This is a genomic window from Citreicoccus inhibens (assembly GCF_019039035.1).
Lineage (GTDB): Bacteria > Myxococcota > Myxococcia > Myxococcales > Myxococcaceae > Citreicoccus > Citreicoccus inhibens.
This window is the reverse complement of sequence record NZ_JAHNZT010000032.1, coordinates 1-98,376: the sequence shown is the minus strand read 5'-3', so window position 1 is coordinate 98,376 and position 98,376 is coordinate 1. Positions and strand designations below refer to the sequence as shown.

At 69.2% G+C, this 98,376-nt stretch carries 84 protein-coding genes, 6 tRNA genes, 1 other RNA gene and 1 pseudogene; 40 read left to right on the top strand and 52 right to left on the bottom strand.

Annotated elements, in window-relative coordinates:
- Positions 1-140: 140 nt before the first annotated feature.
- Together KRR26_RS28575 and KRR26_RS28570 are read right to left on the bottom strand one after the other, a co-directional pair.
- The gene (locus KRR26_RS28575) at positions 141-1,202 is read right to left on the bottom strand and encodes a hypothetical protein (RefSeq protein WP_217081331.1); all 1,062 of its coding nucleotides are present in this window, start codon (positions 1,200-1,202) and stop codon (positions 141-143) included.
- 2 nt (positions 1,203-1,204) lie between these two features.
- Positions 1,205-1,531 carry a hypothetical protein gene (locus tag KRR26_RS28570; protein WP_217081330.1) on the bottom strand — a complete coding sequence of 109 codons (327 nt, stop codon included), beginning with the start codon at positions 1,529-1,531 and terminating at the stop codon, positions 1,205-1,207.
- A 304-nt stretch (positions 1,532-1,835) separates the two neighbouring features.
- Here KRR26_RS28570 and KRR26_RS28565 point away from each other — a divergent pair, with 304 nt between their 5' ends.
- Positions 1,836-2,768 (top strand): hypothetical protein, encoded by a 933-nt coding sequence (locus KRR26_RS28565; protein ID WP_217081329.1) that lies wholly within the window; start codon positions 1,836-1,838, stop codon positions 2,766-2,768.
- A gap of 74 nt (positions 2,769-2,842) precedes the next feature.
- Here KRR26_RS28565 and KRR26_RS28560 read toward each other — a convergent pair.
- The 3 genes and pseudogenes from KRR26_RS28560 to KRR26_RS28550 all read right to left on the bottom strand — a co-directional run bounded on the left by KRR26_RS28560 (position 2,843) and on the right by KRR26_RS28550 (position 6,274).
- A pseudogene (locus KRR26_RS28560) lies at positions 2,843-3,637 on the bottom strand (IS5 family transposase).
- A gap of 116 nt (positions 3,638-3,753) precedes the next feature.
- Entirely contained in the window at positions 3,754-4,941 is a 1,188-nt protein-coding gene (locus KRR26_RS28555) for a hypothetical protein (RefSeq protein ID WP_217081328.1), read from the bottom strand.
- A gap of 52 nt (positions 4,942-4,993) precedes the next feature.
- Positions 4,994-6,274, bottom strand: coding sequence for a hypothetical protein (locus KRR26_RS28550; protein WP_217081327.1), 1,281 nt, complete (start codon positions 6,272-6,274; stop codon positions 4,994-4,996).
- Positions 6,275-6,888: 614 nt separating this feature from the next.
- On the opposite strand from KRR26_RS28550, the gene KRR26_RS28545 reads away from it, so the two are divergent.
- A complete protein-coding gene (locus KRR26_RS28545) occupies positions 6,889-7,236 on the top strand; it encodes a hypothetical protein (RefSeq protein ID WP_217081326.1) in 348 nt (115 codons plus the stop codon).
- Positions 7,237-7,240: 4 nt separating this feature from the next.
- Complete coding sequence (locus KRR26_RS28540; RefSeq protein WP_217081325.1) at positions 7,241-8,992, top strand: M48 family metalloprotease; 1,752 nt, start codon at positions 7,241-7,243, stop codon at positions 8,990-8,992.
- Positions 8,993-10,062: 1,070 nt separating this feature from the next.
- Here KRR26_RS28540 and KRR26_RS28535 read toward each other — a convergent pair.
- Positions 10,063-10,135, bottom strand: a tRNA-Asn gene (locus KRR26_RS28535).
- 203 nt (positions 10,136-10,338) lie between these two features.
- Complete coding sequence (locus KRR26_RS37035) at positions 10,339-10,485, bottom strand: hypothetical protein (protein WP_236069289.1); 147 nt, start codon at positions 10,483-10,485, stop codon at positions 10,339-10,341.
- On the opposite strand from KRR26_RS37035, the gene KRR26_RS28530 reads away from it, so the two are divergent.
- The 6 genes from KRR26_RS28530 (at position 10,465) to KRR26_RS28505 (ending at position 16,770) form a co-directional block, all read left to right on the top strand.
- On the top strand, positions 10,465-11,472 hold the full coding sequence (locus KRR26_RS28530; protein WP_236069287.1) for an RsmB/NOP family class I SAM-dependent RNA methyltransferase: 1,008 nt from the start codon (positions 10,465-10,467) through the stop codon (positions 11,470-11,472). The genes KRR26_RS37035 and KRR26_RS28530 overlap by 21 nt on opposite strands.
- A 372-nt stretch (positions 11,473-11,844) precedes the next feature.
- The gene (locus tag KRR26_RS28525) at positions 11,845-12,747 is read left to right on the top strand and encodes a S66 peptidase family protein (protein ID WP_217081324.1); all 903 of its coding nucleotides are present in this window, start codon (positions 11,845-11,847) and stop codon (positions 12,745-12,747) included.
- Entirely contained in the window at positions 12,744-13,919 is a 1,176-nt protein-coding gene (locus KRR26_RS28520; protein ID WP_217081323.1) for a serine hydrolase domain-containing protein, read from the top strand. The genes KRR26_RS28525 and KRR26_RS28520 overlap by 4 nt, the downstream gene beginning before the upstream one ends.
- The gene (gene mpl, locus KRR26_RS28515) at positions 13,912-15,381 is read left to right on the top strand and encodes a UDP-N-acetylmuramate:L-alanyl-gamma-D-glutamyl-meso-diaminopimelate ligase (protein ID WP_217081322.1); all 1,470 of its coding nucleotides are present in this window, start codon (positions 13,912-13,914) and stop codon (positions 15,379-15,381) included. The genes KRR26_RS28520 and mpl overlap by 8 nt, the downstream gene beginning before the upstream one ends.
- 1 nt (position 15,382) lies before the next feature.
- Entirely contained in the window at positions 15,383-15,940 is a 558-nt protein-coding gene (locus KRR26_RS28510; RefSeq protein ID WP_120209396.1) for a TlpA disulfide reductase family protein, read from the top strand.
- 14 nt (positions 15,941-15,954) lie between these two features.
- Complete coding sequence (locus KRR26_RS28505; RefSeq protein ID WP_217081321.1) at positions 15,955-16,770, top strand: inositol monophosphatase family protein; 816 nt, start codon at positions 15,955-15,957, stop codon at positions 16,768-16,770.
- Here the strand turns inward: KRR26_RS28505 and KRR26_RS28500 are convergent.
- The 12 genes from KRR26_RS28500 to mglB form a co-directional block, all read right to left on the bottom strand.
- Positions 16,767-17,378 (bottom strand): polysaccharide biosynthesis/export family protein, encoded by a 612-nt coding sequence (locus KRR26_RS28500; RefSeq protein WP_120209395.1) that lies wholly within the window; start codon positions 17,376-17,378, stop codon positions 16,767-16,769. The genes KRR26_RS28505 and KRR26_RS28500 overlap by 4 nt on opposite strands.
- A gap of 16 nt (positions 17,379-17,394) precedes the next feature.
- Positions 17,395-18,666: a hypothetical protein gene (locus KRR26_RS28495; protein ID WP_120209424.1), complete on the bottom strand. Its 1,272-nt coding sequence runs from the start codon at positions 18,664-18,666 to the stop codon at positions 17,395-17,397.
- A 163-nt stretch (positions 18,667-18,829) separates the two neighbouring features.
- Positions 18,830-19,408: a hypothetical protein gene (locus tag KRR26_RS28490; RefSeq protein ID WP_120209394.1), complete on the bottom strand. Its 579-nt coding sequence runs from the start codon at positions 19,406-19,408 to the stop codon at positions 18,830-18,832.
- Positions 19,409-19,508: 100 nt separating this feature from the next.
- The gene (locus KRR26_RS28485; protein ID WP_120209393.1) at positions 19,509-19,958 is read right to left on the bottom strand and encodes a cyclic nucleotide-binding domain-containing protein; all 450 of its coding nucleotides are present in this window, start codon (positions 19,956-19,958) and stop codon (positions 19,509-19,511) included.
- Positions 19,959-20,012: 54 nt separating this feature from the next.
- Positions 20,013-21,359 carry an AgmX/PglI C-terminal domain-containing protein gene (locus KRR26_RS28480; RefSeq protein ID WP_120209392.1) on the bottom strand — a complete coding sequence of 449 codons (1,347 nt, stop codon included), beginning with the start codon at positions 21,357-21,359 and terminating at the stop codon, positions 20,013-20,015.
- A gap of 3 nt (positions 21,360-21,362) precedes the next feature.
- Positions 21,363-21,638: a hypothetical protein gene (locus KRR26_RS28475; RefSeq protein WP_120209391.1), complete on the bottom strand. Its 276-nt coding sequence runs from the start codon at positions 21,636-21,638 to the stop codon at positions 21,363-21,365.
- 7 nt (positions 21,639-21,645) lie between these two features.
- Entirely contained in the window at positions 21,646-23,124 is a 1,479-nt protein-coding gene (locus KRR26_RS28470) for a tetratricopeptide repeat protein (protein WP_328707229.1), read from the bottom strand.
- A gap of 5 nt (positions 23,125-23,129) precedes the next feature.
- Positions 23,130-26,474 (bottom strand): tetratricopeptide repeat protein, encoded by a 3,345-nt coding sequence (locus tag KRR26_RS28465; protein WP_217081320.1) that lies wholly within the window; start codon positions 26,472-26,474, stop codon positions 23,130-23,132.
- Position 26,475: 1 nt separating this feature from the next.
- Complete coding sequence (locus KRR26_RS28460) at positions 26,476-28,887, bottom strand: tetratricopeptide repeat protein (protein ID WP_217081319.1); 2,412 nt, start codon at positions 28,885-28,887, stop codon at positions 26,476-26,478.
- A 12-nt stretch (positions 28,888-28,899) separates the two neighbouring features.
- Positions 28,900-29,682, bottom strand: coding sequence for a dihydrolipoamide acetyltransferase (locus KRR26_RS28455; protein ID WP_120209423.1), 783 nt, complete (start codon positions 29,680-29,682; stop codon positions 28,900-28,902).
- Between the two features lie 100 nt (positions 29,683-29,782).
- On the bottom strand, positions 29,783-30,370 hold the full coding sequence (gene mglA, locus KRR26_RS28450; RefSeq protein ID WP_120209387.1) for a gliding-motility regulator Ras-like GTPase MglA: 588 nt from the start codon (positions 30,368-30,370) through the stop codon (positions 29,783-29,785).
- An 11-nt stretch (positions 30,371-30,381) separates the two neighbouring features.
- Positions 30,382-30,861 carry a gliding-motility regulator GTPase-activating protein MglB gene (mglB, locus tag KRR26_RS28445; protein WP_002637270.1) on the bottom strand — a complete coding sequence of 160 codons (480 nt, stop codon included), beginning with the start codon at positions 30,859-30,861 and terminating at the stop codon, positions 30,382-30,384.
- Positions 30,862-31,156: 295 nt separating this feature from the next.
- Here mglB and KRR26_RS28440 point away from each other — a divergent pair, with 295 nt between their 5' ends.
- Genes KRR26_RS28440 through KRR26_RS28430 form a run of 3 tightly spaced genes read left to right on the top strand, consistent with a single transcriptional unit; the run spans position 31,157 to position 36,661 of the window.
- Complete coding sequence (locus KRR26_RS28440; RefSeq protein WP_328707228.1) at positions 31,157-32,713, top strand: MSCRAMM family protein; 1,557 nt, start codon at positions 31,157-31,159, stop codon at positions 32,711-32,713.
- Positions 32,714-32,730: 17 nt separating this feature from the next.
- On the top strand, positions 32,731-34,710 hold the full coding sequence (locus KRR26_RS28435) for a FecR family protein (protein WP_217081334.1): 1,980 nt from the start codon (positions 32,731-32,733) through the stop codon (positions 34,708-34,710).
- Between the two features lie 4 nt (positions 34,711-34,714).
- Positions 34,715-36,661, top strand: a complete 1,947-nt coding sequence (locus KRR26_RS28430; protein ID WP_217081317.1) for a protein kinase domain-containing protein — start codon at positions 34,715-34,717, stop codon at positions 36,659-36,661.
- A gap of 36 nt (positions 36,662-36,697) precedes the next feature.
- Here the strand turns inward: KRR26_RS28430 and recR are convergent, their stop codons facing one another.
- The 5 genes from recR to KRR26_RS28405 all read right to left on the bottom strand — a co-directional run bounded on the left by recR (position 36,698) and on the right by KRR26_RS28405 (position 42,131).
- Positions 36,698-37,291: a recombination mediator RecR gene (recR, locus tag KRR26_RS28425; protein ID WP_120209384.1), complete on the bottom strand. Its 594-nt coding sequence runs from the start codon at positions 37,289-37,291 to the stop codon at positions 36,698-36,700.
- Between the two features lie 6 nt (positions 37,292-37,297).
- Positions 37,298-37,615 (bottom strand): YbaB/EbfC family nucleoid-associated protein, encoded by a 318-nt coding sequence (locus tag KRR26_RS28420; RefSeq protein WP_120209383.1) that lies wholly within the window; start codon positions 37,613-37,615, stop codon positions 37,298-37,300.
- Positions 37,616-37,712: 97 nt separating this feature from the next.
- Complete coding sequence (locus tag KRR26_RS28415) at positions 37,713-38,396, bottom strand: DNA polymerase III subunit gamma/tau (RefSeq protein ID WP_328707227.1); 684 nt, start codon at positions 38,394-38,396, stop codon at positions 37,713-37,715.
- 943 nt (positions 38,397-39,339) lie between these two features.
- Complete coding sequence (dnaX, locus tag KRR26_RS28410; protein ID WP_120209382.1) at positions 39,340-40,527, bottom strand: DNA polymerase III subunit gamma/tau; 1,188 nt, start codon at positions 40,525-40,527, stop codon at positions 39,340-39,342.
- 65 nt (positions 40,528-40,592) lie between these two features.
- The gene (locus KRR26_RS28405) at positions 40,593-42,131 is read right to left on the bottom strand and encodes a phytoene desaturase family protein (protein WP_217081316.1); all 1,539 of its coding nucleotides are present in this window, start codon (positions 42,129-42,131) and stop codon (positions 40,593-40,595) included.
- A gap of 107 nt (positions 42,132-42,238) precedes the next feature.
- On the opposite strand from KRR26_RS28405, the gene KRR26_RS28400 reads away from it, so the two are divergent.
- Positions 42,239-43,693 carry a glycosyltransferase family protein gene (locus KRR26_RS28400; RefSeq protein WP_233577375.1) on the top strand — a complete coding sequence of 485 codons (1,455 nt, stop codon included), beginning with the start codon at positions 42,239-42,241 and terminating at the stop codon, positions 43,691-43,693.
- Between the two features lie 76 nt (positions 43,694-43,769).
- Here KRR26_RS28400 and ffs read toward each other — a convergent pair.
- The 9 genes from ffs to KRR26_RS28355 all read right to left on the bottom strand — a co-directional run bounded on the left by ffs (position 43,770) and on the right by KRR26_RS28355 (position 50,918).
- Positions 43,770-43,862: signal recognition particle sRNA small type (ffs, locus tag KRR26_RS28395), an RNA gene on the bottom strand.
- Between the two features lie 24 nt (positions 43,863-43,886).
- Positions 43,887-43,973, bottom strand: a tRNA-Ser gene (locus tag KRR26_RS28390).
- 13 nt (positions 43,974-43,986) lie between these two features.
- A tRNA-Ser gene (locus tag KRR26_RS28385) sits at positions 43,987-44,073 on the bottom strand.
- Positions 44,074-44,078: 5 nt separating this feature from the next.
- Positions 44,079-44,546, bottom strand: coding sequence for a tRNA adenosine(34) deaminase TadA (gene tadA / locus KRR26_RS28380; RefSeq protein WP_217081314.1), 468 nt, complete (start codon positions 44,544-44,546; stop codon positions 44,079-44,081).
- A 23-nt stretch (positions 44,547-44,569) separates the two neighbouring features.
- Positions 44,570-44,643: transfer RNA gene (locus KRR26_RS28375), tRNA-Arg, on the bottom strand.
- Between the two features lie 26 nt (positions 44,644-44,669).
- Positions 44,670-44,759, bottom strand: a tRNA-Ser gene (locus KRR26_RS28370).
- 43 nt (positions 44,760-44,802) lie between these two features.
- A tRNA-Ser gene (locus KRR26_RS28365) sits at positions 44,803-44,889 on the bottom strand.
- Between the two features lie 105 nt (positions 44,890-44,994).
- Entirely contained in the window at positions 44,995-46,275 is a 1,281-nt protein-coding gene (gene serS / locus KRR26_RS28360; protein ID WP_120209378.1) for a serine--tRNA ligase, read from the bottom strand.
- A 137-nt stretch (positions 46,276-46,412) separates the two neighbouring features.
- Positions 46,413-50,918 carry a tetratricopeptide repeat protein gene (locus KRR26_RS28355; protein ID WP_217081313.1) on the bottom strand — a complete coding sequence of 1,502 codons (4,506 nt, stop codon included), beginning with the start codon at positions 50,916-50,918 and terminating at the stop codon, positions 46,413-46,415.
- A 222-nt stretch (positions 50,919-51,140) separates the two neighbouring features.
- On the opposite strand from KRR26_RS28355, the gene KRR26_RS28350 reads away from it, so the two are divergent.
- The 5 genes from KRR26_RS28350 (at position 51,141) to KRR26_RS28330 (ending at position 56,098) form a co-directional block, all read left to right on the top strand.
- The gene (locus KRR26_RS28350; RefSeq protein ID WP_120209376.1) at positions 51,141-52,454 is read left to right on the top strand and encodes a protoporphyrinogen/coproporphyrinogen oxidase; all 1,314 of its coding nucleotides are present in this window, start codon (positions 51,141-51,143) and stop codon (positions 52,452-52,454) included.
- An 86-nt stretch (positions 52,455-52,540) separates the two neighbouring features.
- Entirely contained in the window at positions 52,541-53,251 is a 711-nt protein-coding gene (locus KRR26_RS28345; protein WP_120209375.1) for a glycosyltransferase family 2 protein, read from the top strand.
- Between the two features lie 14 nt (positions 53,252-53,265).
- Positions 53,266-54,210, top strand: a complete 945-nt coding sequence (locus tag KRR26_RS28340) for a polysaccharide deacetylase family protein (RefSeq protein ID WP_217081312.1) — start codon at positions 53,266-53,268, stop codon at positions 54,208-54,210.
- A 72-nt stretch (positions 54,211-54,282) separates the two neighbouring features.
- A complete protein-coding gene (locus tag KRR26_RS28335) occupies positions 54,283-55,137 on the top strand; it encodes a lysophospholipid acyltransferase family protein (RefSeq protein WP_120209373.1) in 855 nt (284 codons plus the stop codon).
- 37 nt (positions 55,138-55,174) lie between these two features.
- Positions 55,175-56,098, top strand: a complete 924-nt coding sequence (locus KRR26_RS28330) for an SDR family oxidoreductase (protein ID WP_120209372.1) — start codon at positions 55,175-55,177, stop codon at positions 56,096-56,098.
- A gap of 334 nt (positions 56,099-56,432) precedes the next feature.
- Here the strand turns inward: KRR26_RS28330 and KRR26_RS28325 are convergent, their stop codons facing one another.
- Positions 56,433-56,852, bottom strand: a complete 420-nt coding sequence (locus KRR26_RS28325; protein WP_199723897.1) for a hypothetical protein — start codon at positions 56,850-56,852, stop codon at positions 56,433-56,435.
- Positions 56,853-56,943: 91 nt separating this feature from the next.
- Here KRR26_RS28325 and KRR26_RS28320 point away from each other — a divergent pair, with 91 nt between their 5' ends.
- Positions 56,944-60,864 carry a tetratricopeptide repeat protein gene (locus KRR26_RS28320; RefSeq protein ID WP_217081311.1) on the top strand — a complete coding sequence of 1,307 codons (3,921 nt, stop codon included), beginning with the start codon at positions 56,944-56,946 and terminating at the stop codon, positions 60,862-60,864.
- A 52-nt stretch (positions 60,865-60,916) separates the two neighbouring features.
- Positions 60,917-61,237, top strand: a complete 321-nt coding sequence (locus KRR26_RS28315) for a hypothetical protein (RefSeq protein WP_120209420.1) — start codon at positions 60,917-60,919, stop codon at positions 61,235-61,237.
- A 3-nt stretch (positions 61,238-61,240) separates the two neighbouring features.
- Here the strand turns inward: KRR26_RS28315 and KRR26_RS28310 are convergent, their stop codons facing one another.
- The 4 genes from KRR26_RS28310 to KRR26_RS28295 all read right to left on the bottom strand — a co-directional run bounded on the left by KRR26_RS28310 (position 61,241) and on the right by KRR26_RS28295 (position 65,034).
- The gene (locus KRR26_RS28310; RefSeq protein WP_217081310.1) at positions 61,241-63,316 is read right to left on the bottom strand and encodes a RecQ family ATP-dependent DNA helicase; all 2,076 of its coding nucleotides are present in this window, start codon (positions 63,314-63,316) and stop codon (positions 61,241-61,243) included.
- 48 nt (positions 63,317-63,364) lie between these two features.
- Positions 63,365-63,643, bottom strand: a complete 279-nt coding sequence (locus KRR26_RS28305; RefSeq protein WP_233577374.1) for a DUF3006 domain-containing protein — start codon at positions 63,641-63,643, stop codon at positions 63,365-63,367.
- Positions 63,616-64,347: a RadC family protein gene (gene radC, locus KRR26_RS28300; RefSeq protein WP_233577373.1), complete on the bottom strand. Its 732-nt coding sequence runs from the start codon at positions 64,345-64,347 to the stop codon at positions 63,616-63,618. Before radC ends, KRR26_RS28305 begins: the two co-directional genes overlap by 28 nt.
- A gap of 228 nt (positions 64,348-64,575) precedes the next feature.
- Positions 64,576-65,034 carry a cyclic nucleotide-binding domain-containing protein gene (locus tag KRR26_RS28295; RefSeq protein ID WP_120209369.1) on the bottom strand — a complete coding sequence of 153 codons (459 nt, stop codon included), beginning with the start codon at positions 65,032-65,034 and terminating at the stop codon, positions 64,576-64,578.
- 72 nt (positions 65,035-65,106) lie between these two features.
- Here KRR26_RS28295 and trxB point away from each other — a divergent pair, with 72 nt between their 5' ends.
- The 4 genes from trxB (at position 65,107) to KRR26_RS28275 (ending at position 68,266) form a co-directional block, all read left to right on the top strand.
- Complete coding sequence (trxB, locus tag KRR26_RS28290) at positions 65,107-66,072, top strand: thioredoxin-disulfide reductase (protein ID WP_217081309.1); 966 nt, start codon at positions 65,107-65,109, stop codon at positions 66,070-66,072.
- Positions 66,073-66,112: 40 nt separating this feature from the next.
- A complete protein-coding gene (locus tag KRR26_RS28285) occupies positions 66,113-67,300 on the top strand; it encodes a trans-sulfuration enzyme family protein (protein ID WP_217081308.1) in 1,188 nt (395 codons plus the stop codon).
- Positions 67,297-67,776, top strand: a complete 480-nt coding sequence (gene moaC / locus KRR26_RS28280) for a cyclic pyranopterin monophosphate synthase MoaC (RefSeq protein ID WP_217081307.1) — start codon at positions 67,297-67,299, stop codon at positions 67,774-67,776. Before KRR26_RS28285 ends, moaC begins: the two co-directional genes overlap by 4 nt.
- A 235-nt stretch (positions 67,777-68,011) precedes the next feature.
- On the top strand, positions 68,012-68,266 hold the full coding sequence (locus KRR26_RS28275) for a hypothetical protein (RefSeq protein WP_120209365.1): 255 nt from the start codon (positions 68,012-68,014) through the stop codon (positions 68,264-68,266).
- A 1-nt stretch (position 68,267) separates the two neighbouring features.
- On the opposite strand, the gene KRR26_RS28270 is transcribed toward KRR26_RS28275, so the two are convergent.
- Genes KRR26_RS28270 through KRR26_RS28255 form a run of 4 tightly spaced genes read right to left on the bottom strand, consistent with a single transcriptional unit; the run spans position 68,268 to position 71,645 of the window.
- Entirely contained in the window at positions 68,268-68,819 is a 552-nt protein-coding gene (locus KRR26_RS28270) for an NUDIX hydrolase (protein ID WP_217081306.1), read from the bottom strand.
- 29 nt (positions 68,820-68,848) lie between these two features.
- Positions 68,849-69,703 (bottom strand): SirB1 family protein, encoded by an 855-nt coding sequence (locus KRR26_RS28265; RefSeq protein ID WP_217081305.1) that lies wholly within the window; start codon positions 69,701-69,703, stop codon positions 68,849-68,851.
- 54 nt (positions 69,704-69,757) lie between these two features.
- Positions 69,758-70,033, bottom strand: a complete 276-nt coding sequence (locus KRR26_RS28260) for a hypothetical protein (RefSeq protein ID WP_120209363.1) — start codon at positions 70,031-70,033, stop codon at positions 69,758-69,760.
- A 25-nt stretch (positions 70,034-70,058) separates the two neighbouring features.
- Positions 70,059-71,645 carry a YiiX/YebB-like N1pC/P60 family cysteine hydrolase gene (locus KRR26_RS28255; protein WP_217081304.1) on the bottom strand — a complete coding sequence of 529 codons (1,587 nt, stop codon included), beginning with the start codon at positions 71,643-71,645 and terminating at the stop codon, positions 70,059-70,061.
- 192 nt (positions 71,646-71,837) lie between these two features.
- Here KRR26_RS28255 and KRR26_RS28250 point away from each other — a divergent pair, with 192 nt between their 5' ends.
- From KRR26_RS28250 to KRR26_RS28240, 3 genes are all read left to right on the top strand, one after another.
- Entirely contained in the window at positions 71,838-72,155 is a 318-nt protein-coding gene (locus tag KRR26_RS28250; protein ID WP_199723894.1) for a DUF2795 domain-containing protein, read from the top strand.
- Between the two features lie 77 nt (positions 72,156-72,232).
- Positions 72,233-73,132 carry a hypothetical protein gene (locus tag KRR26_RS28245; RefSeq protein ID WP_217081303.1) on the top strand — a complete coding sequence of 300 codons (900 nt, stop codon included), beginning with the start codon at positions 72,233-72,235 and terminating at the stop codon, positions 73,130-73,132.
- Positions 73,129-73,572: a CoA-binding protein gene (locus KRR26_RS28240; protein WP_217081302.1), complete on the top strand. Its 444-nt coding sequence runs from the start codon at positions 73,129-73,131 to the stop codon at positions 73,570-73,572. The genes KRR26_RS28245 and KRR26_RS28240 overlap by 4 nt, the downstream gene beginning before the upstream one ends.
- A gap of 13 nt (positions 73,573-73,585) precedes the next feature.
- Here KRR26_RS28240 and KRR26_RS28235 read toward each other — a convergent pair whose 3' ends face one another.
- Positions 73,586-74,461 (bottom strand): patatin-like phospholipase family protein, encoded by an 876-nt coding sequence (locus KRR26_RS28235; protein WP_199723893.1) that lies wholly within the window; start codon positions 74,459-74,461, stop codon positions 73,586-73,588.
- Positions 74,462-74,559: 98 nt separating this feature from the next.
- Between KRR26_RS28235 and KRR26_RS28230 the strand changes: the two genes are divergently transcribed.
- From KRR26_RS28230 to KRR26_RS28220, 3 genes are read left to right on the top strand one after another with little or no spacing between them, the layout of a single operon-like run.
- Positions 74,560-75,453 carry an ArsR/SmtB family transcription factor gene (locus KRR26_RS28230; protein WP_217081301.1) on the top strand — a complete coding sequence of 298 codons (894 nt, stop codon included), beginning with the start codon at positions 74,560-74,562 and terminating at the stop codon, positions 75,451-75,453.
- The gene (gene metH, locus KRR26_RS28225) at positions 75,450-78,965 is read left to right on the top strand and encodes a methionine synthase (protein ID WP_217081300.1); all 3,516 of its coding nucleotides are present in this window, start codon (positions 75,450-75,452) and stop codon (positions 78,963-78,965) included. Before KRR26_RS28230 ends, metH begins: the two co-directional genes overlap by 4 nt.
- Before the next feature lie 14 nt (positions 78,966-78,979).
- Positions 78,980-80,074: a uroporphyrinogen decarboxylase/cobalamine-independent methonine synthase family protein gene (locus tag KRR26_RS28220; RefSeq protein ID WP_120209356.1), complete on the top strand. Its 1,095-nt coding sequence runs from the start codon at positions 78,980-78,982 to the stop codon at positions 80,072-80,074.
- Between the two features lie 10 nt (positions 80,075-80,084).
- Here KRR26_RS28220 and KRR26_RS28215 read toward each other — a convergent pair whose 3' ends face one another.
- The 3 genes from KRR26_RS28215 to KRR26_RS28205 form a co-directional block, all read right to left on the bottom strand.
- Positions 80,085-80,303 (bottom strand): DUF2934 domain-containing protein, encoded by a 219-nt coding sequence (locus KRR26_RS28215; protein WP_120209355.1) that lies wholly within the window; start codon positions 80,301-80,303, stop codon positions 80,085-80,087.
- Between the two features lie 138 nt (positions 80,304-80,441).
- Entirely contained in the window at positions 80,442-81,623 is a 1,182-nt protein-coding gene (gene mutY / locus KRR26_RS28210) for an A/G-specific adenine glycosylase (protein ID WP_217081299.1), read from the bottom strand.
- Positions 81,620-82,429, bottom strand: coding sequence for an SDR family oxidoreductase (locus KRR26_RS28205; RefSeq protein ID WP_120209353.1), 810 nt, complete (start codon positions 82,427-82,429; stop codon positions 81,620-81,622). Before KRR26_RS28205 ends, mutY begins: the two co-directional genes overlap by 4 nt.
- A gap of 122 nt (positions 82,430-82,551) precedes the next feature.
- On the opposite strand from KRR26_RS28205, the gene KRR26_RS28200 reads away from it, so the two are divergent.
- Positions 82,552-83,517 carry a PD-(D/E)XK nuclease family protein gene (locus KRR26_RS28200; protein ID WP_120209352.1) on the top strand — a complete coding sequence of 322 codons (966 nt, stop codon included), beginning with the start codon at positions 82,552-82,554 and terminating at the stop codon, positions 83,515-83,517.
- Positions 83,518-83,529: 12 nt separating this feature from the next.
- On the opposite strand, the gene KRR26_RS28195 is transcribed toward KRR26_RS28200, so the two are convergent.
- Positions 83,530-84,414 carry a tRNA threonylcarbamoyladenosine dehydratase gene (locus KRR26_RS28195; RefSeq protein WP_217081298.1) on the bottom strand — a complete coding sequence of 295 codons (885 nt, stop codon included), beginning with the start codon at positions 84,412-84,414 and terminating at the stop codon, positions 83,530-83,532.
- Between the two features lie 28 nt (positions 84,415-84,442).
- Entirely contained in the window at positions 84,443-85,240 is a 798-nt protein-coding gene (locus KRR26_RS28190; protein ID WP_217081297.1) for a TatD family hydrolase, read from the bottom strand.
- Positions 85,241-85,360: 120 nt separating this feature from the next.
- Here KRR26_RS28190 and KRR26_RS28185 point away from each other — a divergent pair, with 120 nt between their 5' ends.
- Complete coding sequence (locus tag KRR26_RS28185; RefSeq protein ID WP_217081296.1) at positions 85,361-86,842, top strand: TolB-like translocation protein; 1,482 nt, start codon at positions 85,361-85,363, stop codon at positions 86,840-86,842.
- Between the two features lie 112 nt (positions 86,843-86,954).
- Here KRR26_RS28185 and KRR26_RS28180 read toward each other — a convergent pair whose 3' ends face one another.
- The gene (locus KRR26_RS28180) at positions 86,955-87,197 is read right to left on the bottom strand and encodes a hypothetical protein (RefSeq protein WP_199723891.1); all 243 of its coding nucleotides are present in this window, start codon (positions 87,195-87,197) and stop codon (positions 86,955-86,957) included.
- A 335-nt stretch (positions 87,198-87,532) separates the two neighbouring features.
- On the opposite strand from KRR26_RS28180, the gene KRR26_RS28175 reads away from it, so the two are divergent.
- Positions 87,533-88,597, top strand: coding sequence for a zinc ribbon domain-containing protein (locus tag KRR26_RS28175; RefSeq protein ID WP_217081295.1), 1,065 nt, complete (start codon positions 87,533-87,535; stop codon positions 88,595-88,597).
- Positions 88,598-88,612: 15 nt separating this feature from the next.
- Complete coding sequence (locus tag KRR26_RS28170; RefSeq protein WP_217081294.1) at positions 88,613-89,575, top strand: hypothetical protein; 963 nt, start codon at positions 88,613-88,615, stop codon at positions 89,573-89,575.
- A gap of 5 nt (positions 89,576-89,580) precedes the next feature.
- Here KRR26_RS28170 and KRR26_RS28165 read toward each other — a convergent pair whose 3' ends face one another.
- Positions 89,581-90,162, bottom strand: a complete 582-nt coding sequence (locus KRR26_RS28165; protein ID WP_217081293.1) for a Maf family protein — start codon at positions 90,160-90,162, stop codon at positions 89,581-89,583.
- Positions 90,163-90,269: 107 nt separating this feature from the next.
- On the opposite strand from KRR26_RS28165, the gene KRR26_RS28160 reads away from it, so the two are divergent.
- Complete coding sequence (locus KRR26_RS28160) at positions 90,270-91,505, top strand: metallopeptidase family protein (RefSeq protein WP_217081332.1); 1,236 nt, start codon at positions 90,270-90,272, stop codon at positions 91,503-91,505.
- Positions 91,506-91,513: 8 nt separating this feature from the next.
- A complete protein-coding gene (locus tag KRR26_RS28155) occupies positions 91,514-92,692 on the top strand; it encodes a class I SAM-dependent rRNA methyltransferase (RefSeq protein ID WP_120209414.1) in 1,179 nt (392 codons plus the stop codon).
- Between the two features lie 19 nt (positions 92,693-92,711).
- Here KRR26_RS28155 and KRR26_RS28150 read toward each other — a convergent pair whose 3' ends face one another.
- Both KRR26_RS28150 and KRR26_RS28145 read right to left on the bottom strand, forming a co-directional pair.
- Positions 92,712-93,185 carry a caib/baif family protein gene (locus KRR26_RS28150; protein WP_233577372.1) on the bottom strand — a complete coding sequence of 158 codons (474 nt, stop codon included), beginning with the start codon at positions 93,183-93,185 and terminating at the stop codon, positions 92,712-92,714.
- Between the two features lie 47 nt (positions 93,186-93,232).
- Positions 93,233-93,700 carry a hypothetical protein gene (locus KRR26_RS28145; RefSeq protein ID WP_199723899.1) on the bottom strand — a complete coding sequence of 156 codons (468 nt, stop codon included), beginning with the start codon at positions 93,698-93,700 and terminating at the stop codon, positions 93,233-93,235.
- A 127-nt stretch (positions 93,701-93,827) separates the two neighbouring features.
- On the opposite strand from KRR26_RS28145, the gene KRR26_RS28140 reads away from it, so the two are divergent.
- From KRR26_RS28140 to KRR26_RS28125, 4 genes are all read left to right on the top strand, one after another.
- The gene (locus KRR26_RS28140) at positions 93,828-95,897 is read left to right on the top strand and encodes an ATP-dependent helicase (RefSeq protein ID WP_120209346.1); all 2,070 of its coding nucleotides are present in this window, start codon (positions 93,828-93,830) and stop codon (positions 95,895-95,897) included.
- A 206-nt stretch (positions 95,898-96,103) separates the two neighbouring features.
- Positions 96,104-96,550, top strand: a complete 447-nt coding sequence (rplM, locus tag KRR26_RS28135) for a 50S ribosomal protein L13 (protein WP_120209345.1) — start codon at positions 96,104-96,106, stop codon at positions 96,548-96,550.
- Positions 96,551-96,564: 14 nt separating this feature from the next.
- Positions 96,565-96,966 carry a 30S ribosomal protein S9 gene (gene rpsI, locus KRR26_RS28130; protein WP_120209344.1) on the top strand — a complete coding sequence of 134 codons (402 nt, stop codon included), beginning with the start codon at positions 96,565-96,567 and terminating at the stop codon, positions 96,964-96,966.
- 133 nt (positions 96,967-97,099) lie between these two features.
- The coding region (locus KRR26_RS28125) for a type IV pilus twitching motility protein PilT (RefSeq protein WP_236069276.1) at positions 97,100-98,376 on the top strand (1,277 nt) is incomplete at its 3' end.

The following is a 98,376-nucleotide window of genomic DNA, read 5'->3' as shown; positions in this document are numbered from 1 at the left end:
TGACCGTCGCTACCTCGACATGGCCTTGCTGACTTCAAACCCAGGCACCGCTGAATGATGCCGCCAAGGAGCTTTCCTCCCCCGTACCCCCTCCGAACCGACTACACACGATTCGGGACTTGACCCTGCAGTAGGGCGGGTCAGTGGACCAAGTTGACATCCGTCGACAAGACGAGGCTCCCCTGGATGCTGGTCTTGTCATCAACCCCTACGAGCTCTGACACCCTGAACCCGAGGAGGACGATGCCTGTGCGCTGAGCGCCTCCGGGGATGGCAATGGAGAAGACCTGGTCAAATCTCATAGTCGATGGGTTCGCGCGGTACGCCACTTCGTCCCGCACGAAGTCTCTGGGGTAATAATCATAGATGCCCCCAGTCAGCGTGAGTCCCAGAACAATGGTCCTCGGACTGTCCGAGAGGTCGTAAAAGGCACCTGCAGAGAGCGTCAATGCATTCTGGCCGACCAGCGACGGCTCTGTGTTGTGCAAGAAATGCACGCCGACCGCGTAGTCGAAGGTGTAGTGCCCCGCAGACCACACGGCGAACATATCATACGCGCCAATCCCGCCGCCCCCAATAAGTGGAACCCGGATGGCGGCGCCGACGTCGAGGGCTGGCTTCCGGAGGGCGGGCCGGACGATGCTCAGCCAGAACTCTCGTTCGCAATCTGCCTTCGTGGCGGTGTTTTGAAAGACTTTTACGTAGCAGTCCTTGATTCTAGGGAACTCACTATTCCAGTCCTTGTCGCTCGACTTGGGGCGTCGATCGTTCAGGAATCGCGCGGAGATACGGACGAATGGCGCATTGATAGAGCGTCCAACGTTGGCGAAGGAGCGCTCCTCTTCAGTGAGTGCTTCTTGCGGATAGATGTCGGCGAGGGGAGGGGTAAACCATTGGGCAGAGCCAATGGACACGTTGACCCTGTCGCCATTGTCCCGGATCCCCAGCTGCTCCAAGACTCCCAAGTTGAAGTTTAGGCTTGCGGAGAAGGCGTCATAGCCGAACTCATTACGCTCGTTGGTGGTGCCCAGAGAGCCCTGCACAGAGGCCCCGAAGCCGTGTGCGTTGCTTGAATCCCCCAGGCCTGGGGGAAGTGTAGTTCCAGCCGCAGTTCCCCAGTTGTCGTCTGCAGTTTGTCCCGACGCGGAGCTGCCGGCGAGCAATGCCGCCAAGAGAATTGAATGGCAGTAGCGAGGCAACATGGCTACTCCTTGAAAACGAAACTGACGGGGACGGCGTCTGGAGTCACCAGGACGGTGGTCGGCAGTCCTTGCCTGTCGCTGGTGGTGGAGAACTCCTGGCCCGCGGCATTGTTGACGCTTCCCTGGATGGTGATGGACCAGGGGCGCTCGAAGAACAAAATGGAGGCATCGACCGTCGTTGGGATTGAGCCCACGTCGACAAATGCGTCGTTGGTCATTGCGGCGGCGTTCGGTCCCTTGCCCTTGATGATGACGACACCTCCGGCTGGCTCGGCCTTGACGCGAACGGCGCAGTTGGCGCCTTGTGTGCCTGTGCTGGTGTAGATCATTGCTTCCCCTCATAGTGTCGTGTGTCGTTGCTGCCAGGAAAGGCGTATGTTACCCGCAGCGAACCAGACAAGCCAGATGGCAGGGCGGCTTGCACGGTCGTGTCCCTATAGCAGGCTCTAACAAATGTCAGGATAGATGCGGCGCAGGGACATGATACTGCAACCGAGGACGAGGAAGCCGAGGTGTGGACATCGTCCATACTGTCGCGGACTCGAGGTTGGCGGAACTGTCCCTTCCAGGCCAGGGTTCGCTCGACCACCCCGCGGTGGCGGCCGAGTCGGATCGTATGGCAAGGGTGAGCGCGTGCATGAACCCATCCAGCCCCAGGTTACTGTCCAGTTCCTCAATGGCTCCACGCTGGAGAAGGAGATCACGGTCACCGTAGCGCGGGGTGGTCTGGGACCCATCCGCAGTCAGATCGATCCCTCCTCCCTGGTGGCAGACACGGGTGACTCCATCACCATTCCCTTCCTGGCTGCTGACGCTGTACCAGACCGGATCCGCTACATGTACCGGCGCCCTCGCCTTGACAACGTGCGGAGCAGGGATGCCTTTACGTTCGGCAGTCAGACGATCCCACGAGGGGCGGTTGTGCCCCGCCAGGTGAAGCGCTCGGTTCTCCTGCTACTGGAATCCCCCCACACCGCCGAGACGACCAGAGCGTTGAAGCCGGTCTATCCCGCTGCCGGCGATACCGGCGGCGCCATCCACAGGCAGAAGGATAAGTTAGCCTTCTTGCTGGATCAGATTCCGGCGGAGCGTTTCGCCGGGAAGGCGCCATTCATCCTCGCCAACCCCGTTCCCCACCCCACGTCTTGCCGGTCCGCGCCGCTTAACGACCATCTGCGGAACCGCCTGATGGAGTTCGCCCTGACCGAGGTGCACTGGATCACGGAGGGGTTTCACCGTCGGCTGCGGGACTACCGCCCTGTGGTGATCATCAACGCTTGTACCGGAAAGGGCTCACGTAACGGTCTCCCCTCGCTCTCGAGGAGGAAGCTGGACCCCAAGGAACTAGTCCGCAGGGCGCTCTGGACCTTCTTTGACGGCAAGCCCGTCTACCGAATCTGCTGCAACCGGAAGAAGGTTCAGGTGGACGGACAGGTCCGCAACGTCTTGAAGATGCAGCATTTCCCGCTCGAAGGGAATGAGAAGCCAGCTTACTACGTCGTCGACTTCCCCCACCCAGGCAGTTGGCATGGGATCTGGAGCGAGGGCTGGTTTCAGGAGCCCTGACTGAACGGTGAAAATGGGAAACCCAAGCGGCCATACACGGCGAGAGTTGGTCGCTCCTCAAATCCACTTAGAACCTATTTCGGTAGGAGCGAGTGGAACCAAGTGATGATGCCAGCGCGAAGTGGAGCATCGCGACGTAGGTGTCCTCTCGCTTCTCCCAGCGCACCAGCAGACGTCGGAAGCGGTTGAGCCAGGAGTGGGTTCGCTCGATGACCCATCGCGGCGAAGGACGTCGACGCTGTGCGCACCGGGGCCTCACATGAGAGCGTCGCCTGAGGCCCGGAGCGTGAAACCATACTCCTGGGGCAGTTCACGCACGGACCTGAAGGCATACCCACAGGTCGCCGCACAGCGTCTGACGACGGCACCGACTTGGCAGGGGCCTTCGGATGGGAATCTATTCAAGCGCGGAGCGCTCTAGCTTGAAGTCGTTCGTGTTGGCTCCAGCGACCATGAGGCCGAGGGGGACGCCGCGCGAGTCTGTCAGCAGACTGCGCTTGGTGCCCCGCTTCGCCCTGTCGGTGGGATTGGGGCCGGTTTTCCCCCACCCAGCGCGCTTTGCCCTGGGGACCGTCCAGCGCCAGCCAGCGCCAATCAATCCGCGCCAGACCGTCGTAGACCATCAGCCCTTGGCGCCAGAACTCGCGGAAGACGCCTGCGGCCAACCATTCCCGGATGCGTCGATAGGCGGAGGACGGATGGCACAGGCCCGTGGCCTTCAACGCGCTCCACTGCATCCCCGTGCGCAGCACCAGGAGAATCCCATCCAGGGCCTGTCGGTCGGGCACTTATGGGTTGTGGCAGCCCAGCGGGTGTTCCGGCCGAGCACGCAATAGCGGTTCGATGCGTCGCCACAACTCGTCTGGCACCCGCCAGCCGTCGACCTTCTTCACTACCCCATGGCCGCGTCCTCCTGCCTCTTCAACCCGGCAGGAGGACGACCTTCTTCCCTACCGAAATAGGCTCTTAGTCAGTCTCTCGCTGCTCATGATTTATTTGCGCTTCGACTGATTGTTGGAAGGGTCATTTGGGGGTCGTCGCTTTTCATGGGATGTGTGGCGAGTGGCTCGTCGCCAATGGCAGTGGAGCCTCTTGAGGGGCTTTGTTCGGCTCCTGGGGAGAGTCTCTTGCTGCTGCTCTCTACAATGTCGCCAATGCGAGTCATAAATACTGACTTCAGTCTCTCGCTTGTTTCGGCCGGATAGCCTGCTGCTCTTGCAACATATGTGGCGATTCTCATTGCGACGTGTAGGAGGGTGCTGTCCGGTATTGTGTTCAGGAGTTCTCTCTGTTCAGAAAGAACTGCCAATGAGGCCACTCTCAGGACTTGAGGACATTGAAATGCACGCGTCGGTACTTCGAGAACCGAGCGAAGCAGTTCGAGGAAGCGGTCCCATTCGGGAAGACTGAGTGGTTCCTGTGATTTTGAGCCCTTTGCCTGGACGAGTTCGGAGCGCATTCTATTATAGAAATCGTACTGCTCACGACCACCCCAGATTATGATTCTGGCCGCCTCGTCGAGATCCTCTCGATCGGCCGGTTTGACGTGTCTTCTGAATATTGTTCCAACAAGAGTGGCGAAAGGGACAGCGAAAACGGCCGCGTTCTCCAGAATGATTGCCAAATGATCGTCACGCCTTGGGTCGATCTCACCGCGAACTTCTCTCGCGCGGCCCAATGCATTGCGCAGTAGTCCCGAATGGTCGGTGTTTGACCAGGCTCCAGACAGCAGCCAACGAAGATGCTCTCGGAGCCTCGGGAACGCCTCGGCCACGCTGTCTCTGAGGTACTCGATCAGATCGATCGTTTCTGGGAATTCTGAAGAGCCGCCCGGATAAACTATGGCCTTGTCGTATTCTGTGAATTCCTCTTCGGCAAGAAGGAGAATTCGTCGCTCATCTGCAAATAGCTTGTGATCTCGCTCTATTGGTGTGGTGTTTTCACGCCGAAGAATCACGATCCCGCTTGACGCACCAAATGCATCCATTAATCCCGAGGCCCACAGCACCCTGTTGACCGGGGATTCCTTTTTTTTCGTTTTGCAGTCGCCAATGACATAGCGCCAGCGCAGCTCTGGTGACGGGCGAATCCCTAGGACGTCGATGTCCGTGACTGGGAGGGCTTTGCGTGCTACGCCCCCTTCAGTTACAACAGGAACTTCAAGCTGGGCCATCCATCCTTGTGCCCTGAAATGGCGATACAGAGCCGCCTTCTGCATGCGATCCTTAAGCACAGCCCCTCCTTAGCAAGAAGTCATCAACGGCGTGCTTGGCTTCCTCGTCGGCGTTCACAATCTTGCATTCCGATAGGGACTTTCGAGCCAGCAGTGGCTCGACGTACTCTTCGCCTTTGCGCATCGCCAGAACCAGTTCTTCATCTGGAGTGGGCTTGTCCGTTGGCCCGGCCAGCAGGTCGACAGCCAGTTTTGCAGCGCGAATGTTGTCCGGCGTCTGAATGAGTTCGAGACGAGCCCTGTCCCCTGTTGTTGGTACGAGCCGCCCAATGCCATGTTGTGCCACAATTCGATACTGCTCTATTGCTTCACTGTTCGAGCCAAGATGCCCGTCGCGGAGCAGGGCTCGGACAAGCGCGGCGGGGTAGTTTATTTTGTATTCACGAGCCAGAAACTGCCCTTGTCGAACTGCGGCTGCAAGCGCCAGGGCGTTGTTGAAGATTTGGCCTTCATGTGGTGCCAGCCGTGTGTTTCCTGGACGTGGCCCAAACATGAAATGATTCTCGCCGGAGTGAGATGTTCGCACTGAGGGCGGGGGCACGAAGCCCTCTCCTGCTAGTGCCTTGATGAGTAAGATGTCCTTGTCATCAAGGTTCGTGCCTCCCAGGTCTCTCCGTTCCTCAATTATGCTGAGGGGGTATCCTTGGTTTTTCTTGATTAGAGATAGGATGCGGCCTAGTCGAGAGGAACCTGCGAGTGCTGCAAGGTCTGCGAGTGCCTGGGGGTCTTCCGCGAAATATGCCGGGGAAATATAGATGTCGTGCCCACGTGCTCTTTTGGGGAGAACAAAGCCGGCATCCGACCCGATCTGAAGTATTCGATTGAGTGCGCGATCCTCGGCCCCGAGCTTTGTTAGCTCATTGCGTGATGTCGGTCCTTGCCCAAGTCTGTGCATCACAGCAAGAGTAAGTTGCTCGTGTTCATTTAGTCCCTGCGTAGATGCGCCCGCCTCGCCTACTTTTCTATAGAGGTCCTCGAAGTATGGGATGTTGGGGAGGATCGTCTTTGTCGTCGAGTTGTCACCGGCAAGATCCACCATCTCTGCCTCAGCAAGAAGCTCAAGGGCAGGTCGAACCTCTCCTGGCTGAAGTCCTAGTCTGTGTACGGCTACCTCGCGTAGGAGGCCGTACTCGACTGGAGGCATTCCTCTTAGATTCAATGCTAGCCGTACTGCGGCGCCGATTGTCGTCAGTGTCTCGAACTCCGACGCGCGGGCAGTTCCCGATGACACCAGAATATCGTGTGAGCGAACTGCGACCTCGTCCTGCTCCATTCTCCCCCCTTGGTGGGCCATTGAAATGTAGCCTGGCGTGACCGAACTTGACTACTTAGGGATAGCTGCCCTCCAGAACAACAAGCATGATGCCGGAGAGAGTTTGGTGGGTGCATATAGCCCCCCCACCCTTGGTGGGGTGTGTCTGACCCTTTGACCTCCCTGGGGTGTCGAGGCGTTTGGGACTCACCTTTGAGCGGTATGGACGAAGAGGCTGCGCTCTATCTTCGGACGTGTCGCGCATGAAGGCGTGGACGAGCGGCTTCTGGTGAGTCTCTGTCGGCGAGCAGAGACAGCGACGCGCGGGCACGGAGCGATTCTTCGGGGCGGTCTTCGGCTCTCCGAGAGAGACCCACCAAGGCCAGGACTACCCGTTTGACGAGGGGAGTAGGCAAGGCGGCTTCATCCCGGCATGAGTCAGGCCTCTCCTCCTCAACCCTTGCCGTCCGCTCCTGCGCCCCGCAGTCGCCGCCGTCATTGGCGCAATTGCTTCCTTCATTGTTGTCTTCGGCGCTATCGGAAACCCCAGCCGCTTGCTACGCGGGAGGCCGCGCGAGAGAATGTGGGGAAACCACCAGCTGCCAGCTTGGCTATAGTTGCTTCGGAGCGAACCGATGAGCCAGTCCACGACCGCAAAGGATGTGGTGCGAAGGGTTATCAAGGATGTCGCCCCACACGAGGCGCGGGCACTCGATGCGATGTGGAAGGATTTCGAAATAGCACCGGGCGTTCCGTTGGCTGGCGCCGAGCGGACGGACCATAGCCACGGGATGGATGCTGCGCTGACCAACCTGCTCGTCTCCTCCATCGTCATCCCGGTGGTGGTGGACCTCTTGAAGGAGGCTGGGAAGCTATTGGTTAAGGATGTGGTCAACCGCATCCGCAAGAAGCGTGGCTCGGAAGACGCTAAAGATGAGGAGCTAGCGAAGAAGATCGTCGCCGCAATCCAAGACGATGAGTAGCATCGTGCGGCTCGCGCGAGCCTTCGCCATCGAGAGTAGGAGCGCCGCGACGCGATGCTTCGTCGCCACAATGTGGATTTTGGGTTGGCTCCTAGCGGCCGGCCCCGAATGCCGCGCGGGCCTGCACCGGTTTGAGACCGTTCTTGACTACGTCGCGGTACCCGCGAGCCTAGCAGTTTTCATCGCCATCGTCTTAGTCATCAGGCACTTGGTGCTGCATCGAGCAAGTCTCGTTGCCGTGGTAATCGGGGGGCAGCGCCGCGTCATCCGCCCCGTTCCTGCGGACGCGAGCACGACGGCCTGGGTCCTTAGTCGCGCAGCCCAGCTCGGGACGGTCGGCGAGATCGATGTGCGGCGCTTGCCAAATACCTGGAATGTCGTGGACGGCTTTGTTTGCCCCGAAGGGTCCAAGCACATCATCGTGCTAACAGGTGGCGCCGAGTCGCTGCTGCTCTGCGCTGATAGCGCGAAACTCGGCCAGTTCCGCGTGCTCATCGACCACGAACTCGCGCACGTCAAGCACGACGACACGCTTTTGCTCTACACTGCTCGGGCTATCGGGATTGCGGCTGCAATCGCATGCGCCCTGAAAGCCGCAATTGCCTCGTTTGCCGACACCGCGAATGTGGTCGAGCTGTACCAGGACATGTTCCCATACCGATATACTCGCGAGTGGGGCCAGCTCACGACCACTCATCAAGCCCCCGCCACAGTGTTGGCATTCCTTGTAGGCTACTCTGCGATCATGTTAGTCCTGCTGGGCATGTGCTATCGCGAGATTGTTCGCCGCAGGGAGTTCTGGGCCGACACGTTTGCGATCGCTCACTCAGACGATCGTGTGGCAGCCCATCGAGCCCTACAAGCACTGCTTGGCGAGGCCCCTTCGAGAGGAATGCCTGCGCATGCCATGCGCAGCGGAGGAGCTTGGCATCCGCAGCCGCATGCTCGTGTGAAAAGCTCCGCCGAAGGATCGGCTGTCCCGACGCGCGGGCGCTATGACGGCATTCTCGCGATGCTTGTTACCGTGACCCTGGTTTCCATTCGCTTTGTACTTGGAAAGAACGGACTCCTCGCGGACGTGCGGGCCCCTGACCGGTACTTGGGGCTCTTGTCCATAGGCTACGGCTTCACGTTCGTCTACATGGTCCAGTGCGCCATGGTTGCACACGACGACTCTGACGCCGGCTTATTTCAACTACTACGCGCAGCGATGAACTTGGTGCTCACCGCAACCATTGTTGCCGCACTCGTCGCGTGTATTGCGTGGGCAGACTGGAAGCAGTTTGTAGAGGTTGGGAATAACTCGCTTAGAGTGGAGGCGTTGGTCCATCTTCAACTTGTAGACCGGTTGCTGTATGCGGGGGCAATCGCCGTCGCGACGCTCTTTGTTGCTTTCGGATGTCTAATTGGCGGGCTCGCCTCGCAAACCATCGGTTGGCGAGAGGTGGCTTGGCGAACGGTTATTGTGCTTGCCTTCTTGTGGACTGCCTCCCGTTGGATGCAGAGCGCCGTAGATCACTACCGATACTCATTCATTGAAAAGGCGGAGAGTGCATCGCGTATCGATGTGCTGTTCGAGCCACGGTCCTCCCTCAGTAACGCACTCGACCGATTCCCAGAGTTCTTGTCGATGAGGCACGACTTGCACGAACGTCGGCTGACTGCTGCTGGGGTCTCGCCACTGATGCCGCCAGTTTGTCTGTTCATGCTGTGGAGGGAGCCCTTCCGGGCGGGACCGCTTGTGCATGAGCTGTGAGCGGGATTGGGCCAAGATGGTCGCCGCCGACATTGGGGTGCCCCAACCCACCGAGGTTATCGAGGACCAGAGGAACCGCCCAACGACTTCAGATCGTAGGAGGGGTTTTATATGCAGGTACGCCCCCTTTCGGCTCGGCATCTCGGCTGGTCTGCGGCTCAGGTTTTATGCTGGTTCCCAGGAAGTGACGGCGTGCGGATGGACGAGGACCTCGTTGCCGGGCCATCCGAGTAGTAGGCCAAACGGACCCACGGCGAGCAGCGGCAGGTGAAACACCATTCCATCAAGTAGCGCGAGGACGAGCGGCTTTCCGATGGAGGGAAGGAAAGAGCGTGGAGCCTCGGCGGGCCTGCGCGCAGGTGCGGCCTTCGTTCGCTGTCCTCCCATGGCGAGTTCAGGGAGATGGACATGCGCCATCCCCATGGTGCGCCTCACTTCCGTGGATCAGCGGGCCGCCATGTGGCGGTTGCGGCGGGTTTCTGCGAGGGCCCCTGGGCGGCTCAGCTGTGGGGGAAGGCGAACGCGAGCGCATACCCCAGCCCGTCCTGGCCCAGCGGGGCCGCTACGGCGCGTGGGCAAGAGCAGAGAGGTGCGGCGGGGCGACTGTGCCGAGGACTCGGTCAAGAGGTTCTGAGAATCGTCTCGGAGAGTCTGCGCCGCGCGGCGAAGTCGAGAATACCGAGTAGCGGAAAGCCCTTTTTCGCGCTCTCGGTTAACAAGTCGCTCGTTTAGGCATTCTGAAAGAGGGAAGAGGCGTAACCCTGGAAGGTACGACATCGAAAGCCAGGGATTGTCAGAATCGGGTGCCCGCGGTGGTTAACAGAACTGTTAAACGCTCTCGGCCTCTCTCTCCCCAGATTGGGCGAAAGGGGCCTCCAGCGAGGCCGCGTGGCGGCGGAGAATCGGGGGCGTCTTGCTCTCTGTTGGAGCGGGCTCAGAGCGCCGTTCTCAGCACTGCTGGGCAAAATCCCTTGGAATTCAGGGGCTTAAACACGAAGGCCCCGCGATATCATCGCGAGGCCCGTGTTAAACAAAAAAGGCCCTACCGATTGGTAGGGCCTTTCAAGTAGCTCCCCGACGTGGACTCGAACCACGGACATGGTGATTAACAGTCACCCGCTCTACCAGCTGAGCTATCGGGGAATATGTTCGCCCCGGCAGTGCGCCGCCGTGACGAAGCGGGTATTTAGAGAACGGAGCCCGCCCTGTCAACAGTCCCGTTTCGCCCGCTCGATCGTCTTCGCCTCCAACCCTGGGCCGCCCTCTCTGGCATCGCCCCCGTCGTCTCTGACGCCGTGGCCCTCGTCCTCGCGGGCTCTCCCGCCGAGCGCGTCGTGGACCGCTGCCTACGTGCCCACCGCGACCTCTCTCGGGACCAGCGCCAGGCTCTCAAGGAAGCTGTCTTCAATGTCGGCCTGTGGCGCCGTCGCCTTGGCTTCCTCCTCGGTCGAGAGGACGCTCCTCCTTCGCTCCTGGTCTTCGCGCTGCTCCATGGCCTCGCGGGTGTTTCTGACGCAGAGGCTGCCTCCTGGTCGGGATTGGGGGCTGCTCCTCCCCCCGTCCTTCAACTCGCGGAGCCTCCCTCGCTTGCGCTGCGGGCGTCGCTCCCGGACTGGCTGGCGGACCACTTTGCTCGGGAGCTTGGCCCTGAGGCCGAGGACTTCTGTGCCCACCTCAATGTCCCGGGACCCATTACCCTCCGGGTGAATTCGCTCCGGCTCTCTCGCGACGCCTTGGCCGAGCGCCTTCGCTCCGAGGGCGTTGCCACGCGCCCCGGCTCATGGAGCCCGCTTGCGCTCCACATCGACGGACCCCGCCCCAATCTCTACGGCCTCCAGTCCCTTCGCGATGGGCTGTTCGAGGTCCAGGATGAGGGGAGTCAGCTCCTGGGGCTCCTCGTAGGGGCCCTCCCGGGCGAGACCGTCGTCGACCTGTGCGCGGGGGCTGGTGGGAAGACCCTGATGCTCGGGGCCGCCATGGGGGACCATGGTCGTCTGCTGGCCTATGACCCCGATTTCGCTCGGCTGGAGCGGCTTCGGGAGCGGGCCTCCCGCGCGGGACTGGAGCATGTTCAGCTCCTTCGCTCGCCGCCGGAGGAGGGGCTTGGCGCCGACCGCGTGCTCGTGGACGTGCCCTGTTCGGAGCTGGGCGCCCTGCGCCGAGGGCCGGACCTGCGCTTCCTCCTGTCTCCCGAGGTGCTGACCCGCTGGGTCCCCATCCAGCGCGACCTCCTGGCTCGCGCCGCCGCTCTGGTTCGCCCCGGCGGCCGGCTCGTCTACGCCACGTGCACGCTCAATCACGCGGAGAACAGGGACCAGGTCCGAGACTTCCTCGCGTCCCAGTCGGACTTCTCCCTCGTCCGTCCGGGGGCGGGTTGGCTCGCGGAAGACTGCTTGCGCGATGGTTGCTTGTTCGTCGTGCCTCATCGCCACGGCACCGACGGCTTCTTCGCGGCGGTACTGGAGCGCTCAGCCTCGTAAAGCCGGAGGGGCCCCGGCGGTCGTCATGCCCCCTCCCGACAGAGAGCACTGCCTGAGCAACGTTCGGACGAGGGCCTTCCCTCGCCCGGCCTCGGGGCCATCGTCATTCGGGCACGGTGGTGATGCCCTGTGGGGGGCGACCATGTGCTCCACGCTGGGGGGCGGACTCGCGGCACTGGGCTCCTCGACGTCGGGCCGAGATGGCTTGCCCATGGGGTTCTGGGACTCCTTCACACGGGGGAGCCGGGGGGCAGTGGGGGAGGGGACGGGCGGTTGCTGTGTTCGGGGCTGGACCACCGGGGGACTCAACGCTTCGCGCCAGCCCTCCCGGATTCAGGGCTGGGTCCGTGCCCCCGGTGCTATGAAGCGCCCGTGCGCTGGCTCAAGCCCCTTCCGCTCCACCCCCGCGACACCGTTCACGTCGTCGCCCCGGCTGGCCCGTTCGACCGCCCTGCCTTCGAGGCGGGCCTCGCGGTCCTCTCCGAGCGCTACCACGCCGTCCATCGCTCCGACCTCGGCGCTTCCTACCGGTATCTGGCGGGCGAAGATTCTCGTCGCTCGGAAGAGTTGGCTCAGGCGTTGCGCGATCGCGATGCTCGCGCTGTCTTCTGCGCTCGGGGGGGCTACGGCAGTGCCCGCCTTCTGCCTGCGCTGCCGCTCGCGGATGCGGCCCCCTCTGCCTTCGTTGGCTTCTCCGACCTGACTTCTGTCCACTGCGCTCTGCAGGCGCAGGGACGTGTGTCCATCCACGGGCCCGTGCTGACCCAATTGGGGAAGCAGCCCTCCGAGGTTCGCTCGGCGCTCGTCCGGCTCCTCGAGTCTCCCGAGGCTCCGCCCCCGCTCTCCGGCGCCGACACGTATGTCTCGGGCTGCGCCGAGGGCACTCTCGTGGGGGGCAACCTCTCCGTGTTCTCGCGGTTGCTTGGCACTCCGTACCTGCCGCCACTCGATGGTTCCGTGCTGCTCCTGGAGGATGTCACCGAGCGCCCGTATCGCATCGACCGCATGTGGACCCACCTGCGGCTCGCGGGCGTCTTCTCTCGGGTTCGCGGCATCGTCCTGGGGAACTTCACGTCCTGCGAGGAGAAGGATGCCCCGTACTCCTGCGCGGATGTGCTGCGGGACCTGGCTCGCGAGGCGGGTCTGCCTTGTGCCGCGGGCTTCCCTATCGGGCACGGGGCCATCAACCATCCCGTGGCGCTCGGGACCCGTGTGCGGCTCGACGCGGACTCCGCTCGCCTCACGTTCCTCGAAGGCGCGGTGAGCCCCTCATGAGCACGCATCCCCTCGCGAACCTCCAGACGGTGCTCGATGAGGCCGTCGGGCTTGGCCTCTTCCCCTCGGCCCAGTGCGTGGTGCTCCTCCGGGGCGCCCAGGTCTTCGGAGGGGTCTCCGGGAAGACCACGGGCGAGACGCGCTTCGACCTCGCTTCGCTCACCAAGGTCATCTGCACGACCTCGCTCTTCTTGCGCCTGTGGACCGAGGGCAAGGTGGGGCCCGAGACGCTCGTGTCCCGGTACTTCCCTGGCTCACCCGCGGGCGACGCGGGCCTCACCGTCGCGGATCTGCTGTACCACCGCTCGGGACTGCCGGCCTTCGTGCCGTTCTTCGCGCGCGCCATCACCGCGCATCCGGAGTTGCTCGATGCGGCCTGTTCCGCGTCCGTCCGGGCGCGCGTCCGCGAGGAGGTCATCGCCGCCGCTGCCGCCACGCCGCTCGTCGCCGCGCCTCGCGCACAGACGGCTTACAGTGACGTGGGGTTCATCCTCCTGGGAGAGATCCTCGCGCGGGCCGGGGGCGCGCCGCTCGACACGCTCTTCTCTCGATATGTCGCGGAGCCGCTCGGCCTCTCCGCCCGCTTCCACCGCCTCACGGACCTCCCCGTGGACGGAGCCACCGCACCGACGGGGGCCACGCGGCCCCGCGAGCCGGCTCCGGGCCAGGAGGCGATGTGGAAGGACGTGCCGTCCGTGCTCACTCGCCCCGGCGAGGTCGATGATGACAACGCCTGGGTGATGGATGGCGTCGCAGGGCACGCGGGGCTGTTCGGCACCGCGGTGGACGTGGCTCGGTTCGGGCAGGCCATCCTCGAGGGATGCTCGGGCAACGCCGTGCTCGCTCCGGGGCCCTTGTGGCACCGACTGCTCGCGACGGATCCGCTGCTCCCGGGCAGCACTCGGTCCATGGGCTTTGATTCGCCCTCGGCGGGTATCTCCAGCGCGGGCACGTTCCTGGGGGACACGCCGCCGGGCGCGGTGGGCCACCTGGGCTTCACGGGCACCAGCCTCTGGGTGGACTTGCGCCGCTCGTTGGTGGTGGTGCTCCTCACCAACCGCGTGGCGAATGGTCGCCAGGACCAGCGCATCCGCGACTTCCGCCCCATCTTCCACGACCTCGTCGTGGACGCGCTCGGACTCTCCGACCTCCAGCAGGGAAAGCATGGCTGACGACAACGGCAACGTCCTCGATACCCTCGACCCCTCCAGCGTGCGCCGCGTCCACCTGGTGGGCGTGGCGGGCACCGGAATGGGCTCCTTCGGCGGCATGCTCAAGGCCGCCGGCTACGATGTCACGGGCAGCGACGAGAACGTCTACCCGCCCATGAGCGACATGCTCCAGGCGTGGGGCATCCCCGTCCTCACGCCGTACCGTCCTGAGAACCTCGACGCGGCGCGGCCGGACCTCGTCATCATCGGGAACGTCATCCGCCGGATGAACCCCGAGGCCACCGCCGTGCGCGAGCGCGGCCTGCGCCAGATGAGCTTCCCCGCCGCGCTGGGCTCGCTGTTCCTCGAGCGGCGACACTCCGTGGTCGTGGCCGGCACCCACGGCAAGACGACGACGTCCTCGCTCATGGCCCATGTGCTGGTGGAGGCAGGCAAGGACCCGTCCTTCCTCGTGGGCGGCGTCACGCAGAACTATGCGGGCAACTACCGCGTCGGCAACGGGCCGCACTTCGTCGTCGAGGGCGACGAGTACGACACGGCCTACTGGGACAAGGGCTCCAAGTTCCTCCACTACCGCCCGCGCACGGCCATCGTCACGAGCGTGGAGTTCGACCACGCGGACATCTTCCGCGACCTGCCCCATTACGAGGCCACCTTCGAGAAGTTCGTGCGGCTCGTCCCGCGCGACGGTCAGCTCGTGGTCTGCGCCGCGTACCCGAACGCGGTGCGCATCGCCCGGGGGGCCACCGCGCCGGTGGTGACGTACGTCGCGAAGGAGGGCGCCGACGCGGACTACACGCCGCGCGGTGTCTCGTTCGGTCCGGAGGGCGCGCGCTTCGAGGTGATGGAGCGCGGCCAGTCGCTCGGCGTGGCCACGCTGCCCATGGGCGGCCTGCACAACGTGGAGAACGCGCTCAGCGTCATCGCCGCCGCGCGTGGCCTGGGCCTGTCGTTCGACGAGATTCGCAAGGGGCTCGCCACCTTCGCGGGCGTCAAGCGCCGGCAGGAAGTGCGCGCCGAGGTGGAGGGCGTGCTCGTGGTGGATGACTTCGCCCACCATCCCACCGCCGTGCGAGAGACCCTCTTCGCCGTCCGCCACCGTTACCCAGAGCGGCGCCTGTGGGCCATCTTCGAGCCCCGCTCGAACACCAGCCGCCGCAACATCCACCAGGAGGACTACGCGCACGCCTTCACCGGCGCCGCGCGCGCCAGCCTCAAGGTGCCCGAGCGCCACGACAAGGTGCCCGTGGGCGAGGAACTGGATGTGCCTCGGCTCGTGCGCGCGTTGTCGGAGCAAGGCATCGCCGCGGACGGCGCCACGGACGTGCCCACGCTGGTGGAACGGGTGGCTCGCGAGGCGCGTCCAGGGGATGTCCTCCTCGTGATGAGCAATGGAGCCTTCGGTGGCTTCATCGACAAGCTGCTGGCCGCGCTGCGCGCTCGCGCCGGAAAGGAGTCCTGAGATGCGGCACGTCGTGTCCCTGATGGTGGGAGCCCTGCTGCTCGGAGGCTGCGCCAGGGCTCCGGCCATGCCTCCGCTGACGGACCGCACGCAGGAGGCGGGGCAAGGCAGCCAGTCCGGTGCAGGCGCGCCCCTGTCGTTCCGCGTGACGCGCTACCCCGGTGGCGAGCCCTATGACTTCGCCAGCGAGCGGGGGAACGTGGTGCTGCTCGACGTCTGGGCCACCTGGTGCGAGCCGTGTCGCGACGCGCTCCCTACCTACGAGGCGCTCGCCCGCGAGTACGGCCCCAAGGGGCTCAAGGTGTACGCGCTCAACGTGGACGAGGACCCGCGCGCCATCGCTCCGTTCCTCCAGGAGACGAAGGTGACGTTGCCCATCCTCCAGGACGCCAACGCGCAGGTGGCCGAGCGCACGTTGAAGGTCCGGGTCATGCCCACCAGCTTCCTGATTGATCGTCGGGGCGTGGTGCGCCACGTCCGGGAGGGCTTCGCGGAGGACTTCCTCCAGCTCTACCAGACGGAAATCGAAGAGCTGCTCGCCGAGCCCGCGAAGCGGTGAGCATCGGAGGCGTGATGGCTTCGGAGACACCCTCGGCCCTGCGGCGGACGGCCGAGGAGGGCGCCCGGCTCGCCGGCCGCGTCCTCGCGGAGCGCTTCCACGGGGAGCGCACCATCGAGTTCAAGGGCGGCATCGACCTGGTGACGGACGCGGACCGCGCCTCTGAGGAGGTGCTGCTGGCCTTCCTGCGCGAGCGTCATCCGCACCACGCCATCCTCGCGGAGGAGAGCGGGGCCACGCAGGGGACCACCGGGCTGCGCTGGTTGGTGGATCCGCTGGATGGCACCACGAACTACTCGCACCACGTGCCGCACTTCTGCGTGAGCGTGGCGGTGGAGGGCCCCGGGGGCGTCGTGGCGGGCGCCGTCTACGACCCCATGCGCGACGAGCTGTTCTCCGCGGCGCGGGGCGAGGGCGCCACGCTCAACGCACGTCCGCTCCGAGCCAGCGCCACCGCGACGCTGGAGCACGCGCTGCTGTGCACGGGCTTCCCGTATGATGTGCGCGAGCGCCCGGACGGGCCGGTGGGGCTGTTCGCGCGCTTCGTGATTCGCGCGCAGGGAATGCGGCGCACCGGCAGCGCGGCGCTGGACCTGGCGTACGTGGCGGCGGGGCGCTTCGACGGCTTCTTCGAGTTCGGCCTCAAGCCGTGGGACATCGCGGCGGGCTCGTTGTTGGTGCAGGAGGCGGGCGGCGTCATCACCCACTTGAGCGGCGCGCCCTTCGACGTGCTCCGGGGGGACGTGATGGCCGGAGCGCCCCTCTTGGCGCCCACGCTTCAGGCGGAGGCGCGGCGCTTCCTCGATGAGGTCGGCTGGACGCCGCCCTAGAAGAAGCTCTCCGGCACCATGACGATGTCGTCCGGCTGGAGGAGGAAGTTCTTCTCCCGCCCGGCGCCAATGTCCTCCACCGGCACGCGGATCTTCCGCTCCTGCCCGTCCACCACCCGCGTCACCTGCGTGTTGTTCTTCGCCGCCATCTTCGTGAAGCCGCCGGCCAGGGTGATGGCCTGGATGATGGACATGCGCCCGTCCACGGGGAACGTGCCGGGCTTCTGCACCTCGCCGAAGACGAAGACCTTGCGCGAGTTGTACTCGCGGATGAGTACCGACACCTGCGGATGCCGCAGGTAGTGCGACAGGCACTCCTGGAGCGCGTCCGCGGCGCCGCTGGACGTGCGGCCCTCCAAGGGGACCTTGTTGCACAGCGGGTAGTCGATGGTGCCCTCGGGGGACACGCGCCACGTGCCGGAGTGGTCCGGCTCCTGGAAGACGCGCACCTCCACCACGTCACCCGGGCCGAGCGTTCCGCCGGCCTCGGCGGTGTGCGTGGCCTCGGACGGCGGCGGCGTGGGCGGGGCGGGCGGGCGCGCGGCGGTGTGGCACGCGGACGTGGTGCCCAGGACGGCGAGGGCCAGCAGGGAGCGAAGGGTTCTCATCGGGGACGGCACGGCCTCAATACAGCACGGACAGCCGAGCATATCCCTCGTGGCGCGTGTAGTTGATGCCGCCGCCCGTCTCCGAGGACGACCGGGCGCTGAGCATGTAGCCAGCCGCGCCGGTCAGCCACGGACGGAAGAGGTACTCGGGGCCCGCGTCCAGGGACACCAGCGTGTCGCTGCGCGTGCCCGCGAAGTGGAGGAAGTCCACCGAGGCGCCCGCGTGCAGTGTCAGGCGTCCGCCCATGAAGGCGCGCGCCTCCGCGTAGCCGCGATCATCCCGGAACAGGCCGTACGCGGCCACGGGCTCCAGGGTGCGCAGGTAGCCGCCCTTGAAGGTGAGCGTGGGGCTGAACAGGTAGTTGCCCTCGAGCTGCGTGACGAGCGCGCCGCCACCGCCGGCTGACAGGTTCTGCTTCCAGCCCACCTTGGCCGTCACGGTGATTTTGGGGGACACGAGGCCCGCCACGCCCACCAGCCCGTGCAGCAGCAGCGCCGAGGGGCTCTGGTCGTCGTGGAAGTAGCCGCGCGAGTCCAGGCCGGTGTCCACCACCACCGCTGTCTTGGGCAGGAAGCGCCAGCGCCCCTCCAGCCCGAAGCGCAGGTTGCTGTAGTCGAAGCGGTCCGCGGTGGCCGGGTCGCAGACGGTGTCCGTGCAGTCGGTGGGCGCCAGGGCCCCCAGCGGCTTGAAGAACTCCACCGCGTACGCCAGCGAGGGGGAGATCTCCAGCGCCCCTCCACCGGGCCGCCACGTCGCCTTGGCGCGCGCCTCGTTGAAGAGGCTCAGCACGCCGGCGCCCACCGCCACCGTGCGGGTGCGGTCCGAGCGCGCGAGCTGATCGCCCAGCTCGAAGGACAGGGGGCTCTCGGGGTTGAAGCGCGCCAGCAGGTCCGCCGCGCCTTCCAGGTGCGACGCGGCGCTGGAGCCGGCCGTCATCAGGCCGGTGTACAGCACGTAGTCCAGGTTGCCCGCGAGGTTGATGGGCATCGAGGGCGACGGCATCTCCAGCCGGAAGCCGGGCCGCAGGTGCAGGGCCACTTCGCTGGAGGGCTTGGGTGACAGCACATTGCCGTCCAGCACGTCCGCGCCAGCGGGGCGGAAGTACCCCATGCCGCTGTCCAGGCGGGACTCGAGGTCGAAGTACGGGTGCAGCCGGCCATCGCCGACCTTGAAGCCGTTGCCTCCGGTGGGAGGGGCTGACTGCTGCGCCAGGGCGGACGCGGGCAACAGCGCCGTCCAAAGCGCCAGCGCACCCATGCCTCCCCAGATTTTGCCAGGCAGCTTCATGGCTCCGGACAACTTCTCCGGCGGGAAGACGGCCAGCTCCCGCCCAGTGTGCTTCCGACCCATGGCGTCATAGCACGCACCCCCTCACGGGCCGAAAGAAGTGTTGGGGACACCCGGGGGACTCGCCCGGAGGGCCAGGGGCCACCCGAAGTGATTGAAAATCCTAGCGAACGGGGCTCGCGGGAGGAGGTCTGACGACGATGTCCTGGGGAGGCAGGGGGCGAGTGGGGTCGCCGCCGGGCAGGTTGTTGGGCTCCTCGACTTCCACGAAGAGGTTCTCGTCCGTGCGGAAGGCGAGCTGGCCGATGCACTCCTCCGCCTCGGCGCGCAGCTGGCCCACCTTCTGTTGGGCGATCATGACCTTGGTGTACTCGTGCTCGCTGGACGAGGCCTCTTGCCGGGAGATGGACTCCTGGAGGGACACGTCCGCCTGCTCGGAGATGCGCAGCAGGCCCTTGATTTGCGTGAGCTTCTCGTTCGCGCAGTTGAGCTTCACCACGTCCTTGCTGCGACGGGCCTCTTCCACCTTCTCGAGCACCTGCCGGAGCACCTCGCGCATGCCGCCCAGGGCCTGGTTGCTGCGCTGGAGCTTCTCCGGGTCCGGTACTTCGCTGGCCTTGTCGAGCACGGCGGCGGCCGTGGTGGGGCGCGGGACGGGGGCTGGCCCTGGGGGCGCGGGCGGGGCCTGCGCGATGGCCATGCTGCTGACCACGACGGCGGCGAACATTCCGAGGGTGTTCATGCGCCTCACGAGGGCAAAGGCCCGAAAATCCTTGCACTTCGAGCGTAGAAGCAAGGGTGGGGGGTGTCAACGGACGCCACGGCCGCGGGGGAGGGCGACGTCATTCCCGAGACACCAGGCGGGCGTTCGCCTCGCGCAGCCGGGCGGACAGCCTCCGGGCGATGTTCACGACGACATAGGTGAAGCCGTCTCCGTGCGCCCGGCGGAAGGCGCGCAGGTCCTGCGCGGTGAGCTGGAGCAGCTCCGCCGCGCTTCGCGCCCGCACGGTGGCGGAGCGGTGCTCCTGGTCGATGAGGCCCATCTCTCCGAAGAAGTCCGTGGGCCCCAGGACGCAGAGCGAGTGCACCGCCGCGTCCCGAGGTCCGCGCCGCACCACCTCCACTTCGCCGTGGATGATGACGAAGAGGCTGTCGCCCAGGGCGCCCTCCTCGAAGACGGTGTCGCCGGGGGCGTAGCGGTGCACCCGGGCCAGCTCGGCCAGGTGGGCCAGCTCGGTGGGCGCGAGCATCTCGAAGAGGGGTGAAGTGGCGATGACGGACAGCTTCTCCATGCGCCCCCCGCGGGGCCACGCGCCGGCAGGTGCCGGCCGCGCAGCGCATGGAGCCTAACCCGCCGGGCTGAAGACGAACGGATAGGCGACAGTCACGTCGTCAGCCGGTTTGAAAGGAAACACCCAGGTGCGGATGACGGCGCGGATGCAGCTGCCCACCGCGTCGTTGCTCAATGTGTTCTCCTCGACATCGATGTCGCCCGCGCGCCCGGAGGGCTTGATGCTGAAGCGCACCACCACCTTGCCCTTGAGGCTCGGGTTGCGCTTGAGCTCCTTCTCGTAGCAGTTCTGGATGGCCTTCAGGCGCTGCTTCACGTAGCGGGCCAGCGCGTCGCGGTCCACGCTGGAGCTGTCCACCTCGGGCGCCGAGTCCTTCACGCGGCCCTCGACCTTGGCCTCCTGCTTGGCGCCCAGGTCCACCTTGCCGCCGCCCTGCGTGCCCACCTCGCCGATGCTCGTCACCTTGCCGGAGCCGCCGCCGCGCTGCCCGACGCTGCCCACGCTGGCCTCGGTGGCCACGCCCACGCCGCCCGCTCCCGCCAGGGCCTGCGCCACGTCACCACCGCCCGCGCTGCCGCCCAGCACGTCCGCGAACGCGCCCGCGCCGCCGCTGCTCGCGGAGCCGAGAATCTTGAGCAGGCCCTTTCCGGCCACCTTCTGCTCCACCTGCTTGCGGTGCTCGGCGGCGTCCCCGGGCGAGCGCGTCTCCGCGGGCTTCTCCGCGGCGGCGTCCTTCTTGGGCTCGTCCTTGTGCGCGTCCTCCTTGGCCTCGGCCGGCCCGGTCTCCGCGGGCTTCTCCTGCTGCGGCGGCGCCGGGGGGATGATGGCGCGCACGAAGCGGTCCTCGAGCTGGTCCAACGCCAGCTCGCGCTCCTCGGGAGGCGGCGTCGCCAGGATGACCGCGGCGCCGGTGAAATGGATGAGGAGCGAGGCCGCCAGGATGCCGAAGAACAGGCGGTCCATCGTCTTCCAGGCGCTGCCCTTCACGTCCGGAGGGAGGGTGGGACGGGCCTCCTCGGGCGGCGGCGAGACGAACTGGAAGAAGACGGTGGCGTCGCCCAGCTCCACCTTGCCGCGCGCGCTCTCCTGGAGCGGCAGCACGTAGAGGTTGCCGCGGCGGGTGGCCAGGCCCTGGTTGCGCAGGGCGTGGAAGTCCACGTCCGAGGAACCCAGGTTGACGCGGCCGTCCATCGTCTCGTCGAAGACGAGCTGGTACTGCTGGTTCTGGTTCTCCAGCAGGGGGAAGCGCGAGGGACGGTCCTCCGCGGCGGGCAGGACGATGGTGTTGCGCGCATCGTTGCCGATGGTGACCGTGTCGCGCCGGACGTGGTGCTCCTCGACGATGCGGCCGTCCTGGATGACGCCGACGCGGAGCAGCTTGTTCTGCGGAGAGGAGGCCATGGACTAGAAGGGGTCCTGTTCCACGCTCTTGACGACCTTGGGCACGAAGCTCTCCGTGCGGTTCAGGTCGTCAAAGCTCAGGTTGGAACGCTGGAGGATGTAGAAGGCCTGCGGCTTCTGGATGCGGCCCTCGACGGCGATGGCCTCCAGGCGGATGACCTTGCGGGCCTTCTTGGCCGGGGCCGTGCTCGCGGGTGCGCCGGACGATGGCGCGGCCTTGTCCTGCGCCAGCACGGGCGCGGAGGCGAGCAGCATGAGCAGGGGCAGGGCGGTGCGCATGGGCGTCCTATTTTCCGTCAGTCGCCAGCTTACCCGAGGCCGGTGCCGCGGGGGCAGGGGACCGGGGGGCGGCGCTCGCCGCGGGTGAACGTTTCGAGCGGGGCGGCTTCGAGGGCTTCGCTTCGGGGGCGGGCGCGACCGGGGCCGCCTTGTCCGTCTGGCCCTGCTTGTCCGCCGCTGCCTGCTTGTCCGCCGCCGCCTGCTTGTCCGCCGCCGCCTTCTGGCGGTCCGCCTTCTCCTGGTCCGCGGCCTTGCGCAGCTGGTCCTTGCGCTCCCGCTCGCGGCGGCGCTCTTCCTTCTCGATGCCCTTGCGCGCGTCCTTCAGGTACTGCTCGACGCGGTCATCGCCGCCGCCCCGGGACTTGTACTGCTCGAAGTACGCGATGGACTTCTGGTATCGCTCCAGCGTGTCCAGTCCCTGCGGCTCCAGGTCCAGGTACAGGATGGCGAGGTTGAAGTACGGGTCCACCAGGCTCGGCTGGAGCTTGAGGACCTGCTCGTACTCGGCCTGTGCCCGAGCGAAGTCGCCCTGGCCCCGGTACGCGTTGCCCAGGTTGAGGCGCGCGGAGGCGAAGTCCGGCGCGGCGCGCACGGCGGCCTCCAGTTCGGTGACGGCGGCTGGGTAGTCCTGGGCCTCGTTGAGCATCGCCCCGTAGTTGTTGCGCGCCTCGGCGAAGTCGGGGCGCAGCTGGGCGGCCAGCTTGAAGCTCTCCAGGGCCTGGGGCCGTGCCTTGAGCACCAGGTGCACCAGCCCGAGCGCGTTGTGGGTCGCCGCGTCGTCCGCGTCGATGGCGCGCGCGTTCTCCAGCACCATGCGCGCCAGCTCGAACTTGCCCTCGCGGTAGTACACCTGGGCCAGCACCTGCATGGCGCGCACGTGGCGCTCGTCACCCTTGAGCGCGCGCTTGGCCTCGTTGGCGGCGGTCTCGTGCTTCTTCTCCTGGAGCAGCACGAAGGCGAGCGCGGTGTGCAGCGCCACCGAGTCCTCGCGGGCCTTCAGCGCGTCGCGCAGCTCGGCCTCCAGCTTCACCGCACGGTTCGTGCGGACATAGAGGCGCGCGAGGCAATCCCACGCCGCCTCCTGCTCGGGCATCAGGGCCAGGGCCTTGCGATAGGAGCGCTCGGCCTCATCCGCGCGGCCCTGCCGCTCCTGCACGATGCCCAGGTTGGTCCACGCGTAGTCGAGCTTCGGCTCGTGGTCGAGCAGGGCCTTGAGCGCGGTCTCCGCCGCGGTCAGCTCACCTCGGCGGGCGATCTCCACCGCGCGCAGGAAGTCCTTCTGGGCGCCGCTGGTGGGGGCTGGGGCCGGAGGGGGCGCGGCGGGCTTCTCCGAGACGCCCGCGTCCACCGAGACGCCGCCGTCGGCGCTCGCCGCCGCCGTCACGGGGGCTTCAGGGCGCGGCTTGGGACCGGAGGCGCACGCGCCCAACACAAGGCCCAGCGCCGCCGCGAGGACCACGCTCGCGCCCAGGGAGGTCGTCCGCACGGGGCTCACTTGTCGCCTCCGCCGCTCAGCTTCGGGCTCTCCGGCGCGGGGGCGCGCACGGCGGGCCCCGTCACGCTGCCCACCAGCCCGTCCGGATAGACGGCCTCGGCGGCGAGGGCCTGCTTGGGCTCCTTGAGCACCGGGTACTCCTTGGGGCGGAACCGGTTGAGCGCCTCCAGCGTGCGCCGCGTCCACTCGTTGGTGATGCGGCTCTTGCGTGCCTCCTGGAGCGTGGCGGCGTAGCTCTCCACGGCCGCGTCCTCCAGCGTCGCGGTCTGCTGCGCCAGCAGGTCCTGGTAGGCCACCACGGCCTCGTCGCCGAGCCGCTTCACGTCGGGGGGCACGGGCGTCTCGACGATGGTGTTGGCGAAGCGCTCCAGCGCGTTGCCGCGGCGATAGAGCGCGGCCAGCGTCCACTCCAGGCGCTTGTAGGGATAGACGCGCGCGTAGGCGTCATTCACGGACTTCACCGCGGCGCGCTTGCTGGTGAAGCTGCGCTCCAGCGCCTTGCCCTTGCCGCCGATGCGCAGCTTGTCGAACTTCTGGAACTCCACCTCGGCCTGTTGGAAGCGGCCGTAGGCCGCGGCGTCCGCGGCGAGCGGGTGCTCGTCCGGCTTGAGCTTGCGCCGGTCGAACTCGTCTGCCGCCGCGCCGTACTCCCGCTGCGCCTCGCGCTCGTTGCCGAGCTTCTTCCAGGCGTCGCCCATGCGTCGGCGCGCGTCCACCACCAGCTCCACCTGACCGGGCTTGCTGGCGAACTTGCGGACGAACTCCTCCAGCGCGCGCACCTCGCCGCGTGCGTCGCCCTGCTTCTCCAGGATGAGCGCCGCGCGGTACTGGTTCTTGGGCGCATCCTCGGTGGTGGGGAACAGGTCCGCGTAGCGCATGAAGGCCGCGGCGGCCTCGGGGTAGCGCTGCTGGCCTTCGAGCAGGCGCGCGGAGTTGAACAGCGCCGCCTCGCGGTCCTTGGAGGCCGGGTAGTCCTTCACCAGCTTCGTGTAGCTGGCCACGGCCTTGTCGAAGTCGTACGAGTTCTCCGCGTTGACGGCCACGCGGAAGAGGGCCGCATCGGCCAGCGTGGACTTCGGGTACTCGCGGTAGATGCGCTCGTACAGCTTCAGGGCCGAGTCGAAGCGGCGCGTGTTCTCGTAGGCGACCGCCGCGTTGTTGAGCGCCTTGTCGGCGAACTCGTGACGGGGCTCCTCGTTCACCAGCGCGATGTATTTCTGCGCGGCCTCGTCGTTCTTGCCCTCGGCCAGGAGTTGATCCGCCAGCTTGAAGCGGCCGGCGAGCTTGAACTTCACGAGGTCCTTGTAGAGTTCACTGGACGGGTCGATGACCTGCGTGTTGCTGGCCAGCCGCGCGCTGACCTCCTCCACGCTGCGCCAATCCTTGTCGATGAGGAACGTCTCGACGATGAGGTTGGTGGAGTACTTGGCCACCTCGTGCTTCGGGTACTGCTTCACGATGTCCTCGAAGCGCCGGCGGGCCTCGGGGAACTCGTTGTGCGAGTAGTACAGCTCGGCCGTCTTGTAGGCGATGCCCGGGGCCTTGTCCTCGCGGGGCAACAGGGCCACGTACTTGTCCGAGGCCTCCACCAGCTTGTGCTCGGTGGCGGAGAACGCCAGCGGCTTGACGGTCTCACCCGCGGGGCGCTCGGTGGAGCGCAGCGGCTTGAGGTCTGGCGTGGTGCCCGCCTTCACCTCTTGCGCGAGCTGCTGCTGCCACGCCAGCACCGTGCTGAGCGCCGCGTCCTTGCGGTACTTCTCGTCCATCCCCGAGTCGCGCACCTGCGCGTAGTTCTCCGCGGCCGGGGCGAACTGGAACGAGTAGTAGAGGCAGTCCGCGTAATAGAAGCGCATCTCGTACGCGCTCTTGCTGTGCCCGAAGCGCTCCAGGTAGGCGCCGTACGCGCGGGCCGCGACCTCGAAGCCCGCCTTGGCCTCGTCGAAGCGGCCCTCCTTCTTGAACACCAGTGCCTGCTGGTGGTGGTAGATGGCGGACGAGTAGAGGCTCTTCTCCGCCAGCGCGTTCGCGTTGGAGAGCGCCTCCGGGTCGCCCTTGTTCTTCGCGTACCACTCGCTGCCGGGCTGGTAGCGCGTGGCGAGCTGCTCCGAGGCCGCGAAGGACTCGTCGAGCTTCCGGTCCCGCTCATACGCCTGGACGATGCGCTGCTGGAGCTGCGGCGCATCCTTCGCCATCGGGTCCTTGCTCAGCACGAGCTGGTACGCCTCGATGGCCGCCGCGTGGTGCGTCTGGTCGAAGTAGACGTTGCCGAGGCGGCGGTAGATGTCCGCCTCGTAGGGCCGAGGGCCGCGCTGCGCGAACAGGGCCTGGGCCTTGGCGAGGCCCCCCCAGTTCTCGTCCGCCAGCGAGACGGCCACGTACTGGAGCGCCTCCTCGCGCAGGTCGCCGCCGCCCGCTTCGTCACCCTGGGCCTGCTTCTGGGCCTCGTAGAAGTCCGCGAGCGTGAGGAACGCATCCACCGCCTCGTCGAAGCGGTCCATGCGGTAGTACGTCCAGCCGAGCTTGTAGAGCGCCTTGTCGTAGAGCGGGTGGTCCTTGTCGCTCACCGCGGCCTTGTAGGCCTCCGCCGCCTTGGGAAGCGCGTCCGGGTCCACGTAGTTGTCGAACCAGTACTCGCCGATGCGCACGTGCGCCTCGGTCGCGAACCGGCTCTTCGGATAACGCGCGATGAGCTCCTGGTACGCGGAGCGGCTCTCCTCGAACTGGTTCTCCTTCTCCAGGCAGTAGCCCAGGAGGTACGAGGCGCCGTCGTTGAGCCGGTAGTCCGGGAAGCGCTTGAGCAGGTCACGGTAGAGCGCGATGGAGGGGCCGTAGTCCACGTCGGGCTCGGGCGGGGTCTCCACCTGCGAGTCCTCCGGCATGGCCTTCAGCCGCTCCTCGTAGTCCCGCATGGCGAGCAGCTGCGTGTCCGACGAGCGCTCGTAGTACAGCTCCGCGAGCCGGAACATCACGTCCGGCGTGTAGCGCGGCTCGTTCGGGTAGCGACGGAGGAACTCCTCGAAGCGCGCGATGGCGTCCAGCCGCTCGCGGCGCTCCTGTGACTCCAGGTCAGCCAGCGTCTTCTCGTACGTGGCCACCAGCGCGCCGCGCTTCTGCTCGTACTTGCGCTCCACCAGGAGCTGCACTTCGTGGTGGAACTGGCGCGACTCCTCCTCGTACGCGCGCATCGCACGGCTGACTTCCTGGAGCACCGCCTCTTGCTCGGCGGTGTGCCCGAGGCCCTCCAGGTACTGCTGGCCCTGCGGTGCCTCGGGGGCCTGGGCCTGGGCCAGACTGGCCCAAGGTGCCAGGCAGAGCAGGGCGGTGAGGACGGGGCGCCGCATGTCACTGGCCCCCTTCGGACAGCACGCCCTTGAACTCGGAGTCGAGCGCGCGCAGCGCCTCGTCCTTCTGCTGCGACACGTCCTGGATGCGCGTGGTGTTGTCCTGCTTGCGGTTGAAGGCCACGTCCACCACGCCCACGTCCGCCTTCAGCACCAGGTCATAGAACTGCTGACGCACGCGGCGGAAGCTGTCGTACGCGATGCGCCCCACCAGGTTGCGCGCGTCGCCGGACACGGTGGTGACCTCGGCCTCGTACTGTTGCAGCAGGGCCTGCTCGGCCAGCACCTTGTCGCGAATCTCGCGCCCGCGTCGCTGGAGCTGCGCGTGCAGCACTTCTTTGGCGGCCGCCACGCGCACGCGCAGGGCATTGGCGCGGTTGCGCACCTCGTGGGCGCGGAGGATGGCGCGGGCGCTGTCCTCGGGCAGCCGCCCCTCTCCGACGATGAGCAGGTCGTGCTCGCGCACGAGCGCTGCGGCGTAGCGGGTGCGGATGGTGGCCTCGCCAGCCAGGGACGTGTCCACCGAGTTGCGCTCATCCGCCAACTGGCGGCGAGTCTTGTCCAGGTCCGACTTCAGCTCGGACAGGGTCTCCGCCTCACCTTGGAGCTGGACGAGGAACTCGCGCTCCTCATCGGGGGACGTCTTGCGGTCGCGGCGCGTGTCGTCCACCCACTTGCGCACCGCCATGGCGATGGCGTTGAGGCTCTGCAGCTCGTAGCCGAGCCGGAAGGCCTCGCGGTCCACCTCGTCCACGCGGGACTGCATGCGCCGGCGCCGCTCCTCCAGCTCCTTCTGCGTGGTGGGCAGCGAGGCGAAGCGCACGCGCAGGGCCTCGCGCTCGGAGCGGGCGGCGGCGAGGCGCTGCTGCTCTTCGTGGGTCAACCGGCCCTCCACCAGCGAGGACTCCAACTGCACCAGCGACTGCTCGGCGTGCGTGAGCGCGGTCTCCACCGCGTCCGCGCGCGTGTAGCCTTCCTGAAGTTCGGGGAACGTCTCCAGGCCGCGGGAGTCGAGCGCCGAGAGGATGCGGTCCGCGATGGCCTGGGCCTCGCCCGCGCCCTTCCGGCCGCTGTCGATGTCGCTCACCATCCGGAGCGCGCCCGCCACTTCCTTCTGCGTGGAGGCGTACTTGAGCGCCAGCGGGGGCAAGAGCGCGTTCACATCCATCAAGCGGTCGCCGCGCGCGAGCAGGTTGTCGAAGTAGGAGACCGGGTCGTGGTTCACGCGCAGCAGCGCGTCCATCTGGTCGCGCACGGGGGCATAGGTGCTGACCACACCGTCATAGGTCTCCAGCGCCTGGCTGTACTTGTGCAGCTTCTGGAGCAGCGTGCCCTGGAGAATCTGCGCCTCGGGCGCGAGCTGCGAGTCGGGCGCCACCAGGAGCAGGATGTCCGTGGCGTCCTTCGCCTTCTGGAAGTCGCCCTTGCGCACGTGCGTCCAGGCGATCTCGTAGAGGGACTCCGGGAACGACTCGCTGTCGCGTGGCACCTGCCCGTAGCGATCCAACGCGTCGTCGTAGCGGCCGGACTCATAGAGCAGCCGCCCCAGCGACAAGAGGGCCAGGTCATGGATGCGCCGGGCGTCCGCGTCCGCCATGTTGGAGGATACCAGCGGCGCGGCGGGGGGCTCGGCGGGCTGTTTCCCCGGCGCGGCGGGCGGCGCGGGCAACAGCTGCTGGAACCACCCGATGGCGGCTGGGAAGTCTCCGGCCTGCACGGCCACCACGCCCAGGTGGTACACGGCCTGCGCGCGGAACGGTCCGGGTGTCTGGGCCAGGGGCGTGAACGCCTCGCGGGCGCGGGCGAAGCGCTCCGCGTCCGGCAGGTCCGAGCGCTTGAAGGTCCAGCGCGCGTAGATGTACGCGATGTCGGGCGTGAGCTGGCCACCGGACAGCTTGCGCGCCTGCTCCACGTAGCCGTCGATGCCGTCGTACTGATTCAGGCGCCCGGCCACCGCGAGGAAGCGCGAGAGGGCGTCCTTGAAGCGCGCGACGGAGAGCGAGGGCCGCGACAGCAGCTCGCGCAGGTACACGCGCGCGCCGATGTAGTTCTTCTGCTGGAACAGCGAGTCCGACAGGTAGAAGAGCGCGTCCTCGTAGTGGGGGCTCGCCTTGAAGCGCGGCTCGCTGATGAGGTCGTAGAAGAGGACGGACGCGGCGGCCCAGTCTCCGAGGAGGTACTGAATCTCTCCGTCGGAGAAGCGGCGCGTGCGCGAGTCTTCGTCGCTGGGTTCGGGGCGCAGCGTGAACTGCGTCTCCACGAAGCGAAGGTTCTCCTCGGCGCCTCGCAGCTGTCCTTCCACCTGCTCCAACTGCGTGGCCGAGGGGCCGGAGTAGGGCCGGTCCACGGCGGAAGCGGCAGCGGGACCCATGAGGGCGGCCGAGAGGGCGAGGGCGCGGAGCGACGCGGTCACGACGAGCGCCCCCTACTTCGGCTCGGAGGTGGTGGTCGCCGGCACCGGAGGGCTGGACGTATCCGGAGGCGGCGCCTTCTTCGCGGTATCGCGCGCGACCTGCAGGTCGTAGCGCACCGCCGGGCGATCCTTCATGTCCGTGGTGAGGCCGCCCTTCTCCAGCCCCACCACGCTCACGGTGGTCACCTTTCCCGCCTCCGCGTTGAAGGTGTAACTGGATTGCACCTTGAACTTGTAGCCTTCCAGGTAGTTGAACACGCCGTAGCCGTTGCCGCGGTACACCAGCCGCACGGCGATCTGATGCTGGCCCGGCACGATGCGGCCGTTGAAGACCTCCAGCTCCTTGCGCTTGTCGAGGTCTCCCTTGCTGTCCACCTGGGTGAAGATGGGCGCGCCGTCCAGCGCGTACGCGACGGACTCCAGGAAGAAGGAGTTGCCCATCTCGTTCTTGTGGATGACGACCGCGCGGGCGCCCATGGAGAGGTCGCCTCCCAGCACGGTCTCCTGGAGCAAGAGCAGGCGCGCCTTGGAGCGGTAGATCTTCTCCTTCAGGTCGACGACCTGCTCCTCCAGCGTCTTCACGCGGGTGTTGAAGGCCTCGTCCGCCGTCTGCGGCGCGGCCACCGCCGACGCGGGAGCCGCTGCTGCTGGCGCCGGAGCGGAGGTCGCGGGCGCTGCCGCCGGGGCCGCCGCGCCAGGGGGAGGCGAGGCGGCCGGCTCCTGCGCCAGCGCTGGCACGCACAGGGTGGCGCTCAGGAGCGCGAGGAGACGGAGGGAGGCGGAAGCGACACGCACGGTGCGACCTCTGAAAGCGGCCCAGCCTGGCGGCATGTGGTCATACCATCCTTTCCGGCGGGTCGCCCGGAGGGGAGGGCATGTCTCGTCCTCCCAGGAATCAGCCGCCCTTACGAAGTTCGGTAAGCACCAGCTTGGCCACCGCCTTGAGCGTGTCGAACACGCCGACCCCCGTGGGCGCCACCGCCTGGTATTCCGGAATCATGCGCGGGTTGAGCGCCTTGCGCATCTCCTCCACCGTCACCGCGTTGGGGAGGTCCCGCTTGTTGTACTGCATGACGTACGGAATCTTGTTCAGGTCGTAGCCCTGCTCGGCCAGGTTCACGCGGAGGTTCTCCAACGACTCCATGTTGGCCTCCATGCGCTCGATCTGGCTGTCGGCGACGAACACCACGCCGTCCACGCCCTTGAGGATGAGCTTGCGGCTGGCGTCGTAGAAGACCTGACCGGGCACCGTGTACAGGTGGAAGCGCGTCTTGAAGCCGCGAATCTCACCGAGCGACAGCGGCAGGAAGTCGAAGAAGAGCGTGCGATCCGTCTCCGTGGAGAGCGAGATGAGCTTGCCCTTCGTGTCCGCCGCGGTCTTGTTGTAGATGTACTGAAGGTTGGTCGTCTTCCCGCAGAGTCCCGGCCCGTAATAGACAATCTTGCAGTTGATTTCGCGGGATGAGTAATTGATGAAGGACATGGCTTCCCGGGTTACTCGCTGAAGAGGTTGTCGATATCGTCGTCGGAGATCTCGGCGAACGGCGAACCGGCTCCGGGGCTGTCCGTCTTCTTCACCAGGCTCTCGAAGATCTTGGTCAGCTCATCGCTGGCCTTCTTGATGCGCAGGCGAACCAGACCCAGGCTCGTCCGGTTGTCGAAGATGACAACCAACACGACCCTGCTGCCGACAATGGTCATGTAGAGCGAGTCCTTCGCTCCCTCATGGAACTGGTTGGGGAACTCGTTCTCCCCGATCAGCTTGGCGAGCCCCCCCATGGCCGCGACATTGCCTGCAGTCAGCGACGCCAGTGAGGTCGTGTCGATGTTCTGCGTCTGGCCCGCCGAGGAGATGAGCTGGCCGTTCTTGTCGACGAGGAAGACGACCTTCGCGTTCGCGTCCTTGGTAAGTCGGTCGCAAACCGCGTTGATCTTGGTGAACTCCTCTTCGTACATCACCAGTTGCGTGCCCATGGGCGTATGCGCTCCTCAGCGTTCGCTCGCCCCGCTCACGGCGGCGCTCCGATGTTTCTGGAGTGAATCCCGGAGGTTAGACGAGGCGCTACCGACCGTTGGCATGCTTAGCAAAGCAGTTCCACTCCAGCAAGAAGCCAGCCGTGATCCGTGCGGGTTCCTGGATCCGGGACCGGAGCGCCCGGACGGAGTCCAGGCCCCACACCCGGCCCGGTGGGTCCTGGCCAGGAACACGGGGTTACCTCGTGCCTCGGGTTTGGGTGCGTTCACGGCCTTCTCTATACTCCGCCGGGCCTTGCCTCGCCCGAGCCGCCCGTCCGCCATCGTCCCGCTCCTGCTCGCGCTCGTCGCGATCACCCCCGCTGCGTTCGCGCAGTCCTCGGGGGATGGGGAGCATGCCTCGCTCCGCCTCCGTTACGGGCTCTCGCTGCGCCAGGGCCAGCAGTCCGATGTAGGGCCGGGGCTCACCTATGACGGCATGACGCCGAATGATGTGTCGGCGCAGGCGACCGGGTGGGTCGGCTCCTGGTTGGGGGCGTGGGCGAGCGTGCAGCGGGAGGCGTTCGACTTGAAGGCGGAGGGGGCGCGCGTCACGGGGGGCAGCCTGTGGCGGGCGTCGGTGGGGCCTCGGGTGCGCGCGCTGCTCGGGCCGGTCCGGTTGGAGGTGGCGGCGGGCTATGGATACTCGCAGCTGCCGCTCTTCGCTGGGGCGGAGTCCCCCGAGTTGGCGCGAGGCATCCGGCACGCCGCGCTGGTGGGGGGGCGCGTGCTGGTGCCTCTGCCTGCGGGCCTGCGGCTGGAGGGGCGCGGCGAGGTGCCGCTGACGCTTTCCGCGAGCGATGCCTCGGGCGCGAAGGCCCAGGCCTCGGGCTATGCGGTGGGGGGCGCGCTGTTGGTGCCGCTGACGCGCGCGCGCGGCTGGGCGGGCACCCTGGTGCTGGACTTCCAGCAGGTTCACGACACCGTGACGCTCGGGGATGTGACGCGCTCCGAGCAGCGGCTGCGCCGGGTGGGCGCGGCGCTGGAGTTCACCTGGGAGGCGGAGGCCCCTGCGCGGGCCGCGCCCGAGGCGGTGCTCGATGCGCGCGGGGCGCTGGCGCTGCGGGTGGTGGACGCGGCGACGGGCGCGCCGCTCGCCGGCGCTCGGGTGACGCTCGTCGTGGACGGCGAGGCCCGGGCGCCGGTGGTGGCGGATGCCGACGGGCGGGTGGACGCGACCGAGCTTCCGGTGGGAGAGGTGCTGGCGCGCGTTCAGGTGGAGGGCCATGAGGAGGCCGAGGCGCGCGCGCAGGTGGTGGCGGGCGGCCGGGCGGAGTTGGAGGTCCGAGCGCAGAAGCCCGCTCCGGTGATGGGCAGTCTGCGGGTGACGGTGGTGGATGCGGCGACGGGGGCACCTCTGCCGGATGCGCGCGTGGCGGTGGGCTCCGTGAAGGCCCGCGCGGATGTGTCCGGCAAGGCGCGCATCGAGGGGCTCTCGCCGGGGCCGGTGTCGGTGGCCGTGGTGGTGCCCGGCTTCCGTCCCATGGAGGACGCGGCGGTCATCGTGGCGGGACAGCAGTCCGAGCTGGCCGTGGCGCTCTCGGTGGAGCGCAAGGCGGGCGAGCTGGCCACCCTCACGGGCCAGGTGCGCAGCACGCGGGGCGGCCGTCCGCTGGTCGCGACGCTCTCGATTCCTCAGGCGCGCGTGCGCACGCGGGCCGACAAGACGGGCGCCTTCGCTGTCCGAGTGCGCGGCGGGACCTACCGCATCGTCATCTCCGCGCCCGGGCATCGGCCCCAGAGCAAGAGCGTCACGCTGCGTGACGGCGAGCGGGCCATCTTCAACGTCGATCTCCTCCCGAGGGCCCGGTGAACTCCGCGCGCGTCCTGATGCTGTCCCTGGTGGTCGCCTCCGGCTGTGGCGATCCGCAGACGCCGCCTCCGCCCGCTCACGCGCCTGTGGCCGCCGCCGGACCCGTGGATGCGGGCTCGGCCGTGGTGCTGGCGCAGTTGGAGGGTGTGGCCGGGGATGTCCGGCTGTCTCGCGCGGGGAGCACGGGCCCGGTGGTCGCGGGGACCTTGTACGCGGGCGACGCGGTGGAGACCGGGGCGGATGGCAAGGCCACGGTGCGCTTCGCGGACGGGCACACGGTGGACGTGGGCTCGGAGGCGCGCTTCGCGCTGGGCTCGGACTCGCAGGGCATCGTGCTGACGGTGGCGCGCGGCGTGGTGCTGTCGCGCGTCCCGGCGTCGGCTGGCACGAGCGTGGGCTCCGGCTCGGGAAGCGCCGCTCCGACGCGGGTGGCGTTGAGCATCCTCACGCCCTTTGGCCTCACGCGGGTGGGCTCGGAGCCGAGCGAGGTGAGCGTGCGCGTGGCCGAGGACGCCGCGCACGTCGAGGTGAAGCTGGGCGCCATCGAGTTCGTCTCCAAGGACGGCCAGACGCTCCGCGCCGACGCGGGTGAGTCCGTGGAGGTCGCCTCGGGGCGCGCGCAGGTGGTGGGGCGGGCCGCGCGCGTCGTTGAGTTGGCGCCCATCTCCGTGACGCTGCGGACGGCGTCTGGACGCGCGGAGGTGAAGTCGAAGGGGTCGGCGCGGTGGCGTTGGGTGCGCAAGGACGGCGAGGAGCTGGCCGCGGGCGACGGTGTTCGCGTGCGCAGCGGCACGGCGGTGCTGACCCTGCGAGACAGCGCGTCGCTGCTGTCGCTCACCTCGGGCTCGGAGGCGGTGCTCGAGGGCGCGGGGCAGGGCGGTACTTCGGACGAGACTCGGTTGGACTTGCGCAAGGGCTCGCTCGGGTTGCAGTTGGCCGCGGGGCGCTCGAGCCGCGTGGTGCTGCCGACCCTGTCGCTGGAGGGCGCGGGGGCGGCGCGTCTCGCGGTGCAGCGGACGGCGTCGGGGCTGCTCGTGGAGGCGCAGGCGGGGGATGTCACCCTGGTGCGCGGCGAGGCTCGGCAGCCGCTGCGGGCGGGGGAGCGAGCCACGGTGGAGTCCTCGGGCACGGCGGCGCCTCGGGTCGAGCTGTTGGAGCGGGCCGCGATGGAGCTGGCTCCCGGCGACAACGGGGAGGTGTTCCACAAGGGCCTGGGCCAGGTGGCGCTCACCTGGGAGGGCGCGGGGGATGCGGTGGTGGACGTGGCGCAGGACTCGGCCTTCACGCGGCCAATCTTGACGGGCCTGGTGCATCAGCCCTTCGTCAACGTGGCGGCACCGGCGCGCGGCGCGCTGTATTGGCGCGTGCGCAAGCCGGACGGCACGCAGGTCTCGGCGGGCAGTGTGCGCTTTGCTCCCGAAGAGGCGCCCAAGGAGCTGGCGCGGCTGCGCAACGTGGTGCCCGAGGGCCCGGAGAAGACGACCATCTTCTACCAGGACAAGCCTCCCGCGGTGACCTTCACCTACGGCGCGGAGGCACGCGCGACGAGCTACCGCGTCGCGGTCTACCTCGTGGGCGAGCTGTCCTCTCCGGTCGCCGAGCGCACCGTCTCGGACACGCACGCCGCGCTGGACGCGGGCGCGCTGCGTGAGGGCAGCTACCTGTGGTCGGTGACGCCGCTGTCCTCGGCGGGGGCGGCGCTCCAGGGCGGACGGATGAACAAGCTGGAGCTCATCTATGACAACTCCGTGCAGGAGCTGGTCATCGAGTCCCCCCGCAACGGCCAGCCGGCGGCGGCGAAGATTCGCGCGACGGGGGTGGCTCCGGTGGACTCGCACCTGTCCATCAACGGACGTCCGGTGACGCTGGACGGCAAGCACCGGTTCGATATCTGGTCGGTCCCCGTGGGAACGCCGCCGATGCTGGTGTTTAAGATGAGTCGTCCCGGTGCCCCGGCGGTTCAGACGGTGCGCACCCTGAAACAGCGAGGGCCCTGAGGCGATGTCACCCCCCCAGCCCACCGTCCCCATTCCGGAGAACTCCGGCGCGTCCGACACGCCCCTGCTGCGGCCCTATGGCCAGTATGTGCTCGTGCGGAAGCTGGCCGAGGGCGGGATGGCGGAAATCTTCCTGGCCAAGCTGCTCGGCACCGACGGCTTCGAGCGCAACGTCGTCATCAAGCGCATGCTGCCGCACCTGTCCAACATCCCCGACTTCGTGGAGATGTTCCGAGACGAGGCGCGGCTCGCGGCCAAGCTCTCCCATCCGAACATCATCCAGATCCACGAGCTGGGGTTCACGGACGGCTGCTACTACATCTGCATGGAGTACCTCGCGGGCGAGGACTTCTCCACGACGCTGCGGCTGGCGGGGCGCCGCCGTCAGTACGTGCCGCTGCCCGTGGTGCTGCGGGTCCTCATCGATGCGGCGCACGGCCTGCACCACGCTCATGAGTTCACCAACGAGCAGGGCCAGCCGCTGCACGTGGTGCATCGGGACATCTCGCCCTCGAACCTGTACCTGACCTACCAGGGCCAGGTGAAGGTGCTGGACTTCGGCATCGCCAAGGCCGAGTCGCGCCTGGTGCACACGCGCACCGGCGTGGTGAAGGGCAAGTACATGTACATGGCCCCGGAGCAGGCCCAGGGGCTGGAGGTGGACCGCCGCGCGGACATCTTCGCGCTCGGCGTCAGTCTGTACGAGGCCGTCACCCATGTGCGGCCCTTCGCGAGGGACAATGATCTCGCCGTCCTCAACGCGCTGACGCGTGGCGAGTTCGAGGCGCCGAGGACGCTGCGCGCGGACCTTCCCGAGGTCTTGGAGGCCATCATCCTCAAGGCCATGGCGGGTCAGCGCGATGACCGCTACGCCACCGCCGAGGAGTTCGCGCAGGACCTGGAGATCTTCCTCGCGGAGCATCTGCGCGCCACGGGCGCATCGACGACCCTCGCGGCCTTCCTGCGCTCGCACTTTGGCGAGGAGCGCTTCACCGAGCGCACCCGGATCCCCACGCTGGCGACGTTGAATGTCTCGGCCGCGGTGGAGGGCGTGGCGCAGCCCGCGGCGCCCGTCGTCGCGCCGCCGCCCGTTTCAGCCGCTCCCGCGCCTGTGCGGACGGGGGCGGGAGATGGCGCCACCGTGCAGGGCCGGCCGTGGGTGCCACCGGTCTCGTCTGAGTCGGACAAGGCTCCGGGAACGCCCACGCGGTCCGGGCCCGTGGAGATGGCTCCCGCGCCTCGCCGGTGGCGCTCGTTGGCCGTGGGGCTGGTGGGAGGACTGGTGCTCGCGGGCGGTGCGTTCGTGGTGGCGCGAGCCTGGGCGCCGGGGGACGCGCAGCCTGCCGCCCCCGCGGTCGTGACGGCTGTTCCTGTCCCGCCTGCGGCCCCCACGGTGGAGCCCGCGCCGGCTCAGCCTCCGGAGGCAGCTCCCTCGCCAGGGGGCGACGCGACGCCATCGGACGTGACCGCGCATCCGGCCGCGGGTGCGGCTCCGGGCTCGGTGGCGACTCCGGAGGGGGCGACTCCGACCGAGCCGGACAAGGTGGCCGTTCCCGCCGTGGGCACGGGGACGCCGGGGCAGGACGCGGTCGCGTTCGCGGCGGACACGCGGCAGCCCGCGGCGAACCCCAATCCGAAGGGCGCGGCTCGGCCCGCGAAGCTGGTGACGCTGGGCATCGACGACATCCAGCGCGTGGTGTCGGGTGGGCGCTCGCGCATCACCTCGTGCTTCGAGCGCTTCAAGGCCGACCTGCCCGCCAGCCAGGGCGAGGTGCAGGTTCAGCTTCGCATCGTCTCGTCGGGGAAGGTGACCGCGGACACGAAGGGCCCGCTGGCTTCGACCGAGGTGGGGCGGTGCCTGGAGTCGCAGGCGCAGCGGCTGCGTTTCCCGGCTCACCGCGACCAGGAGGTCACGGTGATGATGCCGTTCTCCTGGCGGGTGACACAGTAGGCGGCGCCCGCTCTCGAGTCAGAGCGGGCACGAACCTCAGAGGTCGCGCCTCGCGGAGAGCGCCTTGGCCAAGGTGGCCTGGTCCGCGAACTCCAGGTCGCCGCCCATGGGCAGGCCCTGGGCGATGCGGGTGAGGCGCAGACCCATCGGCTTGAGCAGGCGCGTCAGGTAGAGCGCGGTGGCTTCCCCTTCCACGTCCGGGTTGGTGGCGAGGATGATCTCCTCCACCCGGCTGTCGTTGAGGCGCTCGAGCAGCTCCTTGATGCGAAGCTGCTCGGGGCCCACGCCTTCCAGCGGGGACAGCACGCCGTGCAGGACGTGGTAGCGCCCCTTGAACTCACGGGTGCGCTCCAGCGCCATCAGGTCCGCGAAGGTCTCCACCACGCACAGCGCGCGCTCCTCGCGGCGCGAGTCACGGCAGAAGCCGCACAGCTCCGAGTCGGTGAGGGAGAAGCAGCGGGTGCACAGGTGCACCTTCTCCTTCACCTCGCGGATGGCCTGCGACAGGTCGACGGCGAACTCGCCAGGCGCGCGCAGGATGTGGAACGCGAGGCGCTGGGCCGTCTTCTCGCCGATGCCCGGAAGCTTCGCGAGCTGCGCGACGAGTCGATTGAGCGGATCGGGCGTCATCCGGCCTTAGTTAATGCCGGGGATCTTGATGCCGCCGGAGATTTTGGCCAGCTCGCTCTGCATGTGCTGGCGGCTGCTTGCCAGGGCGGCGTTCACGGCGGCGGTGATGAGGTCCTCGAGCATCGACGGGTCGTTCGGGTCGATGGCGGACTTGTCGATCTTGATGCTGCGAATCTCCTGCACGCAGTTGGCGACCACCGTCACGCGGCCCTCACCGGCCTTGGCTTCGACGGTCTCGTCCGCCAGCTGCTTCTTCCGCTCTTCGATCTTCTCCGTCAGCTTGTTCGCCTGCCGGATGAAGTAGTTCAAATCGATGCCAGGCATGTGCTTCCTCGGTCCGCGGACGTGGGAGCGGGCGCCGGCATGGCCCCGCTCGGACATGGGACTGTGACGCGCACCCTACCGTTGCGCGCGGGGGTTGTCAGGGGCTCTCCTCGGGAGTGTCGCTCAACGGGGTGGCCGCCGGGCGCGCGGCTTCCAGCACCTGGATGTGTTCGATTTCGCCCCCCAGCATCCGGAGCACGGCGCGCACCGAGGGGTGATTCCGCACCTTTCCCTCCGTGCTCTTCTCGTGCGCCGCGCGGCTCTGGGCGTCCTGCTCGGCGATGCTCAGCGAGCCCCCGTTGGGCTCGGCGGCGATGTCCTGGATGGTGAGCTTGACGGGCCGGCCGAAGTGGTCGGCCAGGGCCGCGTCAACGGTGCTCTTGCCCGAGGCCGACGTGACGGCGTTCTTGTGGAACCCGGCCTGGGGCGCGAAGCCCAGGATGATCTCCCCGGCGCGCATGGAGAGCATGCGGCCATTGGCGAGCGCCGCGCCGTGACGCGGCGACGATGACTTCACGGTCTCCACCGCGGCACGCCAGCGCTCGGGCAGCGAGAGGTTGGGGTTGTCGCGGCCGTTCCCGACGCGAGGCGCGGGGGCAACGGGGTCGGGCTCCGGCTCGGGGGCTTCCGGCTCCGGGGCAGGGATGCACTCGCCTGAAGCACAGCCCTCAGCCGAGCCTTCCTCCGCGAACAGTCGCGCGTCCTCTTCCGCCGGGAACGGGGGCTCGGGTGGCCCCGAGGGCTCCGGGCGCCGCACGTTGGTCACGCGCACCGTGGGCACGGGCTCCGCCGGGCGGGAGACCGGAGTCGGCCCGATGGGGGGGCTGGTCGCAGGCTCAGTCGCGCGGGGAAGTGGCGCGGCCCCCAGGGGCGCAACGGGCGCAGGCCGAGCGTCCGTCGTGCCCGCGGCGCCATTGCGCAGGAAGGACAGCGGGCGCGAGCCAGGAGGTGGCGGGTCCGCCGGGTCCTGCGTCGATGCGGGTGGGAGGGGCTCGGGTGCGCCAGGAGTGGGAGCCCCGTTGCGAAGGAACGACAGCGGGCGCGCGGCCGACGGCGGCAGGTCGTCCATCGCGGGCCCCGGCGCGCGGGGAGGCGATGCTTCACCAGGGATGAGCGAAGGCGCCGGGGGTGGGGTGCCCGCTCCGCCATTCTTCAGGAAGGACAGGGGACGCGCAGCCGACGGGGGCAGGCCCTCCATGACCGAAGTCGGGAGCGGTGCGCCACGCGGATCCGAGAACGAGGAGGAATGGGGTTCGACACTGCCCGGCGCGGACTGAGGGGGCAGGGAGTTACCACCCGCGAACGAAGGGGCAGGGTGGCCAGCGTGCTGGGCTGCGCGAGTGTCGCTGCCCGCGAGTGAAGGTGCAGTGGGGTTCGAGTGTGAGGCTCCCCGTGTGTCGCTGCCCGCGGTGGATGCACGAGTTTCGCTCTGGGCTGATGGGGCCTGCGGCGAGGCATGCACATCTCCATTCGCGAACGGCGGCGCATGGGGACGTGGGTCGCTGTCACCCACCAGCCGCGAGCCTCGCGGCGCATCTGCCGTAATGGAGGCGCCTGGGGACTGTGTCGTGCCGCCACTTGTCGGGGACGGCATGGCTGCGCGCGTGTTTCCACTCCCCGCGCTGTGCTGCGGGGACGTGTGCGCAGCTCCGCCGTGGGCCAGAGGCCCAGCCGGTGCGCTGCTCTCGTGAAGAGGCGAAGTGGAGCGGGGCTCTGCGGGGCGCTCAGACGCGAAAGTTCGCGGGGCCGGAGCGACCTCCGGACGCTCCGGAATCGGCCTTGGCGGTCAGTCGGTCCACGCGGGCGAGCAGCTCCGGAATGGAGCCTGCTGGCGCAAGCTGGATGGCCTTGAGCAGCGCCATCTCCAGCGCGAGTCTCGGCTGGGCCGCGCGCGACACGTCCCAGATGCAGCCGTGCACCACGTCGAACAGCCGCGACAGCTGCGCGGTGTCTGCTTCCTTGGCGAGCCCTTGCAGCGACTTCTGCTCGGACTCGGACAGCTCCGCGGGGGCTTCGCCAATCGCCTTGGTGACGAAGAGGTGGCGCAATTGAAGCGCCAGTTCCTCCGCGAGCCGCTTGAGGTCCAGCCCGCGATTGAAGACCTCCTCCACGCGCTCCAGCACGCGCTTGGCGTCCTTGCGAACCATCGCCTCGGCGAAGTCCTGCACCACCGTGCGGTCGATGGCGCCCAGGGCCTCGGCCACGGCTTCGTCCGTGGGGTTGGGGCCGCACGAGGCGAGGATTTGATCCAGCAAGCTGAGGGCGTCACGCATGCCGCCCTCGGACTGGCGCACCACCATGGACAGCGATGCGTCCGAGATGCCCGCGCCCTCGGCCTGGCCAATCTCCTTGAGCCGCTGGAGCATCCGCGCCGCAGAGATGCGGCGGAAGTTGTGGCGCTGGCAGCGCGAGAGGATGGTGTCTGGGAGCTTGTGCGCCTCGGTGGTCGCGAAGATGAACTTCACGTGCCCGGGCGGCTCCTCCAGCGTCTTCAGGAGCGCGTTGAACGCCGCCCCCGAGAGCATGTGGACCTCGTCGATGATGTAGATCTTGTGCCGGTCTCGCTGCGGCAGGTACTTGGCGTTCTCGCGAATCTCGCGGACGTTCTCGACGCCGTTGTTCGAGGCGCCGTCGATCTCCGCCACGTCCACGCTGGTGCCCGCGGCGATCTCCGTGCACGCGCGGCAGGTGCCACACGGCGTGGCCGTGGGGCCCTGCTCGCAGTTGAGCGCCTTGGCGAGCAGTCGCGCCGCTGTCGTCTTCCCCACGCCACGAGGCCCGCAGAACAGGTACGCATGCGCGACCCGGTCCATCTTGATGGCGTTCCCGATGGTCCGGACCACGTGCTCCTGGCCGGTCATGTCATCGAACTTCTGCGGGCGCCATTTGCGCGCGAGGACGAGGTAGCTCATGGGGGCGGGCATCTAAACATGCTGGCGGAAATGATCCATGTGCATGCCGGGCCCGCCCCGTTCACTCACCGTCCGAGCGCCTGGAGGACGACGTTGGCGGCGTTGTGCCCCGCCGCCCCGATGACGCTGCCGGCCGGATGGCAGCCCGCACTGCAGAAGTACAGGCCCTGCACCGGCGTCTCGTAGGGCAGGCGGTCATTGAAGCCCCGCTTGTTGTCCACGTGGTGGATGTGGCCGTGGGTGATGCCGAAGTGCCGCTCGATTTTCGGCGGCGTGAGCGCGAAGTACTCCTGCACCAGGTCGCTCGTCCCCGGGGCGAACTGGTCGCAGATGGACAAGAGGTGCTGGACGTAGCGCGCCTCCTCCTTCTCCCACGTGGTGCCCGTCAGCGTGTGCGGCACCCACTCCACGAACAGCGCGGAGTTGTGGTGCCCCTCTTCGTCGCGCAGGGACGGGTCCACCGTGGTGTGCACGTACCACTCGATGGAGGGGAACTCGGAGAGCCGGCCCGCCTTCGTCTCGGCGTAGCCGCGAGCCAGCGCGCCCAGGACGTCGTCCTCCTGAGGGAGCAGGTGGATGGTGGGACCGAACTGGCCCCGGTCCTCGGGCAGGCACGTGAAGCGTGGCAGGCCCTTGAGGCACAGGTTCACCTTCATCGTGGTGCCGGGCGCGGCCATTGACTCGACCTGGGCGCGGTAGTCGGACGGCACCGCGCTGGTGGAGAGCAGCCGCAGGGTGCGGAACGGGTCGCCGTTGGACACGACGACCTTCGCGGACAGCTCCTCCCCGTTCTCCAGCACCACGCCCTTGGCCACGCCGTTGTCCACGCGCACCGAGGCCACCTTCGCGCCCGTGCGCAGCTCGGCGCCGTACTTGCGAGCCACCCGGGCAATCTGCTGGGTGACGGTGCCCATGCCCCCGCCGACAATCATCCACGTGCCACCGCTGCCCGGCAGCCGGCACATGTTGTGGACCAGCAGGTTCATGCCCGTGCCCGGCGTGTCGTATCCGCCGTCCAGGCCGGAGAACGCGTCCGTCACCGCGTACATCGCCTTGACGAAGTCCGACTTGAAGCCGAAGCGGTCCAGGTACTCGCGCGCCGAGCCGCGACACAGCCGCACGAACGCGTGCCGCAGGGCAGGGCGGATGTACTTCTCGGCCGTCTCCTCGATGGAGAGCGGCGGCAGGAGCCAGGCGGGGGCCACGTCCTCGCGCAGGGCGGACAACTCCGCGTTCATCGCCTGGTTGGCGAGCCAGTCCGCCTCGGAGAAGAACTCCCGGAACTGCCGCTCCAGCTCCCGCTCGTCCGAGCCGAAGAGCAGGTAGCGCCGGTCCATGGTGGGCAGGAAGTAATGCGGGTCGCGGCGCTTGAGCGGCAGGTCCAGCTCCAGCTCGCGCAGCAGCTCCGGCGGCATGAGTCCGAGCAGGTAGGCCCCGGTGGAAACCCCCAGCTTGGGCGCGCTGCGGAACGGGTACTCCGTCTTGCACGCCCCACCCAGGGTGTCTTTCTCCTCCAGGACAGTGACCGACAGGCCCCGTTTCGCCAGCATCGCCGCGGTGACAAGTCCGTTGTGTCCTGCGCCCACCACGATGACGTCTGGCATGTGCTTTCTCCGGGTTTTCCTCCAGTTCCTACATGACTGGAGGGCGGACGGACAAACACGGCGCGGCTTGCACCCGGACGGAGGGGCGGAGAGAGTCACCGCCGCCCGTGAACGCCACCGCACCCGAGTCCGCCTCCGCCGAGCCGCGAGCCCTTCCTCCCGCTTCCCCTGAAGCGCGTGAGGCGCCCTCGGCTCTTTCCGAGCTTCAGGGGTGGGTGCTCGCCGGAGTGGCCCTGCTTCCCGCGCTGCTGGCGGTGGCCCAGTTGGGGCGCATCCACCCGGATGAGGTGTACCAGGTGCTCGAGCCCGGCTGGTGGCGCGTGCACGGGTACGGCGTCATGGCGTGGGAGTGGCAACGGGGCTTGCGCAACTGGGCCGCGCCCCTCGTCGTGGCCGGCTGTCTGCGGCTCGCGGACATGCTGGGGCTCACCCATCCGGTGGCATACCGCGGGCTCATCGCGGTGCCGCAGTGGGCCCTTCATGCCTGGAGCCTATCTGCCGTGTATCGCTTCTCGGAGCGGCGCGCGGGAGCGGCGGGGGGCTGGCTCGCAACTCTGATGATTGGCCTTTATGGCCCGTTGCTCGTCTTCGCGGGCCGCACCATGGCGGAGTCCCTGTCCGCGTCCTTCCTGCTCGTCGCGATGGAGGCGCTCGACCGCCAAGACGCGCGTCCCGCCCGAGCGGGGCTCGTGGGGGGACTGGCGCTGGGGTTGGCCGTGGTGGCGCGCTACCCCTCGGGTGTCTTCGTGGTGGTGGCGCTGTTGTGGCTGGTGTTCGCGCGGCGGTGGCGGGTGTTGGCCTTCGCCTGCCTGGGCGGCGCGGGGGTTGCCGTCGCGCTGGGCGCCCTCGACGCGGTGACGTGGGGTTCGCCGTTCCACTCGTTCTTCGCGTACGCGCGCTTCAATGTCCTGTCGGATGGAGCGGCGGCGACCTTCGGGGCGGCCCCGCCCGACTTCTACCTGCAGCCCATCCTCAACTCCGTGCCGGTGTGGGGCTGGGCCGCGGTGCCGCTGGGGTTGCTCGGTCTGCGGCGCTCGCGAGCCCTCTCGCTCCCGTTGGTCTGCGCGCTCGCGTACGTGGCGATCCTCTTGTCCACGCCGCACAAGGAGGCGCGCTTCCTCTATCCGGGATTGGTGCTGGGCCTGATGGCCGCTGCGCCGCGGGTGGCGGAGTTCATCCTGGCGCGTCAGCGGCAGGTCCTGCGGTGGGGGCTCGGTGGGCTGGCCGTGGTCCTGGGCACGGTCCACGCGGAGGGCTTTCCTCCGGATGACCTGCGTGCGGACCAGTTCCGAGCCATCGTCTCGGCGACGCGAGACGGTGCGCGGGGGTTGCTCATCGTCAACGAGGGGCTGTGGGGCGCGGGCGGGTTCTTCTACATCGGGAAGAACATCCCTTGGCGCACCTGCGACTGGCCCCAGGACGCGGCGTTCCAGGCGTCCATTCGGGACCCGGACTTCAACCGCGCGGTGACGTTCGAGAAGCGCGCGCTGGCGGAGCTTCAGGCGGCGGGCTTCCACGTGGTGCGCGAAGTGGGGCGGGAGACGGTGCTGGCGCGCGACTGAGCGCGGCGCGGCACCGTGCCGTCGGAGCCCGCAAAAGCGAAAGGGCCGACTCCCAAGAGGGAATCAGCCCTTTCAGACAAGAACGGCCGGGACACACGCGGAAGTACGCTACCGTTGCTTCCTTCCGGACCTGGCGGGGTTCGCGCCCCCACGTTGTCCCGACCACAAAGCTTTCATTCAACAACAACAGAAACGGAGAGGGTGGGATTCGAACCCACGATACCCTTTCAGATATACACGCGTTCCAGGCGTGCGCCTTCAACCGCTCGGCCACCTCTCCAACACAACTGCAGCGGAGAGCGTAGGATTCGAACCTACGGTACCGTTGCCGGTACGCCTGATTTCGAGTCAGGTGCCTTCGACCACTCGGCCAGCTCTCCAATATTCAATTGTCACGTCGCTTCGCGCGCAAGCGCTCGAAGAACGCCTTGAGAAGCAGGCGGCTCTCGTCCGCCAGGATCCCGCTTGTCACGAGGAGCCGGTGATTGTGTCGGGGCTCCTCGGCCAGATTGTACAGCGAACCTACAGCGCCGGCTTTGGGGTCCTGCGTTCCAAAAACAAGCCGGGTGACTCGGGATTGAACCAACGCGCCGGCGCACATGGCACACGGCTCCAGAGTCACATACAACGTAATGCCCGTTAGCCGCCAGGCATTCACAGCCTTGGCGGCAGCCTCGAGAGCCAACATTTCCGCGTGTGCAAAAGGATTGCGGTCCATTTCGCGGCGATTGAAGCCAGTGCCCACGATGTTTCCATCGAGCACCGCAACCGCACCAACCGGGACCTCTCCGAGGGACGAGGCTTCTTGCGCGAGCAAAAGAGCCTGCTGCATGAACTTCACATCGTCACTCATGAGACACGCGCCGAGGAAAACAGCGCTCCCTGGAGGATTCGAACCTCCGGCCTTCGGATTCGTAGTCCGACGCTCTATCCAGCTGAGCTAAGGGAGCAATCTTTCTGGCGCTACAACGACAAGTGGCGGAGAGAGAGGGATTCGAACCCTCGATACCCTTTCGAGTATGCAGGTTTAGCAAACCTGTGCCTTCAGCCTCTCGGCCATCTCTCCATCTTTCTCTGTCAAAGAACCACCAAACTCAAGAACAAAATCTCGGAGGCGGTAGGATTCGAACCTACGGAGAGCTTGCACCCTCTGCGGTTTTCAAGACCGCTGCCTTCAGCCGCTCGGCCACGCCTCCACACCCACTGCGCCGGCGGTGCCCCGCGAACCGACGGCGTTCGTGGGGCCGCCCTTCTACCTCATTTCTTGCCCGTTGCAAGCAAGATGGATGATCGGCGTTTCGTTAAATGGGCCGCAGCTCGGTGAGTCCGCCCATGTACGGCACGAGGACCTCAGGGATGGCGACGCTGCCGTCCTCGCGCTGGTAGTTCTCCAGGATGGCGATGCTGGTGCGGCCCACGGCGAGTCCGCTGCCGTTGAGGGTGTGGACCAACTGGGGCTTGTCGCCCTTCTGGGCGCGGAAGCGGATTTTCGCGCGGCGCGCCTGGAAGTCGCCGCAGTCCGAGCAGGAGGAGATCTCGCGGTAGGCCCCCTGGCCGGGCAGCCAGACCTCGATGTCGTAGGTCTTCCGCGCGGAGAAGCCCATGTCTCCGGTGCACAGGAGCATCACGCGGTGGTGGAGGCCCAGGCGACGGAGGATGTCGCAGGCGTCGTCCGTCATCGCGTCCAACTCATCGAGGCTCTTCTCCGGCGGGGAGAACTTCACGAGCTCCACCTTGTGGAACTGGTGCTGGCGGATGAGGCCGCGCGTGTCCTTGCCCGCCGCGCCCGCCTCCGCGCGGAAGCAGGGGCTGAAGGCGCAGTAGCGGATGGGCAGCTGCTCGCCGTCGAGGATCTCGTCCGCGTGGTAGTTCGTGACGGGCACTTCGGCGGTGGGGATGAGGAAGCGCTCCGGGTCGCCCGCCGTCTTGAAGGCGTCGTCCTCGAACTTGGGGAGCTGGCCGGTGCCCATCATCGTCTCGCGCAGCACGAGATAGGGCGGCAAAAGCTCCGTGTAGCCCTTCTGCGTGTGCACATCGATCATGAAGGTCACGAGCGCCCGCTCGAGCCGGGCCAGCGCGCCCTTGTAGAAGGTGAAGCGGCTGCCGGACACCTTGGCGGCGCGCTCGAAGTCGAGCATGCCGAGCTTCTCGCCCAGCTCGAAGTGCTGGCGAGGCGTGAAGAGGAGGTTGGGCTTCTCGCCCCAGGCTCGCACCTGGACGTTGTCCTCGGCGCCGGCGCCCACGGGCACCGACTCATGGGGCACGTTGGGGATGAGGAGCAGGATGCGATGGAGCTCCTCCTCCACTTCCTTGAGGCGCGCCTCCTTCTCCTTGATTTCCTGCGACACGGCCCTCAGGTCACCGCGCAGCGCGTCCAGCGCGCCGGGGTCTTCCTTGGCCTTGCGCTTCATCTCCTCGTTGGCCGTGTTGCGGCGCGCCGACAACGCCTCCATGGAGACGTAGAGGTCGCGCCGCTCGGTGAAGAGGCGCTGGAAGGGGCCGAGGTCCAGGTTGCCGCTCCGCGTCTTCAGCCGGGCGACGACCGCATCGAAGTTCTGCGCAACGTACCGAAGGTCCAGCATAGGGGGTCGCCTTGTAGTCACCCCGGGTGGGGGCCGGCAAGGCTCCCCGTGTCCGGGCTGCTCAAGGCCGGACTCCCCGGGGGAGAGATTTCCGACGCCGTCCGTGCGCCAGGCGACGGACGGCGGCTCCGCGAGCGTCAGTGCTCGAGGTCGTAGATTTCGTCCTCGATGTCCTTGCGGTCCGTCGCTTCCGGCTTGCGCGACAGGTATTCCTTGAATGCCGCGATGGCGTCCCGGCGCTTGTTCTTCTCCTTATAGGCGAAGCCCAAGTAGTAGTACGGCATCGGGTTCTGGGGCTCGGCGGCGGTGGCCTTGCGGTACCAGTCGATGGCCTTGGCGTGCTGGGCCTGCTCGGTGAAGGCGCGGGCAATCTTGTAATAGACGTACGTGAGCTGCGGGTCCGCCTTGAGCGCGGCCTGGTAGCGCTTGATGGCCTCGTCCCAGCGCGCGGCGCTGAAGAGGGCATCGCCGATGGCGCCCATGACTCGGATGCGCTGCGCGTCCGCCTTGAGGCTCAACTCGAACGACTCGATGGCCGAGTCGAACTCGCCGCGCTCCAGGTAGGCGTGGCCGAGCGCCTCGTGGGCGTCCGCGTTCTTCGCATCGAGGTCCACGGCGATCTTCCACTGCTCGATGGCGTCCGGGAGGTTCTTCGCGTCGCGCAGGATGACGCCGTAGGCATAGCGGTAGTCCGGGCGCTTGGGCGCGCGCTCCACGGCGCTCTTCATGTTGTCGAGCGCCTGGGTGAACTCGCTGCGCTTGGCCTTCACGAGGCCCTGGTAATAGAGCGCCTCGTGGTTGGAGGGCTCGTTGCGCAAAGCGAGGCCCAGGTTGCTCTCCGCGCTGGCCAGGTCGCCCTTCTCCAAGAGCACCGCGCCCAGGGTGATGGGGATGTTGGTGGAGCGCGGATCCTCGGCCTTGGCCTTCTCCAACTCGGCGATGGCCTCGTCCAGCTTGTGCAGCCGCCAGAGGACCAGGCCGCGCTGCAGCCGTCCGTCCTTGAGCAGGTGCGGATCCAGCTCCAAGGCGCGGTTGGCCTCGGACTCGGCGCGGGGTAGGTCGCCGTTCAGCATGGCCACGCGCGACAGGCCCAGGTGCGCATCCGCGAGGTTGGGGTCCAGTTGGACGGCCCGGTCGAACTCCTGGCGGGCCAGCAGCGCGTTGTTCTCCGCGAGGGCCAGCTCGCCGAGACCCGCGTGCACGCCCGCGTGGTCCGCGGCCTGCGCGGCGGAGGCCTCCAGCAGGGTGCGCGCGTCCGCGTTGCGGTGCTGCCGCAGGTAGAGGCGGCCCAGGTAGAGGCTCGCGTCCACGAGCTTCGCGTCCGCGGCGGTGGCGCGCTTGAAGTGGCCCTCCGCCTCGGCGGGCTGGTCGAGCGCGTCCTCGATGCGGCCGTAGAGGTACGCGATGCGCGCCTCGTTCGGGAAGTTCTTGCTGGCCGCCTCCACCGCCGTGAGCGCGTCCTGCATCTTGCCCGTCATCACGAGCGAGGTGATGTGCCCGTCCACGTACTCCAGGTTGCCGGACTCATCTCCGGCGAGGTCCTGGTAGAGCGGGAGCGCGCCGTCGTAGTCGCGCTGGGCGCGCAGCACGCGCGCGAGCTGGGCCTTGATGAAGTCCGACGTCGGGTTCTCCTGGAGGGCGGCCTTCAGCTCGGTCTCGGCCTCCTTGGGCTTGAACTGCTGGAAGAGGGCCACGCCCTTGAGGCCACGGGCGCGCGCGCGCTCGGCGGGGCCCAGCTCGGCCTGGAGCGCCAGCGCGCTGTCCACGGCCTTGGCGCCCTTCTCCACGTCCGACTTGCGCACCAGCAGCTCCACCGCGGCCAACTCCACCGCGGACGCCGCGTGCTTGGAGTCCGCCGCGAGCGCCGCGTCGTAGGCCTTGGCCGCCTCGTCCGCGTCTCCTGATGCCTGGTACAGGTTGCCCAGGGCGTGCAGGGCCTTGGCGGACTTCGGGTCCTTCTCCAGCACCTTCTTCAGCGTCTCGATGGCGCTCTTGGCGTCCTTCTTGGTGGCGTGGGCCTCGGCCAGCAGGAAGGACAGCTCGAGGTCCGCCTGGTTGCCCTCGCGGCTGTAGGCGTCCCGCAGGCTCGGCAGCACCGCGTCCGGCTGGCGCGCGGTGAGCGCCATGCCCGCGGTCATCTTGATGAACTCGAGGTTCTTCTCCCCGAGCAGCTCCACGTGCTCCACCGCCTGCTGGCAGCGCTGCATCTCCGCGGGGTCTCCGGCGGCGTAGTGGCGCTGCAGGTAGTTGACGGCCTGGCACCACAAGGCCCGGACCTCCGGGTACTCCTTCGAGGCCAGCACCTTGGCGCTCTGGTCGTGCGCGAGCTTGTAGCTGGCGAAGGTGTCCTGGAGCAGCTCGGCGCGGGCCTCGTCCACGAGCTTCGCCTCGGCCGAGCCCTTCGAGACGCGCGCGGGCAGCAGCTTGTTGCGGCCGAAGGCGCCGTACCGGGTGAACTCGAAGCTCAGGCCCGTGCCGAGGACCAGCACGGCCACGCCGGCGCCCACCATCATGGGGATGCGCTTCTTCCACTGCTCCGTGGCGGCGCTGCGGTCCACCACGGACACCGCGGCCATGCGGCCCTCGTAGAGCTGCCGCAGGCGGTCCATGCTGGCCTGGGAGCCGCCGGGCTCGCCCGCCGGGGCGTCCGACGTCCCCGAGGCTGGACCCACGGCGGGCACCACGGCCTTGGATGGGCCGGCCATCAGCCGCTCGATGGCGCTGCCGAAGGTGGGGTTGGTGCCGATGGCGGACCAGGTCTCGGAGTCGAGCGAGACGTCCTCGTTGCCCAGGAGCTGCCCGTCCTCGAGCATCTTGACGATGACGCCCTCGTCGAACGGGCCGAACACCTTGCCCGAGCGGCGGCGGACGTGGAAGCGCGTCACCTTGGCGGCCGAGGCGCCCGCGTTCCGAGGGGCCGCGTCGTCGATGAAGCTGAGCATCTCCAGGCCGTCCGTGGGGCCCGCGGCGGGCGGCGGCGGCAGTGGCGCGGAGAGGTCCGCTTCAAGGTCATCCAGCGGCGCCGAGGCGGTGGGGTCGAACTCCAGCGAGTCCGATGCACCGGCGACAGGGGGGGGCTCGCCGAAGTCCACGTCGCCAAAGTCCGTGGTCGGGTTGACCGACGCGGGAGGCGGCGCCGAGAAGTCCATCGCGAAGGGATCCGCGGCGGGGGCGGGCGCGGCGGCGGGCGGCTCGGAGAAGTCGAGCTGGAAGTCAGGCGCCGGCGCGCTGGTGGGGGAATCGGCGAAGTCGAAGGAGACGGACGGAGGCGCCTCGACGGGCGACGGCAGGTCCGAGAAGTCCAGCGTGGACACGGCCGGAGCGGGCGCGACCGGCGAGGGCAGGTCCGAGAAGTCCATGCCCTGCGCGGCTGGTGGGGCATAGCCGCCGGGCTCCGCGGGCGCCGGGAGGTCCGCGAAGTCGAAGTCCGGCGTCGCGGCGGGAGGAGGGGGCAGGGCGAATGGATCCTCCTCCATGGCCGCGGGTGCATAGCCTTGCGGGGGCGGCGGGAGGGCGAACGGATCCTCCTCCAGGGCCGGGGGCGCATAGCCCTGCGGGGGCGGCGGGAGGGCGAACGGATCCTCCTCCAGGGCTGGCGCGGCGGAGTCCTGGGGCGGAGGCGGCAGGGCGAACGGATCGTCTACGGGCAGGGCCTCGGCGCTCGCATCCGGGGCGTTCTCCAGGTCGAGGGCGAAGGGATCCGGCCGGTCTGGCGCGGGAGGCGGGGGCAGCTGGGCGTCGGAGAAGTCGAACTCCTGCGGGGCCTCCGGCTCGGCGACGTCGACGTCGGACATCGCGCTGTCGGAGAAGTCGAAGTCGCGCGCCGTTCCCTGCGAGCCGTCCACGCCAAAGGGGGCCGAGGGGTCGCGGTAGGCGTCCGTGGGCATCGGGATGGCCACGACGCGGGTGGAGTCGCGGTCCTGGTACCCGTCCAACGGACCCTCGTCGTACGCGGCGTAGGGGTCCGCCGGGGCGGCACTGCCAGGAAGCGGGATGGCGTCCGCGCTCCCCGTCGAGGGGTCGAACGCGAAGGGATCATCCTGGGGCGGCGCGGCGGGAAGCGGGATGGCCGCCCGCGGCGCGGCGGTCCCCGGAAGCGGAATGGCCGCGGCCGCCGCGCCGGGCAGGGGGATGGCGGCCCCCGGGCCCGTGCCGAGCGAGATGGCCTGCGGGGCGGCGGAACCCGGGAGCGGGATGGCGGCCCCCGGACCCGCGCCCAGCGAGATGGCCTGGGGGGCGGCGCCGGGAAGGGGAATGGCCGCGCTCGGGCCCGCGCCCAGCGAGATGGCCTGCTGCGGAGCGGCGGCGCCCGGGAGCGGGATGGCGGCGCTGGCCTGCGGCGCGGCGGAACCCGGAAGCGGGATGGCGGCGCCCGGGCCCGCGCCGAGCGAGATGGCCTGCTGCGGAGCGGCGGCACCCGGGAGTGGGATGGCGGCGCTGGCCTGCGGGGCGGCGAAACCCGGAAGCGGGATGGCGGGCTCGTGGGACGGGGCCTGCGGCATCGACTCGGCCGCGCTCACCGCCTCGAGCTTGATGGGAAACGTGGTCTGGCACCGGGCGCATTTGAGCTTCGCGCCACCCGGCGGGATCCGCCTGTCATCGATGTTGTAGTTCGTCTGGCACGACGGGCAGGAGACTTTCATGGGGTTCCTTCGACGGGACCGGCTGGCGCGCGCACGTGAGGCGGGCTCGGTACGTTCCCGCGGGGCGGTGCGCAGGCTACCAGAGGCGTTTCGAGCCCGGAAAGAACGCGCTCGGTCCCGATTCGAGCCCCCCGAGCGGCCAGGGGAGCAGGTTCACCCGCAGTCAGCTGTCGCGCGTTCGTCTCCCCCGCGCGAGGGGGGAGATGGTAGACCCGCCCGAGCATGGACCCCATCGTCATCCTCGGCGCGGGCCTGGCGGGCCTGTCCACCGCCCACTTCCTTCAGCGCCCGTGGCGCCTCATCGAGCGGTCCGACCGCGTGGGTGGCCTCATCAAGACCGAGGTCATTGATGGGTGTTACTTCGACCCCACCGGCCACTGGCTCCACCTGCGCGACCCCGAGGTGCAGGAGCTGGTGAACACGCTGTGGCTGCCCGGCGAACTGGTCCGCATCCAGCGCAAGGCGGCGGTGTTCTCGCGCGGCGTCTTCACGCGCTTCCCCTACCAGGTGAACACGCACGGGTTGCCGGCCGAGGTCGTCGCCGAGAACCTCGTGGGCTACGTGGAGGCCATCTACGGCGAGAAGGGCCGGGAGCTGCGCGAGCGGGATCCGCGCAACTTCGAGGAGTTCATCCTCCGCTACATGGGTGAGGGCTTCGCCCGGAACTTCATGGTGCCGTACAACCAGAAGCTCTGGACCGTGCACCCGCGTGAGCTGTCCGCCGCGTGGGTGGGCCGCTTCGTCCCCAGGCCCACGCTCAAGGAAGTCGTGGACGGGGCGCTCGGCAGCGGCAGCGATGCGCTCGGCTACAACGCGTCGTTCCTGTATCCGCGCGAGGGCGGAATCGAGAGCCTGGCCCGCGCCATGCTCCGCCACCTGGAGGGTGGCGAGCTGAGTGTCCACACCGAGCCTGTCTCCATCGACTGGAAGGCGAAGACGGTGGCGCTGTCGGACGGGCGCTCGCTGCGCTACGCGAGTCTGGTGTCCTCCATCTCCCTGCCCGGGCTGGTGCAGCTGCTCGCGAAGGGCGGCGCCGGAGTGCCGGAGTCGGTGCAGGCCGCGGCGAAGCAGCTGCGCGCCACCACCGTGACCTATGTCTGCGTCGCCGCGCGCGGCGCCAACCGGCAGCCGTGGCATTGGATCTACCTGCCCGAGTCGGAGTTCCACAGCTACCGCATCGGTTCTCCCTCCGCCGTGTTCGCGCCGCTGGCGCCTCCGGACACCGCGACGTTCTCCGTCGAGTACAGCCACCACGGGAGCCTGTCGCTGGCGGACGCCGAGGCGAAGGCCGTGGAGGACCTGCTGCGCTCCCAGATGATCCACTCCGCGGACGACATCCTGTTTACGCGCGCCCGTGAGATTCCCAACGCCTACGTGCTCTACGACGACGCGTATGGCCCCGCGAAGAGTGAGGTGGTGCGCTTCCTCGACCAGGCGGGCATCCACACGGCGGGCCGCTACGGGCAGTGGGAGTATTCGTCCATGGAGGACGCCATCCTGGCCGGGCGCGCTGTCGCTCGGACGCTCAACCGCTGACGCTGGCGAACGCTCCTGGCGCGAGTCCTGTCGACGGGTGTCGCGGGCCGTGCTAGGTCCCGCCCCTTTCCGCCCGCCCCTGACACATGGCCCCGCACCTTTCCGTCGTCATCCCCGTCTACAACGAAGAGTCCATCATCACCCAGGCGGCGGAGGAGCTGCGCCAGGGGTTGGATGCGCGCGGGCTCGACTACGAAATCATCTTCGCGGAGAACGGCTCCCGCGACGCGACGCCGGCCATCCTGGAAGAGCTGTGCGCGAAGAACCCGCGGATGCGGTGGTTCCATTCGGAGCGGCCCAACTACGGCGTCGCGCTGAAGGCGGGCATCCTGATGGCCCGCGGCACCTATGTCGTCTGCGATGAGATCGACCTGTGCGACCTCTCGTTCTACGACGCGGCGCTGCCTCGCCTGGAGCGCGGTGAGGCGGACATGGTGGTGGGCTCGAAGGCGGCCAAGGGCGCCAGCGACCAGCGGCCCCTCATCCGTCGCGCGGCCACGCGGGTGCACAACAAGCTCTTGAAGGTGACGCTGGGCTTCCAGGGCACGGACACGCACGGCCTCAAGGCGTTCCGTCGCGAGGCGCTGCTGCCCGTCATCCAGAAGTGCGTCGTGGACATGGATGTGTTCGCCAGCGAGTTCGTGGTCCGCGCGTGGCGCGAGGGCCTGAACGTGGTGGAGATCCCCATCCAGCTCCACGAGAAGCGCCAGCCCTCCATCCACCTGTTCCGGCGCGTGCCCAACGTGCTCAAGAACGTGGGCAAGCTGGTCTACGTCATCCGCATCCGCGGGACCTGAGCAGGGGACGGCACATGGCGGCGCGGCTGGCGTCCATCTCCGTCGACCTGGACTCGCTGCCGCACTACTGCCGCATCCACGGGCTGCCCGAGTCGCTCCTGGATGCGCGCGCCCGGTCGCTCGTGCACGCGGTGGCGGTGCCGCGCTTCCGCGAGCTGCTGGCCACCGTGGGCGCCCCCGGGACGTTCTTCGTCATTGGCGAGGACCTGGAGTCGGACCCCACCGCCGCGGAAGGCATGCGGCAGGCGCACGCGGGCGGCATCGAGGTGGCCAGCCACAGCCACTCGCATGACTACGCGCTGAGCCGCCGGGGCGTGGAGGCCATCCACGAGGACCTTGCCCGCGCGGACGCGCTCATTGCACGCGCCACGGGCGAGCGGCCCTCGGGGTTTCGCGCACCGGGCTACACGCTCAGCCCGGACCTGTACGCGGCCACCGTCGCGCAGGGGTATCTGTATGGCTCGTCCGCCTTTCCGGCGGCGCCGTACTACGCGGCCAAGGCGACGGTGATGGGGGCGCTGGCCATCCTGGGGCGGCCGTCCCGGTCCGTGCTGGACACGCCTCGGGTGCTCCTGGCGCCGCGCGTGCCGTACCGTCCGGACCCGGCGCGGCCCTACCAGCGAGGCTCGGGCGCGGTGTTGGAGCTGCCCATGGCGGTGACCCCGGGCGTGCGCTTCCCGTTCATCGGCACGTTCGCCGCCACGCTCCCGCGCCCCGTCCTGCGCTCGACCTACCGGGCCCTCCAGCGCGAGGCGTTCTTCAACTTCGAGATGCACGGCGTGGACGTGCTGGACGCGGCGGACGGCATCCCGCCCGAGCTGACCCGGCAGCAGCGAGACCTGCGCGTGCCCGCGGCCCAGAAGCAGGAGCGGCTGCTCGAGGTCTTCCGCTGGCTCAAGGCGGACTTCGACGTCGTCACGTTGAAGGTCGTGGCGGAGCGGCTCGCGCCCACGCTCTAGCGCGCCCAGGAAACGTGGCGTGCCGGACAGGGCCTCTCCCGGTGCGCGGGCGGGTGGTGTTAAACAGCCGCCATGCTGGAGCGCTTCAGCGACAAGGTGAAGAAGGGGCTGCGCGGCTGGACCGAGCGCATGGCCGGGGCGGAGCAGCAGCAGCAGCTCCAGGCCCTGGCGCGCACGGAGAACGAGTACGGGGTGGACCCGTTCGGGTTCAACCTGGACTACAGCCTGGCCGCCATCGCTCCGTTCCTGTGGCTCTACCGCCACTACTTCCGCGTGGAGGCCTACGGGGCGGACCGGATTCCCAGCGGCCGCGTGCTGCTCGTGTCCAACCACTCGGGGCAGCTGCCGCTGGACGGCGCGATGATTGGCATCTCGCTCATGGTGGAGGCCCAGCCTCCCCGCGCCATCCGCAGCATGGTGGAGAAGTGGGTGCCCTCGCTCCCGTACGTCTCCACCTTCATGGCGCGTGTGGGGCAGATTGTCGGGACGCCGGAGAACTGCCGGCGGCTGTTGGAGGCCGGCGAGGCCATCCTCGTCTTCCCCGAGGGCGCGCGCGGCATCAACAAGCTGTGGCCCCAGCGCTACCAGCTCCAGGAGTTCGGCCTGGGGTTCATGCGGTTGGCGCTGGAGACGGACACGCCCATCGTCCCCATCGCCGTCGTCGGCGCCGAGGAGCAGGCCCCCGCGCTGATGGACCTCAAGCCCCTGGCGAAGCTCCTGGGGTTCCCCTCGTTCCCCATCACCCCGACGGGACTGCCCATCCCGCTGCCCACCAAGTACCGCATCTACTTCGGGGACCCGCTGCGCTTCACCGGCCGGGCGGACGACGAGGACAGCGAGCTGGACAAGAAGGTCCGCACCGTGAAGGCCGCCATCCAGGCCATGCTCCACCAGGGCCTCAAGGAGCGCCGAGGCGTGTTCTGGTGAGCGCCCGGACCGGCGGTGATGTTAAGACGGCGGGCACATGAGACCCGCCGTCGTCGTCACGGGCATCAGCGGAAACCTCGGCCGCACCCTCGCGAAGCTCCTCCACAAGCAGGAGCGCATCATCGGCATCGACCGGCGTCCCTTCCAGGGGCGGCCGAAGGACGTCGAGATGTACCAGCTCGACCTTCGCAAGAAGAAGGCCGAGGACGTCTTTCGCAAGAACGACGTCCGCGCCGTCATCCACATGGGCATCATGCATGACCCCCGGATGAGCGAGGAGGAGCACCACTCGTTCAACGTGGTGGGCACCACGCGGCTGCTCGAGTACTGCGCCAAGTACGGGGTGAAGAAGGTCGTGGTGCTGTCCTCGGCCAACGTCTACGGCCCCAGTCCGGACAACTCCAACTTCCTCACCGAGGACGCGCCGCTCATGGCGGCCAGCCGGTTCTCGGGGGTGCGCGACCTCATCGAAGTGGACATGCTCGCGCATGGCTTCTTCTGGAAGCACCCGGACATCGAGACGGTGATTCTCAGGCCCGTCCACATCGTCGGGCCCACCATCAAGAACGCGCCGTCCAACTACCTGCGGCTGCGCCACCCGTGGACGCTCGCGGGCTTCGACCCCATGGTGCAGCTCATCCATGTGGAGGACGTGGCGCGCGCCATGGTCGCCGCGCTCCGGCCCGAGCTGCGCGGCGTCTACAACGTCGTGGGACCGGGCGAGGTGCCCCTGTCCTCGGTGATGCGCGAGCTGGGCAATACCCCGCTGCCCGTGCCGCATCCGGTGGCGCGCCCGCTGTTGGGCCTGCTGTTCCGCTACCGGCTGGCCAGCTTCCCGCCGCCGGAGCTGGACCACATCCAGTTCCTGTGCGCCGTGGATGGCTCCCGGTGGGTGAAGGACATCCACTGGAAGCCGCGCCACTCGATGCGCGACACCATCCGCTCCGTCCTGGGCGAGTAACCCCCTCTCGCGCTTGAGAAGTCCGAGGGGGCCCTGACAGCCCTGTCAGTCCCGAGGGGATGACAGCGTTGGCGGGCTCTGACAGGCATGTCACGCGGGGCAGGGGGATGTCGGGGGGCGGACAGGCGCAAGTGCCCGATTTCCGGAACCAGTCCCTCCGCCTGGGCTGCGCGCGGGGCGTTGGCACCTGCATTGCTCTAGGAGCCAGGCAAGAAGGCACGACGACGCGGGCTGGCAGCACAGCGTCGCCGGGCCACCCTGGTAGAAGGTTCCATGGGGGAACCTTCGACGCCCACCGCCTCGGCCGGCCCCGAGACGGTGGGCGGTTTCTTTTCTAGGGCAGCTCGCCCTCGAAAGGGCCGGACTCCTGTCGCTCCAAGAGCCACGCGCCGTCGCGGAAGATGAACTCCGAGGTGACGGTGTCGGTGTGCGCGGAGGCCGAGGGCAGGCGCATCCATTGGATGGTGCTGCGCACGGTGGCGCGCTGGCCGTCGTCAGAGACCTTCACGTCCTCGATTTCGTAGTCGGTGATGGTGAGGTCCCGGTCGTCCTGGTGTTCGCGTCGGGAGCGCTCGAAGGCGTCGCGGCGCTCTGGGACGAGGATGCGGGAGACGTTCCGGAAGTTCCTCCAGCGGATGTTCTCGTGGAAGGCCTCCACGGTGGGCTTGAGGTTCTCCAGGTCGGTCTTCTTGGAGGTGTGGGCACAGGCCCCACCGAGGAGGAGCGCGAGGACGAGGACGGGCAGGCGATTCACGTGGCGAGGCTACACCCGGCCCTCGCATCGGACGAGGGGCTCGGTGCTATGGTCCGGCTCCCCCGCACGAGCACCGGAGTCGCGACCGAACATGGCCAAGTCGATGGTGGAGCGTTACGAGCAGCTCCTCCGGCAGGATCCGACCTCTTCCGTCTTCGTCGAGCTCGCCAAGCTCCTGCTGGAAAAAGGGGAAGCCGCGCGAGCCATCGAGGTCTGCGCGCAAGGCGTCTCGCACCATGCGGGCTCCACGGTGGGCCGGGTGCTGTGGGGCAAGGCGCTCATCCAACTGGGGCGGCCCGCCGAGGCGATGGAGCAGTTCGACCAGGCCATCGCCATCGAGAAGGACAACCCCTACGCATACAACCTCATTGGCGAGGTGTTGTTGCAGCGCGGGCTGTATCGCTCGGCGCTGCCCATCTTGCGCAAGGCGGTGACGCTCCAGCCGAATGACGGGCGCGTGAAGCTGTGGCTGGAGCAGGCGCAGCAGGCGGTGTCTGGAGGGCCCGCGCCGATTTTCGCGGACCTCATGGGGCTGGAGAAGCCCGCCGAGCCCCCGCCCGACGCCGCGACGGCCGAGTCCGGTCCGCAGGCCCGGCCGGAAGCCGCGCATCCCTCCGCGTTCGAGGCGCGCTCCGCCGCAGCCGCGGGACGCGTTGGAGCGCGGGCCGCGCGGACGTCCGATGCCCAGGTTCGCGGAGCAGGTGCTGCGGATGGGGCGCGTGCTTCCGATTCGCCGGGGCGGGGCGCGGCTCGTGGTGACGGTGACTCGCCCGGGCGGGAGCGTGAGACGGGACGTCCCGCCACGGCTCAGTCGCTCGAGTCGCGGGCGCGCGGTGACGGTGCTGCTCCTGCGTCCGAGGCGCGCGGGCGCGCGGCGGACGACGGCGCTCACGGCGCGACGGGCTCCGGCGGGACGACCGAGCGCGATGCGGGCGCACCTGCGTCTGCTGACTCCAGCGGGGATTTGAATCCCGAGCGTGGTTCGGCTCCCGGACTCGAGCCGGGCAGCGACGCTCACGGTGGCTCGCCCTTCGGCGCCGAGGACTCCGAGTCGGGGACGTCTCGTGGAGGCGATTCCCACGCGGAGCCCGGAAGCTCCTCGGCGGACGATTCGCGAGATGCTGCCTCGTCGAACTCGGGTGACGAGCGCTCCGAGTCCGTGGACCTGGGCGGCCTGGATGACGCCCCGGGGCGCGATGGCGCTTCGGAGGCGGAGGCTCGCGCGTCCTCCTCGACGGCGCAGGGCGGACTCATTCCGGAGTTGGGGAGTGAGGAGGCTCCTGACCGCTCGGAGTCGCTCGCGGCGGCTGGGGAGAACTCTCCGGAGCGTGATTCCTCGGGCGACCGTCGCGGTGGGAGCGACGGTTTGCTGGCGGACCTCCCAGAGGCCTCGGGCGAGGGCGCCGCGGCTGGGGGCGGCGGACTGCTCGGAGAGCTGCCTCCTCCCGAGGAGACTGGCGCGCGGCGGACCGTGGCGGCTCGGGCTCCCGAGCCGGTTCGTTCGTCGGGGGGCAAGCGGTCGCTGCTCGATGACATCCCCGACGCGGCGGAGGTCCACGCTCCTTCCGGCGCCACGAAGGTCGCGGCCAGCGCGCAGGACACGGAGAAGCTCGCCGCGAAGTACGAGCAGGAGCTTCGCGAGAAGCTGGCGAAGGAGTCGGCCAAGCGGTCGTTCCTGGCTCGCAACGGCGTGAAGCTCGCGTCGGCCATCGTCGCGACGGTGTTCGTGCTCGTCAGCGTCGGGGCCTTCGTCACCTACCGGGCCCGGCAGGGGGGGCAGACTCTCAAGGAGACGCTGGACCGGACCAGCCGCCTGGTTTCTCAGGACACGCGCGCGTCGCTGGACGAGGCCCTCAAGCAACTCGACCGGGCCCACGAGATGGACGATGGCAGCAGTCAGGCCTGGGCGCTGACGGCCTACGTCCACGCGCTGCTCTTCGCGGACCATGGGATGGCTCCGGACGAGCGCCAGAAGGCGCTGGAGGCCCTGGAGAAGACGGGCGTCAAGGAGGGCTTCCCCGGCCTGATGCTGGCCACCAATGTGCTCGTGGCGGATGACCGGGGCCGTGAGCCGGCCCGGCGCGCGCTGCTCGCCTCGACGGATGAGTCCACCGAGCTGCATGCCCTCGCGGGTTCGCTGCTGCTCGCCGCGAAGGACGAGAAGAAGGCCCTGGAGCGCTTTGACCGGGCCCTGAAGGCGTCCCCCACCAACGTTCGTGCGCTCGTGGCCCTGGGGGGCTACTACCTCGCGTCGGAGGACCATCCGCAGGCGCTCGAGATGTTCCGTCGCGCGCGCGAGGTGTCCCCCGAGCATCCCGCCGCGCGCATTGGCATGGCGGAGAGCCGGCTCGCGCTGGAGCAGGAGCTGGACGAGGCGCTGGCCGACGTCGCGCCCCTGGCGACCGACACGCGGCTTCCCGCTGCACTCCAGTCGCGCCAGCAGTTGGTGCAGGGACAGCTCTTGTCCGCGCTCGGGCGGTATGACGAGGCGCGCGCGCTGTTGTCTCGCGGCGCGCAGGGGCCCAAGGCGTTCGACTTCCAGCAGGCGCTGGGGGCGGCGAGCCGCGCGGCCGGAAAGTTGGATGTCGCGCAGCAGGCGTATGAGGCCGCGCTCAAGCTCCAGCCCAAGAGCGAGGAGGCCCGCGAAGGACTCGGGCGCACGCTGTTGGATCGCGACCGCGAGCGCGAGGCCCTTCAGCGCCTGGAGCCGGACGGCGGCCGCAAGGTGTCACTGGTCCGAGGCGCGGCCTATGCCCGCCTGGGGGATTGGAAGCGCGCTCGCGCGGAGCTGGCCCGGACGCGCGTCAACGACCGCTACTCCCCCGAGGCCATCGCGTGGCTGGCCCTGGCGGACGCCGCCGAGGGCAACGGTGCGCAAGCGCGTGAGGTCCTGGAGAAGGCCCTGGCCGCGCTCAAGCGCCCGCGCAACGACATGCGCGTGGCCTTGGGACAGGTCTATTGGCGCGAGCGCGCGCTGGACAAGGCGCAGACCCAGTTCGAAGAGGCCATGAAGAACCCTCGCGAGTACGAGGCCGCGTGCTCGCTGGGGCGGCTGCTCTTGTCGCGCGGGCTGCCGGACATGGCGCTGGCGCCGCTGACGAAGGCCGTCGAGCGCAACGGCGCGCACGGCGAGGCCCGCGACGCGCTGGGCCGCACGCTGCTGGCCCTGGGGCGCGCGCCCGAGGCGCTCAAGCAGTTCGAGACCTGGCAGCTCGACAACCCAGGCAACGCCGCGGCCCACAAGGGCTTCGCGCTCGCGCTGTACCAGTTGGGGCGGCGCAAGGACGCGGAAGGCGCGGTGGGGCGCGCAGTGAAGCTGGCGCCCGATGACGCCGAGGGACAGCGGATCCGCGCCGCCATCCTCTTTGCAGCCGGGGATGGGGCAGGGGGCTTCGCCGCGCTGGAGCGCGCCAACAAGCTGGACCCGAAGGACCCGGAGACGTTCTGCGAGATTGCCCAGGCCTTCCTGCGGCAGGACAACGTGGACAACGCGGAGGCGGCCTTCGCGGCGGCGCGGCGTGAGGGGCCGGACGTCGCGTGCGGTCGCGTGGGCGAGCTCTACGCGCAGGTGCCCGCCGGAGGCCGCACGGCCGCTCGGACACTCCAGGACCTGGCGGACAAGGCCTCGTCGGTGGCGGACAAGGCCTTTGCCCAGGCGGCCATCGCGCGCGTGCAGCTCGGCGCCGGGGCGCTGAAGGAGGCGCGCACCGCGGCGGACGAGGCCGTGAAGCTGGCCCCATTCACGGGCCGCGGCTATCTGGCCCTCGGGCTGGTGGCCCTCAAGCAGCGCCAGGAGGCGCCGGCGAAGGAGGCCCTGCTCAAGGCCGTGGAGCTGGAACCGACGGACGGGCTTGCGCAGCTGGCGTTGGCCGACCTGCTGGTTCGCGAGCCGAGCGAGCTGACCCGGGCCGTGGACGCATATGAGGCCTTCCTCCGGCTGGCCGGCGGGTCGTCCGAGGCCTCGCGCGTGAAGAAGGCACTTCCGATCCTCAAGCGCAAGGCCGCGAAGTAGGGTGGACTCCGTGCACTCCCGCCGGCCAACGGACTCGCCCCTCCTGCGCATCATGTGGGGCAACGCGTTTCTGCTCTCCGTCCTCTACCTCTTGACGGGGATTGGCGTGGAGGTGGCGCGGCGGCTGTATCCGTCGCGTCTCCTGCAGCGTCTGTCGCTGTCGCTGGACTCGCTGCCCGCGCGCGCGCTGGAGCTGGTGGGGGCCATGGAGCCGTTGCGCACGGCCTACTTCACCGGACGGCTCACCGAGGCGCAGGTGCGCATCCTCTTCGGCATCACCACGGTGGGCGTCATCTTCATGCTGGCCCTCGTGGTGGGCAGCGTCATGGGCGGCGTGCGCTACCTGCTCCAGCGGCGCGCCGCGAGGCCCTGAGCGCTACTCGGACGTGGACGCGCGCCGGGCCCGCGCCTTTCTCACCTTGGGCGGCGTGAAGGGCACGGCCTGGGGCTCGTGTCCCGCCGCTCGGGCCATCAGGCAGATTTCCACCACCTTCGGGCCAAAGCGCTCCCAGCGACTTTCGCCCGTACCCTTCACCGCGAGGAAGGCCTCACGGTCCACGGGCAAGGCCGAGGACAGCCCCAGCAGCGTCGCGTCGTTGAAGATGATGAACGGCGCGATGCCCAGGTCCCTCGCCAGGTCCTTTCTCCAGCGGCGCAGCTCCGTGGAGGCCAGCTCGCTGTACTCCAGCACGGGAGTCCCCGCCGTCGAGGGCGCCGAGCGAGCGGAGGACGTGCGAGACAGCCGCGGCATCATGGTGCCCGCGCAGCGGTCGCATTTGCCGCAGACGGTGTCGGCGTCCAGCTCGCCGAAGTAGCGCAGGATGAAGGCCCGCCGGCAGCGCTGCGTATAGGCGTAGTCCGTCATCCGCTTGAGGCTCAGCAGGCTGCGGCGCTCCTGCTCGCGCACGCGACTCAGGTCCAGCTCCAGGTCGCGGAAGGCGCCTTGCTTGAGCGCGCGAAGGGTGCGACCCACGAAGGGCTTTCGCACCACCACCGCGCCAGACTTCTCCAGGAGCCCCAGCGCGTGGCGGACCTCCTCCGAGGACAGGCCGGTGCGCCGCGCGAGGATGGGCAGCTCCGTGGTGGACTGCCGCCCCAGGGGAAAGGTCTCCAGCAGGGACTTCAAGAGCCGGCGGGCGTCGTCCGCGTGCGGATGGGTGCCCGAGGCTTTCTCCGTCAGCGTCAGGTTGTACTCGCCCTCGCCTCGGCCGCCGCGCTCCAGCAGGCCCTCGCGCTCGAAGACCTTCAGCGCCGCGGAGACCTCGAACTCGCTCGAACCCACCCGAGCCGCCAACGCGTGCACGCCGCGCTCGAAGTCGCCCTCGGCCTGGAGGACGTTCCACACGTCCGCCATCACCGCCTCGGAGGGGTGGCTGCCCTCGATGAGGCGCTCCTGCGTGTACACGTCCGCGTGGTTGAACAGCAGCACCGCGGAGGCCGGCCCGCCGTCTCGGCCCGCGCGGCCAATCTCCTGGTAGTACGCCTCCACCGCCTTGGGGATGTTGGCGTGCGCCACGAATCGGATGTCCGGCTTGTCGATGCCCATGCCGAAGGCATTCGTCGCGACCGCCACTGCTTCCTTCGCGGACATGAAGTCGTCCTGCGCCCGCTTGCGCGCCTCCACGTCCATGCCCGCGTGGTACAGCACCGCGCGCACCTTCCGCGTCAGCAGCGCCGCGTGCACGCTCTCCGCGGCCTTGCGCGTGGAGCAGTAGACGATGCCGCTGCCCCCTCGCGCGGCGAGCTGGGCGCAGGCCTCGCGCCGCTCCTCGTCACCGCCGACGTTCATCACCTCCAGGAAGAGGTTGGGGCGATCGAACCCTTGCGTGAACACGCGCGGGTCCTTCATCAACAGCACCCGGACGATGTCCTCGCGAACTTCCGGTGTCGCCGTGGCGGTGAGCGCCACGGTGCGCGGGGGACGCAGCCGCTTGCGCACCTGGCCCAGCAAGGCGTAGTCCGGCCGGAAGTCGTGGCCCCACTGGGAGATGCAGTGCGCCTCGTCCACCGCGAACAGGTCCACGCCCAGCTCCGTCACCGCCTCCAGGAAGCGCGCGCTGCGGAAGCGCTCCGGCGCCACGTAGAGCAGCTTGTACTCGCGCATGCGGACCCGGCGCATGCGCTCGGCCCGCTCCAGGTCGGACAGCGACGAGTTGATGTACGTGGCGGGGATGCCGCGCGCGGTGAGCTGCTCGACCTGGTCCTTCATCAACGCGATGAGCGGTGACACCACCAGCGTCAGCCCCGGCAGCATCGTGGCCGGCAGCTGGTAGCACAGGCTCTTGCCCGCGCCCGTGGGCATCACCACCACGGTGTTGTTGCCGCTGAGCACCGAGTTGATGACGGGGGCCTGGCCGGGGCGGAACTCCGCGAGGCCGAAGTGCCGCACCAGCCCCCGCTGGGCTTCTTCGAGAAAGGGCAGGGACTCCGGCATCGCGCGCATGTTCACCATCCTGGGTCGGCCGTCAACGGCAATCCCCCGCCTCGTGCTTCCTCGGCCTCACAGCTCCAGCCCCGGCGGGACGGGAATCGCCCGCCGCGCCGTCGCGACCTCCTGGCGCAGCCGCTCCGTTCGCTCCGGGTCCACCCTGCCGTCCACCACCACGTCGCCCTCGCGTGCCCCCGGTGGCACGCGCCACCGCTCCACCGTGCAGGCCCGTCCGTTCGCCGCGTCCACCACCAGCGCCCGGTCGTCCTCCAACAGCTCCACCCGCACCGGTCCGCTCCCCAACCCCAACACGCCGCACACCATCACGAGCCCCTCCCAGCCACACCCCATCTGCGTCTCCCGTCCTCGTCATCGGGCAAGAGCCGCCGTTCCATCAGCGACACGTAGCCCGTGTCCCCCACCACCAGGTGGTCCAACAGCTTGATGCCCAGCAGGCACGCCGCCGCCGCGAGCTGGCGGGTCAGCGCGATGTCCTGCGCGCTGGGCTCCGGGTCACCCGAGGGATGGTTGTGCGCGAGCACGATGGCGGTGGCGCGCGAGGCGAGCGCCGCGCTGAAGACCTCGCGTGGGTCCACCGGGCACATGTTCATGGTGCCCTCCGCCACCCTCGCGTCGTGCACGAGCACGTTGCGCGCGTTGAAGCACAGCACGTGGAACACCTCGCGGCGCAGCGCGCCCAGCGTGGGTTCCAGATAGGCGTGAATCTGCCGGGCGTTGCACAGGCGCGGGCGCGGCTCCTCGCTGCGTCTGGCGCGGCGGGCCAGCTCCAGCGCCACCACCAACTGGATGGCGCGCGAGGGGCCGAGCCCTGGCCGCGCGCTCAGTGCCACCGCGTCTTCTCGTGCCAGGGACTTGAGGCCGCTGCCCTCCAACACCTGGGCCGCGCCTTCCTGCCGTCCTCCGTCGCGAGGCCCCGGCTCCCACAAGAGCCCCAGCAGCTCCGCGTCCGTGAGGGCCGCAGCGCCCAGCCGGAAGAGGCGTTCTCGCGCTGCCTCCGCGTCCGTCTCCCGTGCCCTCTCCGCGACCTCGCTCACGGAGGCTCGTTGTACCTCCGCCCTCGTCCCGCCTCTCGCCATCCCGCCTCCCGACACGCCGGGGTGTTGGCTGAGCAACCCACATGCCGGTCTCCGCCACTCGGGCGAGGCGGGCGTCCGCCGTCTCACCTCGTGGGCGGAGGCTCACCGCGGGGACGGGCGCGCATGCGCCAGTCTGGCTCTCGGCGCGCGAGACGCCCGCCCGCCGGGCAAGGGGCCTGTCACGCGCTAGAAGCGCGAGATGGCGAAGAAGCCTTTAATCTTCTCGTTCGTCTCGCGAAGTCGCTCGCTCAGCGTGCGGACGAACGTCCACAGCAGGACGTAGGCGAGGTCCTTGTCGGTGAACATGAGCTGGTCCAACCGCGACCGCTCGATGACCCAGACCGTGCAGGCGACATGGGCGATGGCGTCCGCCGAGCGGGCCGAGTCCTCGATTACCGCCATCTCGCCGAAATACTGCCCGGCCTCCAGGATGGCGAGCGCCTCCTCGCCGATGCCGGGCACCGACTTGGAGATGCGGACCTTGCCCTCGGCGATGACGAACATGTCCTGGCCTGCTTCGCCTTCGCGAAACAGGAAGGCGCCTGTCGGGTAGCTCCGGGGCTGAGCAATCTGGGCCACCTTGGCGAGCTGGCCCTGGGTCAAACCCTCGAAGAGCGCAACCTTCTTGAGGACCGCAGCATCCATAGGGCCCAGCTTCGTATCACGTGCCCGAGGGCCTCTGGTACCTTCGCGGCCTCGCATCGAACAGGAGGAGCCGTGTCGCAGGAGAAGATCAACAAGGTGACCATCATCGGGTCGGGCCCGGCGGGCTACACCGCCGCCATCTACGCCGCTCGCGCCAACCTGGAGCCCGTGGTGTTCGCCGGCGGTCCCACCCTGGACCACCCGCAACGAGTTCCCGGCGGCCAGCTCATGGTCACCACGGATGTGGAGAACTACCCCGGCTTCCCCGACGCCATCACCGGCCCGGAGTTGATGGAGCGGTTCCAGAAGCAGGCCGAGCGCTTCGGCACCACGATTCACATGGAGAACGTCACGAAGATCGACTTCTCCTCGCGCCCCTTCTTCATCCAGGGCGAGAGCGGCATCAGCTACCGCTCGGAGAGCGTCATCATCGCCACGGGCGCCACCGCGAAGTGGCTGGGCGTCAAGGGCGAGGACACCTACAAGAACCGCGGCGTGTCCGCGTGCGCCACCTGCGACGGTGCCTTCTTCAAGAAGCAGGACGTGCTGGTGGTGGGCGGCGGCGACACGGCCATGGAGGAGGCCACGTACCTGGCGAAGATCGTCCAGCACGTCACCCTCATCCACCGGCGTGACTCGCTGCGCGCGTCCAAGGTGATGCAGGAGCGCGTCCTCAACAACCCGAAGATCTCCATCCTGTGGAACTCGGCGGTCGAGGAAGTGGTGGGCGACGCCAAGGGCATGAACGGCGCGGTGGTGCGCAACCTCAAGTCCGGGGACAGCCAGCTGCTCAAGGCCACGGGCCTGTTCGTGGCCATTGGCCACACGCCGAACACGGAGCTGTTCCAGGGCATCCTGGAGACGCACCAGGGCGGCTACCTGAAGACGCACCCCGGCTCGACGCGCACCAACATCGAGGGTGTGTTCGCGTGCGGCGACGTGCAGGACAGCTACTACCGGCAGGCCATCACCGCGGCTGGCACGGGCTGCATGGCGGCCATCGACACCGAGCGCTGGCTCATCGAACAGGGCGAATAGCCCGAAGCCCACCGCCGCCGGCACGAGGAACGACACGCGCATGAGCAAGAAGCAGAAGACGCTGGCGGTGCACGCGGGCTCGCGGCTCACGGGCAGCAAGGCCGTGCCCGTGGCGCCGCCCGTCTTCCCGGCGGCGGTGAACTGGTTCGACAGCAGTGAGGACCTGTCGGACGCGTTGGATGGCAAGGACTTCGCCTACGCGCGGATCAGCGCTCCCAACGCTTCGTTGTTGGAGGAGGCGGTGGCGGCGTTGGAGGGCGCCGAGGCGTGCGTGGCGTACGCGAGCGGGATGGCCGCGCTGCGCTCCGTCTTCGACGCCCAGGCGTGGCGACCCGGAGACCGCCTGGTGATGCCGGCGGATGGCTATGGCGTCACGCGGCTGCTCTACAAGAACCTCTGCGCCCGCTTGGGCGTGGAGCTGCACGCGCTCCTGCTGACGGATGCGCAAGCTCCGGCGCGCATTCGAGAGCTGCGCCCGCGCATGGTGCTCGCCGAGAGCATCACCAACCCGCTCTTGCGCGTGCCGGACCTGCGCGCGTTGTCCCATGCGTGCGGGGACGCAGGCGCGGTGTTCGTCGTGGACGCCACGTTCCCGTCGCCGCATGGCCAGCGCGCGTTGTCGCTCGGCGCGGACTACGCCGTTCAGTCCACCAGCAAGTGGCTCAATGGGCACAGCGATGCCTTGGGCGGCACCGTCAGTGGTTCGCAGGCGCGCATGGCGCCGCTGCGCGCCGCGAGGATCCTCGCGGGCGATGTGCTCGGGCCTTTCGAGGCGTGGCTCACGCTGCGCGGCCTGCGCACGCTTCCGGTGCGCATGAAGGCCCATGCCGAGCATGCCGCGCACGTGGCGCGGCGGCTGGAGGGCTCGGCGCTGTTGGATCGCGTCATCTACCCCGGGCTGCCTTCGCACCCGGACCATGCCGTGGCGCGCGAGCTGTTGGAGGGTGGCTTCGGCCCCATGGTCGCGTTTGAAATCAAGGGCGGTGGACGCCCCGAGGGGGACCGCTTCCTGGAGGCGCTGCGCATCTGCAAGCCGGGCCCTTCGTTGGGAGACGTGGGCACGCTCGTGATGCACGCGGCCAGCGCCAGCGCGCGCCGCATGACGCCCGAGGAGCGCGAGGCCGCTGGCATTCGCGAGAGCCTCATCCGCGTGTCCGTGGGCCTGGAAGATCCAGACGACGTGGCGGACGACCTGCTCCAAGCCGTGGCGAAGGGGGCGCGCCCATGAAGATGATCGACGTGGGCGACAAGGAGAAGACGGAGCGCGTGGCGGTGGCCACCGCGCTGTTGCGGATGCTCCCCGCCACGCGCGAGCGCATCCTGGCCGGCAAGGTGGAGAAGGGGGATGTGCTCGCGGCGGCGCGGCTCGCGGGCATCATGGCGGCCAAGCGCACGCCGGACTTCGTGCCGCTCTGCCATCCCATCGCGCTCGCGGGGGTGGAGGTGCGGCTGTCTCCCGTGGAGGCCGGCCTGTCCGTCCAGGTGCGCGTGAAGACCGTGGACCGCACGGGCGTGGAGATGGAGGCGCTCACCGCGGCCTGCGCGGCGGCGCTCACCGTCTACGACATGTGCAAGAGCGTGGACCGGGGCATGGTCATCGAGGCTGTCCAACTGGAGCACAAGTCGGGCGGACGTTCGGGAACGTGGGAGCGGGCCGAGCCCACTCCTCCTCGTGCGAGAAAGAAGACAGCGCGCCGGGCCTGACATCCTCGGCCGGGCGCGTGGGCGCGAAGGCGCTCGCGCCGTCGAGGGCCCGACACTCGAAGGTCCGGAGTCCCGGGCGAGGTTCACTCCCGCACGCGGCGGCCGTGCGCCGCAGGACGATGCCGCCGGGTCATCCGTGCCGGGGGCTCCCGCCGCGCGGCCCACCCCGTCAGATTGGGCGCGTTGAAATCCCGGGACTCGTGACGCCAAGACGTCCGAGCCAGGAGGTAGCGGGGTGCTGCGGAGCATGTCGTTCGGGCTGGCGTGGCTCGCGGCCGCCGTGGTGCTGGGCAGCGTGGCTTGCGGCGAGACGGACGCCGCCGATGCCACCGCGGAGGGCGAGCGCAAGCGGTGCGCGGACCGCACGCCGGAGCTTCGCTACGTGTCGCGCGCGCAGCAGGACTGCCACGACCTCTACTTCGTCTGTCGCCCCGGGGAGACGGCCTTCCTGACCGCCTGCGGCTGCGGCTGCGCGCTGCCCGCGCTGTGAGCTAACGCGCGCCGCGCAGGTGCTCCAGGAAGAAGGCCACCACCACGAGCGAGTGGGTGATGTGCCCCTCCAGGATGAGCCGAGGCACGTCCGCGCGCGGGTGCAGCTCCACGAGGATGTCCTCGCCCTCGTCCTGCTTGCCCGCGTGGACCTTCACGCAGTCCAGCGCGAGGAAGCTGAAGCACCGGTTGGGCTGGAGCGCGGGGTTGGGGTGCACCGAGCCCAAGGACACCCAGCGGCCCGCGACATGGCCCGTCTCTTCCTCCAACTCGCGCGCCGCGGCGGCCTCCGGCGTCTCGCCGGGGTCGATGACGCCGCCGGGAATCTCCAGCGTCGCCGTCTCCGTGCCGAAGCGGTACTGCCGCACGAGCACCAGCTCGTCCCCTGGCGTCACCGCGATGACGTTGACCCAGTCCGCGCAGCCGATGCGCACGCGCGGGTGCTCCAGCGACGTGCGTGGATCCGCCACCACGTCCTGGCGCACCTGCACGACGCGGAAGTCATGCTCCAGGCCCTTGCGCAGTCGCGGCCAGGGCTTCACCGTCCGAGACACGGCGGACTCCTTCGTGAGGGGCTTCAAGGTCAGTTGAGCAGGGCGGCGCGCTCGCGCAGCTCGCGCGCGGTGAGCTCCAGCCGCTCGCGGTCCGGCGCATCCGGGGACAGCTCCAGGCAGCGCTCCACGTCCTTGAGCGCCGCGCGGTAGGCCCCCAGGCTGGCCAGCAGCGCCGCGCGCGTGCGCAGCTCACCCGGATGGTCCGGGGCGAGCAGCAAGAGCAGGTCCACCACCGCCAGACTGCGTTCACAGTCCTCGCGCCCCAGATAGACGCGGCGCAGGTTGGACAGCATGCGGTACGCGATGAGCTCCACGGGCGCGGGCGACAGCATGGCCCGGTCGAACTTGAGCTGCGGCGCCACGCGCTTGAGCAGCTCCTCGCAGCCGTGCTCGGTGAGGATGTCGCCCTCGTGGAACGGATCCATCACCAGCTTGTGGTCGCCCGCGTCGCACGCGACCAGGAAGTGGCCGGGAAACGGCACGCCGTAGAGCGAGATGCCCGCGCGCCGCGCGACCTCCAGGTAGAGCACCGAGAGCGTGATGGGCAGCCCCACCTTCCGCTCCAGCACGCGGTCCAAGAAGCTGTTCTCCGGCGAGTGGTAGTCCTGCGAGTTGCCGCGGAACCCCTCGATGTCCGCCAGCACATGGCGCAGCGCGCGCAGCGGGGCGATCGCCTCGCCGCGCTCCATGAGTCGCTCGGCCTCGATTTGCACCCGGCACGCCAGCGCGTCCAGCGTGTGCAGGCACGCGGGCGCGTCCAGGTCCGAGCGGTCAAGGGTGGCGATGGCCAGCGCCGCCAGGTCCAAGCGCGGCGGATCCGCTGCCAGCGCGGACACCAACCGCTCGCGGGCGAGTGGCGGCCCGAATCCAATGGGGATGCTCACGGGAGGAACCAGTAACGCACGGGCGCTCCAACGGCAAAGGCAGGCGGCCGAGCGTCAGCTCGCCGGAGGCCTCAGAGGCAGGCGCCCCTTGATTTCGGCCCGCAGGGCCACATGGGCGGAAATGAGCCCGGCCAGGATTCCGTCCTCGAACTCGAACGTCGGATGTTCCTTGAGTTCTGGGAAGTCGTGAGGGTTGCGCAGCTCCTCGGGCGTCATGTTCGGCACCGCCTCCCGGGCCAGGCGAAGCACCTTCGCCTGCTGCTGGGAAATCATCCGCTCGTAGAGCTGGGCACCCAGCTCGAGCATTTCGTGGGCTGTCTCTTCCGTCATGGTGCGCGTTTCTACTCCTCTGCGACTACTCCTGGGCGATGTCCCACTTCAGCCGGCGATACGAATAACGGAATGCCTCGGCGTTTGCCGCCACCGCGTCGCCCGAGCCCTCCCGACCGTCCAGGAACGCCACGAAGTCGAGCTGGTGCTCGGGCTGGCCAAACTCCCGGTCAAAGACGCGCACGATTTCATTGGCCGGCAAGGTGCGCCGACCGGCCACGTCCACCAGCGGAATGGCCAGGCCCTTCATGTCCTGGGCGGGGGCATAGGACTTCCACACCAGCTCGGTGCACACCAGCGTCTGGTCCGAGAAGAAGTCGAAGTTGAAGTCGTACGGGCGCCCCTGGAAGGTGAACGCCCGGAGGATGGCTAGGGCCTTGTCGCGCTTGGAGAGGCGAGGCCGCAGGACGCCCAGGTAGTCCACGTGCAGGCCGTGCTCGGGGCCGGTGAAGGACACGCCCTCGCTGATGGACTCGATGATGCGGATGGCGTCACCGTGCGCGTCCTGGCCCGAGTACTCGGCCCACTTGGCGGGGAAGGCGTGCGCCAGGTGCTCGCTGAACGTGGCGCCGCCTCCGGGCAGCGTGGCCACCCAGGCGCGCACGTCGGGATCCGCGTCGAACGCGGCGGACAGTTGCGCGGGCGTGCCGACATACAGCTCCGCGTGGGGCCAGAAGCCCGGCAGTCCGATGTTGGAGAGGAACCAGTTCTGCCGCGCCAGGACGATGTCGCCGGGCTCCATGCGCGCGAGCACGGCGTCGACCTGTTCGCGGGTGATGAGGGGCTTGCCCAGGCGGTGCACGCGGGTGTCGCCCATCCACTCGGCCACGGCCTTCTGCACGGGGAAGATGGCGCGCAGGGTGGAGTCCTGCGTCACGCCCGCCGCCGCTTGGACGAAGAGCGGGGCGCCTCGTCTGGCGAGCTTGCCGCGCGCCACGCGGCTGTTGTCCTTCATCTCCTGGAAGAGCCACGTCACGCGCGGCTGGCCCATCGCGCCCGAGTCCGCGAACACCGGCCGGAGCTGTTCCTTGTAGCCGTCTCCGGTGAAGAGCTGCGTGGCGGTGCCCACGTGGACGACCTTCTCGCGGAAGCGGGCGAAGGTGCGCGCGGGCAGGCCGTACTCGGGCGAGGGCTCGTCGAGGAGGACCTCCAACTGCGGCCGTCCTCCCGCGAGGTCCACGAAGGTGAGCCCGCGGGCCAGCTCGGTGGTGAGCGCGCCGTGCGTGAGCAGGAAGCCCCAGCCGTGTTTGATGGGTTGGGTGGGGGCGGGCGCCTTGAGGAACTCCCAGTAGCGCTGGCGGATGACCTCCACCGAGACGAAGTAGTCGAAGAACGCGGCCCACGTGCTGACCAGGCGCTGCTTCTGGTCCGGCGTGTACGGCACCGCGCGCGCCTGCGTGTAGAGGGCGCGCGCGCGGCCCATGTCCTCCTCCAGGCGCCGCATGCCCTCGGCATGTCGCTGGAGCGCCTCCAGGTCTCGCTGGGCCTGGGCCACGAACGCCGCGTCGTCGAGCGCGTACACGTCAGCGGCCGGGGCCGGGGCCGCTGCAGGGGCGGGGGCGGGCTCGGCGAGCGCGAGCCAGGCGAGCAGCAGGGTGGGGGAGGCAGGCACCGACGCGACTCCAGGGAGCAGGGGTGGGTGGGGCGTCACTCTATCCCGCCGGGCGATGGGCGGTTGGCCCCCTGGCCGGGCACCGGAGGGGTCTGGGGGGCCCCGGTGGTCCCGGGCGGGGATGGGCCCCACGTTTCCAGGGCAGGGCGCAGTGCCCGGGCGACGTGGCTCGGGCGGAAAGGTGGACGCACGATGGCATTCGGACAGGCGGAGGACCCAGGGCTCTCCATCTCGGCGCAGCTCGACGCGGTGGAGTACCCGGCGCAGCGCGAGGAGATGGTCCAGGCGGCCGAGGACAACGGCGCGCCCGTGGACATCATCAACGTCCTCAAGTCGCTGCCGCGCGAGGAGTACGCCTCGCGCGAGGATGCCATGCGCGACCTGGCCGAGGCCGCGCGGCGCTTCGCCAGCGGAGGTCTGCGCGATGACGACGGCGTGAATCGCGACCGGCGCAACATCGGGCGGGACGCGGTGGAGCATGCGCCCGAGGGCCACACGCGCCACCCCTGAGTCGTGTCGCCCGGCACACCCAAGGGGTATGAAGACGCTCGCGGGCGCTGGCGCTTTCTGCCAGCGTCCCCGGCCGCATGCGTTCCCTCCTCCTGGTGTCGTGCTGTGCGCTGCTGTCCCTGGCGCTGGGGTGTCACTCGCGGCCCCGGCTGGTGCCCGTGTCGAGCCCGCCGCCTCCGCTGCGCCTGGACTTCCGGCCCCCCGTGGACCGCGTCCTCACCGAGCTGTTGCAGACCTCGCGCACGGTGGAGCGCGGCGGGGCGCGCACGCGTGACGACGCGGAGCTGACCACGCAGTCGCGCTTCGCGCCGTCCGAGGGCGGCTGGCTGCTGACGCAGACGGTCGAGCACGCGCGCCGAGTCCATGACGGGCAGGAGGTGACCTCGGCGGTGGACGAGCTGCTGACGCGCTTCGCCCTCCAGCAGCGGCTGTCCGCGGATGGCTCCTTCATCCGGCTGGAGGGCGCGGACGCCGCGAGGCAGGCGGTGCGCCAGGCGCTCCCCGCGGGCCCGGAGATGGCCCTCCTGGAGCGCTTCTTCGCCCCCGAGGCCCTGGAGGCCCGCGCGCGTCGCGAGTGGGAGGTGAAGTACGGCGGCCTCTTCCAACGCAACCTCGTGGAGGGGCAGCGCACGTGGGCGGTGGATGCCTTCACGACCGGGGACTCGGAGGGCCACTTCCTCCTGGAGCGCACGGTGCAGGGCTCGCGGGCCACCGAGTATGGAGACGCGGTGGTGTTCACGCTGCGGTGCCTGGACAAGGTGCCCAAGGACGCCTCGCGCGAGTTGCTGGAGGCGTGGTCCGAGGCGGGCTCTCCAGCGCTCACCTCCGGCGTGACGTGCCAGGGGGAGCAGGTGGTGGCGCGCAGTCGCTTCGTGCCGGTGCACCGGCGGCTGACGGTGAGCGCGCCGGTGCGCGGTGAGACGTGGACGTGGACCACCGAGACCCACGCCCAGCAGCTTCAGGAGGAGGCGCAATGAGCGAGCAGGACAACCTGGTGACGAGCGAAGCCGGCGTGGAGAAGGTGGTGAAGGGCGCGCGTCGCGTGGCGGTGCTGGGCATCAAGACCGAGCAGCACGCGGACCAGCCCGCCTTCTACGTGCCGCGCTACCTGGCGGAAGCGGGCGTGGAGGTGGTGCCGGTGCCCGTCTACTACGCGGACGTGACGCACATCCTCGGCAAGCCGGTGTATCGGCGGCTGGTGGACATCCCCGGCGACCTCGACGTGGTGGATGTCTTCCGGCGCCCGCAGGACATCGACGGGCACCTGGATGACCTCATCGCGAAGAAGCCGAAGGCGGTGTGGTTCCAGTCCGGCATCCGCAACGACGCCGCGGCCGCGCGGCTGGCGAAGGCGGGCATCCAGGTGGTGCAGGACCGCTGCCTCATGGTCGACCACCGTCGCTACGGCGCGCGGTGAGCGCCGGCCAGGGCTAGCGGGCCTGCTCGAACGGCACGGGCGGGCGCGCCAGGGCGCGCTCCGCGGACAGGCGGGCTTGGTCCAACGCGTCGAAGCCGCGCTCCATGGTGGTGGGCGTGACGGGCGGCAGGTTGGAGACGACGACGTAGACGGGCACCTGGCGCTGGCCCAGCACGGTGAGCTGGAGGCGGAAGTGGTCGCGCCGCAGCGCCGCCGAGCCCGCCGCGATGCCCTGGGCGTAGGCCATGGGGCCGCCCACCACCTTGCGCGTGTGGCTGGGCAGGAAGTGCACCAGGATGGCATCCAGCTCCGGGCCGATGGCGCTCTCGTGCAGCGCCAGCGCCGGCGCCTTCTCCACGAGCCCGCCGTCCCAGTAGAGGTTGCCGTCCAGCGGCACCGCGCGGAACAGGCCCGGGTACGCGCACGTGGCGTGGACGCGCGGGGCCAGCTCGCCGGTGGTGAAGACGTCGTGCGTGCCGTGGGTGAGGTTGGCGGCCACGAGCAGCAGCGGGTGCGGCAGCTCCTCGAAGGTGCGCGCCGGGAGGGTGGACTCCAGCAGGCGGCGGAAGCGCTCGCCCTTGAGCAGCCCCGTGAGGCCGTGGCCCGCGGCCACCCCGTTCATCACCGCGCCCAGGGGGTCAGGGTCCCAGAAGTTCGCGCGCGTCTGGCTCAGCACCAGCTCCTCGATGCCCTGCACCGAGGTGCCCGCCGCCGCGTAGGCCGCCACCATGCCTCCGGCGGACGTGCCCGCGTACGCGTGCGGCTTCAGCCCCGCCCCCGCCAGCCCCTTGAGGAAGCCAGCGTGCCCGTAAAAGCCGAAATATCCGGCGGATAGCACGAGCCCGAAGCGCTTACCTTCGAGGAGGGAATGCAGGGTGGGAGGCGGCATGAGCGGATTTTTACGGAACTGTTGCCCTCCTGGCAACGCGTCGCGTTGAGGTACGACTGGCGCGGAGTCACGATATCGACATATGTTGATGCGGCGATATGGACGAGCTTTCCCAATCCTTCCGCGTGCTGGGTGACTCGACGCGGCTGCGAATCCTGCGGCTGGTGGCCGAGGCGCCGCTGAACGTGACGGAGCTGGTGTCGCTGGTGGGGGTGGCGCAGTCGTCGGTGTCGCACCACCTGGGCAAGCTGCGCGGGCTGGGGCTCATCCGCGAGGAGCGGCAGGCGGGGTTCAGCTACTACTCGCTGGCGCTGGAGTCCGCGGACTCGCGCTGGCCGCTCATCCGGTTGGCGCGCGAGGCGGAGGATGCGGCGGGGGACTCGGCACGGCTGAAGGACCTCTTGCGCGCGCGCGAGGACCGGCAGGCGCTCAACGAGCGGCTCTTGGAGCCGGGCCAGTCGTGGTTCCTGTGGGCGGGCGCGCTGGCGTCGCTGCTGCCGCCGCTGGACGTGGCGGACTTCGGCTGTGGCTCGGGGCCGCTGAGCGTGGCGACGGCGCGGTGGGCGCGGCACGTGTGGGCCATCGACCAGAACGCCGAGGCGCTCACGCAGGCGCGCGAGCGGGCCCAGCGCGAGGGCCGCGCCAACATCACCTTCTTGCTCGAGGACCTGCATCGCCTGTCGCTGTCGGACGGGAGCATGGACCTGGTGGTGATTTCGCAGAGCCTGCACCACGTGGAGTCGCCCGCCTCGGTGCTGTCGGAGGCGGCGCGCATCCTGAAGCCGGGGGGCAGGGTGGTGGTGTTGGAGCTGATGCCGCACGACGAGCGCTGGGTGCTCGAGCGGCTGGGCCACCGGCACCTGGGCTTCGCGCCCGAGTTCCTCGAGTCCGCGCTGTCCGAAGCGGGCTTCACGTCGTTTTCCCGCGAGACGCACGCCCGCGATGGGGCGAGCCCGTTTCGCGTCTTCTTGCTGACCGGAGTCAAGCCATGACGAGCCCGCATGCCACCCCCCTGCCGCCCCCGCCGGGAGAGAACGGCCGCCGCGTGGAGGCCCTGCGCGCGGCCATGCGCGAGCGCATCCTCGTGCTCGATGGCGCCATGGGCACGCTGCTCCAGGGGCACACCCTGAAGGCCGCGGACTTCGGCGGGCCGGACTACGAGGGCTGCAACGAGAACCTCGTGCTCACGCGCCCGGACATCATCGAGTCCATCCACGCCGAGTACTTCGCCGCGGGCGCGGACGTGACGGAGACGGACAGCTTCGGCGGCACGCCGCTGGTGCTGGCCGAGTTCGGGCTCGGCCACAAGGCGCTCGACATCAACATCGCGTCCGCGAAGCTGGCGCGTCAGGCCGCCGCCGCGGCCGAGGCGAGGGACGGGCGCATGCGCTGGGTGGCGGGCTCCATCGGCCCCACCACCAAGGCCATCAGCGTCACGGGCGGCGTCACGTTCGAGGAGTTGGTGGACAACTTCGCCGTGCAGGCGGAGGGGCTGGCGCTGGGCGGCGCGGACTACCTGCTGGTGGAGACGGCGCAGGACACGCGCAACGTCAAGGCGGCGCTCCAGGGCTGCGAGCGCGCGTTCCGGAAGCTGGGCTACGCGCTGCCCGTGGCGGTGTCCGGGACCATCGAGCCCATGGGCACCATGCTCGCGGGGCAGTCCGTGGAGAGCCTGGCCACGTCGCTGGAGCACTCGGAGCTGTTGTACCTGGGGCTCAACTGCGCCACGGGTCCGGACTTCATGACGGACCACCTGCGCTCGCTGTCGGGCATGAGCGCGTTCCCCGTGTCGTGCGTGCCCAACGCGGGCCTGCCGGACGAGAACGGCCAGTATCTGGAGACGCCGGAGATGATCTCCCGCTCGCTCCGGCGCTTCTGTGAGCAGGGCTGGCTCAACGTGGTGGGCGGCTGTTGCGGCACCCACGCGGGCCACGTGCGCGCCCTGGCTGACGCGGTGAAGGGCGTGAAGCCCCGGAACCATGCGGCCCCGCGACGCTCCACGCTGTCCGGCGTGGACTACCTGGAAGTGGTGGACGAGCAGCGCCCGCTCATCGTGGGCGAGCGCACCAACGTCATCGGCAGCAAGAAGTTCAAGGAACTCATCGTCGCGGGCGCGCTGGATGACGCGTCCGAGATTGCCCGCGCGCAGGTGAAGCGGGGCGCGCAGGTCATCGACATCTGCCTGGCGAACCCGGACCGCGACGAGTTGGAGGACATGCGCCGCTTCCTGGAGGTGGTCGTCAAGAAGGTGCGCGTGCCCTTGATGATCGACTCGACGGACGAGCGCGTCATCGAGATGGCGCTCACGTACAGCCAGGGCAAGGCCATCATCAACTCGGTCAACCTGGAGGACGGCGAGGAGCGCTTCGAGAAGGTCGTGCCCCTGGCGCGGCGCTTCGGCGCGGCCTTGGTGGTGGGCTGCATCGACGAGGTGGGCATGGCCGTCACGCGCGAGCGCAAGCTGGCGGTGGCCGAGCGCTCCATGGAGCTGCTGACGAAGAAGTACGGCATGCGCGAGGAGGACCTGTACTTCGACCCGCTCGTCTTCCCGTGCGCCTCGGGCGACGCGCAGTACACGGGCAGCGGCGTGGAGACCATCGAGGGGGTGCGCCTCATCAAGCAGCGCTTCCCGCGCAGCCGCACCGTGCTGGGCATCAGCAACGTGTCCTTCGGTCTGCCCACCGCGGGCCGCGAGGTGCTCAACTCCGTGTTCCTGTACCACTGCGTGCAGGCGGGCCTGGACATGGCGCTCGTCAACTCGGAGAAGCTGGAGCGCTACGCGTCGCTGCCCGAGGAGGAGCGCCGGCTGGCCGAGGACCTCCTGTACAACCGGGGCACGGACCCCGTGACGCCCTTCGCGGCGCACTTCCGCGAGCGCAAGCCCGCGCGCGCGCAGGTGAGCAGCCTGCCGCTGGAGGAGCGGCTCCAGCGCTACATCATCGAGGGCACGCGTGACGGCCTCCTCGCGGACCTGGACCTGGCGATGCAGAAGTACGCGCCGCTGGAGATCATCAACGGCCCGCTGATGAAGGGCATGGATGAGGTGGGGCGCCTGTTCGCGGCGAACGAGCTCATCGTCGCGGAGGTGCTCCAGAGCGCCGAGTCGATGAAGGCCGCGGTGAGCCACCTGGAGCCGCACATGAGCAAGGCCCAGGCGGCGCTGCGCGGGAAGATCGTGCTCGCCACGGTGAAGGGCGACGTGCACGACATCGGGAAGAACCTGGTGGAGATCATCCTCGCCAACAACGGCTTCCACGTCGTGAACCTGGGCATCAAGGTCCCGCCCGAGCAGCTCGTGCAGGCGGTGCGCGAGCATCGGCCGGACATCGTCGGACTGTCGGGCTTGTTGGTGAAGAGCGCGCACCAGATGGTGTCCACGGCCGAGGACCTCAAGCGCGCGGGCGTGGAGGTCCCCATCCTGGTGGGCGGCGCGGCGCTGAGCCGCAACTTCGTGGACCGCAACATCGCTCCGGCTTACGGCGCGGGCACGGTGGCCTATGCGCAAGACGCGATGAACGGACTGGAGCTGGCCAAGCAGATTGTCGACCCGGGCTCGCACGCGAAGCTGCGCGGAGAGCTGGCCGAGCGCCGCGCGCGGCTCGCGCAGGAGGTGAAGGAGCGCCCGGCGCCCACCGCCACCGCGCGCCGAGGCCGCAGCGCGGAGGTGCCTGTCCTGGAGACGGTGCCCGCGCCGCCGGACCACGAGCGGCACGTGCTGACGAACACGCCGTTGGATCACATCTGGAAGTTCATCAACCCCGTCATGCTGTACGGGCGCCACCTGGGCCTGCGCACGTCGTCTCGCGCGCTGGGCACGCCGCAGGAGGCGGAGCTGGCGAAGACGGAGGAGGGCCGCAAGGCGCTCGCGCTGAAGGAGGCGGTGGAGGAACTCAAGGCGATGCTGCGCGGCGGCGTCATGCAGGCGCGCTCGGTGTTCCAGTTCTTCAAGGCGGGCAGCGAGGGGGACCGCGTGCACCTGTTCGACGGGCGCACCGGCGAGCCCGTGGTGTCCTTCGACTTCCCTCGCCAGGACAAGGAGAACGGCCTGTGTCTGGCGGACTACGTGAAGCCGCTGGAGCGCGGCGCGCCGGTGGACCACCTGGGCATGTTCGTCACCACGGCGGGCTCGGGCATCCGCGAGCTGTCCGAGGAGCTGAAGGCGAAGGGTGAGTTCCTCAAGATGCACGCCGTGCAGGCGCTCGCGCTGGAGACGGCCGAGGGCTACGCCGAACTCCTGCACACGCAGCTGCGCAGCATGTGGGGCTTCCCGGACCGCGCGGACATGACGATGGTGGAGCGCTTCCGCGCGGAGTACACGGGCAAGCGCTATTCGTTCGGATACCCGGCGTGTCCGCGGCTGGAGGACCAGTCCAAGCTGTTCCAGGCGCTGCGGCCGGAGGAGATCGGCGTGCGGCTCACCGACGGCTGCATGATGGAGCCGGAGGCGTCGGTGTCCGCGCTCGTCTTCCATCATCCCGGGGCCTCGTACTTCTCCGTGGGCTAGATAGAGTCCGGGCCATGAGCGCGCCGACCATCCGCCGTGCTGTCCAGTTGCTGCCCGCCTGCGCCACCACGGGCATCGGCAGCCTCCCGCATACCCAGGTGGAGCTGGGGCTCCAGGCCGCGTTGGCCCTGGACATCCCCTTCCTGCCGCAGCTCCCGGTGGGCCATCCCTCGGAGCTGATGATTCCCGCGGCCCTGGAGGGACTGCCGGGCCTTCGCTTCGACGATGAGGGCCTGTGCACGGTGGACCTCTCCGCCTGGGAGGCCGGGCGCGAGGCGTTCGAGGCGCGGCTGGACGCGGCGCTCGCGGCGGGCGCGCTGGAGTCCTACGAGCCGTCCCCGGACGCGTGCCGCGCGTGGCGCCCCTTCCTGTGGGAGGTGGAGCACCGGAAGCTGGCCTTCGCGAAGGCCCAGCTCGCGGGCCCGTTCACGGTGCGCTCGGTGGCGCGTGCCAGCACGGGCACCTCGACGCTGGATGTTCCGGGGTTGGACGCGGCGATGTTCCGGCTGGTGATGGCGCGGGCGCTCGCGATGGTGAAGGCGCTCCGGCGCACCAACACCACGCCCCTGTTCTTCCTGGACGAGCCGGGCCTGTACGCCCTGGAGCGCACGAACCCGCGGCACCTGCTGGCGTTGCAGGAGCTGAAGCTCCTGGTGGTGGCGTTGCAGCGCGAGGGCGCGTTGGTGGGGCTGCACTGCTGCGGCAACACGGACTGGGCCGCGCTCCTGGATGTGCAGCCGGACCTCTTGTCCTTGGATGTGCGCCTGTCGTTGGACGCGATGGTGGAGGAGCAGGCCGCGCTGGAGCGCTTCCTCGCGGCGGGGGCCACGCTGAGCCTGGGCATCGTGCCCACGGACCTGGCGTCGTCGTATGCCGTGCCGGAGTTGGTGGACTCGGTGGAGGCGTCGCTCAAGGCGGCGCTGCCTCGGGGGCACGCGTTCTCGCAGGTGCTCTCCACGGTGTTGCTGACGCCCGCGTGCGGCCTGGCCATGCGCTCGGTGGGCGATGCGGAGCGCATCCTCTCCGAGCTACGGGATGCCCAGCGGCGACTCAAGGGCGCGCTGGAGGCCGAGCGCCCCGCGCTCCGCGCCGTGCCCCATCCTCACTGAGTCGCTTGCGTCAGTGGCGGCCGAGGCGCAGCTCGCGCTCGGCCTGGAACCAGTCTTGTTCCGGGCAACCGGGGGCGCTGCCGCGCGCGAGGAAGATTTCATAGGCGCGGCGGGCGATGCGCTCGTGAGTGGGCTGCTCGCGTGAGCCCGCCGCGGTGTTCTCCTGGGGCCGCTCGTGCGGTGTCGGGGGCGGGGGGCTGGTCGGCTTCTGGGCGCTGTGGCGGGCCATGGTCGCTCTCCTGCATTGAGGGCGCGGGGAGCTTTCGTCGAGCGCGCGTCCTGACAAAGCGCCCCCATGTCCCGGGGGTTGTCGGCGCGACAAGAGCCGTCGTGTCGTGTCGAGCGGTGGACACCCGAGCGCGCGGACTCAGGGACTCGCGCGGGGGCGGCGCTTCCGTGTCTGTGCTGGGGCGGTGGGGGTGGCCGCTGCGAGCACGTCTTGAGCGATGACGGACTCCAGGGCGCGCTGCATGGCGGTGCTCATGCCGAGCGCTTCTGCCTCCTGCGGCGTGCACCAGCGCAGCTCTTGGAAGGACTTCGCCTGGCGGGGCAGCACAGGGCCCGCCACGCGCAACAGTCGCAGCGTGAGCGCGCGGTGCGTGAGCTGGCGTCGCACGTTCCCCAGCGCGCCCACGAGCTTCAGGTCCGGTGTGCCCAGCGCGGAGGCGAGCTGCCCAAGGGCCACTGCGTCGGTCGTGTCCTCGGCCACTTCGGTGGTGGGCAGCTCCCACAGGCCGCCGAAGAGGCCTTCCTCCGCGCGGCGCGCGAAGAGGAGCTTGCCCTCGCGTGGCCAGACCGCCAGGGCCAGCTCCAGCTTCTTGGGCGCGGCGCGCACCTTGGCGGGAGGCAGCTCGTCCACGCGCCCCTTGGCGTACGCGAGGCACCCCGCGCGCACCGGGCACAGCAGACACAGCGGAGACTCCGGGCGACACACCGTGGCTCCGTGCTCCATGAGCGCTTGATTGAAGTCCCCGGGGCGCTCGCCCTTCACCAGTGCCCCAGCCAGAGCCCAGAGCGTGGCCTCGCGCGCGCGGTCTCCAGGGAGTCCTTCCACCTCGAAGAGGCGCGAGAGCACGCGGGCCACGTTGCCGTCCACCAGCGGCGCCTCCTCACCGAAGGCAATGGAGGCCACCGCGCCGGCGGTGTAGCGCCCGAAGCCGGGCAGCGTGAGCAACTCGGCGGCCGTGGCGGGCAGTCGCCCTTGGAAGCGCGAGACGACCTCCTGCGCGGCGCGGTGCAGGTTGCGCGCGCGCGAGTAGTACCCGAGCCCCTTCCAGCCCGAGAGCACGTCATCCAGTGGCGCCGAGGCCAGCGCGCCCACCGTGGGGAACCTCGCGAGGAAGCGCTCCCAGTAGGGAATCACCGTGGAGACCTGCGTCTGTTGGAGCATCACCTCGCTCAGCCAGATGGCGTACGGATCCCGCGTGCGGCGCCACGGCAGGTCTCGCTTGCCGTGGTCGTACCAGTTCAGGAGCGGGCCGCGCAGCGCGGCGTGTCGCTCGGGGCTGACGGTGGGGAGGACGGGGGAGGTGCGCGGGCGCGGACTCATGACGACTTCTTCCGAGGGTTGGCGGTGCGGCGGGCGACGAGGTCGAACAGGCCGGGCACGAAGCGATTCGCGAGCACCATCGCGCGGCCGGGGAGGGTGAGCACGGTGTCCCGGCGTCCGCGCAGGGCGGCGCGCAGCATGGCCTGCGCCACGGCCTCGGCGGGCATGGCTCGAAGCGGAATGGCGTCCTGGGCCCAGCCCTCGGCGTTCCGGCGATGCTCGCGGAACTCGCTCTCGGTGAGGCCCGGGGAGACGAGCAGCACGCGGATGCCCTCGGAGGCCAGCTCCGTGCGCAAGGACTCGGTCATCGCGTTCACCGCGGCCTTGGACGCGCAGTAGCCGCCCAGGAGCGGCAGACCCCGGTGCCCCAGCACCGAGCTGACGTTCATCACCTGCGCGCCCTTCCTGCGGCGCAGCAGCGGCAGGGCGGCGCGCGTCACCCGCCACAGGGCGAAGACGTTCACCTCGAACACCTCGCGGAGCTGCGCCTCGGAGATGGCCTCCAACGGCCCGTACAACCCGATGCCCGCGTTGTTGACGAGCAGGTCCAGCCCACCGAACGCCGCGTCCGTCTCACGCAGGAGTCGCTCCACGTCCTCGGCGCGCGTGACGTCGCAGGGCACGGGCAGGGCGCGCACGCCGAGCGCCTCCACTTCACGGGCCGCGTCCTGGAGCGCGGACTCACGGCGCGCGGCGAGCACCACGTTCGCGCCGGCCGCCGCGAAGGCCCGCGCCGCCGCGCGACCGATGCCGCTGGAGGCGCCCGTGACGAGGACGGTCCGTTCCCTGAAGGGTGGGATTTTCATCGGCGCGCACCATACCCGTGTGGTTCCCTACGCTCGGCGTCTTTCCTCGGCCTCCGAGGAGGCGGCGTCCCGCTCGTTCCGCTTCTGGTGGAGCGAGCGACCGCCTAGGATGCGCCGCTTCCATGCGGCGTCCCCCTCTCAGCAACGACTTCTCCTGGTCCAAGAGCCGCCACGAGAAGTTCTCCGAGTGCCTCCGGGCCTACTACCTCTACTACTACCGCTCCTGGGGTGGGTGGGAACCGGACGCCGCGAAGGACGTGCGGGAGCTGTACGTCTTGAAGAAGCTCGCCAACCGCTTCACGTGGGCGGGCAGCGTGGTGCACGAGACCCTCAAGGACGTGCTGCTGGACTGGCGGGCCGGGCGCGCGGTGGACCCGGCGGCGGTGGAGGCTCGGGCACGCAAGCTCATGCAGGACGACTTCCGCCACTCGCGCGGCAAGGCGTACTGGACGCAGAAGTACCGCAAGCAGTTCACCGGTCTGGTGGAGCACGAGTACGCCGAGCCCGTCACGGACGAGACGTGGAAGCAGAACTTCGAGACGGTGCGCTCGGCGCTGTCCTGGTTCTTCGCGTCGCGGTGGCCGCGCATCTCGCAGGCGCTCAAGCCCGCGCAGTGGTTGGAGGTGGATGCGGGCTACGACTTCGCCCACTTCTCGTTGGATGGGCTGAAGGTCTTCGCCATCCCGGACTTCGCCTACGTGGACGACGATGGCGCGCCCGTGGTGGTGGATTGGAAGACGGGCAAGTACCGCGACGGCTACGAGGAGCAGGTGCTGGGCTACGCGCTCTACGTGGCGCAGCGCTACCGCTTCCCCGTGGAGAAGGTGCGCGCGTCGCTCGTGTACTTGAACGAGGGTGTGGAGAAGGACGTGACGGTGGATCCGGCCGCGCTGGACTCCTTCCGCGAACACTTCGCCACCAGCGTGGCGAGCATGCGCGCGCTGCTGAAGGACCCCGCGACGAACACCCCGAAGGACGCGGAGGCGTTCGTGCCCACCGAGGACTTGAACGCCTGCGCGCGCTGCGTGTTCCGCCGCCCGTGTGGTCGCGAGGCGGCGGTGGCGCGCGCTCGGGCCGAGGTGGCCTGAGCGCAAAGTGGCCTACCGCGCCGACGCCAGCCGCCGCACCACCACGCCCGCGGCGTTCATGCCGAACGCGGAGGTGACGAAGGCCACGCTGCCGTCAATCTGGGTGCGGTGGTCGCACGTGTGGAACTCGTTGTCCTGCGGGCACACGCACAGGAAGCCATCCGAGGCGTCGTCGTACTGAAGGGCCACGGGCTGGCGGCGCGCCTCGATGGAGTACACGGCGGTGATGCCGGTGTGACGCTCCGTCTCCACGCCGTACTTGCGCTTGAGCAGCTTGCGGATGTCCTTGGCGAACGGATCCATGTGCGTCTCGGACAGGTCCTCCACGCGGATGGCCGTGGGGTCCAGGCGTCCCGCGGCGCCCATGGAGCTGACCACCGGAATGCCGAGCGTGACGCACCGATGCAGCAGGTGGAGCTTCGCCTTCACGTTGTCGATGGCATCCACCACGAAGTCATAGCGGCCGGGGGGCAGCAGCGTCTCCGCCAGCTCGTCGCGGTAGAACTCGCGCAGGGCCTCCACCTTCGCCTCGGGATTGATCTCCCGGCAGCGCTGCGCCATCAGCTCGGCCTTGGACTTGCCCACCGCCCTCACGGTCGCGTGGAGCTGGCGGTTGGTGTTGGTGACGCAGACGTCGTCATGGTCCACGAGGGTCAGCCGGCCCACGCCGCTGCGCACCAGCCCCTCGGCGGTGAAGCTGCCCACGCCGCCCAGGCCGAAGACGACCACGTGCGCGTTGGCCAGCCGCTCCATGGCGCCGTCGCCGAGCAACCGCGCCGTGCGGTCGAAGCGGCGCGAGAGCTTGAACGGCTTCGCGAGGGAGGGCTCCACCGGGGCCGGAGCGGAAGGGTGCGACGAGGCGTCGGACGGGGGGAGCGGAGCGGGCTGCGAATTCATGGCGGTCCTCTATAACGCGACCGCTCGCCTACCGCGAAGCCGGGGGGAAAGCTTCCCGGAACAATCGGCGCGCGTTCTCGGTCGTTCGCTGGGCGAGCACGTCGGCGGGCACTCCCAGGGCCTGGGCCATGCCCTCGATGATGCGAGGCAGGTAGGCGGGCTCCGAGCGCGCCCCCCGATGTGGCGTGGGCGCCTGGTCCGGCGCGTCCGTCTCCGCCATCAACCGCTCGGGGGGAATCACGCGCAGGGCGTCCAGCGGCTTGCGCGCCTCGGCCCAGGTGACGGGGCCGGCGAAGGAGAAGTGGCAGCCCTTCTGGATGTAGAAGCGCGCCAGCTCCGCGCCGCCGCTGTAGCTGTGCATCAGGATGCCGGCTTCGGGCAAGGGCTCGCTCTTGAACAGGTCGATGAGCGCGGGGTGCAGGCGGTGACAGTGCATTAGCACCGGCAGGTGGTGCTTTCGCGCCAGCGCGAGGTGTCCTCGGAGCACCGCCAGCTGTCGCTCCAGCGGCGCGCCTGCCTGCGAAGGACCATCGAGTCCGCACTCGCCCACCGCCGCCGCGCCCCCTTGTCCGAGCAGCGCGTCGAGCCGCTCCAGGTGCGCGCCGTCCTCTTCCGCGGGCAGGTCCGGGAGGAGCTGGGGATGGATGCCCAAGCCCACCTGGATGCGCGCGTCTTTCCGCGGCAGCTCGAGCAGGGGCTCCCACGTGCTCGGGCCCACCGCGGGGATGAGGAGTCCCTCGAGCCCCGCGGCCCACGCCCGACGCACGACGTCGGCTCGGTCCGCATCGAAGCGGGCGGCATCCAGGTGGCAGTGGGTGTCTATCATTGAGCACCGTTTCAGAGGGGCCCGTTCAATCAGGAACAGGTGGCGAGGGCGGGTCATCCAAACCCGATACGTCGCATGGATGGAACGCTATACGCGCGCCCTTGGATTGCGGAGGGCCTTATGACCAAACGAGTCGTGGTCGGCGCGTTGTGCGGTGCGCTGTGGGTGGTGGCTGCGGGGTGTGACAGCAAGGAGTGTCGTGACGAGTTCGACTGTCGGGACAAGGGGGCCGCGCCCACGGGCCAGACGTGGGAGTGCAACCTGGATAACCACAAGTGCGAACTGCGCAATCTCCCCGCGCCCGCCCAGTTCGATGCGGGCACGAACCCGGGGGATGGAGGGGACACCGACGCGGGCGAGGACTCGGGGACCCCAGACGCGGGCAACGAGGACTCGGGGACTCCCGACGCGGGGCCGGTGTCGGACGGCGGCATGACCGTGGGCAAGGGCGGCGTGTGCGGCGTCTCCGATGACTGCAAGCCCGGGCTGCGCTGCGAGGGAACGCCCTCCACCTGTCAGGCGCTCTACCTGGCCGTCACGGTGGCGACCGGTGGCGGTGGCCAGACGCACGCCGTCGCCGTGCGCAGCGACGACGCCCAGGCTCCGGTGGTCGAACTGAGCGAGTCCTCCTCCGCGCCCAGCCGCTACCCGCGCTGGAGCAAGAGCGGCGCGTCGGTCGCGTTCGCCGAGGGCAGCGAGGGCGTCAGCAGCGTGAAGCTCATGACGCGCCCTGTGTCGCCCTCGCTGGGCGGCTCCAAGGAAGTGACGGACGGCACCACGGCGGGCACGGCGGACTTCGTCTACATGGAGTGGGAGCCGTCCCGGTACATCGGCTGGTCCCAGAAGTCGGGCAACACCATCTCGGGCATCAAGCTGCTGCCGCCGGATGGCGGCACGCTCGTGAGCGCGAGCCCCAACGGCGTGCTGCTGGCCTGGGCCCCCAACGGCGTGGACTACGCATACAGCACGGGCGCGGATGGGATTGTCGCGTCGTCCATCGGCGGCGCCGCGGCGCCCGTCAGTGGAGGCGCGGGTGGCACGGAGCCGTACTACAACCGCACCAACACGGAGCTGCTGTTCCTCAAGGCGAAGACGGGCTCACCCGCGCTCTTCAACGAGGAGCTGTACACGCTGCCCGCCGCCGGCGGCACCGCGACGCTCATCGCCGCGATGACCAGCGAGGCCGTCACGGGGGGCTCGGTGGACTCCTTCGTCGCGTATCCCACGTGGTCGCCAGATGGCACCTGGGCCGCGTATGTGCGCGCCTACTTCGCCAACCCCACCGGCGGCTCGCCGCTCTTGTGCGGCAACTCGGGCGCCACGCTGTGCGGCACGCGCGAGGCCAACATCATCTTCGTGCGGCGCATCGACGCGTCGGGCGCGCCCGTGGGGGATGAGAAGGCCCTGGTCCCCGGCGGCACGCTGCCCGCGTTCTCACCGGACGGCCGGTTCCTCGCGTACGTCGCGGGCGGGAAGCTCTACGTCCAGCAACTCAATCCCGCGGACGCCAGCCCCGTGGGGACGGCCATCATCCACGCGCAGCCCACCGGCATCCAAACGGCCAAGGGCGACGACCACCGGCCGCGCTGGCAGCCCCGCTAGCCCAAGCGCGCGGGGCCCCTGTGCCCCAGACAGGGCGAAGCCCGCGCTCCCTTGGGGGAACGCGGGCTTTCGTCTCGCGGAGCGGACCGTGTGACACGGATGTCGGACGGTCTCAGCTCTCCAGCACGATGCGCCGGCCCAGGGCCCGCGTCATCTGCGGCGAGGTGACGAGCGCCAGCACCTCGCCGAGTTCACCGGCGGACGTTTCAAATGCCGCCGCGATGACTTCTCCCAACGTCAGCGGGCCGCGCTCCGCCTTCGCCCGGGCGCGGCGCGCGCCTCGCCGGAGCGCGGGCATCACCCGCCGCCCCTGCCTGCGCACCTTCCGGCCCTTGTCCGTCGCTTGCTTCGCCATGGTTCCTCCCACCACGCCGTGCCACGCGGGTGAGTACACCTGGGGTCTGACATATGCAGGCGAGGTGCCAGAAATGACGGGTCCGTGACTTCTGGAGAGCCGTGGGTTCCCGGCCGAGAGTGATGGAATTGTCGGAGGCGGTCCGCGCCGGCTTCTCCGGTGCTGTCGTGGGCTTCCTCGTTCCGTGGCGTTCTTTCGTTCAGGGCGTGAAGCGACTTCCACGCTTCGTTCAACTCGCGCGTCGCGGGCCGGGGCCGCACTGACCCCGGGCAGGCGGGTCTTGTGTCACCTCGACTGCGGTCGCGCGGCCGCGCTGCGGTATACGCGTGGGTGACATGGCCAAGACCCTCTGCCCCAACTGCGGTCACAGTCCCATCCCTCGTGGCGCCGACGCGTGTCCGGAGTGTGGCGAGCCGTTCGGACATCTCGCCGCCTACAAGAAGGTGGGCCGCGCGCGGCTGGAGGACCTGCGGGCCGACGAGGACTCGGACCAGACGGTGTTTGGCGGGGACCTCGTGACGAGCGCGGTGTCCGCGCATCCCTGGCCCGCGGCGGCGATGCTCGGCCTGCTGGCGTGCGCGTGGTTCCTCCGCGCGGGTGGCGTGCTGGGGGCGCTGGGAGATCCCGCGTGGACGTTCGGGCTGGTGGGCCTGGACGTGGTGCTGGCCGCGGTGCTGGTGGTGAACCGAGGGCCCGCGAAGCTGCTCACGCAGCTCGGCCTGCTCGTGCAACTGCTGGCCACGGCGTGGCTGGCACGCGATGAGCCGCTGGCACACGTGCACATGGCCTACGTGCTCCTGGGGCTGGTGCCGCTGGGGATGATCGCCGGCGAGCCCGGGCCCATCCGCCGGCACATGGGCCTGGGGGTGGGCGGCGGGCTCACGCTGGTGGCCATCGTGCTGCTGCGCGCGCAAGGGGAGGCCTCGCTGCGCCGCGAGGCCCCGCGCCGCATCGTGGGGAGCGAGCTGGGCTATTCGCTGGAGCTGCCGCTCGGCTGGAACATGCTCGCGTGGGAGCGGCTGGGCGGCGGGCTTCAGATTCCGCAGGCCGCGCTCGACGCGGGCGGCGTGGCCTTTGGCGACCAGACGATGAGCCGCTACGGCGTGCTGTGGGTGCAGCGCACGCCGGGCAATGCGTTGGCTCCGGCATGCCAGGCGCTGCTCAAGTCGCTGGGCGGCCAGGGCGAGCCGCGCGCCGCCTCCCGGAGCGCGCCCGGAGCGCTGGGGGGCAAGTCCGTGGTGTACGCCCTGCGGACGGCCTCTGGCGCGCGCGGCGCGCTGGGCTGCGGACTGTTGGCGGATGGACGGTTGGTGGGGCTCGCGGTGGTGGCGACGTCGGAGGAGGAAGGCAAGGGCGAGTCGGCCTTCGCGGTGGTGGGCGAGGGGCTCGCGTTGCAGTAAAGGGCGCCCACCCCCATGAACGTTCAGGTCCTGTTCCACGACAACTGCTTCGACGGCGCCGCCAGCGCCGCGGTCTTCACCCGCTTCTACCGGGAGCGTGTCCGCGCGGACGCGTCCTTCACGTACCAGGGCCTGAACCACAAGCCGGGCGCCGAGGGCATCGACCCGTCGGTCTTCACCGGTGACGTGAACGCCATCGTCGACTTCCGCTACAGCCAGGACGCGCGGCTCACGTGGTGGTTCGACCACCACGCCTCCGCCTTCCAGCAGCCGGGGGACGAGGCGCACTTCCGCGCGGATGTGAGCGGCCACAAGTTCCACGACGCGCACCGCAAGAGCTGCACGAAGTACCTGGCGGACGTGGCGCGCGAGCGCTTCGGGTGGGACGGCTCGGCGCTCTCGGGCCTCATCCACTGGGCGGAGGTCATCGACGGCGCGCAGTTCCCCTCGCCGCGCATGGCGGTGGCGCTGGAGGAGCCCGCGCTGCGCATCATGACGGTGCTCGAGTCCAACAAGGACCCGACCCTCATCCCCGAGGTCATCCGCCGCATGCAGTCCGAGTCGCTCGCGGAGCTGGCCGCCGCGCCGCTCATCGCCGCGCCGCTCGCGCCGCTGCTGGAGCGCCACCGCAGGCAGATGGACCTGGTGCGCGCCAAGGCCCGCTACGAGCGCGGCGTCGTCTTCTTCGATTTGGTGGACGAGGGCGTGGACAGCCTCAACAAGTTCATCGCGTATGACCTCTACCCGGACGCGCGCTACACGCTGTGGGTGGGGCGGGGCGCGTCGCGGGCCAAGGTGTCGCTCGGCTCGAACCCGTGGAAGCCCGAGCTGCGCCAGCACGACCTGTCGGCCATCGCGGGGCGGTATGGCGGCGGCGGCCACCCGGTGGTCTCCGCGGTCAGCTTCAAGGCGGACCAGCAGGACAAGGCCCGCGCGGCCTACCAGGAGATTCTCGCGGAGCTGTCGTCGGTGGGCTGAGCCTGTCAGCGGGGCTCGAAGAAGGTGAAGCCCGCCTGACGCAGCAGCCGCACCACGGACATCATGGGCAGGCCCTGCACGTTGGTGCGGTCCCCTTCCAGGCTCGCGAGCAGCGCCTGCCCCGCGCCTTCGACCCGGTAGCTGCCAGCGCAGCCCTCCCACTCGCCCGTGTCGAGGTAGCGCTCCAACTCCTCGGGCGCCACGGCGAAGAACGTGAGGCGAGCCACCTCCACCGCTTCGGTGAGGTGGCCGCTCGGGCCCACCAGGCACACGCCGGTGTAGAGCGCGTGCGTGCGGCCGTTGAGCGCGAGCAGTTGCTGGCGCGCCGCCTCGCGATGGGCTGGCTTGGACAGCACCTGCCCGTCCACCACGACGAATTGATCCGAGCCCAGCACCCAGGCGCTCGGGTGGCGGGCCTGCACCGCGCGAGCCTTTCGGGCGGAGAGCTGGCGCACCGCCTCGTCCGGGGACCAGTGGGCGGCGACCGCCTCGTCCACGCCGGGCGGCTCGGCGCGATAGGGCACGCCCAGCCCGTCCAGGAGGGCCTTTCGAGAGGGGGACGTCGACGCCAGGAGGAACTCACGCATGGCGGCCCAGGGTAGACCACCCGGCGCGGTCGAGGGGCCCGGTGTGCAGGCGGGCATGGATGTCCGTGCTTCCGGCGGGCGGGGGGATTGCCGTACCCTGCCGGCCCATGTCGCGGCGCGGGCTGCTTGCCCTCTTCCTTCTCCTCGCCTCCTGTAAGCGCACCGAGCCGGCCGCCTCCGCCGTGCCCGACGCTGGCGCGGGTGAGGTGCGGCCCGCCGCGTCCTCGGTGCGCGACGCGGGCAGCGCGGCGCAGGCGGTGGGCTCCGCGCCGGACGCCTCGGTGGCGGAGGTGCACCCGCTGGCCGTCTGCGATGCGCGCGGTGGCTCGCCCTTGAACGCGGCGCGGAACTACTACGACGGAGGCCAGTACGAGGAGGCCCTGTCTTGCGCGGCGCAGGCCGCCGCGTTGGACCCGGACCTCGCCGCGGCCCACGCGGAGCGCGGCGTGGCGCTGGCGGCATTGGGGCGCGAGTCCGAGGCCCAGCTCGCCTTCGCCCGCGCGCTGGCGATCGACCCAGGAGACGCGGAGTCGCTCCTGGGCGCGGCGCGCTTGTATGCGGTGCAGATGGAGTCCACCCGCGAGCGGGATGAACTGGGCGTCCTCTACGCGGAGCGAGGCCTGTCGCAGCCCTCCACCCCGCCGGAGCTGATCCCCGAGCTGGCCCTGGTGGCCGCCATGGCCTTCAACGACCTGGGGCAGGCGGACGAGGCGCTCGCGCGCGCGGCCATCGTGCTGGCCCGCGAGCCCGGCAACCACGAAGCGCAGTACGAGCGCGCCCTGGCCCTCTTCGAGCTGTGCCGCTTCGCCGAGGCGCGCAAGGCCTTCGGGGCGCTGCTCGACGACCCGGAGCGCGCCGCGCACGTGCACCAGCATCTGGGCCTGCTGCTGGAGCGCGAGGGCAAGTGGAAGCTCGCGCAGGGACACTTCGACAAGGCCCGCGAGCTGTCCCCCGAGGACTTCCCCGAGCCGCCGTTGCCCTCGCAGGAGGACTTCCGCGCGGCGGTGGCGCAGGCCGTGGCGGGCCTGTCGAGCGACATGCGGCGCGACCTGAAGGGCGTGCCGGTAGACACCGAGGAGCTGCCCTCGGACGCGGACCTGCTGGCGAACCAGCCGCCCCTGTCCCCCACGATTCTTGGCCTCTTCCGAGGCCCCTCCCTCAGCGAACCCTGCGACGGCAAGGAGACCCCGTGCCGCTCGGTGGTGCTGTACCGCCGCAATCTGGCGCGGGCGGTGCGCACGTCAGACGAGCTGCGCGAGCAGATTCGCGTGACTTTGCTGCACGAGGTGGGGCATCTGCGCGGCGAGGACGACGAGGAACTGGCCGCGCGCGGCCTGGAGTGAACACGCACATGCCATCCCTTCCCACCGCCCGAGTCAGTCTCAAGGGCGCCAAGTCCCTGCGTCGTGGCAACCCGTGGCTCTACCGCACGGAGCTGACCGAGCCGCCCGCGGTGGACTCCGCCGGCGCGGTGGTGGCCGTGGTGGACCCCCAGGGCAATCCCATCGGTCAGGCCCTCTACGCGCGGCGCTCCCCGCTGGCGCTGAGGCTGCTGACCCGCAAGAGCCCCGCCGAGGAGGCGGTGGATGATGCCTTCTTCCGGCGTCGCTTGGAGGCCGCGCTCGCGCGCCGCGCGGTGATGCCAGGGCGAGACGGCCTGCGCCTGGTGCACGGCGAGGCGGATGTGCTGCCGGGCCTCTTCGTGGACCGGTACGGCGATGGCCTCACGCTTCAGACGCTCTCCGAGGGGATGGATGCGCGCAAGGAGAAGCTGGCGCGGATGCTGGTGGAGCTGACGGGCGTGAGCCACGTGGTGTGCCGCGATGACGCCTCGGGCCGGGACTTCGAGAGCCTGCCCCGCGAAGTCCGGCTGCTCCACGGCACCGGCGACGCGCGCTTCACGTACCACGAGGGGCCGCACCGCTTCTCGGTGGACCTGCTGGGCGACATGAAGACGGGCGCCTTCTTGGACCAGGTGGACAACCACCTGCGCGCTGGCGAACTGGCGCGTGGAGAGGGCCTGGACTGCTTCAGCTACCACGGCGGGTTCGCGCTCGCGCTGTCGCGCCACTGCAGCTCGGTCATCGCGGTGGAGCAGGACGCCAAGGCCGCCGCGCGCGCGCAGGCCAACGCCGAGGCCAACGGCCGCGCCAACGTGAAGGTGGAGAACGCGAACGCGTTCGACGTGCTGCGCCGCTTCGACCAGGAGGGCCGCCGCTTCGACACCATCGTGTTGGATCCGCCCGGACTGGCGAAGCGACGCGAGGGGCTGGCCACCGCGCTGCGCGCCTACCACGAGCTGAACCTGCGCGCGCTCCGGTGCCTGCGGCCAGACGGGCTGCTCGTCACGTGCTCGTGCTCGGGCAAGCTCGACCGCGCGGGCTTCGAGGAGATGGTGCTGTCGGCCGCCTCGGATGCGAAGCGGCCGGTGCAGATTCTGGAGCGCCGGGGCGCGGGGTTGGACCACCCCGTGCTCGCGGGGCTGCCGGACACCGAGTACCTCAAGGCCCTCTACGTGCGCGCCCTGTAGCCGCGGCGCGCGGCGGGCCTCACGGCATCCCCATCTCCTTGCGCAGCCGGGCCACGACCTTGAAGTACTCGGTACGGGGGAAGGGGACGTTGAGGATGTGGAAGTCCTTCTTGGACAGCCCCACGCAGCCGAAGCAGTAGTTGCTGTCCTGCATGTTGCGGCACAGCACCAGGTAGGCGCTGTGCGTGCAGTTCTCGCTCTGCTGGCAGTAGGCGCTCGCGTGGCAGCTCTTGCAGTCCACGCAGTGCGAGCAGTTGTTGCACAGCTCGCAGCGCGTGCAGTGCGTGCACTGGTGGCAGCTGTCGCAGTCCTTGCAGAACATGCAGTTGGCGCAGCGCTGACACCCTTCACAGGCGTAGGAGCCCGGGTTGCCCGGGTCCTGGGCGTACTGCTTGGACAGCTTCTGGAACTGGTCCAGGAACTCGCGCTTGTTGAGCGCCGCCACGCCCTCGCGCGTCGCCGCCTCCTCGGCCAGCAGGTCCGGGGTCGTCATGGGCCGAGTGCCTCTGTCCTTCACCGCCACGGATGCTCCTTGCGCTCTCATTGCAGCCGGGCGAGCCCGGCCAGGTCGATTCCTCGTGCCACCCGCCGCACCTCCACGGTGCTCGGGAACCCCCGACTGGTGACCGCCACCACATAGCGGTCGCCCACCACCAGGTTCGCCTCCGCCAACGCCTCGTCCGCGTCATAGCGCACGAAGCCCACCGCCTCCTCCCAATGAATGGGGGCCGTGGGGTCGCTGGTCGGGCGGTCCTTCGCCTTCTCCGCCGCGTCGCGGATGGCCTGGGCAATCTTCTCGCCCATGGTGGTGTCCACGATGCGCACCTTCACTTCGCGGCCCTCACCTCGCGTGTAGGTCCGCTCCGCCTCGGACACGGACACCTCGCCGTATTTGCCGGTGGAGCCGGACAGGCGGCCCGTGGCGAAGCCCTCCAGTGACTCGGGGAGGAATGGGGTCAACTGCTTGAAGTAGACGCAGGGCGCGGCGCTCACCGCGGCGGGGGGCAGCTCGGCCGGCGGCGTGCGGGGGGAGTCCAGGCAGCTCGCGTTCGCGACGAGCACCAAAAAGGCGATGGCCGGGCCCAAGAAGTTGTCGCGCACGGCCGAATCAAAGGGTATCCCCGGCCCGCGCGCAATGGACCTCTCGAAGCTCAACCCTCCGCAGCGCGAGGCGGTGGTGACCACCGATGGCCCGCTCTTGGTTCTGGCGGGCGCCGGCAGCGGGAAGACTCGCGTCATCACCCATCGCATCGTCCACCTCCTCAACGAGCGGCCGGGCAACCTGCTGGCCCGCAACATCCTCGCGGTCACCTTCACCAACAAGGCCGCCACGGAGATGAAGGAGCGGCTGATTCACATGGCCGGCCCGCGCGCCCAGGGCGTGCTGGTGTGCACCTTCCACGCGTTCGGCGCGGAGATGCTCCGCGAGGACATCCACCGCCTGGGCTGGCCCCGCAAGTTCGCCATCGCGGACATGGGGGACCAACTCGCCATCATCCGCCGCGCCATGCGCGAGCACCGCATCGATGACCGCGCCTTCGACGCGCGCAAGGTGCTGGGCCTCATCTCCAAGGCGAAGAACTCGGGCGTGGCGCCCCAGCCCAAACCCGAGGGGTTGGGCGATGACTACGACCTCATCACCCACCTGGTCTTCGCGGACTACCAGCTGGCGCTCAAGGCCCAGGGCTCGGTGGACTTCGATGACCTCCTGGTGCTGCCCACGCGCCTGTTGCGCGAGCACCCGGACCTGCATCGCAAGTACACGCAGCGCTTCCGCTACCTGCTGGTGGACGAGTTCCAGGACACCAACCACGCCCAGTTAGAGCTGCTCAAGGAGCTGGCGGGCGAGACGCGCAACGTGTGCGCGGTGGGTGACGACGACCAGTGCATCTACTCGTGGCGCGGCGCCGAGGTGCGCAACATCCTCGACTTCGATCGCCTGCACTTCAACGGCGCGAAGGAGGTGCGCCTGGAGCAGAACTATCGCTCGTCGGCGATGATTCTGGACGCGGCCAACGCGGTCATCTCGAAGAACCCCGAGCGCAAGGACAAGCGCATGTGGACCGACCGCCGGGGCGGGGCGAAGGTGAAGCTGGTGGCGTGCCCGAACGACGAGGAGGAGGCCCGCTTCGTCGCGTACGAAATCCAGAAGCACATGTCGCTGGGCTACCGGGCGGAGGACATCGCGGTGCTCTACCGGACCAACGGCCAGTCGCGGCCGGTGGAGGAGATGCTCCGCGAGAAGAACATCTCCTACGAAGTCGTGGGCGGCAGCGAGTTCTTCGACCGGCGCGAGGTGAAGGACGTCATCGCGTACTTCAAGGTCATCGCGAACAAGATGGATGAGATCTCCCTCATGCGCATCGTCAACGTGCCGGCGCGCGGCATTGGCGACGTGACGATGGAGCGGCTGCACGGGCACGCGCAGAAGGAGGCCGTGACGTTGTGGTCGGTGATGCGGCGGGCCACCCAGTACGAAGACCTGCCCCCCGGCGCGGGCGACAAGGTGATTGAGTTCGTGCGCCTCATCGAGCGCTACCGCGAGTCCTTCGAGCACGGCAACCTCGCGCAGATGACGCGCAAGCTCTTGGAGGAGACGGGCTTCCGCGACGCCACGCGCGCGCACGCGACCTCCGCCACCGCCGCGGACAAGAAGCTCAAGAGCGTGGACCAGGTGCTCACCTCGCTGGAGAACTTCGAGAAGCGCGAGGGCCCCAAGGCCAGCCTGCTCACCTACCTGAACCGGCTGAGCCTGGACACGCGCCAGGAGGACGACGACGAGGACGTGCCCGGGGGCAACCGCCGCGTCACCCTCATGACGGTCCATGCCTCCAAGGGGCTGGAGTACCGGCTCGTCTTCTTCATCGGGCTGGAGGAGGACCTCATGCCCCACGGCGGCATGCAGGGCGAGGCGCAGAACCTCGAGGAGGAGCGCCGCCTGTGCTACGTGGGCATCACCCGCGCCAAGGAACTGCTCTACCTCACCCGCGCCACCACCCGCGTGAAGCGCGGCAAGGAGGTGCCTCGCACGCCCTCGCGCTTCCTGGAGGACCTGCCCCCGGACGCCGTGGAGACCATGGACATGGACGCGCCGCGGCAAGGCCCCCCGGACGAGAAGGAGAAGAACTTCTTCGCCAACCTCAAGGAGCGCTTCAAGGCGCGCCCGGCACCGCCCGGCTCGGGCACGCCGGGCACCGGGTCCTAGGCACCCCGGCCAGGGCAGGGGAGGCACCGAGCGGGCGCCTGTTTCCGCGACCTCCCGGGTTTCAAGGCAGGGAGGCTCGAAATTCGGGGCGGGGAGGTCGGCTCGACCTTGACTTGATCCCGGCCGACCGCTAGGAGGTTCGGCCTTTCCGGGCTTCTACCGAGGGATGGGTGGATGACCCGCGGTTGGTTTGTGGAGTGCAAGAAATGTCGCAGAAGACCTACAGCGCTAGGGCGGCGGACATCAAGCGCCAGTGGCACGTGATTGACGTGTCCGACAAGGTGCTTGGCCGCGCGGCCAGCCAGATCGCCACGCTGCTCAAGGGCAAGCACAAGCCCACGTACACCCCGTCCATCGACACGGGTGATCACGTCATCGTCATCAACGCCGACAAGGTGAAGGTGACGGGTACGAAGGAGACGGACAAGCACTACTACCGGCACCCGCACGCGGGTTTCCCCGGCGCCCTCAAGATCACGACGCTGGAGAAGCTCCGTCAGCGTCATCCCGAGGACATCATCCTGAACGCGGTTCGCCGCATGCTCCCGCGCAACGCGCTGGGGCGCCAGATGATGACGAAGCTGAAGGTCTATGCCGGTGACACCCACCCGCACGCTGCCCAGAAGCCGGTCGCGCGCGAGGTTGAGGCGTAAGGGAGCCCACGTCCATGCCTGTCAATCCTGAGCTCGGTTTCTATGCTACCGGCCGCCGCAAGGAGGCCACGGCCCGCGTGTGGCTCCGCCCCGGTAACGGCGTCGTCACCATCAACGGTCGCGACATCAACGACTACTTCGGTCGCGAGACCTCCAAGATGGTGCTCAACCAGCCCATCGAGGTCCTCGAGCAGAAGGGCAAGCTCGACGTCACGGTGAACGTGCGCGGCGGCGGTCTCTCCGGTCAGGCCGGAGCCATCCGTCACGGCATCGCGCGCGCCCTGTGCGCCTTCAACCCGGAGTTCCGTCCGGCGCTGAAGAAGGCCGGCTTCCTCACCCGCGATGCTCGCGCGGTCGAGCGTAAGAAGTACGGCCAGCCGGGCGCCCGTCGCCGGTTCCAGTTCTCCAAGCGCTAAGCCGCTTCGGTCCTCTTCGGAGGCCGTACCTCGGCGGAGATTCCCACTCGGGAATCTCCGCCGTTGTGCTTTTTGGGGTGCGTCACGCCCCGTCGCGAGGGCGGAGGGCGTTCTGCTACCATCCGCCCCGCTCATGGAACTCAACGAAATCCTCCAGATCGCCCTGCGCGGCGGTGCCTCCGACATCCACCTGAAGGCGGGCCTGCCGCCCATGTTCCGCGTGGATGGCTCGCTGGTGCCGCTCAAGGACGGACGCCGTCTGCCGCCGGAAGAAGTGGCCCGGATGGCGTTCGGCATCATGAACGAGTTCCAGAAGGAGAAGTTCAAGGTCAGCAATGACCTGGACCTCGCCTATGGCGTGCCGGGGCTGGGGCGCTTCCGCGTCAACGTCTTCCAGCAGCGCGGCACGGTGGGCGTGGTGCTCCGAGTCATCCCGTTCAAGGTGATGACCATCAAGGACCTGCTGCTGCCTTCAGTGCTGGAGAAGATCTGCGGCGAGGAGCGCGGTCTGGTGCTGGTGACGGGCACCACGGGCTCGGGCAAGTCCACCACGCTGGCGGCGATGATCGATCACATCAACGCCAACGAGACCAGCCACATCATGACCATCGAGGACCCCATCGAGTTCCTCATCCGGGACAAGCGCTCGCTGGTGAACCAGCGCGAGGTCGGGGTGGACACGATGAGCTTCTCGCAGGCGCTGAAGAGCGCGCTGCGCCAGGACCCGGACGTCATCCTCGTGGGCGAAATGCGAGACCACGAGACCATCGAGACGGCGCTCCACGCGGCGGAGACGGGCCACCTGGTGATGTCCACCCTGCACACGCTGGACGCCACGGAGACCATCAACCGCATCGTCTCCGCCTTCCCGCCGCACCAGCAGAAGCAGGTGCGCCTGCAACTCTCCAGCGTGCTCCGCGGCGTGGTCAGTCAGCGCCTCGTGCCGCGCGCGGACGGCAAGGGCCGCGTGGCGTCCGTGGAGGTGCTGCGCGTCACGGCGCGCGTGCGCGAGCTGATTGAGGACAAGGACCGCACGAAGGAGATCCACGACGCCATCGCGCAGGGCACGGACACCTACGGGATGCAGACGTTCGACCAGTCCCTGATGGGCCTGGTGCGCCAGGGCCTCGTGACCTACGAGGAGGCCCACCGGCAGGCGAGCAACCCGGACGACTTCGCGCTGCGCTTCTCTGGCATCAGCGGCACGTCCGACTCCAAGTGGGACAACTTCGACGCGAAGCCCGGCGAGGCGCGGCCCATCCCGGGCTCCGCCGCCTTCGCTCAGAAGGGCGCGCCCACCGCGGGTGCTCCGGTGCCGACCCCGGTCCCCACGGCGCCCGCGGCGCAGGCCCCGCGCCCAGGAGCGCCGCCGGCGGCCCGTCCGCCCGTGGCCGCGCCAGGCGCCCCCGT

Bases quoted from the DNA above. Each gene is read 5' to 3' on its own strand.
- KRR26_RS28575 (WP_217081331.1), bottom strand. From the start codon at position 1,202: ATGTTGCCTCGCTACTGCCATTCAATTCTCTTGGCGGCATTGCTCGCC.
- KRR26_RS28570 (WP_217081330.1), bottom strand. From the start codon at position 1,531: ATGATCTACACCAGCACAGGCACACAAGGCGCCAACTGCGCCGTTCGC.
- KRR26_RS28555 (WP_217081328.1), bottom strand. From the start codon at position 4,941: ATGGCCCAGCTTGAAGTTCCTGTTGTAACTGAAGGGGGCGTAGCACGC.
- KRR26_RS28550 (WP_217081327.1), bottom strand. From the start codon at position 6,274: ATGGAGCAGGACGAGGTCGCAGTTCGCTCACACGATATTCTGGTGTCA.
- KRR26_RS28545 (WP_217081326.1), top strand. From the start codon at position 6,889: ATGAGCCAGTCCACGACCGCAAAGGATGTGGTGCGAAGGGTTATCAAG.
- KRR26_RS37035 (WP_236069289.1), bottom strand. From the start codon at position 10,485: ATGGAGCAGCGCGAAGACCAGGAGCGAAGGAGGAGCGTCCTCTCGACC.
- KRR26_RS28520 (WP_217081323.1), top strand. From the start codon at position 12,744: ATGAGCACGCATCCCCTCGCGAACCTCCAGACGGTGCTCGATGAGGCC.
- mpl (WP_217081322.1), top strand. From the start codon at position 13,912: ATGGCTGACGACAACGGCAACGTCCTCGATACCCTCGACCCCTCCAGC.
- KRR26_RS28510 (WP_120209396.1), top strand. From the start codon at position 15,383: ATGCGGCACGTCGTGTCCCTGATGGTGGGAGCCCTGCTGCTCGGAGGC.
- KRR26_RS28505 (WP_217081321.1), top strand. From the start codon at position 15,955: ATGGCTTCGGAGACACCCTCGGCCCTGCGGCGGACGGCCGAGGAGGGC.
- KRR26_RS28500 (WP_120209395.1), bottom strand. From the start codon at position 17,378: ATGAGAACCCTTCGCTCCCTGCTGGCCCTCGCCGTCCTGGGCACCACG.
- KRR26_RS28495 (WP_120209424.1), bottom strand. From the start codon at position 18,666: ATGAAGCTGCCTGGCAAAATCTGGGGAGGCATGGGTGCGCTGGCGCTT.
- KRR26_RS28490 (WP_120209394.1), bottom strand. From the start codon at position 19,408: ATGAACACCCTCGGAATGTTCGCCGCCGTCGTGGTCAGCAGCATGGCC.
- KRR26_RS28485 (WP_120209393.1), bottom strand. From the start codon at position 19,958: ATGGAGAAGCTGTCCGTCATCGCCACTTCACCCCTCTTCGAGATGCTC.
- KRR26_RS28480 (WP_120209392.1), bottom strand. From the start codon at position 21,359: ATGGCCTCCTCTCCGCAGAACAAGCTGCTCCGCGTCGGCGTCATCCAG.
- KRR26_RS28475 (WP_120209391.1), bottom strand. From the start codon at position 21,638: ATGCGCACCGCCCTGCCCCTGCTCATGCTGCTCGCCTCCGCGCCCGTG.
- KRR26_RS28465 (WP_217081320.1), bottom strand. From the start codon at position 26,474: ATGCGGCGCCCCGTCCTCACCGCCCTGCTCTGCCTGGCACCTTGGGCC.
- mglA (WP_120209387.1), bottom strand. From the start codon at position 30,370: ATGTCCTTCATCAATTACTCATCCCGCGAAATCAACTGCAAGATTGTC.
- mglB (WP_002637270.1), bottom strand. From the start codon at position 30,861: ATGGGCACGCAACTGGTGATGTACGAAGAGGAGTTCACCAAGATCAAC.
- KRR26_RS28435 (WP_217081334.1), top strand. From the start codon at position 32,731: ATGCTGTCCCTGGTGGTCGCCTCCGGCTGTGGCGATCCGCAGACGCCG.
- KRR26_RS28430 (WP_217081317.1), top strand. From the start codon at position 34,715: ATGTCACCCCCCCAGCCCACCGTCCCCATTCCGGAGAACTCCGGCGCG.
- recR (WP_120209384.1), bottom strand. From the start codon at position 37,291: ATGACGCCCGATCCGCTCAATCGACTCGTCGCGCAGCTCGCGAAGCTT.
- KRR26_RS28420 (WP_120209383.1), bottom strand. From the start codon at position 37,615: ATGCCTGGCATCGATTTGAACTACTTCATCCGGCAGGCGAACAAGCTG.
- dnaX (WP_120209382.1), bottom strand. From the start codon at position 40,527: ATGAGCTACCTCGTCCTCGCGCGCAAATGGCGCCCGCAGAAGTTCGAT.
- KRR26_RS28405 (WP_217081316.1), bottom strand. From the start codon at position 42,131: ATGCCAGACGTCATCGTGGTGGGCGCAGGACACAACGGACTTGTCACC.
- tadA (WP_217081314.1), bottom strand. From the start codon at position 44,546: ATGAGTGACGATGTGAAGTTCATGCAGCAGGCTCTTTTGCTCGCGCAA.
- serS (WP_120209378.1), bottom strand. From the start codon at position 46,275: ATGCTGGACCTTCGGTACGTTGCGCAGAACTTCGATGCGGTCGTCGCC.
- KRR26_RS28355 (WP_217081313.1), bottom strand. From the start codon at position 50,918: ATGAAAGTCTCCTGCCCGTCGTGCCAGACGAACTACAACATCGATGAC.
- KRR26_RS28350 (WP_120209376.1), top strand. From the start codon at position 51,141: ATGGACCCCATCGTCATCCTCGGCGCGGGCCTGGCGGGCCTGTCCACC.
- KRR26_RS28345 (WP_120209375.1), top strand. From the start codon at position 52,541: ATGGCCCCGCACCTTTCCGTCGTCATCCCCGTCTACAACGAAGAGTCC.
- KRR26_RS28340 (WP_217081312.1), top strand. From the start codon at position 53,266: ATGGCGGCGCGGCTGGCGTCCATCTCCGTCGACCTGGACTCGCTGCCG.
- KRR26_RS28335 (WP_120209373.1), top strand. From the start codon at position 54,283: ATGCTGGAGCGCTTCAGCGACAAGGTGAAGAAGGGGCTGCGCGGCTGG.
- KRR26_RS28330 (WP_120209372.1), top strand. From the start codon at position 55,175: ATGAGACCCGCCGTCGTCGTCACGGGCATCAGCGGAAACCTCGGCCGC.
- KRR26_RS28320 (WP_217081311.1), top strand. From the start codon at position 56,944: ATGGCCAAGTCGATGGTGGAGCGTTACGAGCAGCTCCTCCGGCAGGAT.
- KRR26_RS28315 (WP_120209420.1), top strand. From the start codon at position 60,917: ATGTGGGGCAACGCGTTTCTGCTCTCCGTCCTCTACCTCTTGACGGGG.
- KRR26_RS28310 (WP_217081310.1), bottom strand. From the start codon at position 63,316: ATGGTGAACATGCGCGCGATGCCGGAGTCCCTGCCCTTTCTCGAAGAA.
- KRR26_RS28305 (WP_233577374.1), bottom strand. From the start codon at position 63,643: ATGGGGTGTGGCTGGGAGGGGCTCGTGATGGTGTGCGGCGTGTTGGGG.
- KRR26_RS28295 (WP_120209369.1), bottom strand. From the start codon at position 65,034: ATGGATGCTGCGGTCCTCAAGAAGGTTGCGCTCTTCGAGGGTTTGACC.
- KRR26_RS28285 (WP_217081308.1), top strand. From the start codon at position 66,113: ATGAGCAAGAAGCAGAAGACGCTGGCGGTGCACGCGGGCTCGCGGCTC.
- moaC (WP_217081307.1), top strand. From the start codon at position 67,297: ATGAAGATGATCGACGTGGGCGACAAGGAGAAGACGGAGCGCGTGGCG.
- KRR26_RS28260 (WP_120209363.1), bottom strand. From the start codon at position 70,033: ATGACGGAAGAGACAGCCCACGAAATGCTCGAGCTGGGTGCCCAGCTC.
- KRR26_RS28250 (WP_199723894.1), top strand. From the start codon at position 71,838: ATGGCATTCGGACAGGCGGAGGACCCAGGGCTCTCCATCTCGGCGCAG.
- KRR26_RS28245 (WP_217081303.1), top strand. From the start codon at position 72,233: ATGCGTTCCCTCCTCCTGGTGTCGTGCTGTGCGCTGCTGTCCCTGGCG.
- KRR26_RS28240 (WP_217081302.1), top strand. From the start codon at position 73,129: ATGAGCGAGCAGGACAACCTGGTGACGAGCGAAGCCGGCGTGGAGAAG.
- KRR26_RS28235 (WP_199723893.1), bottom strand. From the start codon at position 74,461: ATGCCGCCTCCCACCCTGCATTCCCTCCTCGAAGGTAAGCGCTTCGGG.
- KRR26_RS28230 (WP_217081301.1), top strand. From the start codon at position 74,560: ATGGACGAGCTTTCCCAATCCTTCCGCGTGCTGGGTGACTCGACGCGG.
- metH (WP_217081300.1), top strand. From the start codon at position 75,450: ATGACGAGCCCGCATGCCACCCCCCTGCCGCCCCCGCCGGGAGAGAAC.
- KRR26_RS28220 (WP_120209356.1), top strand. From the start codon at position 78,980: ATGAGCGCGCCGACCATCCGCCGTGCTGTCCAGTTGCTGCCCGCCTGC.
- KRR26_RS28215 (WP_120209355.1), bottom strand. From the start codon at position 80,303: ATGGCCCGCCACAGCGCCCAGAAGCCGACCAGCCCCCCGCCCCCGACA.
- mutY (WP_217081299.1), bottom strand. From the start codon at position 81,623: ATGAGTCCGCGCCCGCGCACCTCCCCCGTCCTCCCCACCGTCAGCCCC.
- KRR26_RS28205 (WP_120209353.1), bottom strand. From the start codon at position 82,429: ATGAAAATCCCACCCTTCAGGGAACGGACCGTCCTCGTCACGGGCGCC.
- KRR26_RS28200 (WP_120209352.1), top strand. From the start codon at position 82,552: ATGCGGCGTCCCCCTCTCAGCAACGACTTCTCCTGGTCCAAGAGCCGC.
- KRR26_RS28195 (WP_217081298.1), bottom strand. From the start codon at position 84,414: ATGAATTCGCAGCCCGCTCCGCTCCCCCCGTCCGACGCCTCGTCGCAC.
- KRR26_RS28190 (WP_217081297.1), bottom strand. From the start codon at position 85,240: ATGATAGACACCCACTGCCACCTGGATGCCGCCCGCTTCGATGCGGAC.
- KRR26_RS28185 (WP_217081296.1), top strand. From the start codon at position 85,361: ATGACCAAACGAGTCGTGGTCGGCGCGTTGTGCGGTGCGCTGTGGGTG.
- KRR26_RS28180 (WP_199723891.1), bottom strand. From the start codon at position 87,197: ATGGCGAAGCAAGCGACGGACAAGGGCCGGAAGGTGCGCAGGCAGGGG.
- KRR26_RS28175 (WP_217081295.1), top strand. From the start codon at position 87,533: ATGGCCAAGACCCTCTGCCCCAACTGCGGTCACAGTCCCATCCCTCGT.
- KRR26_RS28170 (WP_217081294.1), top strand. From the start codon at position 88,613: ATGAACGTTCAGGTCCTGTTCCACGACAACTGCTTCGACGGCGCCGCC.
- KRR26_RS28165 (WP_217081293.1), bottom strand. From the start codon at position 90,162: ATGCGTGAGTTCCTCCTGGCGTCGACGTCCCCCTCTCGAAAGGCCCTC.
- KRR26_RS28160 (WP_217081332.1), top strand. From the start codon at position 90,270: ATGTCGCGGCGCGGGCTGCTTGCCCTCTTCCTTCTCCTCGCCTCCTGT.
- KRR26_RS28155 (WP_120209414.1), top strand. From the start codon at position 91,514: ATGCCATCCCTTCCCACCGCCCGAGTCAGTCTCAAGGGCGCCAAGTCC.
- KRR26_RS28150 (WP_233577372.1), bottom strand. From the start codon at position 93,185: ATGACGACCCCGGACCTGCTGGCCGAGGAGGCGGCGACGCGCGAGGGC.
- KRR26_RS28140 (WP_120209346.1), top strand. From the start codon at position 93,828: ATGGACCTCTCGAAGCTCAACCCTCCGCAGCGCGAGGCGGTGGTGACC.
- rplM (WP_120209345.1), top strand. From the start codon at position 96,104: ATGTCGCAGAAGACCTACAGCGCTAGGGCGGCGGACATCAAGCGCCAG.
- rpsI (WP_120209344.1), top strand. From the start codon at position 96,565: ATGCCTGTCAATCCTGAGCTCGGTTTCTATGCTACCGGCCGCCGCAAG.